General features: G+C 61.1%; 92 protein-coding genes and 1 pseudogene (1 of these 93 running past the window's edge). 36 read left to right on the plus strand and 57 right to left on the minus strand.

Annotation, left to right across the window (positions count from 1 at the left end):
• Positions 1-118 precede the first annotated feature (118 nt).
• Positions 119-568 carry a pyridoxamine 5'-phosphate oxidase family protein gene (locus tag HJB84_RS01510; protein WP_221115070.1) on the plus strand — a complete coding sequence of 150 codons (450 nt, stop codon included), beginning with the start codon at positions 119-121 and terminating at the stop codon, positions 566-568.
• Between the two features lie 22 nt (positions 569-590).
• Here HJB84_RS01510 and HJB84_RS01515 read toward each other — a convergent pair whose 3' ends face one another.
• Positions 591-1,835: a DUF763 domain-containing protein gene (locus HJB84_RS01515; RefSeq protein WP_221115071.1), complete on the minus strand. Its 1,245-nt coding sequence runs from the start codon at positions 1,833-1,835 to the stop codon at positions 591-593.
• A 118-nt stretch (positions 1,836-1,953) separates the two neighbouring features.
• Between HJB84_RS01515 and HJB84_RS01520 the strand changes: the two genes are divergently transcribed.
• Entirely contained in the window at positions 1,954-3,495 is a 1,542-nt protein-coding gene (locus HJB84_RS01520; RefSeq protein WP_207584732.1) for a phospholipase D-like domain-containing protein, read from the plus strand.
• Here HJB84_RS01520 and HJB84_RS01525 read toward each other — a convergent pair.
• Positions 3,442-4,404, minus strand: a complete 963-nt coding sequence (locus HJB84_RS01525; RefSeq protein WP_207584731.1) for a lysylphosphatidylglycerol synthase domain-containing protein — start codon at positions 4,402-4,404, stop codon at positions 3,442-3,444. The two genes, HJB84_RS01520 and HJB84_RS01525, sit on opposite strands and share 54 nt — an antisense overlap.
• A 115-nt stretch (positions 4,405-4,519) precedes the next feature.
• Between HJB84_RS01525 and HJB84_RS01530 the strand changes: the two genes are divergently transcribed.
• Positions 4,520-5,248 carry an endonuclease/exonuclease/phosphatase family protein gene (locus HJB84_RS01530; RefSeq protein WP_207585196.1) on the plus strand — a complete coding sequence of 243 codons (729 nt, stop codon included), beginning with the start codon at positions 4,520-4,522 and terminating at the stop codon, positions 5,246-5,248.
• 68 nt (positions 5,249-5,316) lie between these two features.
• On the opposite strand, the gene HJB84_RS01535 is transcribed toward HJB84_RS01530, so the two are convergent.
• The 4 genes from HJB84_RS01535 to HJB84_RS01550 form a co-directional block, all read right to left on the minus strand.
• Positions 5,317-5,823: a hypothetical protein gene (locus HJB84_RS01535; RefSeq protein WP_207584730.1), complete on the minus strand. Its 507-nt coding sequence runs from the start codon at positions 5,821-5,823 to the stop codon at positions 5,317-5,319.
• A gap of 115 nt (positions 5,824-5,938) precedes the next feature.
• On the minus strand, positions 5,939-7,075 hold the full coding sequence (locus tag HJB84_RS01540) for an FAD-binding oxidoreductase (protein ID WP_221115072.1): 1,137 nt from the start codon (positions 7,073-7,075) through the stop codon (positions 5,939-5,941).
• 189 nt (positions 7,076-7,264) lie between these two features.
• Positions 7,265-8,800, minus strand: coding sequence for an amino acid ABC transporter permease/ATP-binding protein (locus tag HJB84_RS33950; RefSeq protein WP_221115073.1), 1,536 nt, complete (start codon positions 8,798-8,800; stop codon positions 7,265-7,267).
• A 64-nt stretch (positions 8,801-8,864) separates the two neighbouring features.
• Positions 8,865-9,692 carry an ABC transporter substrate-binding protein gene (locus tag HJB84_RS01550; RefSeq protein ID WP_207584727.1) on the minus strand — a complete coding sequence of 276 codons (828 nt, stop codon included), beginning with the start codon at positions 9,690-9,692 and terminating at the stop codon, positions 8,865-8,867.
• 178 nt (positions 9,693-9,870) lie between these two features.
• Here HJB84_RS01550 and HJB84_RS01555 point away from each other — a divergent pair, with 178 nt between their 5' ends.
• Positions 9,871-10,941 carry a LacI family DNA-binding transcriptional regulator gene (locus tag HJB84_RS01555; protein WP_207584726.1) on the plus strand — a complete coding sequence of 357 codons (1,071 nt, stop codon included), beginning with the start codon at positions 9,871-9,873 and terminating at the stop codon, positions 10,939-10,941.
• An 87-nt stretch (positions 10,942-11,028) separates the two neighbouring features.
• Here the strand turns inward: HJB84_RS01555 and HJB84_RS01560 are convergent, their stop codons facing one another.
• The 11 genes from HJB84_RS01560 to araD all read right to left on the minus strand — a co-directional run bounded on the left by HJB84_RS01560 (position 11,029) and on the right by araD (position 21,416).
• The gene (locus HJB84_RS01560; protein ID WP_207584725.1) at positions 11,029-11,292 is read right to left on the minus strand and encodes a hypothetical protein; all 264 of its coding nucleotides are present in this window, start codon (positions 11,290-11,292) and stop codon (positions 11,029-11,031) included.
• A gap of 134 nt (positions 11,293-11,426) precedes the next feature.
• Positions 11,427-11,657: a hypothetical protein gene (locus tag HJB84_RS01565; RefSeq protein WP_221115074.1), complete on the minus strand. Its 231-nt coding sequence runs from the start codon at positions 11,655-11,657 to the stop codon at positions 11,427-11,429.
• Between the two features lie 317 nt (positions 11,658-11,974).
• Positions 11,975-12,223, minus strand: coding sequence for a hypothetical protein (locus tag HJB84_RS01570; RefSeq protein WP_221115075.1), 249 nt, complete (start codon positions 12,221-12,223; stop codon positions 11,975-11,977).
• Between the two features lie 67 nt (positions 12,224-12,290).
• On the minus strand, positions 12,291-12,695 hold the full coding sequence (locus tag HJB84_RS01575) for a hypothetical protein (protein ID WP_221115076.1): 405 nt from the start codon (positions 12,693-12,695) through the stop codon (positions 12,291-12,293).
• Positions 12,696-12,734: 39 nt separating this feature from the next.
• Complete coding sequence (locus tag HJB84_RS01580) at positions 12,735-13,025, minus strand: hypothetical protein (protein ID WP_221115077.1); 291 nt, start codon at positions 13,023-13,025, stop codon at positions 12,735-12,737.
• Between the two features lie 169 nt (positions 13,026-13,194).
• On the minus strand, positions 13,195-14,256 hold the full coding sequence (locus HJB84_RS01585) for an Ldh family oxidoreductase (RefSeq protein WP_221115078.1): 1,062 nt from the start codon (positions 14,254-14,256) through the stop codon (positions 13,195-13,197).
• A 70-nt stretch (positions 14,257-14,326) separates the two neighbouring features.
• A complete protein-coding gene (locus HJB84_RS01590; RefSeq protein ID WP_221115079.1) occupies positions 14,327-15,847 on the minus strand; it encodes an ABC transporter substrate-binding protein in 1,521 nt (506 codons plus the stop codon).
• Positions 15,848-16,165: 318 nt separating this feature from the next.
• Entirely contained in the window at positions 16,166-17,683 is a 1,518-nt protein-coding gene (locus HJB84_RS01595) for an aldehyde dehydrogenase (NADP(+)) (protein ID WP_221115080.1), read from the minus strand.
• A gap of 63 nt (positions 17,684-17,746) precedes the next feature.
• A complete protein-coding gene (locus tag HJB84_RS01600) occupies positions 17,747-18,457 on the minus strand; it encodes a ribonuclease activity regulator RraA (protein ID WP_221115081.1) in 711 nt (236 codons plus the stop codon).
• Positions 18,458-18,479: 22 nt separating this feature from the next.
• Positions 18,480-19,670 (minus strand): L-talarate/galactarate dehydratase, encoded by a 1,191-nt coding sequence (locus HJB84_RS01605; RefSeq protein ID WP_221115082.1) that lies wholly within the window; start codon positions 19,668-19,670, stop codon positions 18,480-18,482.
• Positions 19,671-19,679: 9 nt separating this feature from the next.
• Complete coding sequence (araD, locus tag HJB84_RS01610; RefSeq protein WP_221115083.1) at positions 19,680-21,416, minus strand: L-arabinonate dehydratase; 1,737 nt, start codon at positions 21,414-21,416, stop codon at positions 19,680-19,682.
• Positions 21,417-21,560: 144 nt separating this feature from the next.
• Between araD and HJB84_RS01615 the strand changes: the two genes are divergently transcribed.
• The gene (locus tag HJB84_RS01615) at positions 21,561-22,280 is read left to right on the plus strand and encodes a GntR family transcriptional regulator (protein WP_221115084.1); all 720 of its coding nucleotides are present in this window, start codon (positions 21,561-21,563) and stop codon (positions 22,278-22,280) included.
• 29 nt (positions 22,281-22,309) lie between these two features.
• Here HJB84_RS01615 and HJB84_RS01620 read toward each other — a convergent pair whose 3' ends face one another.
• The 10 genes from HJB84_RS01620 to HJB84_RS01665 all read right to left on the minus strand — a co-directional run bounded on the left by HJB84_RS01620 (position 22,310) and on the right by HJB84_RS01665 (position 40,440).
• Positions 22,310-23,257: a 2-hydroxyacid dehydrogenase gene (locus HJB84_RS01620; protein ID WP_221115085.1), complete on the minus strand. Its 948-nt coding sequence runs from the start codon at positions 23,255-23,257 to the stop codon at positions 22,310-22,312.
• On the minus strand, positions 23,254-24,888 hold the full coding sequence (locus HJB84_RS01625) for an ABC transporter ATP-binding protein (protein ID WP_221115086.1): 1,635 nt from the start codon (positions 24,886-24,888) through the stop codon (positions 23,254-23,256). Before HJB84_RS01625 ends, HJB84_RS01620 begins: the two co-directional genes overlap by 4 nt.
• Positions 24,881-25,807 carry an ABC transporter permease gene (locus HJB84_RS01630; protein ID WP_221115087.1) on the minus strand — a complete coding sequence of 309 codons (927 nt, stop codon included), beginning with the start codon at positions 25,805-25,807 and terminating at the stop codon, positions 24,881-24,883. Before HJB84_RS01630 ends, HJB84_RS01625 begins: the two co-directional genes overlap by 8 nt.
• A 3-nt stretch (positions 25,808-25,810) precedes the next feature.
• Positions 25,811-26,725, minus strand: coding sequence for an ABC transporter permease (locus tag HJB84_RS01635; RefSeq protein WP_221115088.1), 915 nt, complete (start codon positions 26,723-26,725; stop codon positions 25,811-25,813).
• A gap of 147 nt (positions 26,726-26,872) precedes the next feature.
• On the minus strand, positions 26,873-27,748 hold the full coding sequence (locus HJB84_RS01640) for a DMT family transporter (RefSeq protein WP_221115089.1): 876 nt from the start codon (positions 27,746-27,748) through the stop codon (positions 26,873-26,875).
• Positions 27,749-28,296: 548 nt separating this feature from the next.
• Positions 28,297-28,458 (minus strand): hypothetical protein, encoded by a 162-nt coding sequence (locus HJB84_RS01645; protein ID WP_207584708.1) that lies wholly within the window; start codon positions 28,456-28,458, stop codon positions 28,297-28,299.
• 192 nt (positions 28,459-28,650) lie between these two features.
• Positions 28,651-30,516 carry a 4-alpha-glucanotransferase gene (gene malQ, locus HJB84_RS01650; RefSeq protein ID WP_207584707.1) on the minus strand — a complete coding sequence of 622 codons (1,866 nt, stop codon included), beginning with the start codon at positions 30,514-30,516 and terminating at the stop codon, positions 28,651-28,653.
• Positions 30,517-30,542: 26 nt separating this feature from the next.
• On the minus strand, positions 30,543-32,303 hold the full coding sequence (gene treZ, locus HJB84_RS01655) for a malto-oligosyltrehalose trehalohydrolase (protein ID WP_246762878.1): 1,761 nt from the start codon (positions 32,301-32,303) through the stop codon (positions 30,543-30,545).
• Between the two features lie 150 nt (positions 32,304-32,453).
• Positions 32,454-34,130, minus strand: a complete 1,677-nt coding sequence (locus HJB84_RS01660; protein ID WP_221115090.1) for a response regulator — start codon at positions 34,128-34,130, stop codon at positions 32,454-32,456.
• Positions 34,131-34,140: 10 nt separating this feature from the next.
• On the minus strand, positions 34,141-40,440 hold the full coding sequence (locus HJB84_RS01665) for a HAMP domain-containing protein (RefSeq protein ID WP_221115091.1): 6,300 nt from the start codon (positions 40,438-40,440) through the stop codon (positions 34,141-34,143).
• Positions 40,441-40,597: 157 nt separating this feature from the next.
• On the opposite strand from HJB84_RS01665, the gene HJB84_RS01670 reads away from it, so the two are divergent.
• The 5 genes from HJB84_RS01670 to HJB84_RS01690 all read left to right on the plus strand — a co-directional run bounded on the left by HJB84_RS01670 (position 40,598) and on the right by HJB84_RS01690 (position 44,354).
• Positions 40,598-41,062, plus strand: a complete 465-nt coding sequence (locus HJB84_RS01670; RefSeq protein WP_207585195.1) for a hypothetical protein — start codon at positions 40,598-40,600, stop codon at positions 41,060-41,062.
• A 26-nt stretch (positions 41,063-41,088) separates the two neighbouring features.
• Entirely contained in the window at positions 41,089-41,370 is a 282-nt protein-coding gene (locus HJB84_RS01675; protein WP_207584703.1) for a hypothetical protein, read from the plus strand.
• A 163-nt stretch (positions 41,371-41,533) separates the two neighbouring features.
• Positions 41,534-42,559 (plus strand): ABC transporter substrate-binding protein, encoded by a 1,026-nt coding sequence (locus HJB84_RS01680; RefSeq protein WP_207584702.1) that lies wholly within the window; start codon positions 41,534-41,536, stop codon positions 42,557-42,559.
• Positions 42,556-43,596 carry an iron ABC transporter permease gene (locus HJB84_RS01685; RefSeq protein WP_207584701.1) on the plus strand — a complete coding sequence of 347 codons (1,041 nt, stop codon included), beginning with the start codon at positions 42,556-42,558 and terminating at the stop codon, positions 43,594-43,596. The genes HJB84_RS01680 and HJB84_RS01685 overlap by 4 nt, the downstream gene beginning before the upstream one ends.
• Positions 43,593-44,354: an ABC transporter ATP-binding protein gene (locus HJB84_RS01690; RefSeq protein ID WP_221115092.1), complete on the plus strand. Its 762-nt coding sequence runs from the start codon at positions 43,593-43,595 to the stop codon at positions 44,352-44,354. Before HJB84_RS01685 ends, HJB84_RS01690 begins: the two co-directional genes overlap by 4 nt.
• A gap of 18 nt (positions 44,355-44,372) precedes the next feature.
• Here the strand turns inward: HJB84_RS01690 and HJB84_RS01695 are convergent, their stop codons facing one another.
• Positions 44,373-44,840 carry an Lrp/AsnC family transcriptional regulator gene (locus HJB84_RS01695; protein WP_207584699.1) on the minus strand — a complete coding sequence of 156 codons (468 nt, stop codon included), beginning with the start codon at positions 44,838-44,840 and terminating at the stop codon, positions 44,373-44,375.
• Between the two features lie 153 nt (positions 44,841-44,993).
• Between HJB84_RS01695 and HJB84_RS01700 the strand changes: the two genes are divergently transcribed.
• Complete coding sequence (locus HJB84_RS01700; protein WP_207584698.1) at positions 44,994-46,184, plus strand: amino acid aminotransferase; 1,191 nt, start codon at positions 44,994-44,996, stop codon at positions 46,182-46,184.
• 27 nt (positions 46,185-46,211) lie between these two features.
• Entirely contained in the window at positions 46,212-47,840 is a 1,629-nt protein-coding gene (locus tag HJB84_RS01705; RefSeq protein ID WP_207584697.1) for a thiamine pyrophosphate-dependent enzyme, read from the plus strand.
• Positions 47,841-47,846: 6 nt separating this feature from the next.
• Here the strand turns inward: HJB84_RS01705 and glgB are convergent, their stop codons facing one another.
• The 3 genes from glgB to HJB84_RS01720 are packed head-to-tail and all read right to left on the minus strand — an operon-like array spanning position 47,847 to position 56,560.
• Positions 47,847-50,057: a 1,4-alpha-glucan branching protein GlgB gene (gene glgB / locus HJB84_RS01710; protein ID WP_221115093.1), complete on the minus strand. Its 2,211-nt coding sequence runs from the start codon at positions 50,055-50,057 to the stop codon at positions 47,847-47,849.
• Positions 50,054-53,335 carry a maltose alpha-D-glucosyltransferase gene (treS, locus tag HJB84_RS01715; protein WP_221115094.1) on the minus strand — a complete coding sequence of 1,094 codons (3,282 nt, stop codon included), beginning with the start codon at positions 53,333-53,335 and terminating at the stop codon, positions 50,054-50,056. The genes glgB and treS overlap by 4 nt, the downstream gene beginning before the upstream one ends.
• Entirely contained in the window at positions 53,336-56,560 is a 3,225-nt protein-coding gene (locus tag HJB84_RS01720) for an alpha-1,4-glucan--maltose-1-phosphate maltosyltransferase (RefSeq protein WP_221115095.1), read from the minus strand.
• Positions 56,561-56,776: 216 nt separating this feature from the next.
• Here HJB84_RS01720 and HJB84_RS01725 point away from each other — a divergent pair, with 216 nt between their 5' ends.
• The 3 genes from HJB84_RS01725 to HJB84_RS01735 all read left to right on the plus strand — a co-directional run bounded on the left by HJB84_RS01725 (position 56,777) and on the right by HJB84_RS01735 (position 58,889).
• Positions 56,777-57,139, plus strand: coding sequence for a hypothetical protein (locus HJB84_RS01725; RefSeq protein ID WP_207585194.1), 363 nt, complete (start codon positions 56,777-56,779; stop codon positions 57,137-57,139).
• Between the two features lie 69 nt (positions 57,140-57,208).
• Positions 57,209-58,090, plus strand: a complete 882-nt coding sequence (locus HJB84_RS01730; protein WP_221115096.1) for an MBL fold metallo-hydrolase — start codon at positions 57,209-57,211, stop codon at positions 58,088-58,090.
• A 25-nt stretch (positions 58,091-58,115) separates the two neighbouring features.
• Positions 58,116-58,889 carry an aminoglycoside phosphotransferase family protein gene (locus HJB84_RS01735; RefSeq protein WP_207584692.1) on the plus strand — a complete coding sequence of 258 codons (774 nt, stop codon included), beginning with the start codon at positions 58,116-58,118 and terminating at the stop codon, positions 58,887-58,889.
• A 14-nt stretch (positions 58,890-58,903) separates the two neighbouring features.
• Here the strand turns inward: HJB84_RS01735 and HJB84_RS01740 are convergent, their stop codons facing one another.
• Entirely contained in the window at positions 58,904-59,947 is a 1,044-nt protein-coding gene (locus HJB84_RS01740; RefSeq protein ID WP_207584691.1) for a magnesium and cobalt transport protein CorA, read from the minus strand.
• 156 nt (positions 59,948-60,103) lie between these two features.
• A pseudogene (locus tag HJB84_RS01745) lies at positions 60,104-60,193 on the minus strand (DUF4272 domain-containing protein); the annotation flags it as partial.
• Between the two features lie 135 nt (positions 60,194-60,328).
• On the opposite strand from HJB84_RS01745, the gene HJB84_RS01750 reads away from it, so the two are divergent.
• The gene (locus HJB84_RS01750) at positions 60,329-62,212 is read left to right on the plus strand and encodes a methyl-accepting chemotaxis protein (RefSeq protein ID WP_221115097.1); all 1,884 of its coding nucleotides are present in this window, start codon (positions 60,329-60,331) and stop codon (positions 62,210-62,212) included.
• 58 nt (positions 62,213-62,270) lie between these two features.
• Here the strand turns inward: HJB84_RS01750 and HJB84_RS01755 are convergent, their stop codons facing one another.
• The 5 genes from HJB84_RS01755 to HJB84_RS01775 all read right to left on the minus strand — a co-directional run bounded on the left by HJB84_RS01755 (position 62,271) and on the right by HJB84_RS01775 (position 70,470).
• Entirely contained in the window at positions 62,271-63,722 is a 1,452-nt protein-coding gene (locus HJB84_RS01755) for an NCS1 family nucleobase:cation symporter-1 (RefSeq protein ID WP_221115098.1), read from the minus strand.
• Positions 63,723-63,879: 157 nt separating this feature from the next.
• Positions 63,880-64,983, minus strand: a complete 1,104-nt coding sequence (locus tag HJB84_RS01760; protein WP_259671003.1) for an alpha/beta hydrolase — start codon at positions 64,981-64,983, stop codon at positions 63,880-63,882.
• A gap of 263 nt (positions 64,984-65,246) precedes the next feature.
• Positions 65,247-68,318 (minus strand): efflux RND transporter permease subunit, encoded by a 3,072-nt coding sequence (locus tag HJB84_RS01765; RefSeq protein ID WP_221115099.1) that lies wholly within the window; start codon positions 68,316-68,318, stop codon positions 65,247-65,249.
• A complete protein-coding gene (locus HJB84_RS01770) occupies positions 68,315-69,400 on the minus strand; it encodes an efflux RND transporter periplasmic adaptor subunit (RefSeq protein WP_221115100.1) in 1,086 nt (361 codons plus the stop codon). Before HJB84_RS01770 ends, HJB84_RS01765 begins: the two co-directional genes overlap by 4 nt.
• A complete protein-coding gene (locus HJB84_RS01775) occupies positions 69,397-70,470 on the minus strand; it encodes an efflux RND transporter periplasmic adaptor subunit (RefSeq protein WP_207584686.1) in 1,074 nt (357 codons plus the stop codon). The genes HJB84_RS01770 and HJB84_RS01775 overlap by 4 nt, the downstream gene beginning before the upstream one ends.
• A gap of 112 nt (positions 70,471-70,582) precedes the next feature.
• On the opposite strand from HJB84_RS01775, the gene HJB84_RS01780 reads away from it, so the two are divergent.
• Entirely contained in the window at positions 70,583-71,215 is a 633-nt protein-coding gene (locus HJB84_RS01780) for a TetR/AcrR family transcriptional regulator (protein ID WP_207584685.1), read from the plus strand.
• Between the two features lie 176 nt (positions 71,216-71,391).
• Positions 71,392-72,471 carry a LacI family DNA-binding transcriptional regulator gene (locus HJB84_RS01785; protein WP_207584684.1) on the plus strand — a complete coding sequence of 360 codons (1,080 nt, stop codon included), beginning with the start codon at positions 71,392-71,394 and terminating at the stop codon, positions 72,469-72,471.
• On the opposite strand, the gene HJB84_RS01790 is transcribed toward HJB84_RS01785, so the two are convergent.
• The gene (locus HJB84_RS01790; protein ID WP_207584683.1) at positions 72,468-73,496 is read right to left on the minus strand and encodes an AraC family transcriptional regulator; all 1,029 of its coding nucleotides are present in this window, start codon (positions 73,494-73,496) and stop codon (positions 72,468-72,470) included. The two genes, HJB84_RS01785 and HJB84_RS01790, sit on opposite strands and share 4 nt — an antisense overlap.
• Before the next feature lie 266 nt (positions 73,497-73,762).
• Here HJB84_RS01790 and HJB84_RS01795 point away from each other — a divergent pair, with 266 nt between their 5' ends.
• Complete coding sequence (locus tag HJB84_RS01795; protein WP_221115174.1) at positions 73,763-74,914, plus strand: ROK family transcriptional regulator; 1,152 nt, start codon at positions 73,763-73,765, stop codon at positions 74,912-74,914.
• 164 nt (positions 74,915-75,078) lie between these two features.
• Here the strand turns inward: HJB84_RS01795 and HJB84_RS01800 are convergent, their stop codons facing one another.
• From HJB84_RS01800 to HJB84_RS01825, 6 genes are read right to left on the minus strand one after another with little or no spacing between them, the layout of a single operon-like run.
• Complete coding sequence (locus tag HJB84_RS01800) at positions 75,079-76,125, minus strand: carbohydrate ABC transporter permease (RefSeq protein WP_221115175.1); 1,047 nt, start codon at positions 76,123-76,125, stop codon at positions 75,079-75,081.
• 13 nt (positions 76,126-76,138) lie between these two features.
• Complete coding sequence (locus HJB84_RS01805; protein WP_221115101.1) at positions 76,139-77,134, minus strand: carbohydrate ABC transporter permease; 996 nt, start codon at positions 77,132-77,134, stop codon at positions 76,139-76,141.
• 2 nt (positions 77,135-77,136) lie between these two features.
• Entirely contained in the window at positions 77,137-78,243 is a 1,107-nt protein-coding gene (locus tag HJB84_RS01810) for an ABC transporter ATP-binding protein (protein WP_221115102.1), read from the minus strand.
• Positions 78,231-79,595, minus strand: coding sequence for a glycoside hydrolase family 28 protein (locus HJB84_RS01815; RefSeq protein ID WP_221115103.1), 1,365 nt, complete (start codon positions 79,593-79,595; stop codon positions 78,231-78,233). The genes HJB84_RS01810 and HJB84_RS01815 overlap by 13 nt, the downstream gene beginning before the upstream one ends.
• Positions 79,592-80,686, minus strand: a complete 1,095-nt coding sequence (locus HJB84_RS01820; RefSeq protein WP_207584679.1) for a glycoside hydrolase family 105 protein — start codon at positions 80,684-80,686, stop codon at positions 79,592-79,594. Before HJB84_RS01820 ends, HJB84_RS01815 begins: the two co-directional genes overlap by 4 nt.
• A gap of 16 nt (positions 80,687-80,702) precedes the next feature.
• A complete protein-coding gene (locus tag HJB84_RS01825; protein ID WP_221115104.1) occupies positions 80,703-83,225 on the minus strand; it encodes a hypothetical protein in 2,523 nt (840 codons plus the stop codon).
• Positions 83,226-83,416: 191 nt separating this feature from the next.
• Here HJB84_RS01825 and HJB84_RS01830 point away from each other — a divergent pair, with 191 nt between their 5' ends.
• The 3 genes from HJB84_RS01830 to HJB84_RS01840 all read left to right on the plus strand — a co-directional run bounded on the left by HJB84_RS01830 (position 83,417) and on the right by HJB84_RS01840 (position 87,671).
• Positions 83,417-84,703, plus strand: a complete 1,287-nt coding sequence (locus tag HJB84_RS01830) for an ABC transporter substrate-binding protein (RefSeq protein WP_221115105.1) — start codon at positions 83,417-83,419, stop codon at positions 84,701-84,703.
• A gap of 174 nt (positions 84,704-84,877) precedes the next feature.
• Positions 84,878-86,239: an MFS transporter gene (locus tag HJB84_RS01835; protein ID WP_221115106.1), complete on the plus strand. Its 1,362-nt coding sequence runs from the start codon at positions 84,878-84,880 to the stop codon at positions 86,237-86,239.
• Between the two features lie 169 nt (positions 86,240-86,408).
• Positions 86,409-87,671: a DUF3422 domain-containing protein gene (locus HJB84_RS01840; RefSeq protein WP_207584675.1), complete on the plus strand. Its 1,263-nt coding sequence runs from the start codon at positions 86,409-86,411 to the stop codon at positions 87,669-87,671.
• A 91-nt stretch (positions 87,672-87,762) separates the two neighbouring features.
• Here HJB84_RS01840 and HJB84_RS01845 read toward each other — a convergent pair whose 3' ends face one another.
• The 6 genes from HJB84_RS01845 to HJB84_RS01870 all read right to left on the minus strand — a co-directional run bounded on the left by HJB84_RS01845 (position 87,763) and on the right by HJB84_RS01870 (position 95,561).
• On the minus strand, positions 87,763-89,907 hold the full coding sequence (locus HJB84_RS01845) for a methyl-accepting chemotaxis protein (protein WP_221115107.1): 2,145 nt from the start codon (positions 89,905-89,907) through the stop codon (positions 87,763-87,765).
• Between the two features lie 16 nt (positions 89,908-89,923).
• Positions 89,924-90,853, minus strand: a complete 930-nt coding sequence (locus tag HJB84_RS01850) for a substrate-binding domain-containing protein (protein ID WP_221115108.1) — start codon at positions 90,851-90,853, stop codon at positions 89,924-89,926.
• Positions 90,854-91,048: 195 nt separating this feature from the next.
• The gene (locus HJB84_RS01855) at positions 91,049-91,933 is read right to left on the minus strand and encodes a carbohydrate ABC transporter permease (RefSeq protein WP_221115109.1); all 885 of its coding nucleotides are present in this window, start codon (positions 91,931-91,933) and stop codon (positions 91,049-91,051) included.
• Positions 91,923-92,849 (minus strand): carbohydrate ABC transporter permease, encoded by a 927-nt coding sequence (locus tag HJB84_RS01860; RefSeq protein WP_207584671.1) that lies wholly within the window; start codon positions 92,847-92,849, stop codon positions 91,923-91,925. The genes HJB84_RS01855 and HJB84_RS01860 overlap by 11 nt, the downstream gene beginning before the upstream one ends.
• Positions 92,850-92,977: 128 nt before the next feature.
• Positions 92,978-94,198 carry a sugar ABC transporter substrate-binding protein gene (locus HJB84_RS01865; RefSeq protein ID WP_221115110.1) on the minus strand — a complete coding sequence of 407 codons (1,221 nt, stop codon included), beginning with the start codon at positions 94,196-94,198 and terminating at the stop codon, positions 92,978-92,980.
• A gap of 49 nt (positions 94,199-94,247) precedes the next feature.
• The gene (locus HJB84_RS01870; protein WP_221115111.1) at positions 94,248-95,561 is read right to left on the minus strand and encodes an alpha-L-fucosidase; all 1,314 of its coding nucleotides are present in this window, start codon (positions 95,559-95,561) and stop codon (positions 94,248-94,250) included.
• Between the two features lie 203 nt (positions 95,562-95,764).
• On the opposite strand from HJB84_RS01870, the gene HJB84_RS01875 reads away from it, so the two are divergent.
• Positions 95,765-96,772, plus strand: coding sequence for a LacI family DNA-binding transcriptional regulator (locus HJB84_RS01875; protein ID WP_221115112.1), 1,008 nt, complete (start codon positions 95,765-95,767; stop codon positions 96,770-96,772).
• Positions 96,773-96,778: 6 nt separating this feature from the next.
• Here the strand turns inward: HJB84_RS01875 and HJB84_RS01880 are convergent, their stop codons facing one another.
• Positions 96,779-96,955, minus strand: a complete 177-nt coding sequence (locus HJB84_RS01880) for a hypothetical protein (RefSeq protein WP_221115113.1) — start codon at positions 96,953-96,955, stop codon at positions 96,779-96,781.
• A 217-nt stretch (positions 96,956-97,172) separates the two neighbouring features.
• On the opposite strand from HJB84_RS01880, the gene HJB84_RS01885 reads away from it, so the two are divergent.
• From HJB84_RS01885 to HJB84_RS01900, 4 genes are all read left to right on the plus strand, one after another.
• Positions 97,173-97,901, plus strand: a complete 729-nt coding sequence (locus HJB84_RS01885) for a FadR/GntR family transcriptional regulator (protein WP_221115114.1) — start codon at positions 97,173-97,175, stop codon at positions 97,899-97,901.
• A gap of 257 nt (positions 97,902-98,158) precedes the next feature.
• Entirely contained in the window at positions 98,159-99,172 is a 1,014-nt protein-coding gene (locus tag HJB84_RS01890) for an ABC transporter substrate-binding protein (protein WP_221115115.1), read from the plus strand.
• 95 nt (positions 99,173-99,267) lie between these two features.
• Positions 99,268-100,086 carry an ABC transporter ATP-binding protein gene (locus HJB84_RS01895; RefSeq protein ID WP_209890327.1) on the plus strand — a complete coding sequence of 273 codons (819 nt, stop codon included), beginning with the start codon at positions 99,268-99,270 and terminating at the stop codon, positions 100,084-100,086.
• Positions 100,087-100,097: 11 nt separating this feature from the next.
• Positions 100,098-100,979, plus strand: coding sequence for an ABC transporter permease (locus tag HJB84_RS01900; protein ID WP_221115116.1), 882 nt, complete (start codon positions 100,098-100,100; stop codon positions 100,977-100,979).
• A 100-nt stretch (positions 100,980-101,079) separates the two neighbouring features.
• Here HJB84_RS01900 and HJB84_RS01905 read toward each other — a convergent pair whose 3' ends face one another.
• The 4 genes from HJB84_RS01905 to HJB84_RS01920 are packed head-to-tail and all read right to left on the minus strand — an operon-like array spanning position 101,080 to position 105,848.
• Positions 101,080-102,480, minus strand: a complete 1,401-nt coding sequence (locus HJB84_RS01905) for a sensor histidine kinase (RefSeq protein ID WP_221115117.1) — start codon at positions 102,478-102,480, stop codon at positions 101,080-101,082.
• Positions 102,470-103,138, minus strand: coding sequence for a response regulator (locus HJB84_RS01910; RefSeq protein WP_007635395.1), 669 nt, complete (start codon positions 103,136-103,138; stop codon positions 102,470-102,472). The genes HJB84_RS01905 and HJB84_RS01910 overlap by 11 nt, the downstream gene beginning before the upstream one ends.
• A gap of 56 nt (positions 103,139-103,194) precedes the next feature.
• On the minus strand, positions 103,195-104,040 hold the full coding sequence (locus HJB84_RS01915; protein ID WP_221115118.1) for a carbohydrate-binding protein: 846 nt from the start codon (positions 104,038-104,040) through the stop codon (positions 103,195-103,197).
• An 11-nt stretch (positions 104,041-104,051) separates the two neighbouring features.
• The gene (locus HJB84_RS01920) at positions 104,052-105,848 is read right to left on the minus strand and encodes a heparinase II/III family protein (protein ID WP_221115119.1); all 1,797 of its coding nucleotides are present in this window, start codon (positions 105,846-105,848) and stop codon (positions 104,052-104,054) included.
• A gap of 130 nt (positions 105,849-105,978) precedes the next feature.
• Between HJB84_RS01920 and HJB84_RS01925 the strand changes: the two genes are divergently transcribed.
• The 7 genes from HJB84_RS01925 (at position 105,979) to HJB84_RS01955 (ending at position 114,089) form a co-directional block, all read left to right on the plus strand.
• Complete coding sequence (locus HJB84_RS01925; RefSeq protein WP_207584661.1) at positions 105,979-106,965, plus strand: carbohydrate ABC transporter permease; 987 nt, start codon at positions 105,979-105,981, stop codon at positions 106,963-106,965.
• A complete protein-coding gene (locus HJB84_RS01930; protein WP_207584660.1) occupies positions 106,962-107,798 on the plus strand; it encodes a carbohydrate ABC transporter permease in 837 nt (278 codons plus the stop codon). Before HJB84_RS01925 ends, HJB84_RS01930 begins: the two co-directional genes overlap by 4 nt.
• A gap of 3 nt (positions 107,799-107,801) precedes the next feature.
• Positions 107,802-108,974 (plus strand): glycoside hydrolase family 88 protein, encoded by a 1,173-nt coding sequence (locus HJB84_RS01935; RefSeq protein WP_207584659.1) that lies wholly within the window; start codon positions 107,802-107,804, stop codon positions 108,972-108,974.
• A gap of 15 nt (positions 108,975-108,989) precedes the next feature.
• Positions 108,990-110,099: an ABC transporter ATP-binding protein gene (locus tag HJB84_RS01940; protein WP_207584658.1), complete on the plus strand. Its 1,110-nt coding sequence runs from the start codon at positions 108,990-108,992 to the stop codon at positions 110,097-110,099.
• 20 nt (positions 110,100-110,119) lie between these two features.
• Positions 110,120-110,845 (plus strand): YesL family protein, encoded by a 726-nt coding sequence (locus HJB84_RS01945; protein WP_207584657.1) that lies wholly within the window; start codon positions 110,120-110,122, stop codon positions 110,843-110,845.
• Between the two features lie 40 nt (positions 110,846-110,885).
• Positions 110,886-112,160 carry a sugar ABC transporter substrate-binding protein gene (locus tag HJB84_RS01950; RefSeq protein ID WP_221115120.1) on the plus strand — a complete coding sequence of 425 codons (1,275 nt, stop codon included), beginning with the start codon at positions 110,886-110,888 and terminating at the stop codon, positions 112,158-112,160.
• A 78-nt stretch (positions 112,161-112,238) separates the two neighbouring features.
• Positions 112,239-114,089: a DUF2264 domain-containing protein gene (locus tag HJB84_RS01955; protein WP_207584655.1), complete on the plus strand. Its 1,851-nt coding sequence runs from the start codon at positions 112,239-112,241 to the stop codon at positions 114,087-114,089.
• A gap of 166 nt (positions 114,090-114,255) precedes the next feature.
• On the opposite strand, the gene HJB84_RS01960 is transcribed toward HJB84_RS01955, so the two are convergent.
• Positions 114,256-114,765, minus strand: a complete 510-nt coding sequence (locus HJB84_RS01960; RefSeq protein ID WP_207584654.1) for an HIT family protein — start codon at positions 114,763-114,765, stop codon at positions 114,256-114,258.
• Between the two features lie 252 nt (positions 114,766-115,017).
• On the opposite strand from HJB84_RS01960, the gene HJB84_RS01965 reads away from it, so the two are divergent.
• Both HJB84_RS01965 and HJB84_RS01970 read left to right on the plus strand, forming a co-directional pair.
• Complete coding sequence (locus HJB84_RS01965; protein ID WP_207584653.1) at positions 115,018-115,281, plus strand: hypothetical protein; 264 nt, start codon at positions 115,018-115,020, stop codon at positions 115,279-115,281.
• 45 nt (positions 115,282-115,326) lie between these two features.
• Positions 115,327-115,343, plus strand: partial view of a cyclase gene (locus HJB84_RS01970; protein ID WP_207584652.1) — the 5' portion only. It continues 253 nt past the right edge of the window; only the first 17 of its 270 coding nucleotides appear in the window; the start codon lies at positions 115,327-115,329; its stop codon lies beyond the right edge, outside the window.

The raw sequence follows: 115,343 nt of genomic DNA on the forward strand, positions 1-115,343 counted from the left end.
CATCCTTAAACATTGCGGGAATAGATCAAAAGGATGGAGGCTTAGTCACGTAGGCTTTCCACGGAACAATTTGGACGCCTGCACGCTACTCCCGAGCATTCAAACCCGGGAGATCGCAATGGCGTCCATGACCCTCGAAGACCTATCCTCACAACTGAAGAAGATCGATTTCTGCATGCTGTCGACGAACGCCGGGTCGGGCTGCATCTCGGCCCGACCGATGAGCAATAATGGCGACGTCGAATATGACGGGGATTCCTGGTTCTTTTCGTATGAGGACAGCAGGAAAATCACGGAGATCGAAGGCATCGACATCGTCTCGCTGACGTTCACGGCACCTCCCAGCCTCCTCGGCAAACCGGGGATTTTCATCGCTGTCGAGGGCTTCGCCTCGCTGGTGCGGGACAAGGCGGCGTTCGAAGAACATTGGGTGCCCGATCTCCAGCGGTGGTTTCCTGAAGGTGTGGACACTCCCGGGATCGTTCTTATCAAAGTTTCGGCGTCCTCCATCCGGTACTGGGATGGTGAGGAAAACGGCGAGGTCACCCTACCCGGCTCAGCGAGTTAAGACAGTGGCACAAAGGGGTGCCCTACTCTGCGGGCGGCTCCTCACAGCCGAAGACGCTCCGGCCGCCGAAATCGGCGGACTGGCGGAATTCGCCGGCGATAATTTCCTTGAGGTCTGGACCGGTGACGTAGCGTTCCATCTGCCTGGATTGGTCATCGAGGCGCTTCAGCGCCTGCAGTTCCTCCTCCCGTCCGAGCCTGCCTTTCTGTACCGCCGATTTCATCACGCCGATCGTCTCGTCATAGACTTTGAGCGGCACTGGGAAGGGATGGCGGTCCTTGCCGCCATGGGCGATCGAGAAGCGCGCCGGATCGGAAAAACGGCAAGGCGCGCCGTGGACGACTTCGGCCACCAGGGCCAACGCATTCACGGTGCGGGCACCGACACCTGGAACCAGCAGCAGCTCTTCGAAATCCGCCGGTCCACGGTCGGCTGCGGCGGCCAGATTTCCGTGCAGGCGCCTCATGATGATGTCACTTTCGCGAACGTCGTGATGGGTCGGCATGATCAGGTGCGGCAGCATCGGTTGTTCGGCAGGCTCGGGCGCCGGGTGCTCAACACGCAGCAGCGCGGCGGCCTCGCGAACGATCCGGTCGGGACCGAGCGTCGCCAGCAGATCGAGTTGGCCACGCCGAGAACGCTCGGCGCGCCTGTCGGCCAGATTGACGATCTCGCCCTGGCTCCTGCCCTCGATGGCCGCATGCGGCGAGTCGACGAAGCTCTCCAGCCCTTCCGACAGCCAGTGATAGCGCCGGGCCTGCCGCTTGTCGCCATTCATGCCTTGCTGCACGACCACCCAATGGCCGTCATCGGCGACGATGAAGCCGTGCAGATAAAGATCGAACCCGTCCTGAAGGGCGGCGCTGTCGACCTTGGCAATGAGACGGCTCGTCGTCGCCAGCCCCTCCCCATCGAGACCGACCCGTTCGCCGATCGACAGCAGCTCCTGCGGGGTCTTGCGCGACTGCGCGCCGCGGCCGCCACAGACATGCAGGCCGAGTTCGCCGGCGCGCGGCTTCAGTCCGCGTTTCAAGGCGCCGAGAACGCTGGTGGTGATGCCGGAGGAATGCCAGTCCATGCCCATGACCGCGCCGAAGGACTGGAACCAGAAGGGATGCGCAAGCCTGCGCAGGAATTCGTCGCGGCCATAGTGATGAACGATCGCCTCGGTGATCAGCGTACCGAGTCGCGTCATCCGGTCGCCCAGCCAATGTGGCACACGTCCCCCGTGAAGCGGAAGATCGGCACTGCCTGCTCGTTGTGACATCGCGTTTCCTTAGGCTTTCTATCGCCGGACGAAGTCAGCCCGGCCGCCTCTTCCGCCACCGCAGGGAACCCAGAAATATTCCAAGCGTTTGTTTCCCCAGTTAGAGGCAGAGGCAATCATGACCGCAATTGAGACCGTCTTCAATCATCCGACGCTGACACAGGCAAAATTGCCGGCGCTGGTCGGCCATAAAAGGCAAGATTGCAGTGGGTTTGACCTGCAAGGGAGTGCCGCGAAGGCGGCCTTCCTGATCAACGGCAACAGCTATTTTGCCGAGCTGGCGCGGGCGCTACGGCAGGCGCGGCGCACTGTCTGGATCATCGGATGGGATTTCAATCCCGACATCCTGATGGAACCCGATAAATCCGAGGAGACGCTTGCCGACCTGCTGCACGGTCTCGCGGCGGAAAATCCCGAACTGGAAATACGCATCCTCGTCTGGGCGCTCGGCCCCCTCTATTCGAACAAGTCCCTGCAGCTGTTTCGCAAGAAGAATTTCCCGAAGAATGCCCGGATCGATCTGCGCTTCGATTCTGCGCGGGCAGTCGGCGGCTGCCATCATCAGAAACTCGTCTGCATCGACGACGCGGTCTCCTTCATCGGTGGGATGGATCTGACGGCGCGGCGGTGGGACACTTGGCTTCATCGCGCCAAAGACAAACTGCGACGTGATCCCGCCGGCGTTTCCTACGACCCCCTGCACGATGTTCAAGCGATGGTCACGGGCGACGCGGCCAAGCTGATCGGCGATATCGCCAGGCGGCGCTGGGAAGACGCCACCGGCGAAAGCCACTCGCCGCTGGTCGCGAGCGCGCCTTTCGTCTGGCCCGATGATCTGCCGGTTTCGATCGGAGATATTTCGGTCAGTTTCGCGCTGACGGAACCCTCGACGGCCTTGCGGACCGGCGTAAGCGACGGTATCGACATGACACTTGATGTGATCGCCCGGGCGAAGCGATCACTTTACATCGAAGCACAATACCTCGCCTCCTTCCGCGTCGCGGAGGCCATCGCCGCCGGGCTTGAGGAGGAAGACGGGCCTGAAGTCATCATCATCTGTACGCGCAGCTCTCACGGGCTGATCGAAAAGCTTGTCATGGGCAATAATCGCGACCGTGTCATCCGTCGCCTCAAACGCGCTGATCGCGCTCATCGGCTGCGCATCTACTATCCCGTTGTTCCGGGGCCGGTCATGCCCAAAGCCACTGCCCCTGGGCGAGCCCCGCTGGCGTCGAGCACAGAAGTGGAGGTGCTCGTCCACTCCAAGCTGATAATTGCCGATGACAAATTGGTGCGCATCGGCTCGTCCAACATCAACAACCGCTCGGAAGCAATTGATACCGAATGCGATATGCTCTTGGAGGCCGACGGCGAGGATCAACGCCGGGGGATCGTGGATCTTCGCAACCGCCTGCTTTCGGAATACCTAGGAAGGGCGGCCGAGACCTTTGCTGCAGCCTTCGCTCGGACAGGATCGGTGATCGAAGCGATCGAGACGCTGAATGATGGTCGCCGCGGCTTGCGCGAGTTTGCAGTCGACATGGCCGGCAGCACCAAGCCAGTCATGGGAACCGCGCTCTTCGACCCGGGTCGGCCCACCACACTGCTAAGCCGACTGGGCCTCGGCGCCTTCGTCCGCCGTCTCGTTCGCTCCACGTGATCGGCGGCGAAAGACGACCTCGCTGATTGCGAGTAGCGTTGCGCCAAGCGCCAGCGGAATGAAGAAATAGACGCAGCGGAATGCGATCAGCGCGCCGATGGATGCTTCCTTCGGCACCGCATAGGAGACGGTCGCCTCGAGCACGCCGAGACCACCTGGAACATGCGTTGCAAGAATTGCCGAGTTGGCGAGCACGTAGGCTGTTACCGATCTGAAGAAGGCAACATCGCCGAAGGCTGAGAGCATCTGGTGGAGACAGGCAGAAACGAACCCGAAGTTGATCGTGCCGACCCCAACTTGCGCGACCGCTATCGAAAATCGCGGCAACTGAAAGGACCAGCGCCAAAGCCGCAACTTGCTGCGGATGAAAAACGCCAGCCCCGCATAGACGACCGGCACGATGAGCGCCAGCAAGCCGAAGATGCGCACACCGGCCGGATCGAGCCGCAGCAGGCGCCCGGCGTCGCCGGGATTGATGATCATCGCCAGGCCGCCAAGCGTGATCAGCCCCAGCCCGACTGTGATGCCGCAAAACAGGATGATATTGGCGACATCCTCGGTCGTCAGCCCCCAGCGCGAATAAAAACGGTAGCGGAAAGCGCCGCTGCTCAGTCCGGCAAAACCGATATTGTGGCCGAGCGACAGGCTGATGAACGAAGCCAACGCGATTTTGGGGTAAGGCAAGGATTTGCCGAGTGAACGGATCGCCAGGAGATCGAAACAGCCAAGACATAGATAGGATGCCGCCGCAAACAGCAGGGCTACGCAGAAATTCGAAAAAGGTATGCTGCGAACCGATTGGACGATCTGCTCGAGGCTGTACTGTTGGAAGATGCGGTAAAGAAGGAAGACCGCGAAACAAAGGGCAGCAACGAGCAGTCCATTCCAGATCATGTTTTTCAAGCTCATCGATTGTCCTCAGGAGTGCAAACGGGATGGTTCGATAATCTGGAACGATCAAATGAGTTTTGTGTTCCCCTGGGGAACGAGATCCATGTCCCCAAGGACAAGCTTCAGCGGACTCATGTCGGAAAAAACGATCAAACTCTTAACCTATAACGTGCACAGCTGTATCGGCAACGACCGCAAGCTCGATCCCGGACGCATTGCTTCAGTCATCGCCGAGGCGGAAGCCGACATCATCGCTCTTCAGGAGGTCGATGTCCTCAGGCGCAGGACCGGCGGCATCGACCAGGCCCATACGATCGCCGCGCTTCTGGAGATGCAGGCTCATTTTCATCCGGCGCTGTCGATTGCCGAAGAGCAGTATGGCGATGCGATCATCACCGCGCTGCCGACTGGCGCGGTCAAGGCCGGCCCGCTGCCATCCATCGGCGAACAGCGCGGTGCCCTTTCGGTCGAAATACTGGTCGGCGACAGAAAACTGCTGGTCGTCAACACCCATCTTGGCCTTCGCGGCCGCGAGCGCATGCGGCAGATGACGACGCTGTTGAACTCGGGCTGGCTGCGCGGGACAGCGGGCGAATCTCTCCCCACCATCCTTTGCGGCGACTTCAACGCCATTCCGGCATCGGCGACTTACCGACTTGCCACTCAGTCATTGAAGGATGCTCAGCGCGAAGGCAAGGCCACACCAAGAGCAACCTTCCCTTCCCGCTATCCGCTGATGCGCCTTGACCACATTCTCGTTTCCGACGATCTCGTCGTCAAACAGGCGACGGTCCTGGAAAACCGACTGACAAGGGTCGCCTCTGATCACCTGCCTCTCCTTGCGGAAATTAGTTTCGCCTAAACGGACGCCGAGAGAAGGCGATTGAAGCAGAAGTGTGCCGTGCCCGATGTCCCGTTAGAGGACGATGTTCACCTGACGGACTTCCGTTTCATCGCGGCCGCCACCAACGGTAGCGCCGTCGTCGCCACGGTTCCGAGCGGCAGCCGCGTGATGCCTCTGGTGACGACGAATGTTGCCGCCATTGCGCCGGCCAGCTTGAGCCAGGGCTGATTGCCAAGCTGCGCGTGGGCGCTTGCATCGGCCCAGCGGACGTTCGCCGCAACGACGGTCGCAGCCTGATGTTGGATCACCTGAAGGCGGGCGCGGAGGTTTTCGAGTTCTTCTCTCAGTTCTCGCAGACGGCCTTCCAGGGCATGATTGTCAGAGGCCAGGAGAGGCTCCTCAAAGGTGCCTCCAACCGGAGCATGACCACCGAGCGTCGCGATATAAGCCCGATATTCGGCCTCGCTCGCGAAGCCCTCACGCCTGATGAGATCGGGATTGGCGTTTGCATCTTCGAAAGCAGCCGGTGCGGTGCCGGTATTGTCGCGCCTGTCCAGGTTTGTGCCGATGTCCCCGAGTTCGTCCTTGAACATGATGGATCTCCAGTTGTTCCTGGCGATAGAACGCTCGACGGCTCAGAAGGATGCATCGGACGCCGGTCGCGGTTCGCAACGGCGCCGAGTCGGACTTCCGCTCCTTCCACGACCGTCATCCTCGCGACGCGCTGAAACGTTCGGGCCGAAACTCCGCCAGCAGCGGATGACGGCGTCCGGTGGCGATCTCGTCGGCCAGCAGTTCACCGGCGATCAGGCCGAGGGTGGCGCCACTATGGCTGAAGGCGACGAAGTAACCCCAGATCGACGGCAGTTCGCCAAAGACCGGCTCGCCATCGCCCGGAATGGGCTTTGGGCCGACCCCATAATCTTCGATCTCGAGCGTCGGGTTGCCTTCGAGAACTTTTGACGCCTCGCGCAGCAGCCCGTCCAACGTCGATTGTCTGACTTCATAGCCGCCGTCCGGCTTCACTTCGACCTCTTCCTCGGACCAGGCGGAATCGAGGGCGAAGCCGCCATTCGGCATGGGTCGGATGGCGACGCGGGGGGTGTTGAGCACGGCCTTCAGCGAATGGCGGATCGGCTTGGTCCTGACGAGAAGCGCGACCGGCGTTGCATCGTCGATATGCTGGCCGGCTTCGGCAACGATTGCCGGAACGGCGCCGCCCGCGGCGAGCAGCACAGACTCCGCGTCCCAGTGTCTGCCGTCCGCTGCGCTCACGCCGCAGACACGGGCGCCTTCGACATCAATCGCCGCGCGCCCGGCGTCCGTCACGACCTCGCCGCCGAGCGAACGGAATTCCTCCGCGAGAAGGCCGATCAGCGAGGGAAGATCGACCCAACCTTCTCCGGGATTGAAGATCGCGCCCTGCGGCGTCACCGCACCGGCGTCGACGCCGGGCGTCGCGCCGGGAATGTTTTCCTGGGCCAGCCATTGCGCGTGATAGCCGAGGTCGCGCTCGAAGTCGAAGACCTCGGCTATCTCATTGCCGGCGTCATCGGCATCCCAGGTCAGGCCGCCATCGAAACGCAGCCAGGGCGCATCCGGATATCGGGCAGCAAGGGTGCGATAACGGTCGATGCCGGCGAGGCGCAGGCGGTGATAGGCATCAGAGCGTTTCCGGGCCGAATTGAGCCAGGCGAGCGAACGGCCGGAGGCGCCATTGGCAAGCGGCCCATCGCTGACGAGCACGGTGGCGATCCCGAGGCGAGCGAGATGGACAGCCGTCGAGACGCCGAATATGCCGCCACCGATGACGACGACCTTCGAAGGTTTGGGGGAAGCATTCATGTCGATAACCTTGTTTCCTGCTATGTCGAACGAATTCCATGCATCCGTCGTAGGAGCCCTCAGCGGCATGCCTCGCGTCAGGGGCTAAAGCGCGTCGCGATCTTTCAGATTCGCTCCTCGCGCTTTGGCTCGTTGTTTTTTGCGCATGTCGTTGCCGCAAAACCGCTGCACACTTTTGCGCGACATGCTTTAGAGGACTTCCGCAAGGAAGCGTTTCAGCCGCTCGCTGTGGGGATTGTCGAAGATTTGCCCCGGGCAGCCGGCTTCGACGATGCGGCCCTCATCCATGAAGACGACCTGGTCGGCCACCCTGCGTGCAAATCCCATCTCATGCGTCACCACGGCCATCGTCATGCCCTGGCGGCCGAGAGCTGCCATCAAGTCGAGAACGCCTTTCACCAATTCGGGATCGAGCGCACTCGTCACTTCATCGAACAGGATGAGTTCCGGATCCATCGCAAGAGCACGCGCGATGGCGACGCGCTGCTGCTGCCCGCCAGACAGACCTGCCGGGCGATGATTTCTGCGCTCGGCAAGACCGACCTCGGCCAAACGCGCCTCGGCAATGCGTCGCGCCTCCTGCCTCGACATCTTCTTGATCTTCGTCAGTGAAAGCATGACGTTCTCAAGCGCGGTGTGATCGGGAAACAGGTTGAAGTGCTGGAACACCATGCCCACGCGCCGGCGCAACCGCTCTGGTTTCATGGCCAGAATGCTGGCGCCATCGAGCAGGATGTCGCCGCCTTTCGGTTCCACCAGCCTATTCATACAGCGCAGCAGCGTCGATTTTCCCGAGCCGGAAGGACCGATGATGCAGGTGACGGTACCGGCGGCGATGTCGAGATCGACACCCTTCAGCACATCGAGATTACCATAGGCCATGGTGAGATCCCGGACGTTCAGGGCACCACCCTTGAAGCGCGGTTCGGTCTGCTCGACAGATTTTGCCGGGGGTTGCGGACCGGCGGCGCGCATTTCGCTCACCTCGACCAATCCACTCGCAACACCCGAGCTGCGGCCTTGTTTTCCCAGGCGCAGTCGCACATCGATGTAATTGACCAAGTGAGTGAGCGGCACGGTGATGACGAGATAGAAGACGCCCGCCAGCAACAAGGGCGACAGATTGCCCGTTACGACAGCTTGATCCTGCCCGACGCGGAAGATCTCCCGCTCGGAGGCGAGCAATCCGAGAAAATAGACGAGGCTGGAATCCTTGACGTTTCCGATGAATTGATTGACCAGCGCCGGCAGAACCCGCCGGATGCCTTGCGGGATGACGATCAAGCGCATGCCCTGCCCGTAGCTCATGCTGAGCGCCCGGCAGGCTTCCATCTGGCCGCGCTCGACGCTTTGGATGCCTGATCGGAAGATTTCGCCGATGTACGCCCCGGCAATCAGGCTGAGCGCCAGGATGCCGAGCGGAAATGGCGACGGACCGAAGATCTCCCGTCCGATCCGGGCAAAACCCTGACCGATGATCAGGATCGTGACGATCGCCGGCAAACCGCGGAAGACATCGGTATAGACGCGCGCGGGCAGCCGCAGCCAGCGGGACTGCGAGATACCCATGACGGCGAGAGCCATGCCGATAACGACGCCGAGCACGGTCGAGGCGGCGGCCAGGATCAGGGTATTCTTCAGGCCGACGCTGATCATGCTCGGTAGCACTTCGGCCATGGCGTCCCAGTCCAGGAAGCTGCGGCGCAGATTTTCAAGCCAGTTCATCGAGATCCTCATCGAAGCCCAAGCCGGGCATGAAACCGTCCGCCGGAGCGGACGGCTTACGACGTTACTTCTTGGGAAGGTACTGGTCCGGCATCGGCGAACCGGGGAACCATTTTTCATAGAGGGTCTTCCAGGTGCCGTCCTGCATCGCGTCGTGAAGAGCTGTGTTCAACGCCGTGCGGAAGGCGTCATTTCCCTTGCGGATCACGAAGCCCGCTGGCGCATCGAAGGACGGGATGTTGACCGCAATCTTCAGCGCGGGATAGCGCTCGCCATATTGTTTGGCAGCCTCGTAGTCGAGAAAATGCGCATCGACCGTTCCGTTGTTGAGGGCAGCCACGGCGGAATTGTTGTCGGGGAATTTCACGAGATCGGCCTCACCGAAATTCTTGGCCGCATAGACTTCCTGCAAGGTCCCCTGCACGACGCCGAGACGCCTGCCCTTGAGGCCGTCGGCATCCTTGATGCCGGAATCCGCCGTCAGGACCGAGAGATAACCGGCAAGATAGCCGTCGGAAAAGTCGACGGTCTTCTTCCGGGCTTCGGTGGTTCCGATCGCCGCGACAGCAACATCGAACCGTTCGTTTGCCACCGACGGCAGAAGTGCGGAGAATTCCTGGCCCGTGAACGTGACCTTGTCTTTCGGAATGCCAAGGCGGGAGACGACGTTGAGAAACAACTCGATATCGAAACCGGTGAACTGGCCGTCCGCCGTCGCAAACGTATAGGGCTTGGCATCGCCCATCGTGCCGACGCTGATCACCCCGGGCTCGATGAGGCTATAGGGATTGTCGGCCGCGGCCGCAGAGCCGGCCCCCATCGCCAGAAGGCACGTCAGAAGGCCAGCCCGCAATGGAGCCGCGACGGCCGCGAAAGATTCAAAAGGCTTCATGTTCGTTCTCCGCTCTGAAGGGATGCTCTTGTCGGCATTCGTTATCATCCGGTCTCGTCGCCCGTGCGACGAAGACTTCTGGACAAGATACCGGTCTTCTATATAAAGAGACCGGTCTCACGACATATTTGATATCTGTCAATTGACCGGCCGTCAACAACTCTTGTAGTGCTGCGCCATGGAAGATTCCGCTGCCCCGAAACGTTCAGTCACGGTTGCCGACGTCGCGAAGGCAGCAAGGGTCTCGAAGGCGACGGCAGCCCGCGTGCTCGGCGGCTATGGCGTCGTCAGCGACAAGATCAAGGATCAGGTGACGGCGGCCGCCGCCGCGCTCGAATACCGCCCGAACGAGCTCGCCCGAAGCATGAGCACGGGACGCTCAGGCATTATCGGCGTGGTGGTCGGCGATATCGAGAATGCTTTCTTCAGCCTCGCAGTGCGCGGCATTACCGATGCAGCCCGGCTTGCGGGCTTCAACGTCATCATCGCCAATTCGGGCGAACAGATCGATGCGGAAAAATCGGCGGTCGACCTGCTGATCGGTAAACGCGTCGATGGCCTGATCGTCACGCCGGCCCGCTGCGATCGCCTCGATCACCTGCAGCACGTCCGCCGCGCCGGCGTGCCATTGGTTCTATTCGACAGGGCCATCCCGGAGCTTGATGTCGACGCCGTGACCGGGGATGACAGGGATGCGGCACTCACCGCGACAAGGTATCTGATCGGCCAGGGCCATCGCCGCCTCGCCTATATCTCCGCCATGGACGCCGAGGACGGCGGGCTCACTGAGCTCGGGCGGATATCAAATTCCGCCGTGCGCGAACGCATGGAAGGCTTCGTCAGCGCTCTGACCGAGGCGGGTTTGCCGAACCCTCTTCATTACATCCGGCTCGGCGCCACGAACCAGCAGCAGACAAACGCCGTGATAAAACGCCTGCTCTCGGAGATATCGCCGCCGACGGCGCTGTTGGCATCCGACAGTCTCGTGGGCTTGCGCATTTTCAAGTCACTGCAGTCGCTCGGCTTGTCGATCCCTCAGGATGTCTCGATGATTTCGTTTCTGGACGCCGACTGGACCAGCGTCACCGTTCCGCCGATCACCATCGTCGACCAGCGCGTCTACGAACTGGGCAAACTCGCCGGCGAACGGCTCGTCGCCCGCATCGAACGCACCCCGCTTGCCGTCGAACGTCTGCGCGTTGCCACCAGCCTCGTCGTGCGCGGCTCCGTTGCGACGATCGGCCGGTAAAATCTGGGTTAAAGCGCGTCGCGCTTTAGGTTTTGTCTTTACGCATGTCGTTGCTCCAAAACCGCTGCGCACTTTTGCGCGACATGCTTAGTCGTACAGCTCGCCATGACCAATCTGCTCTTGCCTAGCGGAAGCATCGCTGATGACAGGGTCATCAGCCGGATCGGGATCTTTCTTGTTGGCGTCGCTCAGAAATTGCGCGGCCTTAAGCAGCGCCGCGGTTATCTCTCCGGTTGCCCATCCGGACTCATTGGCGACGGCAATCAGTCTTTCCAATGCGTCGCGCGCGGCCTCGGTTGCCTGTTCAAAGCGTTGCGCGGGAGCTTCGGTTTTCGGCGGTGGAAAGGTCATCGGCATTCACTCCATTAGGTCTGACTGTAGGAGAGGAACGCAGCCTGCGGGAAATGGATGCACAATCATGCCGATTTAGCCAGCGGATGCCTTGTCACGCGGCAGAGACAAGAGGTGGCGACGGTTTCTCCAGGTCAGATGACCGTCTGCAACAGGAACGGAGAGCGCTCCAGCGGACGCTGGGCGAGAATCCTCAGCATCGCCGGGCCTTGTATGCCGGTCGTCGTCGTCGAGCGGCCGTCGTGATAGACCACCGTCATGACTCGGCTGAGGCTGTCATATCTGATCTCTGCGATCGTGCGTGTGTGAACCGGAAAGATGAATTCGTGGGGCTGAGATTTTCGCCGGGAGGTCTTCGAGGTCATCGTGATGCCCCATCGAAACAAAAGGAGGATTGCCCCAGCCGTCCACGGCTCAGGACACGCGTGATAGTCGGCAGCACATCCCTCATCGAGTGTCTCCAATGCGCTTAAAAATCGATCAAACAACAGAGCGGCCGGTTCCCGCCATCAGAACGGCAATCGCTAGGTCTGAGACCTCAGCCTCATCCCAACCATGCCGATCAAGCACATATTGTTTCCATGGTCGCGTGACATCGGCGTGACACGCAGATCGCGGCTCGAAAACACGTCCGGAACGGGCTCCGTGAATTGCCAGCTCTGCCCAAGGCAGCGACAGCCCATCAATGCAATGTTCTGTTTATGCCGTAGGCCCGTGCGGCCTGCGGCCAACATTCGACGGCGCGTGCAAGTGACCGAATGGCTTCGTCCACGACGAAAACCGCATCCCCGAGCCGTTCGATCTCGCAATCGAGTTCATACACTTCGACTTCGTCAAGGTCTTCACTCTTCAGCAGCTGCTTGCTTGCCACGATCAGGCGCTCCGTACGCTGAACAATATCAAGAGCGCTCCGTATAATGATGTCGAGCATGCGGTTGCCCTCGCTTCGATGAGCAAGTGTCGGGCATAATCGCGATGCTGACAATCCTGAAATCTTGTCAGATGCGCTCGCGGATCGCGTCGTAAAGATCCCTCAACTCGCGCAGCGATTGATGGCGATGGCGCGGCAGAGAAGCGCGGCGTCCAGCGAAGGCGAACGCACCCGCAACGGCCGCAACGAGGATGAGCGTCGAAGCCGGATAGAGCTTCACAGCCGCTTCCGTCTGCCGCTTTGCTTTCCGGGCGCCTCCCTTTAACGATCGGGCACCATCGAACACCTGCCGCTGGAGCGCGTCGATTTGCTGTCGCAACGCGCTCAATTCCTCACGCAGGCCCTGATCAGGCTGCCGGGGAATGCCGACCGAGGCCGCGTTCGTATCGATGATGGCTTTCGGCACCGGTTCGCCGATCTTGGCTCCTTTGGTGTCGAGGGTCGTCGTCTCAGTGCTCTTGCGTCGCGGCACGATCAATTCTCCTTCCCCTGGGGGTAAAATCACCCTGTTCTAGTTATCGTCGAGCGAGAAGACCGGCCGATAGTGGCGCTCGGCGATCAGCAAGCTCCGATCAGGCCGGATGATGTAAATCTCCTCGACCTGGCGTCCCCATTGATCTGTAAAGCTGTGCGGGAAGGAAGAACCCACGGGCGATTTCGTCAACTTCGTGCGAGGCTGACCATGATAGGTGATGCTGCCGGGAATGGGGGCCAGTCCCGCCGACGCGTAATCGCCTGCACCGGTCGTGCAGCCCGTCAGAATAACGGCAAAAACCAGCCCAAACTCTATGCTCCGCTTCATGGAACCTCCAGCTGTTCCTGCCTTTGCGCGTTACTTATTTCATCGCTAATGTAACAAGAGACGATAGAGATTGTTCCATATTTCGGCTGGAAACGTCATGACACACGTCTTCAGGAGATCGAGCTTGGGACTGGCATCGCGCGTTCAAGGCCAGTCTTAGACGCGTGCCTCACGCGGCGACATCAGGAATGCGCAGGCCAAAAAGCGCGGCATATTTACAGAGCTTCTCCCAAGGCACATCGCCGACCGGCACGCCCTCTTCCAACGCCGAGCGGCGCCTGCGGGCTGCGCTGTCACCCGGCATGCGGACCGGGCCATTGTTCCACGGCGCGGATGGGTTGCTGCGGCATGCCGAGGCGAGATAATCGGACTGCGCGGTAAAGGCGTCCAGCCCGGCGAAAAAGGCGGGGTCGATGACCTGAATAAATGCGCTTTGCGAAAACACACCGGGCGGCGCGTTCGCCCGTCCCTTGCCGGAAAGCCCCTGCCCCAGCAGTTCGACGATCAGCCCGAACCCAAAGCCCTTGTGTCCCTTCAACTGACCGCCGAGGGGCATCATTGTCCCGCCACGTTCGGTCACCTCGCGCGGATCATCGGTCGGCTCGCCCGCGGCGGTGAAGGCCCAGGCCTCGGGGAATTTCTTGCCGGCGTTCGCCAGGTTTTGCGTCATCGTCGTGGTGGTGATCGAGGCGGAGACGTCGATCAGAATCGGATCCTCGGATGTCGGAAAGCCGGCCGCCATCGGGTTGGGGGTCAGGAGCGGCTTTGTGCCGCCATAGGGCGCGACTCGGCTTGCCGCGGGATGCGATACCGACAGCTGAACGATGAGGCCCTGTTCGGTAACCTGCCGCATGAAGGCTGACAGTGCGCAGGTGTGATGGCAGTTTCGGATTGCGGCGGTGACGACGCCATGATCGCGTACGCGTTCGCAGGCCTGGTCGATCGCCTTGGTCAGCAGCCATGCGCCGGGCAAAGATTTGCCGTCCCACACAAAGGCTGCGCCGCGGTCATTGACCACCTCGTAGCTACCCGACTTCGCCAGCGAACCATCTTCCAACGCTTCGACATACCAGTTCAAAAGGCTGACGCCATGCGTTTCGTGGCCGATCATGTCGCCTTCCACCAGGACGGCGGCTGTGATTTCGGCCTTGTCGGGTTCCATCCCGGCGCGGATCAATATCTGCTCGGCGAATTGGGTGAGGTCAATGCGGTCAATCAGCGGCATAGGCATCCATCCGTCATGTCATCGAAAGCGCGGGCCATTCAGGGAAGGCGGCCCGCGCGTCGATCCGCAAACCGGCTTACTTGAAGCGGATCTGCGATAGCTGCAGCTCGGAATTCGTCGCGATCGTCGGCTTGAAATCGAGACGCGGCGAAACGCGGGTGAATCCGACCATGTGAAACATCGGGATATCGGCGATGATCTCGGTGTTCACCTTGGCGAAAAGCTCCTTCCAGAGTTTTGTGCGCGCGTCTCCGGTGGCTGAGGTCGCCTTGGCGATGAGGGCGTCGACTGCGGGATCCCGAACCATGGAGTGAGAGCCGTCGGTCGCGTATTTCACGAAGGCGGTGAAGACGGGATCGCCGGTCGCGTTATCGTGCTGCGACTGCGTCAGCGTCGGACCGGAATCGGCGACGAAAGGTGCCACGAAGTAGCCGTTCCACACGGAAACGTCATACATATCGAGCTTTACGTTCAAACCGACGTCCTGAAGCATGGCCATCATCGCTTCCATCGCTTCGGTGGCGTTCGGATATTGCCCGTTGCGGCCGATGATGCGAATCTCTTGATCGACCGGGACGCCGTCAGCTTTCGCCGCCTTGACCAGTTCCTTTGCTTTTTCCGGGTCATAGGGCCAGACGGGAATATCGGCATTGTAACCGATCGTTGTGGGTACGACGAGCTGTGTGGCGATCTTCGCCTGTTCAGGGAACAGCGTTCCGAGCATTGCCTGACGATCGATGGCGAGGTTCATCGCCTCGCGAATGCGCCGGTCGTTGAGGGGTGCCGCGCGCGTATCGATGCGCAGCGATGTCGTCTCCGAATTCGGATAAGCGAAATCTGTTTCCTTGTTGGTGGCATCCTGCACCGATACGGCCGGAACGATATCGGCTTCGCCGGCATCGACCATGGCGGCTGCGACCGCGCTGTCGGAGCGGAACAGATAGGTCGCCTGTTCCACCTGCGGTTTCTCCCCCCAATAGTCCGGATTGCGCTTCAGCACGATCGACTGGCCGATCTCCCATTTGTCGAACGTATAGGGGCCGGTTCCGATCGGCTTGCGGGTGAATTCGTCTGCGGGTGTCGTTTCGGCCGGCTCCACGGCCATCACCGTCATCAGCAACGGAAGAATTGGCTGCGCCGGTTTTGTCGTAATGCGGATCGTGTTGGCATCCGGCGTCTCGAAGCTGAATTCCGTGCCGCCAAAGTATTTTCCGCCGGTCTCACAGCTGAGCTTCTTGTTCTTGTTGCGCTCGATCGTGAACTGGACATCTTTGGCGGTGAACGGTTTGCCATCGTGCCATTTCACATTCGGCCGCAGCTTGAACTCCCAGGTGTCGTCGTCGATCTTCGACCATTCCGTCGCCAGGCGGGGTTTGAGGCCGCCATTGACGTAGTCGAATTCCACCAGCATCTCGTTGACGTTTTCAGAAATGACCCGGCCGACGTCCTGGCGCGCTGCCATGCAGGGCTCGACGACATCGACGGTTTCGGCAAGCACAACAGTGACGTTGCTCTTGGCATCTTCAGCGTGAGCCGAGCCAATACTCAGCCCGATCACCGCGGTTGAAAAGCAGGCAGCTAGCAAATGCAGTTTCATTTCGTTCTCCTCCCATGCGCCGTCGGCGCCCCTTACAGCGAATCTTCGTCCTGATTCCGGTGGTCCGGCATTCGTCTCCTCCTGCGAACGCCACCCTAATGCACAAGCGCACTAATATACCAGTTGAAAAGAGCAATCAATCACGGTGCCCGAAACACGAGCCATCCCCCTGTCTGAACGCTCAATCTTTTAGCCGGGGGAGCCGGCCTGTCCGCGCACCATCGCGACCTCTTTATCGGTAAGACCGGTCAGCGGCGCACGCATTGGTCCTGATCCCGCGAAGTTTCGCCGCGGCGATCAATTTGGTATTCCCCGGTCTCAGTTGCGCAGATCTTGGGGCAACAGTCCGGCGGGGAAATTCTGGTAGGCGACGGGGCGCAGAAACCTGCGGATCGACATGGTGCCGACGCTGGTCGCGCCGAAATTGGTCGAGGCCGGATAGGGTCCGCCATGCACCATGGAATCGACGACTTCGACGCCGGTTGGGAAACCATTGACCAGCAATCTGCCTGCCTTCCTTTCGAGGATTGGCAGCAGGTCGCGGGCAAGGCCAAGATCTGCGTCGTCCATATGGATGGTCGCGGTCAGTTGTCCTTGGAAGCTCTCGGCAAGCGCCAGCATCTCTTCCGGCGAGCCAACGCGCACGACGAGGCCGAGAGGACCAAACACCTCTTCGCTGAGCGAGTGATCGGCAAGCCAGGCCGAGCCATTGGTCTCGAACAGGTTCGGCGTTGCCTCGCGGCCAGCACTCTTTGCAGCGAGAACCGGTGCGACTGCATTGCTTGCTCGCATGCGGTCGGCGCCGTCGTGATAAGCGGTGGCGATGCCTTTGGTCAGCATCGTCTGTGGTGCCACTTTTTCAAGAGCCGACTTGGCGGCACTGGTGAACTTGTCGGCCTCCGGCCCGTCGAGGACGACGGCGATACCGGGTTTGGTGCAGAACTGGCCGGCGCCAAGCGTCAGTGAGCCGGCCCAGCCGGAACCGATCGCTTCAGCCCGGGCGGCGGTCGCGGCCGGCAGCAGGAACATCGGATTGACGCTGCCGAGTTCACCGAAAAAGGGAATGGGCTCAGGGCGCTGGGCACAAAGGTCGAAGAGCGCACGACCGCCGAAAAGCGATCCGGTAAAGCCGACGGCCTTGATGGCGGGATGCGTCACCAGAGCCGTTCCGACATCACGGCGCCCTCCCTGGATGAGGCTGAAGACGCCGGCCGGCATTCCGGTGCGTTCGATAGCAGCCGCAATCGCCTCGGCAATGATCTCACCTGTGCCGGGATGGGCTGAATGTCCCTTCACCACGACCGGACAGCCGGCGGCAAGCGCGGCCGCGGTATCGCCACCGGCCGTCGAAAATGCCAGCGGAAAATTCGAGGCGCCGAAGACGGCGACCGGACCTATCGGCCGCTGCACCAGACGGATCTCGGGCCGCGGCGCCGGTTGCCGATCGGGAAGCGCTGCATCGATACGAGCGTCAAGATGGGCGCCCTTGCGGATATGCTCGGCAAACAGCTTGAGCTGGCCGGTGGTACGAGCGCGCTCGCCGTTGAGCCGTCCTTCCGGGAGCCCGGTTTCCTCAGTTCCGATCAGGGTGACGGCCTCGCCGCATCTGTCGATCTCCTCGGCAATTGTATCGAGGAAAATGGCGCGCTCCTCGCATGTCTTTGCGGAAAACGCCGCAAATGCCGCTTCGGCGGCGCGGCAGGCACGGTCGACCAGTTCCGTTGTACCAACAGCAAAGTCGTGTGCCGGGCCGTGTGCCGGCTCGGAGCGAAATGTCGTCGTTCCGGCAATCCACTCGCCGGCGATGAGATGCCTGCCTGAAGGGGTCCAGCTCATAGTTGTCCTCCTTGGCGGAGCCTCGCTCCGTCCTGATGCGGTGATCGCGCAAGATGCGCCGCTTTAGCGGCCGTTCACCTTCCGCCATTCGGCAAAGAGCGTCAGATTGCTTTCGTCGGTGGCCGGGTAGAGGCCGATGATCGTATGTCCCTGCTTGACGCGTTCCGTGACGAAATCCTCGTATGCGGTCATTTCGACCGCTTCGTCAGCGATCTCGTCGGCGATCTCGGCCGGGATGACGATCACGCTATCGTCATCGCCAACCATGATGTCGCCCGGGAAGACCGCCACATCGCCGCAGCCGATCGGCACATTGATGTCGATCGCCTCGTGCAGCGTCAGGTTGGTCGGACTGGAGGGACGATGGTGATAGGCGGGAATATCAAGGCCGCCGATCGTCACGGCGTCCCGGAAGCCGCCGTCGGTAACGACGCCGGCGCCGCCGCGCATCATCAGACGGGTAATCAGGATGTCGCCGGCGGAGGCTGCACGCGGGTCCTTGCGGCTGTCCATCACCAGAACATGGCCGTCTGGGCACGTCTCGATGGCCAGCCGTTGCGGATGTTTCGGGTTCCGAAAAACGTTCATGGCGTTGCGGTCCTCGCGCGCCGGCATGTAACGCAGCGTGAAGGCCGGCCCCACCATATTGCGGCCCTTCGGCTGCACGGGCCGAACATCCTGGACCGTCTGGTTTCTCAGACCGCGCTTGAACAGTGCCGAGCAGAGCGTCGCGACCGAGACACCCATTAGCTTTTCACGGGTTGCGGGGTTCATATTTCCTTCTCCTCGTTCAAATTCAGACGCCGAAGCTGCGCGTTTCCACGGTCCAGTCACGGGCTTTGCCCGTCAGGCTGCAACCAAGCCCCGGACGGGCGGGCACGATCATCCGGCCGTCCTTGATGTCGAGTTGCTCGTTGAACAGCGGCGCCAACCAATCGAAATGCTCTACCCACGGCTCGTGCGCATAGGCGGCCGCCAGGTGCAGATGGATTTCCATGGCGAAATGCGGCGCCAGGCGCATGCGTTTCGCCTCCGCTTGCGTACAGATGCGCAGAAAGGGCGTGATGCCGCCGACCCGCGGCGCATCCGGCTGAATAAAGTCGACCGCATCGGCTCGGATCAGGGCCATGTGCTCATCGGCGCTTGCCAGCATTTCGCCGGTGGCGATGGGCGTGGCGAGCTCTCGCGCCAGCGCGGCGTGGCCCTCGGCGTCATAGGCATCGAGCGGCTCTTCGATCCATTCGAGATTGAGCGGCTCGACCAGCCGGCCGAAGCGCAACGCCGTCGTACGGTCCCATTGCTGGTTTGCATCGACCATCAGCGGCACACGGCCATCGATATGGCTGGTCACGGCATCAAGCCGGCGAAGGTCGATCATCGGATCCGGCTGGCCGACCTTGATCTTAATGCCGCCGATACCGGAGGCTATCGAGTGATCGATGGCATCGCGGATTTCCTCGACGCTCGACGACAGGAAGCCGCCTGAAGTGTTGTAGCAGGCGACGCTGTCCCGATGGGCGCCAAGCAGCTTCGCAAGCGGCAGGCCAGCACGTTTCGCCTTCATATCCCAGAGGCAGATGTCGATGGCGGCAATTGCCTGCGTGGCAATGCCGGAGCGGCCGACGGAGGCCCCGGCCCAGCAGAGCTTGTCCCATATCCGCGCGGTATCGTTGGGATCTTCGCCGATCAGGTTATCGGCAATCTCGCAGGCATGTGCATAAAGAGCGGGCCCGCCTGCCCGCTTCGAGTAACTGAAGCCGAGACCGCTATGGCCCGCCTCCGAGATGATCTCGCAAAACAGGAACGCCACCTCCGTCAGCGGCTTCTGCCGGCCAGTTAGAACCTTGGCATCGCTGATCGGCCGTGCCAACGGCAGGTAAGCGAGCGACAGGGTGACCGATCGGATGGCGTCCAGCTTGGATGGGCCGGCGGCGAAGCCTGCCTTGGGAGGTTGTGCGGGGATCGTGCGTCGATCGGGATCAAACATCGCGGTGCCTCAGTTGATAGCCGGTTCGGGCGTCTTGCCACCGAATTCCGTCGTCAGGAAGTCGAAGTCGCAGCCTTTGTCGGCCTGCTCGATATGGCTGGAGAACATAAAGCCGTAACCGCGCTCGTAATGCCGCGTCGGCGCCACCCAGGCGGCGCGCCGCGCTGCGATCTCCTCTTCGGAAACTAGCATATTGAGGCTGCGTGAGGGAATGTCGAGCTCGACCATGTCGCCCGTTTTCAGCAATGCCAGAGGCCCGCCTATATAAGATTCCGGCGCGACGTGCAGCACGCAGGCGCCAAAACTGGTTCCGGACATGCGGGCATCCGAAATGCGCACCATGTCGCGCAGGCCGAGCTTCAACAGCGCCTTCGGCATCGGGATCATGCCCCATTCCGGCATGCCCGGGCCGCCCTGGGGGCCGGCATTGCGCAGCACGAGCACGGTGTCCGGGGTCAGTGGATAATCGGGATCGTCGATGATCTTCTTCATCTCCGCATAGCTGTCGGCGACCAGCGCCGGGCCGCAATGGCGATGGAATTTCGGGTCGCAGGCCGCCGGTTTGATGACCGCACCATCGGGACACAGGTTCCCCTTCAGCACGGCCAGCGAACCTTCGTGATAAACCGGGTTCGACAATGGCCGGATGACGTCGTCATTGTAGATCTTCACCTGGTCGAGGCCATCCACCAGGGATTTTCCCGTGACGGTAATCGCGGCTGGATCCAGTTTGTCGCCGAGTTGCTTCATCAGCGCACGCAAGCCACCCGCATAAAAGAAATCCTCCATCAGGTAGGTCGAACCAGAAGGGCGGATGTTGGCAAGAACCGGCGTCGTGCGACCAATGCGATCGAGGTCATCGAGCTCCAACGGGACGCCGGCGCGCCGCGCCATGGCGATCAGGTGAATGATCGCATTGGTGGAGCAGCCGGTCGCCATGGCGACCGTGACGGCATTGTTGACCGCCGCCGGAGTGATGATCTGGTCCGGAGTCAGGTCCTCCCACACCATATCGACGATGCGGCGGCCACAGGCTGCCGACATGCGCTGGTGGTTAGCGTCGGCGGCCGGAATCGAGGAAGCGCCCGGCAGAGTCAATCCCATGGCCTCCGCGATCGCCGTCATGGTCGACGCCGTGCCCATGGTCATGCAATGGCCGTAGCTGCGGGCAATTCCGCCTTCGATGCCCTGCCACTCCTCCTTGGTGATCGTGCCGGCACGCCGCTCGTCCCAATATTTGAAACCGTCGGTCCCGGAGCCGAGCGTCTTGCCGGCGTAGTTGCCGCGAAGCATCGGGCCGGCCGGGAGATAAACAAAGGGAATGCCCATGCTGACGGCGCCCATGATCAGGCCCGGTGTCGTCTTGTCGCAGCCGCCCATCAGAACGGCGCCGTCGACAGGATGGCTCCGCAACAGCTCCTCGGTCTCCATCGCCAGCATGTTGCGATAGAGCATGGTGGTCGGTTTGACGAAGTTTTCGGAAAGGGAAAGGGCCGGCAGCTCCATGGGGAACCCGCCCGACTGAAGAATTCCTCGCTTCACCCATTCGGCGCGTTCGCGGAAATGCATGTGGCACGGCTGGGCGTCAGACCAGGTGTTGATGACGGCAATGATCGGCTTTCCCTGCCAATCCTCCGGCGCATACCCCATCTGCATGGTCCGCGACCGATGACCGAACGAGCGCTGATCATCCGGCAGCATCCATCGGGCCGACCGCAATTGCTCGTAAGTTTTCCCAGCTGTCACGGCTTTCTCCCAGCTTTTTGCGCGCTCGTCCGCACAGGTTCCTTCGACTGATATTTTAGTTTCCCATATATATCAACGGCAACTTTGCATTCTTGTGCATTAGGTCACGCAAAGCTATGAATGGAGTGAAAAGGATTGCTTCATATGAATTCCCAGTTCGCTTCCACATTCGGCCTGACTGCACCCGGTTTTCCAGTCGCGGCCGGCAGCACGGTCCAGCGCGTCTATGATGACCTCAGAAAGCGCATCATCACCATTCAGCTCCCGCCAGACACCACATTGTCGCGCACCGAGCTGACGGAGACCTATGAGGTCAGCCAGACTCCCATTCGTGACGCGTTGCAGTTGCTCAAACAGGAAGGCCTGGTGCGCATTTACCCACAGTCCCGCACTGTGGTGACCAGGATCGACGTCCTGCAGATTTACGAGGCGCACTTCCTTCGTGTCGCGCTGGAATCGGAAGTCTGCCGCCGTCTCGCGACCGATCCGGACCCGGATCCGAGTGTCATTACGCGCGCCCGCTCGATCATCAAAATGCAGTCGGCAGTCGCCGACGACGTCGACCAGATTGCCATCTTCCAGGAGCTCGACGAGCTCTTTCACCAGACATTGTTCGCAGGCGCCAAGCGCAGCGGCCTCCATCAACTGGTTCGCGAGCGGTCCGGCCATCTCGAGCGTATTCGTCGTCTGCATCTGCCCGAAAAGGGAAAGATCATGAGCATCCTTGACGGTCACCACGCCATCATCGACGCGATTGCCGCCCGCGACGAACAGGGTGCCGTCGACGCGGTCCGTGAGCATCTCAGCCGCACCGTCGCAAAAGTGGAAGACCTCAGGAAGGAATTCCCGGATTACTTCGTCTAACCCTGCCGCGCCGCGGGTTTCAGCCTGGTTCAATTGACCGGCGTCAGCAGCGGCCTGCCTGCGAAGAAGGCGGCAAGGTTGTCGATCGTCAATTGCGCCATCCTGTCGCGCGTTTCCTCGGTGCCGCTGGCGTGATGGGGATAGAGCACAACATTATCGAGTGCTGCGAAGCGCCGATCGGGATTGGGTTCGTTGAGGTAGACATCGATGCCGGCCGACGCGATCCGCCGTTCCTGCAAAGCCTCGATCAAGGCCGGCTCATCGACCACGGTGCCGCGGGCAATGTTGATGAAGCTGCCCGCCGGTCCGAGCGCATTCAGCACCTCAGCCGAAATCAACCCTTCGGTCGAGGCCCCGCCCGGCGTCGCCACGATCAGGATATCGGCCCAGTCGGCGAGTTTTACCGGCTCGTCGAAATAGGCAAAATCATTGCCGGCTTTTTTCGTCCGGCCGCAATAGCCGACCGTCAGCCCGACGGCTTCGCAGCGCCTGGCAATCGCCATGCCTATGCGGCCGAGGCCGACGATCCCGGCCCGCTTTCCCGAGGTCGACGTCGTCAGCGGCATCATGCCGTTGCGCCCCCAGTCGCCGGAGCGCACATAACGGTCACCTTCCGGCAGGCGCCGTCGCGCCGCCAGCATCAGGAGCAGCGCCGTGTCGGCAACGTCGTCGCACAGCACTTCGGATGTGTTGGTGAGTTTGATGCCGCGCCGCGTCATCGCCTCGACATCCATCTGGTCGTAGCCCGCCGAGGAACAGGCGGCCAGCTTCAGTACCGGCAATTTCGCAAGCAGGGCTTCGTCGATCGTCACATGGCCGTTGCAGACCAGGGCCGTGCAGATCGGGCCGGCTTTCCGAAGCAGAGCATCCCGTTCCCAGCCTTCGGCAAGATCCAGCCGGTGCAGCGTATAGGTGTCCTCCAGCATTGCCATCTGACGGGGCCGGAGCGGATAGGCGACGATGACATCGGGCTTCATGCGGGAACGAGTCCTTCCTGTGTGCGACGTGCGGCGCGGCGCGTCGCCTGAACCTCGGGATCGGGATCGAGGCTGGCGGCAAGCAGCGCCTGGGTGTAGGGATGGGAGGGCGCGTTGAAGATCTGGTCCACCGGCCCCTCCTCGACAATCTCGCCGGCCTTCATGACGATGACGCGATCGGCGAAATCGCGAACCACCGGCAGGTCGTGTGCAATGAAAAGGTAGGACAGGCCGAATTCGCGGCGCAGGCCATCGAGCAAGGCAATCACCTGCGCCTGGATCGACACGTCGAGCGCCGAAACCGCCTCGTCGCAGATGATCAGTTTCGGCTCCATCGCCAGCGCGCGGGCAATTGCGATGCGCTGGCGCTGGCCGCCGGAAAATTGATGCGGATATCGGTCCGCCATATCCGGTTTCAGGCCGACCTGGACCAGCAATTCGGCCACCCTCTCCTTCCATCTCGCTTTCGGCAGGATATCCGGGTGAATGACCCAGGCCTCGGAGATCAGCCGGAACACGGTCATCTGCGGGTTGAGCGACTGCGTCGGGTCCTGAAAGACCATCTGCAAATCGCGACGCAGCCCGAATATTTCCTTCGGTGTCATCGCAAGCAGATCGCTGCCGCGGTAGAGGACCTGGCCCTCCTGCGGATCATCGAGGCGAACGATCGCCCGGGCAAGGGTCGACTTGCCGGAACCGCTCTCGCCGACGACAGCAACGGTTTCGCCCGGCATGATGACGAAGTCCACGCCTTTCAGTGCCTGGAATGCGCCAAAACTCTTCTTCAAGCCGATGGCGCGCAGCAGCGGTTCGCCCTGGCGGTCACGCTCTTGCGCCATCGCGCCCTTCCCGGGTGCGGCGGCAATCAGCTTTTTCGTATAGGCGTTCTGCGGGTTGCGATAAACTTCGGCCGCATTGCCGGTCTCGACGACGCAGCCGGAATTCATCACCACGACCCGGTCGGCGATCTCCGCGACGACGCCGAGATCATGTGTGATCAGCAACAAGCCCATTCCGGTTTCCTGCTGAAATTCCTGCAGAAGTTCGAGCACCTGTGCCTGCACCGTAACATCCAGCGCGGTGGTGGGTTCATCGGCAATCAGGATGTCGGGCTTGCAGGCGATCGCCATGGCGATCATCAGGCGCTGCCGCTGCCCGCCGGAAAACTGGAACGGATATTTTCGCATCGCCGCCTGCGGATCGGTTATGCCGACTCGCTCCATGAGTTCCAGCGCCCTGGCACGGGCGTGCTCTGCGGACTGACCATGCGTGGTCATCATTTCGGTGATTTGCCAACCCACAGTGTAGACCGGGTTGAGATGGGCCAGCGGGTCCTGAAAGATCATGGCGATCTTGGCGCCGTTGATCGAACGCCGCTCCTCGGGCGTCATTTTCAGCATGTCGCGCCCATTGAGAAGAATGGTGCCGCTGGTGATCTTGCCGGGTGGCATGTCGATCAGGTTCATGATCGCCGAGGCCGACACGGACTTGCCCGAGCCGCTTTCCCCCAGGATCGCCAGCGTCTCGCCGCGATCGAGATGCCAGCTGACATCTTGCACAGCCTTGACGGTGCCGCTGACGGTATGGAACTCGACCGAGAGGTCACGCACTTCCAGAAGATGTTCAGCCATTTTTCCCGCCCCTCATTTCAAGGCGCCAGCGTTGCGTCGGATCGAGCGCGATGCGCAGCCAGTTCGACAGAAGATTGAGCGACAGCGTCGTCAGGATGATCGCAAGGCCCGGCCAGAAGGAAAGCCACCAGGCATTGGTAAGATAGGGCCGCCCCTGGGCAACCATGAGACCCCAGGTGATCTCAGGCGCCTGAATGCCGATCCCCAGGAACGACAGCGAGGATTCCGCCAGCATGACGAAGGCAAAATCAAGCGTCGCGATGGTCACCAGCGTCGGAAAGATCACCGGCAGGATGTGATGGAAGACAATGCGCCGGGACGATGCTCCCATGACCTTCGCCGCCTGCACGAACATCCGCTCGCGCACTTCCAGTACTTCGGCGCGGGTGGTGCGCAGATAGATGGGAATGCGGGTGATCGCCAGGACAAGGACGATATTGGTGACCGAGGGTTCGAGCATATAGAGCACGATCACCGCCAGCAGCAGCGACGGAAAGGACATGATCACGTCGCCGAGGCGCATGATCCATTGCGCGGCGGAAGAGCGGCTGTAACCCGCCACCAGTCCGAGCCCCGTGCCGACGACAGATGATGCAAACACCGCCGCCGCGGCAACCAGGATGGTGTTTTGCGCCGCCACGATGACGCGGGCAAGAAGCGGCCTGCCGAGCGCATCGGCTCCAAGAACGTAAAGCAATCCGCGGGTGATATCGAACGGCGGCGCGTTTCGGCCCCGCAGGTTCTGCTTGGTGGCGATGCTCTCCAGCAGAAACGGGCCAAACAGCGCACAGAGAAGAACGATCAGGAGGAATAGAGCGGCGAAGAAAGCGAGTTTGTCCGCCCACAGCATGGTCAGCCAACGCCCGATCGGGCCGCTCGGTTTTTTCTCGATGAAGATCTGCGTGTCGGTCATCGTCATCGCTCAATACCGGATACGCGGATCGAGCAACGCATAGGCGATGTCGATCAGCAGGTTCATGATGAAGATCGCCAATGCCGAGACCATGATGACGGCCAGCACGACGGCGAAATCGCGAAGCAGGATGGAATCGATCATCAGCTTGCCGATTCCAGGAAAACCAAACACCGTCTCGACGACAACGGCACCGTTCAAAATGGCGGCCGCCTGGTCGCCGATGACTGTAATCACCGGCAGCATGGCGTTGCGCAATCCGTGAACGAAGATGATCGAGTTCGAACGGACGCCCTTGGCGCGCGCTGTCTTCACGTAGGCGGAAGACAGAACGCTGATCATCGAACCGCGCACCACCTGCAGGATCAGGCCGAAAGGCCGGATGAACAGCACGCTGACCGGCAGCACCCAGTGCCAGAAGGTTCCCGTTCCCGATGTCGGCAGGACATGCAGTTTGACGGCGAAAATGACGATCGCCACGATAGCAAGCCAGAAATCCGGGGCCGCAGCGCCGATCAGCGAGAAGAAGGTGGCAAGACGATCGAAGACACCGCCGACGCGAAACGCCGCGAGCGAACCGATGACGATCGCAGCGACCGTGACCAGCGCCATGGTGATGGCAGCCAACCAGAAGGTCCAGACGAAGGCCTCGAGCACGACGTCCATGGCAGGGCGGGCCTGCCGCAGGGACTGGCCGAAGTTGCCCTGTGCGAGATCTGAGACATAACGGCCGAACTGGATGATCAACGGATCGTTGAACCCGTTCATCTCACGGAATTGCTGGCGCAATTCCGTGGTCGCGTCGATCGGCAGATAGAGGTCGGTCGGATCCCCTGTCAGCCGGGACAAGAAGAACACGATGACGATAAGCACCACGAGCGATACGCCGCTGGCGATCGCGCGTTTGCCGATGAAACTTTTCATGCCACTCCTCCCGAGTGAAACCCATACGGACCGTCAGGTCTGGTCTTCGCTTGTTCCGAAGTCCGCCGGTCATGCCCCTCCGGCGACAGAAGCAAACTGAAATATTAGTGCATCTAGAATTTTTGTGAACCCCCTTTCTCAAAATCGTCAAGTCTTATCAACCGGTGGCTTTCGTCGCCACGCCCTACCGCCCGTTGCAATGATGGTCGCGCCAATGATGACCGCCGCACCAATCCACGTCTCTGCTGCCGGAACTTCGGAGAAAAATAGGAAGGCCATGAGTGCCACGACCGGCAGCCGGAGGAAGTCGAGCGGCGCCAGAACGCTTGCAGCCGCCATACCGAAGGCGCGCGTGATCAGCGTCATGTTGAGTGCGCCGAGTGCCCCTTGCAGAGCAAGCAACCCGAGTTGGCTCCAGGTCGGCATCGACCAAATCGGCAGCATGACGATCAGGCCAAGCGGCACCGTGGTAGTGAGATTCCACGCAACCAGCCGGTCCGCGCTATCCCTCAACGCCATGCGCCGAAGCATCAACTGGCTAGCCGCCGTCAAGACCGCTCCTGCAAGGGCAAAAAGCAGCCATTGGTCGAAACCTGACGCTCCGGGGCGAATGATGATCATCACGCCGATAAAGCCTGCGGCGATGCCGGCGACGCTGGAGACGCCGACGCGCTCCTTGAGGACAAGCCATGCACCGAGAACGAGAAACATCGGCATGGTGAAATTAATCGCCGTGGCATCGGCCAGTGGCGCGTGCGCAAAGGCGATGAACAAAGCAACCAGTGAGGCAAGCTTCAGACCCGCACGCACGGCGTGCAGAACACGATAGGGAGAGGCTTTCAGACCGACTCGGGACACGATCCACGGCGAGACGACAAGAAGTCCGAAAAACGAGCGGAAAAAGCCGATCATCAAGGGATGCACGTCGCCGGCCAGCAAGCGCACAATGATGGCGTCAAGACTATTCAAAAAGGCGGCGGCCACCATCATGCAGACGGCAAGGCCTGTGCGACCGGGCTGCATCACGCTTCTCCTGATTGAACGATGTGGGCTCTGCCAATATCGGACGTTCGATTCGGCAGCGCGTTGAACCAGCAATCCATCAGAAATAAGAGCCTTCCTGGCGTGCAGGTGCCAGGATCGCTCAACTCATCAGGGATGGGCATCGCTATCTGTCGGTCGCGCGATCTGACGGTCTTATCTCGATCCCTCGCCCGGCGTCCACACTAAAATACAAATATATTAGTTTGAAGGCGACAACTGCCATATCCCATCGAGAAACTAGGCTTGATGACACTCGACGGCACGTGACGATGATGGGGGCAGCTGGGAACTCGAAAGCCGGGAGAGCGCCGTCGATGGAATACGCTTTCAATTTTAAAAATACGGCCGGCTGAACTTCGTCGTCGACTTTTCCGATTACCTTAATCGGATGCCGTCAACCTATTCAGACGGGTCGAAAAGCCTGACAATCCGCGCCACGCCGGAAAAGCCGGTTCCCTTTCCGATGCCCAAGACCGACGAAAGCTGACCACTTCGCACGGGAAAGGAAGCGATTTCCAGGAATTACTCTAAAGCTCATCGCTGCGACGTCTCACGGCGTGCTTCAGAGCCATCATATGTCTTCGCCGCTCCAGCACATAGTCGGCATAGCCGAAGCAGATGAACAGCAACGTCGGACCGGCGTAGATCATGATGAGAGCCAATGCGATAAGGATGAATGCGGTCGTCATGGTCTTGTTTCCATCATATTGGTCGCGCCGCATCTGAAGCGGCGAACGCGGACAGGCTTATCTCGGCGATCCCTGTCCTTATTCCTTGAAAATTCGCCGGCTTCGTATTCGTTCCCTGCCCGATCGATTTCCATACGCGCGGCAGGCCCGATCGAACGACAATGGCGAAGCTGGCGGTTCATTCGACCTCGATCACTCCCGCGGCCTTTCCTCTCGCATCACCGCCCCCACGATCTCGGGCAGCGGACTAGTCGTCAAATCCTCAAGCCAAACCGATAGCTTCGGCTTCCAGTTCGGATAGCTGTCGCTGGTGCCTGGAACATTGGTCGGCTTTTTTTCGTCGGTGAGATCGGCAAGCCGAACCGCGACGAGCAACGACGGAGTCCGCGCGATGAAGCGATAGGCGCTGACGGTCAGTTCCCTCAGCGTTTCCTCGCTTACCCTTGCGGCAGCAAGGCGGGCCGGCAAATCGATGCCGGCAACCTTGAAGGTGACCTTCAGGTTCCTCCGTTCGTGCTTGCGGTGTTTGAGATGTTCTTCGGTGAGATCGGGCGGTACGATACCGTGTTCACAACGGTCCCGAATGTCGGCGCCGCGCCACCAGCCGGCAAGGGTCTGGTGGTCATGCGTCGAAATGCAGGCGAGCGCGAGGACGGGATAGGCATCGGCCGGCTTGAAGCCCTTGTCGTCCTGTTCGTAGGAAAGGATCCGGTAGGAGAAAATGCCGGCAGCGGCCAGATCTTCCTGCAATCCTTCCGGGATCATTCCCAGGGACTCTCCGATGACGAGGCATCGGTGTTCGGCGGAAACTTCGGCGAGGATCTGCAGCAGCCGATCCTCGGGATAGCGGACATAGGCGCCGCTCTCCGGCCTGTCGCCCAATGGAACCAGGAAAAGGCGACGGATTGCCGGCGCGTGATCGATGCGAATGGCGCCCGCGTAGCGCATGGAGGTGCTGACCATGCGTCGATACGGCGACATCTCCCCTGCGGCAATTTTTGAAGGCAGGTATCCAGCGAGGTGCCAGTCCTGGCCGTCGACGGCGAATGGATCGGGAGGGCTGCCGATGGTGGCCTGGGAGACATAGATATCCGGCTCGCTCCATGTCGCCGAGCCATCGACCGCTTCCCCGACGGCAAGATCAAGATAGAGCCCGATGCGCAGCCCGGCCTTGCGCGCTCGATCTGCTGCCTGCATCAATTGCCGGTGGGCGAGCCATTGTAGCCACATGTGGAAACGAACATCGTCCGGGTGCTCGCGTTCAAAATCGGTGACGGCAGCGCTGTCGACGCGCTGGAACTCGGCTGGCCACCGTTGCCAGCCGGCGCCCGCTCCGCGCTCGACCATGTAAAACGAGAGGCATTCGAACAGCGCATGCAGCCGCAGGCTGTCGCCGCCTTGCGCGACAAAGGCGTCGAAATCGGCCGGGCCGTCAGAGGCGGCCTTGCGACTGACACGACCCTGGCGCCATGCCGACCAGAGATCACGAAGCGCTCCAAGCTTGGTCCGCGCGACGCCGATGTAATCGACGAGATCGGATTGGCGAAGGCGCTCCAACTCCCGTTCGAGTTCGCGACTGCTGGCAAACCCCGGCACCTGGTCGACTGCGATATAGAGCGGGTTGAGATGCTGACGGCTTGAGGGTTCATAGGGGCTGCAACGGTCGGGATCGGCGAGGAACGGCGCGTGAAGCGGATTGAGTCCGATGAAATCGGCCCCCAGCGATCCCGCCAGATCGGCCATATCAGCCAGATCCTTGAAGTCTCCTATGCCCCAATTGCGTGCCGACCGGAGTTCGTAAAGCTGCAGGCTCACGCCCCAGACCCGTGTGTCGGACAGGAAATCCGGCAGAAATGACACCGGAATCTTCCCGCGCGCCGGCTTCGCTTCCCGCCGCGGCGCGCCAGTCTCACCCGTCCTCGTCAATTCGATGTTCAGTGCAGAGAGTATCTTGCGCTTGGTCTCGGCGGAAATCGCCACTTCCCGGTTCTCGGGGCTGGGTCTTGTCGGGCTGATGCCGTGGAGCCGGGCGAGCTTATCGAGCTCAGCGGATTTCATCAGTCGATCCTTTCCTCGCACCGCCGTCACGCTTTGCTCATGCTCCAGATCACCGTCCAGGGCGCGAGATCGCCGCCGTCGCTGCCGAGACGGAATATCGTCTCGGCGTCACCCTGTTGCGGGTCAAGCGGCCGTCCCGCCTCGCTGCCTAGGTTGGCGCGCAGATGAAGGTGCCGGCTCTCCGCAAGGGTCCAATCCACCGCGATCGCGTTTCCCGCCGAGCGGTAGACCGCGCTTCCGCCGGCCACACCCTTCAGCAAAGGAACGATCTTCCGATGCCGGAGGTCGAGAAGTGTCCGGTAATACTCAAGCACGTCAGAGGTAGTGCGTTTCGACCAATCCAGTTTGGCGGCCGCAAAGGTCGATGGCGCCGTCGGGTCGAGAAGGTCGTCGGCGTCGAAGCCCGGCAGACGCGAAAGCTCCTCGCGACGGCCTTTCCTGACCTTCTCGTTCAGATCCTCGTCGAAATCGCAGAAAAAAGGAAACGGCTCCTCCGCACCCCATTCCTCACCCATGAACAGCATCGGTATCTCAGGCGCCAGCAGATAGATGGCGATGACGGCCTTGACGGCATTGGCCGGGCTCGAGGCCAGAACCCGATCGCCGAGCGCCCGATTGCCGATCTGATCATGGTTCTGGATGAAGGAAATGAAGGCGGTCGGCGGCAGGTGGCCACTCGGTCTGCCGCGGCCTCCTCCGCGATACGACATATGTTCGCCCTGGAACACGAAACCTTCCGCCAGCGCTCGGCCGAGCTTGCCAGCGTCGCCAGCGTAATCGGCATAATAGCCGAAGGTTTCGCCGGTCGCCGCGATATGCAGCACGTGGTGGACGTCGTCATTCCACTGGGCTGTGAACAGCTTCGCTTCACCTTTTTCGTCACGCTTCAACAGGTCGCTGTCATTCTCCTCGTTTTCGATGATCAGATGCACATGCCGATCGCCGGCCGCAGCCCTGACGCGGCGGGCAAGCTCGTAAAGAAGATGCTCGTCGCTGTCGTCCTTGATCGCGTGAACGGCATCGAAGCGGAAGCCGTCGAGCCTGAATTCGGTGATCCAGTAAATGGCGTTCTCAATGACAAATTCGCGGATCATCTGCGATCCGTCGCCGTCGTAGTTGATGCCATGGCCCCAGGGCGTCTTGTGATGGTCGGTAAAGAGCGGCGCATAGGAGGGGATATAGTTCCCATCCGGCCCGAAGTGATTGTAGACCACATCGAGGAACACCGAGATGCCGCGCTGGTGCGCTGCATCCACCAGCGCCATGAAATCTTCCGGCCGGCCGTAACTGCTGTCGGGAGCATAGGGAAGCACACCGTCATAGCCCCAGCTGTAACGACCCGGGAATTCACTGAGCGGCATGATCTGCAGCGCCGTGATGCCCAGCTCTCGCAGATGATCGAGCCGCTCGATCGCCGCCCTGAAGCTGCCCTCCGGCGTGAAGCAGCCGATGTGCATCTCGTAGATAACCATCTCTTCCCAGGGCCGGCCAGGCCAGTCGCTTGTCTTCCAGCGATAAGAGGAAAGGTCGACCACCTCACTCGGACCATGCACATCCTGCGGCTGGAACCGCGAGGCGGGATCGGGAATTTCGAGACCGTCCGGCAGGACGAAGCGATAGCGCGTACAGGCATGGGCATTCGGAACTATGCACCGATGCCAGCCATCTTCCGCCGCCTGCATCGGACGCGGATCGGCGCCTTCGATCTTCAACGACACGCTGTCATGCAGAGGAGCCCAGAGGCGAAACAGAATGCCGTCTTCGGTGAATGCGGGGCCGAACGTCATTTTGGTCAAGGGAAAGCCTTCGGTGAGTGGGGATAGATTTATTTAACTTTTGCGGGAGCAAAAAGTTTCGTCCGCAATTGGACACGCGAAAGCGGCAACGGTCGCGGGGATGACCGCACTGCTCGCCTTGGTATGTTTACGCTTCGATCGTCAGGCCGCCGCGACCTTGCCGGAGAGCGCCTGATCCATGGCCGCCTGAAGCTGTTCCTGCGTGAATGGTTTCTTCATCCGCAGCATCCGGCCGAGGCCATGGTCTTCGGAAAATTCGGCATAGCCCGAGGCGAGGATGATCGGTAGGCCCGGGAAAGCCGAGCGGAGGTGGCGCGCAAGCTCGGCGCCTGTCATACCCGGCATGGCATGATCGGTAATGACGAGATCGCAATCCTGTCCGCCGGCAAAGAATTCCAAGGCTTGGGAAGCGGAGGACACTTCCTGCGGCAGGTGCCCGAGATCCTCCAGCATCGCCACGGTTCCCGTCCGGACAAGCGCGTCGTCGTCGACGACGAGAATGGCAAGCGGCCGCGACGCCGGTTTCAGAGGCTCCGTCGCCGGAGCCTCGACGACCGGCTGCACCTCGACGAAAGTCTCGGCGACGGGCAGCCAAAGGGATACGGTCGTGCCGCTGCCCCTGGCGCTCGATATCTGGATCGAGCCCCCGGATTGCGCCGCCAGACCATGCACCATCGATAGGCCGAGACCGGTGCCCTTGCCGACTCCCTTGGTGGTAAAAAACGGTTCGGCGGCACGCGAGACCGTTGCTTCGTCCATCCCTTCGCCATCATCCGACACCGATATTCTGATGTAGTTGCCGCCGGCGAGACCGGCTGGCCGGCCCTCTTCGGCGGCCGCCGCGGCAACCGTTACGGCTCCGCCGCTTTCGAGTGCATCGCGCGCATTGACGAACAGGTTGAGCAGCGCCAATTCCAGTTGGTTGCTGTCCACCAGAAGGGGCGCCAGATCTGCCGGGATGCGCTTGCGGATTTCGATGCGCGGCCCGACCGCCTTGGCGAGAAGATCCTCGACGTTTTCGAACAGCCTGAGGAAGTCGACCGCCTGCGGCTTGAGCTCCTGGCGGCGTGCGAAGGCAAGCAGGCGCTGGGTCAGCGCCGTGCCGCGCTCGGCTGCCTGGATCGCATTGGTCAGCAGCCGTTCGCTGCGTTCATCCACCGGAAGCCGCTTCTTCAGAAGGCCAAGGCTGCCGAGCACCGCCATGAGAAGGTTGTTGAAGTCGTGCGCCACCCCGCCGGTCAGGTGGCCGATGGTGTCGAGCTTCTGCGCCTCGAACAGTTGCGCCAACGCCTCCTCGCGCTCCCGCGTCCTTTGATCGATCCGGTGCTCGAGCTCCTCGTTGAGCTCCCGCAACTGGGCGGCCGAGGCTTCGAGTTCGGCAGTGCGTTGGCGAACCCGGGCCTCCAGCTCCGCATTCAGGCGCTCGAGTTCCCGTGTCTTCCTGTAGAGATCGGCAAAGACCCTGACCTTGGCTCTCAGCACTTCGGGCACGATCGGCACGGAGACGTAGTCGACCGCGCCCACCGCATATCCGCGCAACCGGTCGGGTTCGGCCAGCATCACCGCGGAAACGAAGATAATCGGCGTATCTTGATACCGTGGGTGCTGCCGGATCATGCTGACCAGCTCGAACCCATCCTGTTCAGGCATGCAGACATCGACGAGGATCACCGCGATTTCGGTGCGCAATAGATGCTCGAAGGCTTCGCGCGCCGACTGCGCCTTAATGAGGTTTTCTTCGAGCTCGTCGAGGATGACCTCGTAACTCAGAAGCTTGGCGGGTTGGTCGTCGACGAGGAGGATGTTGACGGGGTTCATGGCCAGGTCCTCAGCGGTGCAGCCACATGCGAAGGGCCGACAGAAGCTGTTCGGTATTGACCGGCTTCGCCAGGTAGTCGGAAGCGCCCGCTTCCAGGCATTTCTCGCGGTCGCCCTTCATCGCTTTGGCCGTCAACGCCAGGATCGGCAGCCGCCGGAATCGTGGCTCCGAACGGATGACCTGCATCGTCTCGTAGCCGTCCATTCCAGGCATCATGATATCCATCAGCACGATTGCGACAGAGGGTTCATTGTTGATGACGTCGATGGCTTCGCTGCCGGTCGTTGCTGTCAGCACCCGCATTCCCCGGCGCTCGAGCACGCTGCTCAGCGCGAAGATGTTGCGAGCATCGTCGTCGACGAGCAGTACTGTCTCGCCGACGAGATCCTCGTCCGAGCTGTGCAATTCCTGCAGCGTCGCCTGTTTTGCAGGCGGCAGGTCGGCGAAGACCCGGTGCAGGAACAGCGCAGTTTCATCGAGAAGACGTTCCGGAGACTCCACGCCCTTCACGACGACGCTTCGCGCCATGCTGTGTAGCGTCGCATCCTCCTCGGGGGAAAGCTCCCGTCCAGTGAATACGACCACTGGAACCTCACCGATCTCGGCGTCGTCGCGTATTTTCTCCAGTACGTCGAAGCCGGACATATCCGGAAGGGAAAGGTCGAGCACCACGCAATCCGGAGGATCCTGCCTCAGAGCGTCGAGTGCTTCCGATCCGGAGCCGACGCTGGTGATGTCGATGTCGTCATGTCCGAGAAGGGCAGTGACGCTCAACCGTTCGGCCTCGTTGTCTTCGACGAGCAACAGATGCTTGCGGCGCGGTTGCGCATAGGCTTTCAAACGCGACAGCGCCTTGCCGAGGCCCTCCGGCGTCGTCGGCTTGCTCATGAAGGCGAAGGCGCCGCGGGTCAGCCCATGCTGGCGATCTTCATCGAGACTGATGATCTGCACTGGGATATGCCGCGTCTGCGGGTTCTGCTTGAGCTGGCTGAGCACCGTCCAGCCGAGCATATCGGGCAGGAAGATGTCGAGCGAGATCGCCGCCGGCCTGTAGTCCTGCGCGAGTGCCAGCGCATCGCCGCCACGCATCGCCACCAGAACCTTGAATCCATTGTCACGGGCGAGATCGACCAAGACGCGGGCGTAATGTGGATCATCCTCGACGATGAGCAGCACCGAGTCACCGGCCGCTATCCGATGACGATCGTCTTCAACATGTTCGGTTGGTTTTTCGGCACGGCGGATTGCCGCGGCCTCGGCAAATTCCACGACGTTTGCCGGTGGGACGGATTTCGGCGCAACCGCCCCGGCACCGACATAGGTGAGCGGCAGATAGAGGACGAAGGTGCTGCCGACGCCGGGCGTGCTGCGGAGCTGGATCTCACCCCCCAAGAGGTTTGCCAGCTCGCGGCTGATCGCCAGGCCAAGGCCGGTGCCGCCATATTTACGGCTTGTCGAGGCATCAGCCTGCTGGAACGCCTCGAAAATGATGCGCTGCTTTTCCGGGGGGATGCCGATGCCGGTGTCAACCACTTCGAAGGCGATGACGGAGGGCGCGTGCCGGAGCGACGGATGATCGGGCGACCAGCCGCTCGCCGGCAACCCGACACGAAGCGTGACGCCGCCCTGCGCGGTGAATTTGAAGGCGTTCGACAGCAGATTCTTGAGGATCTGCTGCAACCGCTTCGAATCCGTAATGATGCTCTTGGTAATATCGCCACCGACCTCGACCGCGAATGACAGGCTCCGATTTTCCGCCTCATGCCGGAATGGCCGGGCCATCATCTCAAGCAGGTTGCTGACGAAAATCTCCTCGGCATCGACCGAGACCGTTCCGGACTCGATCTTCGACAGGTCGAGGATATCGCTGATGAGGTTCAGGAGATCGGTTCCGGCGCCGTGGATGGTCTTGGCGAACTCGACCTGTTTTCCCGACAGGTTGCCATCCGGATTCTCTCCCAGCTGCTGGCCGAGGATGAGGATCGAATTCAAAGGCGTGCGCAGCTCATGCGACATATTGGCAAGGAATTCGGATTTGTACTTCGATGTCAGCGCCAACTCGGTTGCCTTTTCCTCCAGCGCGCGCCGGGCCTGCTCGATCTCCTGGTTCTTCGCCTCGACTTCGACGTTGCGTTCTTCCAGCTGCTGCGCCTTCTGCCCGAGCTGCTCGTTGGTCTGCTGCAACTCGCGCTGCTGCGTCTGCAGCTCGGCGGCAAGCTGCTGGGACTGCTTGAGCAGGCCTTCGGTCTGCATGGTCGCTTCGATCGAGTTGAGCACGATGCCGATCGACGTCGTCAGCTGGTCGAGGAATGACAATTGCAGCTCGGTGAATTCGCCGGCGGAGGCAAGCTCGATCACCGCCTTCACCTGCCCCTCGAAATGCACCGGCAGCACGATGGCGCTTCTCGGCAGGGTCGTGAACACGCCGGAGCTTATCGGAACGACATTGTCGGGAAGATCGGTGACCAGGATGCGGCGGGCGTCGCTGGCACACTGACCAACCAGTCCCTGGCCGAATTCAAGCCGTGCCGGGTGCGCCGCCTCGACCCCTTGCGCATAGACAGAGAGCAGCGACAAGACCGGCTGCCGTTCATCGGCATCCACCTGGTAGATTACCCCCTGATGCGCGCCGACCAGCGGCGCCAGCTCCGAGAGCAGCATCTTGCCGACCAGCGTCAGATCGCGCTGTCCCTGCAACATATTGGTGAAGCGCGCCAGGTTGGTCTTCAACCAGTCCTGCTCGGTGTTGCGCTCGGTGGTCAGCCGCAGATTGTCGATCATCGTGTTGATGTTGTCCTTGAGCTCGGCCACTTCGCCGCGCGCGTCGACCTTGATCGAGCGCGTCAGGTCGCCCTTGGTGACGGCGGTCGCCACTTCGGCAATGGCGCGCACCTGCGTCGTCAGGTTGGCGGCAAGCAGGTTGACGTTGCCGGTCAGATCCTTCCAGGTCCCCGCCGTGCCCGGAACATTCGCCTGGCCGCCGAGGCGGCCTTCCACGCCAACCTCGCGCGCCACCGTTGTCACCTGATCGGCAAAGGTCGCGAGCGTGTTGGTCATGTTGTTGATGGTTTCGGCGAGCGCCGCCACCTCGCCCTTGGATGCGACGGTAAGGTTCTGCTTGAGGTCGCCGTTCGCCACCGCCGTCACCACCTTGACGATGCCGCGGACCTGCTCGGTCAGGTTAGCGGCCATGACATTGACGGTGTCGGTCAGGTCCTTCCAGGTGCCTGCCACTCCAGGCACCTGCGCCTGGCCGCCAAGCTTGCCTTCGGTGCCGACTTCGCGGGCGACGCGCGTCACCTCACCGGCAAAAGCGTTCAGCTGGTCCACCATCGTATTGATGGTGTTCTTCAGTTCGAGGATTTCACCCTTCACGTCGACGGTGATCTTGCGCGACAGGTCGCCGCGCGCCACCGCCGTCGTCACTTCGGCGATGTTTCGAACCTGGGTGGTCAGATTGGCGGCGAGCAGGTTGACGTTGTCGGTCAGGTCCTTCCAGGTGCCGGCAACGCCCGGAACGACCGCCTGGCCGCCGAGCCGGCCATCGGTCCCGACCTCGCGCGCCACACGCGTCACTTCGCCGGCGAAGGATCGCAGCTGATCCACCATGGTATTCAACGTATCCTTCAACAGCAGGATTTCGCCGCGCACGTCGACGGTGATCTTGCGCGACAGGTCGCCGTTGGCGATCGCGGTCGCCACCTCGGCGATATTGCGCACCTGCGCCGTCAGATTGCCGGCCATGGAATTGACGCTGTCGGTCAGGTCCTTCCAGGTGCCGGCCACACCGGAGACCTGCGCCTGGCCGCCGAGCTTGCCTTCGGTGCCGACCTCGCGGGCGACACGCGTCACTTCACCGGCAAAAGCGTTCAACTGGTCCACCATGGTGTTGATGGTGTTTTTCAGTTCGAGGATTTCTCCTTTCACGTCGACGGTGATCTTGCGCGACAGGTCGCCACGCGCCACGGCCGTTGTTACTTCGGCGATGTTTCTCACCTGGCCGGTGAGGTTGGAGGCCATGGAATTGACGTTCTCGGTCAGATCCTTCCAGGTGCCGGCGACACCTGGCACCTGCGCCTGGCCGCCGAGCTTGCCTTCCGTCCCGACCTCGCGCGCGACGCGCGTCACTTCCGAGGCGAACCGGTTCAGCTGATCGACCATGGTGTTCAGCGTTTCCTTGAGCTCAAGGATTTCACCCGAGACCGACACCGTAATTTTCTTCGACAGGTCGCCATTGGCAATCGCAGTCGAGACCTCGGCGATGTTGCGCACCTGCGCCGTCAGATTGCCCGCCATGGAATTGACGCTGTCGGTCAGATCCTTCCAGGTGCCGGCAACACCGAGCACGTTGGCCTGGCCGCCTAGCCGCCCTTCGGTGCCGACCTCGCGTGCCACACGCGTCACCTCACCGGCAAAGCCGTTCAACTGATCGACCATCGTGTTGATGGTCTCCTTCAGCTCGAGGATTTCTCCGGACACAGTGACGGTGATCTTCTTGGACAGGTCTCCCTGGGCGACGGCGGTGGCGACTTCGGCAATGTTGCGCACCTGTCCCGTCAGGTTGGAAGCCATGGAATTGACGCTGTCGGTGAGATCCTTCCAGGTGCCGGCAACGCCGCGCACATTGGCCTGGCCGCCGAGCCGGCCCTCTGTGCCGACTTCGCGGGCCACACGGGTCACTTCCGAAGCAAAGGCGTTCAGCTGATCGACCATCGTATTGATGGTTTCCTTCAGCTCAAGGATTTCACCCTTCACGTCGACGGTAATCTTCTTCGACAGATCGCCATTGGCAATCGCAGTCGAGACTTCGGCGATATTGCGCACCTGCGCCGTCAGGTTGCCGCCCATCGAGTTGACGTTTTCGGTCAGATCCTTCCAGGTGCCGGCAACGCCGCGTACATTGGCCTGGCCGCCGAGCCGCCCTTCCGTGCCGACTTCACGGGCAACGCGGGTGACTTCCGAGGCAAAAGCGTTCAGCTGATCGACCATCGTGTTGATGGTCTCCTTCAGCTCGAGGATTTCTCCCGACACCGTCACCGTGATCTTCTTCGACAGGTCGCCATTGGCGATCGCGGTCGAGACCTCGGCGATGTTGCGCACCTGTGCCGTCAGGTTCGACGCCATCGAATTGACGTTGTCGGTGAGATCCTTCCAGGTGCCCGCGACACCCGGCACCTGCGCCTGTCCACCAAGCCGGCCTTCGGTGCCGACTTCACGCGCTACGCGCGTCACCTCGCCGGCAAAGCCATTGAGCTGATCGACCATGGTGTTGATGGTTTCCTTCAGTTCGAGGATTTCGCCGGAGACGTCGACGGTGATCTTGCGCGACAGGTCGCCGCGCGCCACGGCCGTCGTTACCTGGGCGATGTTGCGGACCTGGGCGGTCAGGTTGCCGCACATGGCGTTGACGCTGTCGGTCAGGTCCTTCCAGGTGCCGGCGACGCCGGGCACCAGGGCCTGGCCGCCGAGCTTGCCCTCGGTGCCGACCTCCCGGGCGACGCGCGTCACTTCCGAGGCGAAGGACCTCAGCTGGTCGACCATGGTGTTGATCGCTTCCTTCAGTTGCAAGATTTCGCCGCGCACGTCGACGGTGATCTTCTTAGAAAGGTCGCCGTTCGCGACGGCGATCGTCACCTCAGCGATATTTCGCACCTGCGCCGTCAGGTTCGAGGCCATCGAGTTCACGCTCTCGGTGAGGTCTTTCCAGACGCCCGTCACCTCCGGCACCTGCGCCTGCCCGCCGAGTTTTCCGTCGGTGCCGACCTCGCGCGCCACACGCGTCACTTCCGACGTGAAGACGCTGAGTTGCTTGATCATCGTGTTGACGATATCGGCCGAGCGTAGGAATTCGCCTTTCAGCGGTCGCCCGTCGACATCGAGCGGCACGGTCTGCAGCAGATCCCCCTTGGCGACCGCAGTAATCGTGCGGGTAACGGCGGTCGTCGGCCACAGCAGATCGTCAATCAGACCATTGATCGAACCTTCCATCTCGGACCAGGAACCGTCCGACAGGCCGAAGCGCACCCGCGTGCTCGTCCGCCCGTCCCGGCCGACGACTTCGCCGACATGCTCAAGCTGCTGGGCCATGCGCTGGTTGGCAGCGATGATGTCGTTGAGAGCGTCGGCGACCTTGCCGGTAACACCGGTCAGATCCGCTCGCATCCGCACCGAAAAGTCGCCGCGGCGAACCGCGACAAGAACCTCCAGAAGCGCGCTGGCGTCATCGAACGCCATGGTTTTATGGTCGTGCCCATTGACGCCGTCTACCGCAACGACATCGCGCGAAAATTCACTGGTCTGCTTGCTCACGAAATCCCCCTTGTTCGACTGGAGGTAAATTAGTGCTCAAGTGGAAAAAGGGTATGGCTGAGGCGCGCGGTTGCAGAGATCGACGTATTGGGCATCAGCCGTCAAACTTTGCCTGCGCTGGAACAGTTTCCGGCCGGCCGTCGTTTCCAACCTGATAATGGAGAGCGACATGTCGAACGTCTCAAGGACAGGCAAGGAAGAGATCAACAACGCGACCAGCCCGACCACCTTCGGGAGGTCGGTCGAGAGCCAGGCGCAGATGCAGGATGCGGCCGCGCAAGCCTCGCCGGACGCCAGTGGCGAAATGCTGAACATCTACCGGCTGGAACCGATCGCCAAGCCCGACGATCCCAGATGGGCCAACGCTCCCGGACACGGCATCATCGTGGTGGCCGCCCGGACGCCGGGCGATGCGAGGATCGTCGCCGCGGCTCGTGAGCTCGACTTCATGGAAGTGGATGCAGCTCCCGCCGAAGATGTCACCACGGTCAATGCCAGCGCCTTCCGCGACGACAAGCTCTACACCGTCATCGAGATCGATCGGGATAGACGCGACGTCAAACGCGGGATCGTCGACGGTGTAGTTTCGGTCGACACGATCCGACCGGTCGAACTGGATTAAATGCCCCTCTTTTCATTGGAGCTCTCATGAATACGGCCAACCTGCAGCTCAAGGGCCTGATCATGGCAATAGCCTCGATATGCGACGCGATCGTCGAGAAAGAACTGCTCACCCATCAGGAAGTCAATGCCGCGCTCGCGAAAGCCAGAAAGGCCGTCGAAGATGATGACGACAACGAGCTATCCGATTCCAACCGCGCCGCCATCCTGTTTCCCATCCGTGTGCTGATGCTTGCCGACGAGGCAAACAAAAGAGGCGAGCGCTTCACCTTTTCGGACTATGCAAAGCTCGTGGGTAAGCTCACCTGAACATGTTCGACGTGCACGGTTTGGGGATAGACAGCGGCCACCTATTATATTGTCAGCAGTGTCGCTACAGCGATTTTGCAATAAGTTGATATTTTCAGTCTTGTTTTGGACGCGTCCCGTGGCTATACGGCGGCGGCATACACTCACGCACCGGGATCCTTACGTGACCAGCCTCAAATCACTCTTGGCCGCCTGCGGCCTCTCAACCGTGATCGGCCTTGCCGCAACTCCCTCACTGGCCGGTTCGACGACTTACCCGCTGACGCTCGAAAATTGCGGCGCTGAGGTAACGTTCAAGAAGGCGCCCGAGCGGGCGATTGGCCTCGGCCAGAACAGCGCTGAAATTCTGCTGCTGCTCGGCCTCGAGGACAAGATGGCCGGCACCGCTTTCTGGCCGAGCAAGGTCTTGCCGCAGGTTGCCGAAGCCAATGCCAAGGTCAAGCTTCTGACCGTCGAGATGCCGACCTTCGAATCGATCCTCGCCGAAAACCCCGACTTCGTGGCGGCGGCCCTGCCGAGCCTGGTCGGGCCGAACAGCAAGGTCGCCAAGCGCGAGGATTTCGACAAGATCGGCGTCGTCACCTATCTCTCGCCCAGCACCTGCCTCAGCACCAAGGACGTGAAGGACCAGTATGGCAGCCGCGCCGAGTTGTGGAACATGGATCTTCTCTACAAGGAGATCGACGAACTATCGCAGATCTTTAACGTCGCCGATCGCGGCCAGGCGCTGATCGCCGACTTCAAGGCGCGTGAGGCCAAGCTTCGTTCCAGCGTCTCGAAGGACGGCAAGAACCTCTCCTACGTCTTCTGGTTCTCCAGCCCCAGCCCGTCCGCCGACGCCTATCTCGGCGGCAAGAACAGCGCCTCCGGCTTCATCGCCGACCTGCTCGGCGGACACAATGCGATATCAGCGGAAGCGGAATGGCCGACGCTCGGCTGGGAAGCCATCATCGCCGCCAATCCCGACGTCATCGTCGTTGCCAGCCTCGACCGCAACCGCTGGGAGCTCGACAAGCCGGAGGCCAAGATCAACTTCCTCAACACCGATCCGGCCGTCAGCCAGATCACTGCCGTCAAGAACAAGGCGATCGTCGTTATGGACGGCCAGGCGATGAACCCTACCGTCCGTACGATCTACGGCGCCGAGCAGGTTGCAGGCCGGTTGAAGGCTCTCGGTCTGTTGAAGTGACGGAAGCGGGCCGTATCTTCCGGCAGCTGGGAACCGCCGTCGCGCTGCTCCTCGCCTCCTTGTGCCTCGTCGCTGTCGCCATTGGCGTCAGCGTCGGGATCGGCGACTTGCCGATCCCGCTTGCAACGACGTTTTCGGCCGTCACCAACCGGCTTGGATGGACCGCGGTCGAGCTGAACCGCATCCACGAGACGGTCATCTGGGATTATCGCCTCAGCCGGGCGCTCGTCGCCGCCTTCTGCGGCGCCGGGCTGGCGCTGTCGGGCGCCACCATGCAGTCGCTGCTGCGCAATCCGCTGGCTGAACCCTATGTGCTCGGCATCTCCGCCGGCGCCTCCACAGGCGCGGTGGCAATCGTCATCCTCGGGCTCGGCGCGGGCGCGGTATCATTGTCGGCCGGAGCCTTTGCCGGCGCCTTCGCCGCCTTCTTCTTCGTGGCGCTGCTCTCGAACGGCACGCGCGGCGGGGCCGACCGCATCATCCTTGCCGGCGTCGCCGCCTCGCAGCTTTTCAACGCCACCACCTCCTATATCGTCACGACCTCGGCCAATGCACAGCAGGCCCGTGACGTGATGTTCTGGCTGCTCGGCAGTTTCGGCGGCGTGCGCTGGCCGGAATTCGCGCTGGTCTCGGTCGTCGTCGGCATCGGCCTCGCCGCCTGTCTGTTCTACGCCCGCGTACTCGACGCCTTCGCTTTCGGCGACGAGGCGGCATCCTCGCTCGGCGTCAATGTCGGCCGCGCCCGCATGGTGCTCTTCGCGCTGACGGCGATGATGACGGCGACGATCGTCAGCATGGTGGGCTCGATCGGCTTCGTCGGCCTCGTCGTTCCGCATGTCGCCCGCTTTGTCGTCGGGCCGCTCCATATTCGCCTGCTGCCGGCCTGTGCCATCGCGGGAGCGATCTTCATGGTGCTCGCCGACATTGCCGCGCGCGCCCTCATTCCCAACCAGATCCTGCCGATCGGCGTCGTCACGGCACTGGTCGGCGTTCCGTTCTTCTCGATCATCCTCTACCGGTTCCAGCGCGCGTCATGAGCATCAAGGCCGACAACCTCATCTGGAAAATTGGCAGGAAGACCATTCTGGACGGCGCTTCCCTGGAGGCGCAGCCGGGCCAGATGCTCGGTCTGCTCGGCCCCAATGGTTCGGGCAAGACTTCGCTGCTGCGGCTCCTCGCCGGCCTGAAGCGGCCGCATGCCGGCCGCGTCACGCTCGACCGCAATGATATCGGCGCGATTAGCCGCCGCTCGATCGCCCGCCGCATCGCCTTCGTCGAGCAGCATGCCACGACAAATGCCAATCTGAAGGTCGTCGACGTCGTCAAGCTCGGCCGGTTTCCGCATCGGTCGATGTTCTCAGGCTGGGCCGGGGCTGACGAAGAGGCGGTCGAAGGCGCGCTGGCGCGCGCCGGCATGGCGGAGAAACGCGACGATCGCTGGCAGAGCCTGTCGGGTGGTGAAAAACAGCGCACCCATATCGCAAGGGCGCTCGCCCAGTCGCCCCAAGAGCTGATCCTCGACGAGCCCACGAACCATCTCGATATCCAGCACCAGATCGGCCTGATGCGGCTCGTCTCCGGCCTGCCGATCACCAGCATCGTCGCGCTGCACGATCTCAACCATGCCGCCATGTTCTGCGATCAGCTGATCATCATGCAGCGGGGCAGGATCGTCGCCTCCGGCGCACCGCAGGACGTGCTGAGCGAAAACCTCCTGCGCGATGTCTTTTCCGTCGAGGCCCGCATCGAAGCCTCACCCCATCATTCCCGCCCGCACATCCACTATCTCAGATGAGAGTAGCTGAAGCCGCTCTCATGTCACGATCTGCAGCGGCAAAGCGGTCGTCTTTTTCAGCGTCTTGAGGACAATGCTTGACTTGACCGACGCCAGATTGTCGGTGACCCGGATCATTCTTTCGAGAAACTGGCTGAGATGGTCGAGGTCGCGCGTCATGACCTTCATCAGAAAATCGGCGTCCCCCGTCTGCGAATAGCACTCCAGAATCTCCGGCGCCGTCTCGATGAAGCGATGAAGCCGCTCGTTTCCGCCTTCCGTATGCGCTCTGAGGCTGACAAGAGTATGAGCGACGACGCTGAAACCCAACTTTGCGGGATTGAGGATGGCAACGACATTCTGAATGTACTGCTCGTTGCGCAGCCTTTCCAAACGGCGCGCGCATTGGGTCGCAGAAAGATTGACCTGCTGCGACAACTCGCTCTGCGTCATCTCGCTGTTCTGCTGGAGCGCGGCAAGCAATTTGATGTCGAACTGGTCAAGCATGGTCACGATCCCCAAAAGAGGTGAATTTCTGCGCATTATAGCTACGACACGCCGATTATCTTCATATTTATGTTGAAGCAGGGAGATAATCGCAGAAATTCGCCGCAGGAGTTCAGTTAATCTCCGACCAAGAGATGGAACGGAGGTGGACTTATGTTTGACCAACTGAATAGCCGGCCAGCCGACAGCCTACTTGCCCTGATCAAGGCCTTTCACGCCGACGATCGCAGCGGAAAGGTCGACCTCGGCGTCGGCGTCTATCGCGACATCATGGGACGCACGCCGGTGATGCGTGCCGTGAAGGCAGCGGAGCAGTTTCTTCTCGAGACCCAGGACAGCAAGAAATACCTTGGCCCGGAAGGCGATCTGCAATTCGTGCGCCTGCTGCAGCCTATTATTTTCGGAAAATCACCGACGTTCGGTCATCGCCTTGTCGGCATTCAGACACCGGGCGGAAGCGGTGCGCTGCGTCTAGGCGCCGAACTCATCCAAACAGCAAATCCGTCGGCGAAGGTTCTGCTCGGGACGCCGAGCTGGCCAAACCATGCGCCGATCTTCGGCGCAGCGCGTTTGCCGGTCAAGGCGTACGCCTTTGTCGACCTGACGTTACAGCAGGTGAAATTCGAAAGCGTCATCGAAGCCTTGTCTTCCGCGGGGGAAGGCGACGTCGTGCTCCTTCACGGTTGCTGCCATAATCCGACCGGCATCGATTTCACCATGGAGCAGTGGCGGCAGATCACCGCACTGCTTGTTGCACAGAAGCTGGTGCCGTTCATCGATCTTGCCTATCAGGGGCTCGGCGACGGTCTGGAACATGACGCCGCGCCGACACGCATGATCCTCGATGCCGTCGATGAGGCGCTGATCGCTTATTCCTGCGACAAGAACTTTGGCCTTTATCGCGAGCGTGTCGGCGCGCTCTATGTCATGGCCCGCAATGTCGACGACACCGGGAAGGCCGAAAGCAACATGGCGGCCCTTGCCCGTGTCAACTGGTCTATGCCGCCCGACCATGGCGCCGCGATCGTCAGAACCATCCTCGAGAGTGACGAAATGTCGGCAATGTGGCGCGCCGAACTCGAGGAGATGTGCCAGCGCGTCAACGGCAATCGTGCGGCGCTTGCCGCCGCTGCTCCCGATCTGGCGTTCATTAGCCAGCAGCGCGGTCTGTTCTCCAATCTCTCCATGTCGAAAGAAACGGCAGTAGCGCTTCGAGCCAAGCACGGCATCTATATGGCCGATTCCGGTCGTATGAACCTTGCGGGCATGCAGCCGGACGATGCCTGCGCCATCGTCGCCGCACTTCGCGCTGAAGGCTGCCTAAAATCATCGATGTCGGCCTAAGCGAACTCAAGCCTTTGAGGTTTTAAAATGAGCAGGAAAGAAACGACCGGCCAGGCGATGACCCGTTCGCTCATCGGCCATCGGATCGACACGGTCTTCGGCATCCCGGGCGCCCATATGTATGATTTCAACGATGCCCTCTACGGTGCCAGCGACAAAGTTCGGTTCATCCACACCAGGCACGAACAGGGCGCCGGATATATGGCCTACGGCTATGCCAAATCCACCGGCCGGATCGGCGCCTACACCGTCGTGCCCGGCCCCGGCGTCCTCAATTCCGGCGCGGCTCTGTGCACGGCTTACGGCGCCAATTCGCCGGTGCTTTGCATCACCGGCAACATCATGTCCCATTTGATCGGTCAGGGCAGAGGACAGTTGCACGAGCTGCCGGATCAACTCGCGACGATGCGCGGGATTACCAAGACGGCGGAGCGCATCAATCACCTGTCGGAGGCCGGTCCTGTCATGGCCGACGTCGTCAGCAAGATGCTTTCCGGCCGCCAGGGTCCGGGAGCGGTCGAAGCCCCTTGGGATGTATTTGGCCAATCCGGCCCTGAAATCGAACTTCCCATCGGTTCGAGAGCCCCTCACCCAGCAGTCAACCACGATCAGGTCGCTGCCGCAGCCGCGCTGATATCAGGCGCCAAGAACCCGATGATCATGGTTGGCGGCGGTGCCGTAGATGCCGGCGCCGAGATCGCCGCGCTTGCAAAATTGCTGCAATCGCCCGTCACCTCCCATCGTTCCGGCAAGGGCATCGTCGCCGACGACCACCCGAACACCCTGAATTTTGTCGCCGCCTATGAATACTGGAAGAACACCGACGTGCTGATCGGGATCGGCAGCCGGCTCGAATTGCAGTTCATGCGATGGAAGTGGCTCCCCAAGGGCCTCAAGGTGATCCGCATCGATATCGATCCGACCGAGATGGTCCGCCTCAAGCCGAATGTCGGCATTGTCGCCGATGCCAAGGCAGCGACGCAAGCTCTGCTCGATACCCTGGCAGAATCGCCCAGCAAGGATCGCACCCGCGAATTTGCCGATCTCAACAAAGGCGCCAAGTCCCGGTTCTCGGAAGTGCAGCCGCAGCTTGCCTATCTCCATGCCATTCGCCAAGCCCTGCCGAGGGACGGCTTCTTCGTCGAGGAGGTCAGCCAGGTGGGCTTTACCGCCCGGTTTGCCTTCCCGGTCTATGGTCCGCGCCAATATGTGACATGCGGTTATCAAGACAATCTGGGTTTCGGCTTCAACACGGCCTTGGGTGTAAAAGTCGCCAATCCCGACAAAGCTGTGGTCTCTGTTTCAGGCGATGGAGGCTTCATGTTCGGCGTTCAGGAGCTTGCCACTGCCGTCCAGCACAAGATCAATGTCGTCGCTATCGTCTTCAACAATTCCGCCTATGGCAATGTGTTGCGAGACCAGAAGCAGGCATATCAAGGCCGCTATCTCGGCTCGGACCTGACCAATCCTGATTTTGTCGCTCTTGCCGAGAGCTTCGGTATCCGCGCATTCAAGGTGACGAGCCCCGGCGAATTGAAAGCCACCATCGAGAAAGCTCTGTCTCTCGACGAACCGGTTCTCATCGAGGTTCCGATCGAAAAGGGATCAGAGGCGAGCCCCTGGCCTTTCATTCATCCGGCTCCGCACGCCGATTGATGCCCATCAAGACGATGGTCCCTTGAGAAAGATCGTCGCCAGCGGCGGCAGCGTCAACGACAGGGAGGCTGCCCTGCCGTGGGCGGGGACCGGTTCGCTCGACAGCGCACCGTTGACGAGGCCGGAGCCGCCATATTCCCGCGCATCCGTCGTTATCCCTTCGACCCACACTCCATCCTTCGGCACGCCGATCCGGTAGCCGTAACGCGGCACCGGTGTGAAGTTCGAGACGACCAGGAGAGAGGAAGTGCGATGGGGGGCATAACGGAGCATGCCGAGGACGGAATTGACGGCGTCGTCGGCTGCCGCCCATTCGAAGCCCTCGGGATGAAAGTCGCCGAATTGCAATGCGGCTTCGTCCCTGTAAAGGCTGTTCAGATCCTTCACCAGCCGCTGAATGCCGACATGCTGGGGCCGATCCAGTACATCCCAGGTCACCGAAGCGTCGTGGTTCCATTCGCCCGGCTGGGCGATTTCGCTGCCCATGAACAACAGTTTCTTGCCGGGATGTCCCCACATGAAAGCGAGATAGCTGCGCAGATTGGCGAATTTCTGCCATTCGTCGCCCGGCATCTTCGTCAGCAGCGAGCCTTTGCCATAGACGACCTCGTCATGGGAAATCGGCAGTATGAAGCGCTCCGAATAGGCATAGATCATGCCGAAGGTCATCGTGCCATGATGATGGCTCCGATAGACCGGATCCTTCTCGATGTAGCTCAGGCTGTCATGCATCCAGCCCATGTTCCATTTGATGTCGAAACCGAGGCCGCCCTGCTCGGGTGGCTTCGTGACACCAGGCCAGGCCGTCGATTCCTCGGCGATTGTCATCGCATGCGGGCAGCGCTCGTGAATGATGCTGTTCAGGTGCTTGAAGAATTCGACCGCTTCCAGATTTTCGCGGCCGCCATATTGATTGGGAACCCACTCGCCTTCATTGCGGCTATAGTCACGGTAAAGCATCGATGCCACGGCATCGACGCGCAACCCGTCGATATGGTAGCGCTCCAGCCATTCCAGCGCGCTGGCGATCAGGAAGCCTTTGACCTCGTTGCGGCCGAGATTGTAGATCAGCGTGTTCCAGTCGCGGTGAAAACCCTCGCGCGGATCCTCGTGCTCGTAGAGCGCGCTGCCGTCGAAGCGGGCAAGTCCCCAGACGTCTGTGGGAAAGTGGGCCGGCACCCAGTCGAGGATGACGCCAAGCCCCGCCCCATGGCAGCGGTCGACGAAATAGGCGAAATCCTCAGGCGTCCCATATCGGCCGGTCGGGGCAAACAGGCCAAGCGGCTGATAGCCCCAGGAGCCGCCGAACGGATGCTCCATAATCGGCAGCAGCTCGATATGGGTAAAGCCCATGTCACGAGCATAGGGGACAAGCCGCTGGCTGAGCTCAACCCAGTCGAGCGACCTGTTACCGTCTTTCTGGTCGCGGAGCCAGGAGCCGACATGCACCTCATAAACCGAGACCGCGCCCTCCAGCCTCGCCTGCCGGGATCGGCCCTTCATCCAGCCGTCATCGCTCCATCGAAATGGCGTCGACGATGCGACGATGGACGCTGTGGATGGGGCGGCCTCGCTCGCCCTCGCCACCGGATCGGCCTTATGCGGCAGGCAGGTTCCAGCAGCATCGACGATCTCGAACTTGTATCGTTCGCCAGGCGCCAGCCGGGGAATGAACAGCTCCCAGACACCCGCCGACTGCCTCAGCCGCATCGGGTTTCGCCGACCGTCCCAGGCGTTGAAGTCGCCAACGACCGAGACGCGCCGCGCGTTCGGGGCCCACACGGCGAAACGAACGCCTGATATGCCGTCGATCGACATCGCCACGGCGCCGAGCGTCCGGCTCAGACTATAGTGGGTGCCCTCCGAGATCAGATGGAGGTCGAGTTCTCCGAGCAACAGGCCGAAACTATAGGGGTCCTCGGTGATCTGCACCGCATCCGGCCACGTGATCCGCAGGCGGTATCCCGCCCTGGCGACCGTCGCCGCCGCAAACAGGCCGGACGGGTGGGCGATGCTGAAAGGCGCCACCACTCGACCGCTCGCCGCCTCGATGAGATCGACCGCGTCGGCGCCGGGCAGGTAAACGCGCACGATCGTCATGCCGCTACTCTCATGGGGGCCGAGGATCGAAAAAGTATCGCCGTGGCGTCCCTCGATCAGAGCCTGGAGCTCATCCTGTCCGATGCCCGCCAGCAGTTCCGAGCGCTCAACATTCATGCCGGGACCCCCGCCAGACGCGAAACGATTTCGGTGAAGCCGGAGAGCGGAATGGGAAGCCATTTCGGCCGGTTGCGGGCTTCATAGGCGATCTCATAGGCGGCTTTTTCGAGAAGAAAGGCATCGAGAACCCTCCGTCGTTGACCGGACGGCATGTAAAGCGCCTTCGATGCCGACACCGCCTGCGAATAGGCGCCGAGGAACGCCTCCTCTACCTGGCGCCCGAAGCGGGCGATGGCGTCGCGCCGGACTTCGTTCTCGTGTTCGATGACGGCGTCGTTGTCGAGCTGGGCGGTGGCCACGAGATAGCTCAGCGATCTCAAAAGCCCGGCGACATCGCGCAGCGGGTTGGTCTTGGCGCGGCGCTCGGCCAGGTTTTTAGCAGGCTCGCCCTCGAAGTCGATGATGACGGCATCGCCCTCGCTGACGAGGATCTGGCCAAGATGGAAATCGCCATGCGTGCGAGTCATCAGCGTATGGCGTGCGGCCTCCGCAAGCGTCGCGGCAAGCTCGGCGAGTTCGGTGCGGCGCTCAAGAAGCGGTGCTGCGAGCAGGCCGATCGCGGGATCGGCATTCTCCTCGCGTTCGGCAAGTTTCGACATGGCATAAGCGACCTCGCCGGCAACCGCCTTCTTCATCGTGTCGACCTCGCTGTCGCCGGCGACGACGGGGCTAAAGGCTTCGTCCCCGGTCTCGCCGGCGAGCACGACATGCAGTTCGCCCAATCTCATGCCGACCATCGCGACGAAGCTGATCAGCGGCTGGAAGACGTCGTCGCCGGGCTGGACGGCCGGATCGTTGAGCACGAGTTCGTCTGCCCCACGGCGCAGGTTGTTCAGCATCCAGTTCCAGGCGTCCCCCTGATTGCGGATCGCGCCTTGGACGATGATCAATGTCGAACGGCGTCCGCTGGAATCCGTGTGCGCGACCTCGCCCAGCAAGGGGGCGGTGTGGTCATAGCCGGCGCGGGTGAGATAGCGCGTCATCTCGACCTCCGGATGGATTCCAGGAAAGATGTGCCTGATCAGTTTGATCATCGCGAGGTCGCCGACGATCAGCGAACTGTTGGACTGCTCGGCCGAGAGCCAATGGACCGGAAGGTCGTCGGTGACGGCCAGACGGTCGAGCCGCTCCGTGCCGAGAAATTCAAGTGTGCCGGTGCGGCCGGTAATGCGCGAGCGGTCGCCAAGCCCGCGCAGGATACCGCGCGCCATCGCCTCCACAGCAAATCCGTCCGTCAGGAAGCCGACCCGCCTGCCTTGGCGAATCCGTCCGAGCGCGAGCTGCTGGGTCAGTACGGAGGGTTGCGCATCGTCCCAGGCGACTGCCAGCGGCAGCTGGTAGGATTCGCTATGGTTCGGCAGCACGGCCTCCAATTCGCCGAGAACGATCCCGTCGGCAAACGGTATCGGCGTTGCGGAAATCAGGCGCGCCGCCTGAAGCGGCTGATCCTTCGCCCCGAACCACCGCCGCTTGCCGAGATAGGCAGGCAGAATTTCATTGCTGAGGACGCGTGCAAGCTTGGGTTCATCGACAAGATCGAGCAGGCCGCGGCGGATTACCATCGTCACCAGATCGGGAAGCTGCTCCGGCGGCGCGGTGCGCCATGCCGGCGGGTCGGCATCGGCCTCCAATTGGAACCAGAAGAATCCGTAGGGCGGCAGTGTCAGCAGATAGGTCAGCTGGCCGATCGGCGGAAAGGGCGACATGCCGGTCAATTCGATCGGCACGCGGCCCTCGAAACTCGAGAGGTCGAGTTCGACGGCCTGGGGCAGCCGTGAGAGATTTGCGACGCACATCAGGGTCTCGCCTTCATATTCCCTGAGATAGGCGAGGATCTTGCGGTTCTCCGGTGCGAGGAACCGCAACGAACCACGGCCGAAGGCCGGATGGCTGCCGCGCAGCGCCAGCATCTTGCGCGTCCAGTTGAGCAGCGAATGCGCGTCCGTGCTCTGCGCCTCGACGTTGACGGCCTCGAAACCGTAGAGCGGGTCGGCCACCGGCGGCAGGACGAGACGCGCCGGGTCTACCCTGGAGAAGCCGCCATTGCGGTCCGGAGACCATTGCATCGGCGTCCTGACCCCATCCCGGTCGCCGAGGTAGATATTATCGCCCATGCCGATCTCGTCGCCGTAATAGATCACCGGCGTTCCCGGCATCGAGAGAAGCAGCGCGTTCATCAGCTCGATCCGCCGGCGGTCGCGCTCCATCAGCGGTGCCAGGCGCCGCCTGATCCCGAGATTGATGCGGGCACGCTTGTCGGATGCATAGGTCTCCCAAAGATAGTCGCGCTCGGCGTCGGTCACCATTTCGAGCGTCAGCTCGTCGTGGTTGCGAAGGAAGATCGCCCATTGGCAGTTGTCGGGAATCTCAGGCGTCTGCCGCAGGATATCGGTGATCGGAAACCGGTCCTCCTTGGCGATCGCCATATACATGCGCGGCATCAGCGGGAAGTGGAAGGCCATGTGGCATTCGTCACCCTCGCCGAAATACTCGCGCGTGTCCTCCGGCCATTGATTGGCCTCGGCAAGCAGCATCACACCGGGATGGGTGGCATCGAGCGCAGCGCGGATGCGTTTGAGGATTGCGTGGGTTTCCGGCAAGTTTTCGTTGATCGTCCCCTCACGCTCGACGAGGTAGGGGATCGCGTCGAGGCGAAACCCGTCGATGCCGGTTTCCAGCCAGAAGCGCATCACCTTCAGGAGTTCCTCCATGACGAGCGGGCTGTCGAAATTCAGGTCGGGCTGATGCGAATAGAAGCGGTGCCAGTAGTAGGCGCCGGCGACAGCATCCCATGTCCAGTTGGATTTTTCCGTGTCTATGAAAATGATGCGCGTTTCCGGAAACTTCTGATCGGTATCCGACCAGACGTAGAAGTCGCGCTCCGGCGACCCCGCTGGCGCCTGGCGCGCGCGCTGGAACCAGGGATGCTGGTCAGAGGTGTGGTTGATGACGAGCTCGATAATGACGCGGATATTGCGCCGGTGGGCGGCATCGACGAAGGCGCGAAAATCCTCCACCGTCCCGTAGTCGGGGCTGACATTGCCGTAATCAGCGATATCATAGCCGTCGTCGCGGCGCGGAGAGGGAAAGAACGGCAGCAGCCAGATGGCGTTGACGCCGAGCGCTGCGATGTGATCGAGCTTCTGGTGCAGACCGGCAAAGTCGCCGACGCCGTCGCCATTGGCGTCGTAGAACGACTTGATATGCAGCTGGTAAATGATCGCATCCTTGTACCACAGCGGCTGATGCGAGCCATCGGTATTCGTCGTGTCCATTCATGCCTCCCTTGAGCGAATACGCCAGATCGCATAGGGCAGGACGTGGGGATTGAGCCCGATGCTCTGCCATTTGCCAGTCCACTTGAAACGATGCCCGCCGATCAGATCTTCGGCATCCAGCGTGCCGCCATCCCCGAGCGACCACTGCCAGAGCGGCAGCTCGACATCGCTTTGCTGGAAATTGTGGGGGTCGAGGCTGATGGCGATCAGCAGGACGTTGTCACGCGCACGGCTTGCCTTCTCGAAAAACAGGATATTGCCATTTCGTGCATTCAGCAGCGTCAGCCCGAGATGTGAATGCAGCGCGGTATTTTCACTCCGGATGCGGTTGAGCATGCTGATCTCGGCGATGATGTTGCCCGGTCGGTCGTAGTCCCAGGCGCGGATCTCGTACTTCTCGCTATCGGCATATTCCTTGCGCTTGGCATCGGGGCGCCCCTCGCAAAGTTCGAAACCGTTATAGACGCCCCACAGGCCCGAGAGGGTGGCGGCAAGGGCTGCGCGGATCAGGAAGGCCGGGCGCGGTGCGTTCTGCAGGAAATCCGGATTGATATCATGGGTGTTGACGAAAAAATGCGGGCGGAAGAATTCCTTCGCCGCCGTCTCCGTCAGCTCCCGCATATATTGCTCGAGTTCCCACTTGGCATTGCGCCAGGTGAAATAGGTGTAGGACTGGGAAAAGCCGATCTTTGCCAGCCTGTACATGACCTTCGGCTTGGTGAAGGCTTCCGACAGGAAGACGACATCGGGATGACGCGCCCTGATGTCTCCGATCAGCCATTCCCAGAACGGAAAGGGCTTGGTGTGTGGATTGTCGACGCGAAAAAGTTTGACGCCCTGGTCCACCCAAAGCTGGACGACATCCCTGAGCTCCACCCATAGCGAAGGTAGCGCATCCCTGGTGTAGAAATCGACGTTGACGATGTCCTCGTATTTCTTCGGCGGGTTTTCGGCATATTTGATCGTGCCGTCGGGACGCCAGTCGAACCAGCCAGGATGCTCCGTGAGCCAGGGGTGATCCGGCGACGCCTGGATTGCGAGGTCGAGGGCGATCTCCAGGCGATGCCGGCCCGCCGCCTCGATCAGCCGCCGGAAATCCTCGAACTCGCCAAGTTCTGGATGGATGGCATCGTGGCCGCCATCCTCCGAGCCTATGGCATAGGGGCTTCCGGGATCATCCGGCGCGGCTTTCAGGCTGTTGTTGCGGCCTTTGCGGTTGGTCGAACCGATCGGATGAATTGGCGGGAAATAGAGCACGTCGAAGCCCATATCGCGGATGGCCGGCAATCTCGCGATGACGTCGTCGAACGTGCCATGCCGGTCCGGATCGCCACTCTGCGAGCGCGGGAAGATCTGGTACCAGCTGGCAAAGGCGGCGGCCTCACGTTCGGCATCGACGGCGCTTGCCGCCGAGCAAAGCCGAAACGGCCGCCTGTCGGCCTTGTTCATCAGTTCCGATGTCTTAGGATCAAGCAGGATCGCCGCGCGCTCGGCATCCGGCGCGTGTTCGAGACGGTCGGCAAGGGCTTTCAATTCCGCGCTGAGCGCTGTGCTGGCCTGGGTCTCAGCCGAGCGGACGAGATTCACCCCCTCCTGCAGCTCGAGCTTCAGGTCCAGCCTGGCATCGTTCTTCTTCGTCAGTTCGTAGCGAAAGATCGCAAACAGGTTCCTCCATGCCTCGACGGCAAACTCATAGCGGCCGGTCCGCTCCAACAGGAATTCGGCGCGCCAGCGGTCGTTTTCGACCAGCTGCATCTCCGTCTCGTTCCAGTCCGCCGCATCGAGCGGCCGCCAGAGCAGGACGGCGGCGATCGGGTCGTGGCCGTCTGCGAATATATCTGCCTCGACGGTGACGATGTCGCCGACCACTCGCTTGACTGGGAAGCGCCCTTCATCGACGCGCGGCAGGATGTTTTCGATGGCGAGCCGCGGCGACGCCGTCGCCTGCTCGATATCGAGAATGGGCCGGGATGTGATCGGTGCCGGCGCTTTGCCTTCGATTACCAGGGTCTCCCCTGCCCGCAGCCGTAGAGCCGCGCTGCCGGCAGCCACGGGAAGAAAACCCGAAGCCGCTTCGCGAAGTGCCGTAACCGGAGCGGGCGCGCTTTTCCGAAGGTCCCTGTTGATTAAGATGAAGCGCACATTCTCCGTGCTGCGAAGGTCTTCCGCCTCGGATTGCAGAAGCGCTGAGACCGGGCCATTGGCGTTGCGGATGAGCCGAAGCGTTGCAGCGAAGGCATCTGGGTTCTTGCCGATTTCCGTGTTCGCAAGGCGAATTTGGGAGGAGATATCGAAAGCGAGGTCATGGCGCAGGCCTCGCAAGCCCGTTCCATTCCCATGGGTCGGATCGAGCGGCGTGGCTGCGCCATACTCGAAGCCCATCGGAACCATCACGCCACCACCGAGCGCGGCGGCAAGGCGCAGCGCACGGACGGCGCGCCGTTCGAGGATTTCGCGGCTCTCGGTTCCGTGCGCGATCCGCCGGGAGAATGGCGGCTCCGGAAAGGCGATCTGCCGGCCGAATAACGCCTGCACGCGGTGTTCTTCGATAAACCATCTCTCGTCGAAATCCCACCAGGCCATCGATGAAAAACATCCATCGAAGCCTGCATCCTTGACCGCTTCCCTCGCGCCGAAATCGGTGCCGGGGGTCCAGGCGAAGAATTGCGCGTCCGCCTTCTCGCGCACCGCCGAAATCAGCGATTTGAAGAGCGTCGGCGCGGCGCGATCGATCCCGAGCACCCGGTAGCCGGAGAGGCCTAGAGGGGCCAGTCTTCGCAGCCGTTCGGTCCATTCTTCCAATAGCCGGGATTGAGACTCCGCCGCCATCGCGGACATCGGCTCCGCCGGGTCTAATGGTGAGCGACGGGGGTCGACGGGATGAAAGCCCGCTTCGGGATCCCGAGACTTGCCATCGAGCATCAGGTCCATCATCAAGGCGACACCGCTCTTGCCGGCAGCCTCCGCCAAGCGCGCTACCCCATCCTCGACCGCGCTCCCGAGCGACAGCGGAGGATCGAGGCGATCGAAGTCCCGCGGGGCAAAGACGCTGCACTCCCCGCCCCGGTCGAAGAGAGGCGCCGTCAGCACACGATCGAAACCCGTATCCGCCGCATGGTCGAAAACCTCGCGCCATGCGTCGATGCCCTGAAGTAGAAGCGGATTGACATAATAGATCCGGGGTGGGGTGCTCAACACACCCTGGTTCGTAGAAAATGGCATCGGCCGCCGCCTCGAGTTGCTTTCCATGCAAACTTCCCTTGGCGGTGGTTGTTCCACCGAAACCGCCAATTCGCGATGCGCGACGATCACCGATCGCACCGACGTTCGCTCATCAACGGCGCTCAATAATGCAGAGAGTGCTTGAGGATTCATGCCGCTTTTGGGTAGTCTCGCCTCTCCCAGGAGGGTACCCATTTGGCTGTTGACGGCGCATCGGTGTTTCGAACGATACTCGTCACTGCAACGCTTGCAGCGTGCGTCTCGTCCCTCGCCTCCTGGAGCATCGATACCGATCGTTCGACTCCTCACAAGCACGGCCTGTTTGAGATCCGCGAGGAGGCCAGGCGTTTCATCTCGGGTGAGAACGCCAAGGGGAGCGAGCAATGGCAAGCGTTGGAGCCCAACGCCAAGGTGCTGGTTCCTCGATGCGCGGTCCCGCTCCAAACACAATGGACGCCGACGAGCCTCGGCCGTTCGAAACCCAGCGTCATGGTGATTTGCGCAGCCGCGGTGCCGAACACCGTGATGAAAACTTGGGATGTGCATGTTCCCGTAGAGCGGAAGTCGCACCATCCTTAAGGGCGGGCACCTGAGCAAGATTTGATGTACTGAATGAAAACACTTCGATTGCAATAGAGACAACCAGACGTGGATGTATCGGTAGAACTGTGCTCCTATCCCGAACTTGACGACCGGATCGTGATCGTTCGAGCGGGCGACGAAGTCGATGGCGTGTTTGTCCGGACCGAGAGGTTCAACGTCCTGATCGATACGCTCGGGACGCCCGAGCTATGCCGAATGGCGCTGGATCTGCTTGAAGAGAAGGCTGCAGCTCGCCCGCTGATGGTCATCAACTCGCACATGGATTGGGATCATTTCTGGGGAAATGCCGCCATTGCGGGCCGCGCTCCCATCATAGCGCATGCCGCGGCGCTCGACCGCTTGCGTGATCCCTCCGCGCAGCAGATCCTCAGAGACAAGGCCAGTCAGGAATCGAGATTTCGGAATGTCGAGCTCATCGGTCCCGATATCACCCTCTCCGGCTCGATGGTTCTCAACGGCGGCGATCTCACGCTCGAACTGATCCATACGCCCGGGCACACGCCCGACCATATCGCCGTATGGATCCCCGAACTTCGCATCTGCCTGGCGGTCGATGCGGTGGAATACCCCATTCCCGAAGTCTGGAGCAAAAGTGCCGAAGACCTTCGCCTGATCCGTTCCTCGCTGGAGCGTATCCGTGACCTCGATGCGAGACTGGTCATCCCCGCGCATGGCCAGACGTCTTCACCTTCAACGGTGAATGCGAACCTCGTCTATTTCGAAGCCTTGGCCGATCGTGTCGATGGGTTGAGCGAAAACCAACTGGCGGATGGACAACTCAGCCGCTCAAGCGACTTCCGGCTTGAAGATTTCGTCATCATTCCCGACGGGATGCCTTTGGATACGGTGACATTCTACCGGAACTGCCACGAGACAAATCTTGGCGCCACGGTTCAGGCCCATATCGAAAAACGGAATCACGCATAGGGGATAGCATGCAGGAGACCATGACGTGAAACCATTGGAGGGCGGGCGAGCCGGGCAGATCTGGCGTGACGGCAACACCGTCATCAGACCATCAGGCGTATGGACGCCGACGGTTCATCGGTTTTTGCGCCATCTCAGGACCAGAGACTTTCTGGGAGCGCCGGTGCCGATCGACATCACAGGGGAAGGCCAGGAGATCGTCAGCTACGTCTCCGGGCGCGTCTGCGAAGACTTGCGTGACCCATTTGTCGGATCAGAGACCATGCTGATTTCCGCGGCCAGGCTTCTGCGCGATTTTCACTCGGCGTCTCAAGGGTTTCTGGCAAGGGATGGCGAGGTCCAGACATGGATGCTGCCGCCGCAGGAACCGCGCGAGATCGTCTGCCACGGAGATTATGCGCCTTACAATGTCGCAACCGCAGAACATGAGGCTGTCGGGGTCATCGATTTCGACGCCGCCCATCCCGCGCCGCGCCTATGGGATCTGGCCTATGCTGTTTACCGCTGGGGGCCCTTGTCCGATCCTTCCAATCCCGGCGTGATATCAGGCCTTGATGAGCAGCTGCGGCGGACGGAAATCTTCTGCATGGCTTACGGCACGACGGCAGAAGAGCGGCGCCAGCTGCCGGAGACGATCTGCAGGCGGCTTCAGGCGCTCGTGAATTTCATGCAAACAAGGGCCTCGGCCGGAGACGAGACCTTCGTGGAGGACGTGGCCGCAGGAGACGATCGGCTGTATCTAAACGACATCGACTACATCAGCAAACATCGAGATCGGCTGCTGCGCGCGCTGCGGTGACGCGCCTCTGGCAATTACAGCCACTTCCTTCGGCGGAAAAAACCGAACAGACCCAGACACAAGACGGCAATGACACCCAGCACGAAGAAATAGCCATACTGGAATTTCAGTTCCGGCATATCGCTGAAATTCATGCCGTAGATACCGGCGATCGCGGTGGGAACGGCGAGGATCGCCGCCCAGGCGGCAAGCTTGCGGGCAATCGCCGTCTGCTCCGTCTGGCCGATCATCACACTGGCCTCGAAGGCGAAGGCCAGCACCTCGCGCAGCGCGTCGATATCCTCCTGGACCCGGCGCACATGATCGGTCACATCGCGAAACAGCGATTGCAGCGTCGGATCCATGCCGGGAAGATCGACATGCTCATATCGCCGGCAGACGTCGACGAGCGGCACCACGGCATTGCGCAGCCGCAGAAGCTTGCGGCGTAAGAGGTAAAGCCGTTCGATGTCGGACTTTGCCAGCTGTTCGCGCAGCACCAGATCTTCAAGTTTTTCGACCTCCTCCTGCACGACCTCGATCACCGGCATGTAGTTGTCGACGATGAAATCCAGGATGGAATAAAGAATATAATTCTCGCCGTGGGCCAGCGCCGTCGGCGTCGCCTCGCACCGCTGCCGCACCGCCAGGTACGAGGACGAGTCCCCGTGGCGGACCGAGACGACATAACCGCGACCGACGAACAAATGCGTTTCGCCGAAGACGATTTCGTCATCCTTCATATGGGCGGTCCGGGCAACGATGAACATTGCGTCCCCATAGGTCTCCAGCTTCGGTCGCTGGTGGGGCTGTGCCGCGTCCTCGATCGCCAAGGCATGGAGATTGAACTCGGCCTGGACCTGGTGCAGCAGCACTTCATCCGGCTCGTGCAGGCCGATCCAGACGACGGCATTCTCCCGGCCTCGCCATTCACCGGCCTCTTCTATCCTGATGTCGCGAATGCGTTGCCCATGCTGGTAAACGGCAGCAGCCACGACGCCGGGACGTTCATAGGGCGGCGATGTCGAACCGCTGCCGGCCCGCGGGGAAATGCTGTCCAGATTCTTCAGCTGTTCCAAATCCTGCCGTCCTCCACTCCCGCACGGATCACATATCCGCAGCCATCCGTCTGCCGGTCAGGCGGTCAGCCCATCATAATGCTATTTCGTAAAACATGCATCTGCCTCGATGTGGAGGGCTGACCCAGCGCCTTCATCGTGGCAAGGCGCGTGCAATCACGTATCCGTGGAAATATCGTCCCAGTCCTGATCCATGTAGCCGATCAGCCAGTTGAGAGCGTAGTGGCGTGCGTAGACAGCCCCCTGAGCGCAAAAGCGACATAGGCTTTCCAAAAAGGTGGTAAACGGCGTTTTACATATTGAGCAAATCGTTAAATTGTTTTTGTTAGAAACTCCTCATCCAGTCCGGTCAGAAGCCGGAAGTTCGATCGAGGACTTTCAATGCGCCGCCCAAACATCAAATCAAGTTTGCTGTTGATTTTCAGTGGCATAGCTCTTCTTTTCGGCCTTGTCGCCTATCTCGCGGTCGATGGTCTTCGGAAGACGAACGGATCGACGGAAGAGATTGCCAGTAATTGGTTGCCGAGCGTACAGGCTTCCCAGGCGATCAATCTCGCCATGACGAATTTGCGCCTCGTTTACCGCGATCACATCATTGCGCAGACGGAGGCGGAAAAGAAAACACGCGAAGAGGCCATCAAGGTCGCCGAGGATGCGATTCGCAAATCGGCGGACGCCTACCTTCCTCTGGCTTCATCCGACCACGAGCGCGAGTTGATCAAGACGATCGATGAAAGCGTCGAAGGCTACATCGCCAGTAGCGCGCAGTTGCTTGATCTTTCCCGCGCCAACAAGACCGAAGAAGCCGGGAAATATCTCGGCGGGGAGATGCGCTCCTATTCGGACAAGCTCAAGGAAGCCACAGCGGCCCTGGTCGAGTTGAACGTCAGTGGCAGCAAGAAGGCTGCCGACCTCAGCAAGGAGACCTTCGCCTCCATAGAATTCTACCTGCTTGCAACGATCGGTGTTGCCGGATTGCTCGTTCTCGGCGCTGTCGCCTTCGTGCTGAAGAGCATCGCCAATCCGATTACCGGCATCACCGCTTCGATGCGACGGCTGGCCGACGGGGACACCGGTTCGGAGATCCCGTTCGCCGACCGCGCCGACGAAATCGGGTCGATGGCGGAGGCGGTCGAAATCTTCCGCCAGGCCGCGATCACCAACAAGCGGATGGCGATGGAAGCCGAGGAGAATCGCAATAGAGCGGAGACCGACCGCGTTGCCGCACAGAGGCAGGCCGAAGCCGACGCCTCGGAGCGGCTACGCATCGCCACCTCGGGCCTCGCCGCCGGTCTAAAGCGGTTGGCCGCAGGCGACCTGGCCTTCCAGCTCAACGAGGCCTTCGCACCCGACTTCGAGGCGCTGCGCCGTGACTTCAACCAGTCTGTCACGCAGCTTGGCACAACGCTTCGAGCGATTTCCGAAAGCATCGGCACGATCGACGAAGGCTCGCGGGAGATCTCCTCAGGTGCGGGCGATCTTTCAAAACGCACGGAGGAGCAGGCAGCGTCGCTCGAAGAAACCGCGGCTGCGCTGGAAGAGATCACGGCGAATGTGTCGAACTCCAGCAAGCGAACCGAGGAGACGCGCACGGTCGCCACCGAGGCAAATCGCAGCGCCGGGATCTCCGCCGAGGTCGTGTCCCACGCCGAGGAGGCAATGGGGCGGATCGAAACCTCGTCTCAGCAGATTTCCAACATCATCAGTGTCATCGATGAAATTGCATTCCAGACCAATCTTCTCGCGCTGAATGCCGGCGTGGAAGCGGCAAGAGCCGGCGAGGCCGGCAAGGGCTTTGCCGTCGTCGCCCAGGAGGTGCGCGAACTTGCGCAGCGTTCCGCAACGGCTGCCAAGGAGATCAAGGGTCTTATCCAGAACTCGTCGAAAGAGGTGGAAAGCGGTGTCAAGCTTGTGCGCGACACCGGCCAGGCCCTGAAGACCATTGGTGGCTTCATCAGCCAGATCAATCACCATATGGATTCGATCGCCACCTCGGCGAAAGAGCAGTCGGTCGGCCTCAGCGAAGTCAACGTCGCCGTCAATCGCATGGATCAGACCACGCAACAGAACGCGGCCATGGTGGAACAATCGACCGCTGCCTCCGATTCGCTAGCCCAGCAGGCCCAGACGCTGCGCGAACTCATCAGCCAGTTCAGGCTCGACGACGCCGCATCTAGCCAATCCTCAGCCCTTCGCTCCACCGCTAGAACAATGGAACAACCAATGGCCCGCGCAACGGTGCATGCGGTTGCCGCACGCCGCTGAACTATCGGCAACAGGAGTCGATAAAGGGCGCGCGGCAATGCCGGGCGCCCTTCGTTTGTCATGACGCGAAGGCTGGATTGCGCCGCGCGCCCATTCTCAGCACGAAATAGATCGCCCCGCCGATTCCGACGCCGAAGAACCAGCCATAGGTACCCCACCAATCCGGCAGGATGCTGGTGAAGGTCGGCAGGATCGAGGAGAAAAGCGCGCCGACCGCGAATGCGATGAAGGCATTGCCGTGCCATCCGTTCTGGAAGCGGAACTCGCCATTCTCATGGTAAAGCGCCTCGACGTTCAGCTGGCTCTTGCGGATGAGATAGTAGTCCACCATCATGACGCCGAAGATCGGTCCCATGGTCGATCCGATGAAATTGACGAAATGCGCCGCACCTGTCTCCCAGGGGGCAAACGGGTAAAGCACGAGAGCGATCATTGCGGCGATATATCCCCCGCGTTTGAAGTTGATCTGGCGCGGGAAGACATTGGCGAAGTCGAAGGCCGGCGACACGAAATTCGCCACGACGTTAATGCCGAGCGTTGCGATCGCAAATGTCAGCGCCGCAAGCAGCGCCAGGAACCAGCTTTCGAATTTCGCCGATATCATTTCCGGATGCAGCAGGACCTCCCCGTAGACGGTGAAGGCGGCGGTGGTCGTCACACCTGCGACGAGGCAGAATGCCAGGAGATTGATCGGCAGCCCCCAAAGATTGCCTTTCCTGAGCGCCTTTTCATTCGTTGCGTAACGCGAGAAATCGCAGAAGTTCAGGTAGAGCGCCGCGAAATAGGTGATCCAGGTGGCGGACACGGCGGCAAGCGCTGCGACCGAGCCTGGCTCGCCCGGCACGCCGGCATCCTTGGTCTTTTCGATCAGCACGTCGCGCGGAATTTCGGCACCGAAGGAGAAGGTGCCTGATTTGACGACCAGATAGACCGCAAGGATCAGCATCATGATCCAGACGGCCGGACCGGCCCAATCCTGGAACTTGCGAACCGTTTCCATCCCCCGCTGAATGATCAGCAGCTGCAGCGCCCAGACGATCACATAGCAGATGAGTTCGAGGGTCGAGTGGCCGAGCATATGGCTGTTCTGATGAAAGGCGAGCAGGCTGTCGTTGCGGATCAGCAAGGCGACGATGGCGCCGGATGCAGCGGCGGTCTGCGCCCCGTACCAGAAGCAGGCGACCACGGCCCGGACAAGGGCCGGAACATTCGCCCCGAATGTGCCGAAGGAGGCGCGCGCCAGCACCGGAAAAGGTACGCCGGTGCGCACGCCGGCATTGCCGACCAAGCTCATCAACACGAAAATGACCAGCGATCCGATGCCGATAGCGATGACGAAATTGACGAAGCTGCCGCACAGCAGGAACAGGCTCGCCGCCAGATAATAGCCCCACAGGCTGTGAACGTCGGATGTCCAGACGTTAAAGATACTGAATGCACCCCATTTACGCTCCTCGGCGGGTGCAAGATCCTCGTTGTACAACGAGGGAGACGGATTTCGAATGCTCATGAATGCCCTCCCATATCCCTGAGGTCAAATCGACCACAGCCGGAAGTCTGCTCCTCCTTTGTGCATCTGACAATTTAATAGTCACATTATGCACATCTCTTGGCGATGCCTGAGAATTAGCCATCGCCGGAGCCGGATCGGTCCTTGGCGAAAGCGTTCACTGTGAGCCGACGACACGCCCAGCCAGGCGAAACGGGCTTGCAACCGCGGCACCTGCGGCGTCGAAGACGTAAGCGCCGACGTCACCAGCGGTCGAACGCCTGCCGCTCTCGAAGGAGGCGAGCTGCGCGCCGAACCTGGCGAGCGATGCGTAGCGGTCGTGCCCCAGCCCGTCGGACGCTTGGATCGACGTGATGTCGATGACCCGAAGCCTTTCCTTCACGGCAGCCTCCTCGACGACGGGATCGTCGATATCAAGGCGCCCGACGCGCGGCCGCTCTCCGGCGATGAAACTCGAGGCCACGAGCGCCCGGTCGTCCTTCGAAACGAGAAGCGATATCGGGATCGGCATCCGCCCGACGTCCTTCAGCTGGGCGCGGAAAACGTCGACATCGATGTCGGGGGCGGCAAGCAACACCGCCAGTTTGCCGATGACATCGTCGCGATGCTGCAGCTTGAGCTGGCGCACCGTTTCCATGACCAGAAACCCGCCCATGCTGTGTCCGAAAAGGACAATACGCTTCACCTTGCCCGAAGCCGACAGCGACGTGACGAGCGAGGCGAGTTCGGTGCGCGAAGACAGGGCCGCATCGCGGTCGGCGACATAGCCGGCGACCGCCGCGGCCGAAGGCCAGGAGAACAGAATCGGGGCACCCGGTATATTCGCATCCGCGGCGATCTGCGCGGTGCGGTAAAGCGCCTCCTGGTAACTGTAGTTGTAGCCATGCACGAAGATGCCAACGGTGCCGTCGGCCTGCACGGAACCGAGCGCCTGTTGCACGAAGGCATCCTTCGGCAGTTGCTCGCGCTCGATGACGGCAAATTGCCGCTCGGGATCCGGCGTCGCGGTCGGATAGGTGATCGCGGTATCCTTTCGGTCGGGAGGAACCGAAAACTCATACTCCTCATAGGTGAGCGTCTCGGCCCATGCGCTGCCGAAACCGCCGCGCACTCTGTCGGGGGTTCGATTCGTGGCGGCGAGGACCCTCACCCGATCCGGGGCCTTCTCGCCATGAACCTGCTTGTTCAGCGAAACGGGCTTATCGAGATGCACGGGTTGCAGGACATCCGGCGATGGCCGCGTGGCGCAGCCGCCAAGCATCGCCAGGGCGATGCCAACGGTGATGGCCGCAGCGATGCTCGGCGGACCAGCAGGAGTTCCCTTCGACACCTCTCGGGAATGCCGCTCCGCCATCGATCCATTCTTCCAAAGGTCGCTGGCGGTCACGAGTGTGGTTTTGCCCATGTCGTCACTCGGAGTGCGATTCCTGCTCCCGCGTGGGATGGCAATCGCTTGTGCCATCCCACGCATTGCGTTCCAGTCCGTGTTGCAGCCACGGCGGCATGAAATAGCCACTAGCTTCCTCACGCCTCTGCCGCGGCACCGGCCTGGGCGCCTTCATCCCTCGGGATCCTGAACCACGCGACGTAGAGCGCCGGCAGGAACAGCAGGGTGAGCGCGGTTCCGACGACGATGCCGCCCATCATGGCGTAAGCCATCGGTCCCCAGAATATCTCGCGCGAGATCGGGATCAGCGCGAGGGTGGCGGCCGCTGCCGTCAGCATGATCGGCCGCATGCGATGTTCGGTCGCCTCGATGACGGCCTGCCAGGCCGGGACACCTTCGGCGCGCAGATGCTCTATCTGCACGACGAGGATGACGGAGTTGCGGATCAGGATGCCGATCAGCGCCAGCACGCCGAGGATGGCGACGAAGCCCATCGGCGCATGGCTCAGCAACAGCGCCGCAACCACACCGATTAGAGCCGTCGGAGCCACCGCAAAGACCAGGAACAGGCGGCTGAAGCTCTGCAGCTGGATCATCAGGATCGTCGCCATTACGAACAGCATCATCGGAGCGACCGCCGCGATCGGCCCTTGCGCCTCGGCGCTGGATTCGACCGCGCCGCCGATTTCCACCTTGTATCCCACGGGCAGGCTCTTCTGGAATTCTTCCACCTTCGGCTTCAACTGGTCGACGATCGTGGCCGGCTGCGTCGAGCCGATAACGGCTGCCTTGAGCGTGATGGTGGGCTGCCGGTCGCGACGCCAGATCGTCGGTTGCTCGAGCTCGTAGCGGAAATTGGCGACGGCTGAGAGCGGCACGACCTTGCCGTTGGAGGTGGAAAGTTGAAGGTTCTGCAGCGTCTGGATGGAACCGCGCTCCGATGCCCTGGCCCGCCCGATGACATTGACCAGGTAGATGTCGTCGCGGATCTGCGTCGCCGTCGAGCCTTCGACGATGCCGTTAAGGGCGGTGGCGATATCCTCGGAGGAGACGCCGAGTTGGCGCGCCTTGTCCTGCAGCACATCGACCTTGACGACGCGGGAGGGCTCGTTCCAGTCCAGGACCATGTTGGCGAGAAGCGGATGCGTACCGACGATGCCGGCAAATTGCTGGGAGATGTCACGCACCTTTTGGATATCGGGGCCGCTGACCCGGTACTGGACCGGCTTGCCCACCGGAGGGCCGATATCGAGGAGCTTGACGAAGGCGTCGGTGCCGGGAAAGGTTTTCGTCAGATAGCCCTGCAGGTCCGCCCGCACCTTGTCGCGCACGTCAAGCCCCTTGGTGACGATCACCGTCTGTCCGAACGAGACATCAGGCGTCTGCACATCGAAGGAGAGGATGAAGCGCGGCGCGCCCTGGCCGACATAAGTGGTCCAGTGATCGATGTCCTTGTTGCCGGCCAGCATCTCCTTTTCGAACTTGGCCATCTGCCTGTTGGTCTCGGCGATCGAGCTGTTGTGCGGCAGGTTCCAGTCGACGACGAGCTCGGTCCTGTCCGAGTTCGGGAAGAACTGCTGCTGCACCAGCCCCATGCCGACGACCGAGAGGCCGAACACGGCGACGGTGAGCGCGATGGTGATCCAGCGCCAGCCCATCGCCAGCCCCAGAAGCCAGGAGAAGAAGGAGGCGAAGCGGCCCTTCTTCTCGTGATGCGACTTCATGGTCTTCGGCAGGATGGTGACGCCGAGAAGCGGCGTGAACAGCACCGCCACGATCCAGGAGACAACCAGCGAAACCGCGATGACCACGAAAAGCGTGAAAGTGAATTCGCCTGCGGCGCTGTTGTTGAGACCAACGGGAATGAAGCCCGCGACGGTGACGAGCGTTCCCGTCAGCATCGGAAAAGCCGTCGATGTATAGACGTAAGTGGCGGCTTTCTTGAGATCGTCGCCCGCTTCCAGACGGGCCACCATCATCTCTACGGCAATCATGGCGTCGTCGACGAGCAGTCCGAGCGCAATGATGAGCGCGCCGAGCGAAATACGCTGCAGCGAGATGCCGGAATATTCCATCACCACGAAGGTGATGGCGAGCACAAGAGGGATGGAAATCGCCACCACCATGCCGGCGCGCAAGCCGAGGCTGATGAAACTGATGACAAGCACGATAGCGATCGCTTCGAAGAGCGCGCGGGTGAAGCCCGAAACCGCTTCGTCGACGACGGCCGGCTGATCGGAAACGCGGTGGACATCGACGCCGATCGGAAGATCGGCAACGATACGTTTCATCTGCGCGTCCAGCGCCTCGCCGAACTCCAGCAGATTGGCGCCCTGCTTCATGCCGATCGCAAGTCCGATCGCCGGTTCGCCATTGAAGCGGAACAGCGCCGACGGCGGATCGACATAACCGCGCTTGATCGTGGCGACGTCGGTCAGCGGAAAGAAGCGGTCGTTGATGCGAAGGTTGATCGACCGCAGGCTTTCCTCGGAGGTGAACTGTCCGCTCACCCGCAAGGCGATACGCTCCGGCCCGGCATCGACAAAGCCGGACTGGGTAACGGCGTTCTGCGCCTGCAGGGTGCTGATCACCGACTGCTGGTCGATGCCGAGTGCTGCGATCTGGCGCGTGGAGAATTCGAGGTAAATCGCTTCATCCTGAGCGCCGACCACATCGACCTTGCCGACATTGGGCACGGTCAGAACCTCGGAGCGGGCGTTTTCCACGAGGTCGCGAAGCTGCCGCTGGGTCAGCCCATCGCTCGTGAAGGCGTAGATGTTTCCGAACACGTCGCCGAAGCGATCGTTGAAGAAAGGTCCGACGACACCGCTCGGAAAATCTCCCTTAATGTCGGCGATCATGTTGCGGATGCGCAGCCAGGTCGGCGCGACATCCCCAGCCTTGGTGGTCGGCAGCAGTTCGACGAAGACGGTCGTCTGGCCAGCGACGGTCTCACTCTTGGTGTAGTCAAGCGACTCCAATTCCTGAAGCTTCTTTTCGATCCTGTCCGTCACCTGCCGCGTTATCTCTTCGGCGGAAGCGCCGGGCCACTGCGCCGTAATCACCATTGTCTTGATCGTGAAGTTCGGGTCTTCCTCGCGGCCGAGGTTCAAATAGGAGAAGGCGCCGGCGAGAATGAAGACGATCATGAAGTACCAGACGAGCGAACGGTGTTTGAGCGCCCAGTCGGAAAGGTTGAAGGACTTCACTGGCTGATCTCCTGGTCGATCCTGATGGCCTGGCCATCTTCAAGTTTATGCACGCCTGCCACGGCCACCCTGTCTCCGGGGGCAAGCCCCTCTGCGATGCGGACGCTGCCGCCTTCGACGACGTCGCCGTCAATCTTCACGCGGCGCAGCGATACCTTCTTGCCGGGCACGTCGACGATCCAGACGCTCGGGCCCTCGGCGCCGGCAAGGATTGCCGAAGACGGCAGCACGATCTCCGGATCGGCGGCAATGGTGGCCGAGGCTGATATAACGGCACCGAGCCTGAAGGCCTCCGGCGGATCGGTAAGCGCGATCTTCGTTCGGCTCGTGCGAGTGGAGGCGTCCGCCTCCGGCGCGATCTCGCGCACGACCCCTGACGCACGAATTGCGGGATCGAGCTGCAGCGTCACTTCGAAGGGCGCGCCGATCTTCAGTTTCTGGGCAGTGCCCTGCGGCACGTCGACCACGGCGTCGCGCTTGTCCGGCCGCGCGATGGTCACGACCGTCTGGCCGGCTGATACCACCTGCCCGACCTCGGCCGAGGCCGCCGTCACCACACCGTCGAATTCCGCGCGAAGCTGCGCATAGCCGAGCTGCTCATTGGCCTTGTCGAGATTGGCCTGCGCCTTGGCGACCGCGGCCGAGGCCGATCGTCTCGCCAGCTCGGCCTCTTCGAGCGAGGCTTCGGTACCGGAGCGCGATTCCACCAGCGCGCGCTGGCGCTGCTCGGTGGTCACCGCGTTCCTCAACTGGGCGTCGCTGTTTTCCACATCGGACTGGGAGCTGCGCACGGCAAGCTCCAGCGCCAGCGGATCGATGGCTGCGACGACATCGCCCTTCTTGACGACCTCTCCGACATTGACGTTGCGGGCGATCATCCGCCCGAGAATCCTAAAGCCGAGCTCGGTCTCGATCGTCGGCTCGACTGTACCGGTCAGGCTGAGACTGGTGGCAGGCGTCTGCGTGACTGTCATCGACAGCACGGGACGCGGCGCTTCTTCGTTGTTATCCTCTTGCCGCGTGCAGGAGGAGATCAGGGCCGTACCCATCATTAGTGCGACTATCTTGGGACGAATACTCACTTGGAAGCTTCCTTGACATAAGAAACGATTTCACCGGGCCTGAGGAACTTTGTTCCTTCAGTCACCACGACCTCTCCTGCCGACACGCCCGATTTCACGATAAAGCTGCCGGTCTCGTAGCCGGTGACATCGACGGCCCGCACAGAGACCTCTGACGATGCGGGATCGGCTATCCAGACGGCTGGCTTGCCGTCCTTGGCGGTCATTGCCGACCAGGGAAGCTGGATGACGTCCTGGGAGACGTAGTTGAATCTTCCGACGACGGGAGCGCCCAGCGGAATGGGAGCGTCGCTCGAGATCGCGACCTTGACCTTGATGGTGCCGGTGGAGGAATCGATCGTCGGCGAAATCTCGCGAACCTTCGCCGTGATCTTTTGCGTCGGGTCCGAAAGGAGGGCCACGGTCCCGTCGCCTGCGATCGGGCGCAGGAAGGCGCTTTCGACCACCTCGAAGACGGCGTCCCGGTCGCCGTCATGAGCAAGGGTGAAGACGACCTGAGCGGCCTGCGCCACCTGCCCGACCTCGGCATTGCGGGCGGTGATCACCCCGTCGACGTCCGCCTTCAGCTCGGTGTAGGACAGGGTGTCCTGGGCGGTTTCGAAAAGCGCCTGCGCCGACTTCGTCGATGCCCGGGCCGTCAGAAGCGCCTCCTGCGCCTGATCGAGCGCAGCGCGGGTCGTCACCTGCGTTCGAAACAGGCTCTGCTGGCGATCGAATGCCAGCTGCGCCTGGGTCTGCTGCGCTTGCGCCGACTGAAGATTGGCCGCCGCCACGTCCAGATCGGCCTTCTGCTCTTCCGGATCGATGCGGGCCAAAAGCTGACCCGCCTTCACGGACTGCCCGATTTCCACCAGCCGTTCGACGATCTTGCCGCTGACGCGGAAGGACAGATCGGTCTGAACGCGGGCGCGGACTTCTCCCGTGATCGCACCGCCCTGGACCAGCGGCTCAGGCTTGGCGACGACAACACCGACCTGCCGCGGGGTTGGTCCGGCCGGTCGGCTGTCATCACTGCATGACCCGAGACCGATGGCGCATACGATCGCTGCGGCGACCTGAATGGTTCTCATAATAGACCTCTTGCTCTCAACGGCAGCTCCTATATAATTGACTGACGCATTAGTCAATGAAACTTTGCGCCGGAGGGAACGAGGGCGCGCACGACAAAGGAAGGCGAGAAAAATGGCAGCTCAGAAGAAACTCACACGCGCAGAACAGAAAGCGCTGCGACCCATCCAGATCCTGGATGCCGCTTTCGAGGAATTCGTCAGAAGCGGTTTTGCCGGAACGAGGGTCGAAGACATCGCCGAGCGGGTCGGCGTCACCAAGGGCACGGTCTACGTCTATTTCGAAACCAAGGAAAAGCTATTCGAAGCGATGATCAACCACTTCTCCGTGCCGTTTCAGGAACTGGTCGTGATCGCCGATCGGCTCAGCGGCAGCGCTACCGACAGACTGGTTTCAATTCTGGGACTCTTCTACGAGCAAATTCCCGAGGACCGCGCGACGCGCGAGTTAACGCGACTCGTCATTTCGGAGGGACAGCGCTTTCCCGACCTGATCGATCGCCACCACGATCAGTTCATTGCGCCGATCATCGCCAAGATCGACGCTCTCATTCTGGAGGGCATGGCCTCGGGGGAGTTTCGTCAGGTTCCGGTGGAATTTTCCGACATCGTGGTCGCGCCCATCCTGACGACGACGGTTCTGCGACTGATATTCGACGACCGCCGCGTGCCCACTCCCAACAAGGAGGCCTTCCTGCGGACCTATTTCGACCTGCTGTTCAACGGCTTGCTCGCCAAGCCTCACTGATCGCCAATGGTTCCAGCGCCCGCGATCATCGCTCATTTGCGGCAGCGCTGCGGCCGGTTTTCGCCGAAACAGGAAAAATAGGCTGCAGCGCACGTAGATTTTCTGAAGTTTTTATGTGAAAACATCGAGTTAGCTTGTGCCTTCGAAGGCACGACCTCAATTCGCGACGGAATAAAGTGGAACGCAAAGTCAATCTCAAGGATGTCGCGCGCGACGCTGATGTATCGCTGAGCACGGCCTCGCACGCTCTGAACGGAACCGCGCCGCTGACGATAGAAGTGCGCGAACGGGTTCTGGATTCGGCCAAACGCTTGGGTTACCTCGACCGCCGGCGAAAGAAGGCGACGATTGCGGCGCTGCGCGTTCTGCTTCTCGCCATTCCCGATGATGCCGCGCCGGAGAGCGACCTTAACCTAGTGAGCTGGACGATCCTCAACGGTCTTCGAAGGGAGTGCGAGCGTCGCGGCATCCGGATCGTACCCTTCGTCAGCACCGGACGGCGCATCGACGGCGCTCATGTCAGGCAGATCGCGCTTTCGGAGCGTGCCGACGGCATCGTGGTCCTGAACGACGATCAGCCGGAACTCATCCGCAGCCTCGCCTCCCCTGACATGCCGGTCGTCATCGTCAACGGCGAGGATCCCGCTATGCTGGTCGATACGGTGACACCCGAAAACCGCTTCGGAGCAAGGCTCGGCATCGCGCACTTGCTGGCGCTCGGGCATCGCCGCATCCTGCACCTGACCTGGAAGGGCCGCACGACGATCCAGCGGAGATATGACGGCTTTTCCGATGCCTATTTCGCCGCCCAGCTTCCCGTGCCGGACGATATGATTCTGGAGGCCGAGGGATATGAGCCGAGACACGGCGAGGCTGCCATCAATGCGTTGCTCGACCGCGATCCTACGCTGAAAGGGGCGACCGCCGTCTTCTGCGCGGCCGACAATCTGGCGCTCGGCTGCCTGAAGGCATTGGCCGATCGCGACATAGGCGTGCCGGAAGCGATCTCTGTGCTGGGCTTCGACGATATCGTCCCCGGCGAATTCAGCCGTCCGCCGCTTTCAACGGTCAGCGTTCCCACCGACAAGCTCGGCGCCGCCGCACTGGCACTCATCGAACAAAGGCTGATCGCCAACGACCCGCAGCGCCCGGCCCATCGCCTGGAACTCGGATGCCATCTCGTCCTGCGCCGCAGCGTCGCGCCGCCGCGTCAAGAACCTGTCGGAAGGCCTCAGAATCCCAAAGGCTTGAATTAACGCAAACGCTCTGCCCGCAGTCGCGTATCCCGCGGGCTCTCGCCAAAGGTGCCGCGGTAGATGATGGAAAACCTGCCCGCATGCGCAAAACCCCATATCGCGCAGATCTCGCGGACGGATCGTTGGTTTGTTGGATCCCGCAGTTGTTCGCGGGCTGCCTGCAGCCGGATGGAGCGCAGATAACAGGCCGGAGAAGTCCCCCTGAAAGCTTTGAATCCCGTCTGCAGCGCGCGAAGTGAAACGCCGACATTATCCGCAACCATCGCCATGGTGAGAGGCTCGGCGATCTTGGCATGCATATAGTCGATGGCCCGTCGGACATGCCAAGGCGCAACCAGCGATATTTTCTTTTTTTCCATTTGACCTGAAAGGCGGTGGTGGCCAAATCGGATCACGAGGTGAGCGAGGGTCTCGCTCATCGTCGCCATGGCGAGAGGGGAGGACAAAAGCGGACCGCCGTTGCGCATACCCTGGACGATTGTCTGTACCAGATTGCCGATAAGCTGGCCCGACTGTGTCGCAAGATCCAGAACGGGCTCAAGGTCGAGCGACTCGGAGAGCGGTGTTTCCATAAGTGAAACGAGCATTCGCTTCACGACTCCCCAGTCGAGGAAGAGTACATCCGAAGTGTGCGGACCTTGGACGAAACGATCATCGGCCTCATGATTATTGGCCATGAGAAGGTGACCCGCTCCACTTTCAACCGACCTTTTTCCAATGGACACCCGAAAGGATCCGGTATGCGGAAGGTAGAAGGCAAGGTGTTGCGGCGTCTCATTGAGCGTTCGAACTGTCCAAGAACTTTGAAAGACGGAGTGAAGAACCGTAAATCCATTGCCTCTTCTCAAGTCTGCCGCCCAGGGGAAGATTCGATCGTTGCCTAGCGGCTGTGCGGCGAAAACCCCATAACCCGCCGACAGTGTTTGAACCATCGACTCGAAGTCGCGGCCTTGATGCATCGGTGCGAACCCATAATTCTCGCGCTCAGGAGCGCGCGCCGTATTCTCGTATCGCGAGGAAATCATGTTGCTCGATCCTCTCTTTCAGCACCCGCCTGCCGCAAGGCCGAGCGTTCCATCTCGCTCGAGCTTGCAGTGCTGGCGAATGGGTTCCTCCAAACGCACGGACCCGCTCTTCGAGTCCCTGAAATGCACTCATCTCGGCTGGCTTGGCCAATCTTGATGAGGTAAGCAAGCTCGGCAAACAGGGGATCGAATCCCCTCATTTGACAGAAGCAACATGCACCTGCAATCTGCTTCACACTCACAGTGTAAATCAAAACGAACTGCAAATGAAGTATGATCCGCTAAAACATGTTGCCGCGCATTTTTTGCGAGATGCACAACCGGCCCGAGTGGCGTCCCGCAACGAACGGGACCTCTTGCGGCTGATCTGGAAATCCCCAGGGATCGAGCGCTCCGACCTGACCGAGCCGCTCGATCTCACCCAGCAATCCCTGCACAGGATCGTCGCACGGCTTCATGAGCGAGGAATGATCGTCTTTTCGCATTCTGAAGGCCGACGGTCAGGTCCGCCCAGCCCGGAGCTGTCCCTTCGAAAGGACTGGTGTCTGACACTTGGAATCTCCGTCAACGTCGGCTCGATCGGCCTTTGCCTCATGGGCTTTGGGGAACCATTGGAAAACTTGGAAATCCAGCAGGCGGGCACTTCGCTGTCGGCTGAGCTGGAACAGATCGAAGCGGCGGTCGAAGACATTCTGGCTCGCCGGGGCGCCAAACGCCGCGACATTCTCGGCGTCGGCCTGGCGGTCGCCGGCCACCGTATGCTGGAAACGGCCTTCAATTGTCCTCTGCCGCTCGCTCATTGGTCATTGATCGACCTAGCGCCTTTGCTTGGGAAGCAGCTCGGCTTGCCGGTCTGGGCAGACAATGCCACCAGGACCGCAGCTTTGGCGGAAGCGATCTTCGGCGTTGGCCGTGATGCCGCGGATTTCGCTTATATCGCTCATCTTCATGGCTATGGCGGCGGCCTGGTTTCCGGGGGCATGCCGTTTCGCGGCAGTTTCGGTAACGCCGGTGAATTCTCCGTTCTCTTCGCGCGTCAGGATTACGGCGACCGTCCTGCACTCGGCCAATTGCTTGAATACCTACGCAGCAAAGGTCGCTCCGACTTGACCCTCAAGGATCTGAAGAACGAAAACCTGGTGGATTGGGATGGCGTTCGCGAATGGGTCGACCGCGTCACTCCGGCCCACAATCGCGCCATCAATGCGATCAGCGCGATATTCGACCCGGCACTGATCGTCCTTGGCGGCGAGCTTCCGCATTCACTCGCGAGAATGCTTATCGAACGGACCGAATTCAACAATCTGCCTCGGCACGGCGTGTTGCGCGACGTTCCCAGCCTTGCGGTGGCACAGATCATCGATGCCCCAGGCGCAATCGGCGCGGCCTTGATCCCGCTATTTGAAACTGTTTTGTGATACCTTTGCCAGCAGTGCCTGGATGACGCAGACCTTCGGAACCATGACCAAACCAACGGCCAAAGCGCACCGCATGAATCACGTTCGATGCGACACGCTTCAGCCGGGAGGTACGGGTATGGTTCTTCGATGTTGGGCGCAGGTCTATTTCCACGCCTCGCCCTTCACTTCATCCCTGTTCCGGCGATGCCGGTGGTGATGTATTTCTGCAGGAACAGGAACACGATAGTGACAGGCAGCAGACTGAGGAAGGTCATCGCCAGGATATAGTGCCACTGCACCGAGAACTCTCCCTGAAATGCGTTGAGACCGACCTGCAGCGTGAAATTCTCGCGGCTGTTGAGGACGATGAGCGGCCAGAGGAAATCGTTCCAGCGCCAGAGCACCGAAAAGATCGCCAGCACTGCCAGCGCCGGCGCCGTCAGCGGCAGGATGATGCGCCAGAAAATGCAGAATTCGCTCGCCGCGTCGACGCGCGCCGCCTCGATCAGCTCATCGGGTATGGTCAGCATATATTGCCGCAGCAGGAAGACGGCCGTCGGAGAGGCGACTGTCGGCAGGATGACACCCCAGAGGTTGTCGGCAAGCCCGACCCCGACGATGACGAGATAGGCCGGAACCATGACGACGGCGAGCGGGATCATCAAGGTTGAAATGATGATGACGAAAACAGTTGTGTCGCCACGAAATTTGTATTTCGACAGCGCAAAAGCCGCCATCGCATTGACGACGAGGGTCAGCAGCGTCGCAACCACCGTGACGAACACCGAATTCTTGAGGAAGGTCAGGAAGTTGAAGCGCGTCAGCGGATCGGTGTAGTTCTCGGTGGCAATAGTCAGATGCTGCACCGGCGTCATCCCCTTCACGTCGACGCTGACCGGTGGTCCCGGATTTGCCGGATCGACCACTTGCGCCTTGAGGCCGATGCGCCGCACCATGGCCATTTCGCGCTGCTGACCGTCGATAGTGACCTGCCAGAGACTGAGCGGCTTGTCGAAGCCGGGCACCGTCTGCTCCACGGCGGCGCGCGGAAGCAACGTCGGCGGAAAACGGGTGATCTCGGCCGCCGGCTTCAGCGAAGAGAGGCCCGCCCAGACGACGGGAACGAGCACCGCCAGCGTTCCACCGATCAGCCAGACCCATGACAGAATATCGGTGATGTCTATGCGTCCGGCCCGGCGCGTGCGCGTCATGAAGCTGATCGGGTTCATAGAGCTGGTCATCTCAGGACTCCATTCGCTTGCCGAGGCGCAGCTGTATGAGGGTGAGAACCAGAAGCACCAGTCCCATGAGAACCGATGCGGCCGACGCAAGTCCGAAGAGGCGAAGGTCGCTGCTGAACGCCATCTGGTAGATGTATTGGACGATGAAGCTGTTGGCCGTGCCCGGGCCACCGCCGTTGGTCAGAACCCACGCCTCATCGAAGATTTGCACGGATTTGATCATCAGAAGGATGAAGACGACCAGCAGGTTCGGGGCCAACAGCGGAAGCGTGATCCTGAAAAGCGTGCGGCGCGGCGAAGCGGCGTCGATGGAGGCTGCTTCGTAGAGTTCCTTCGGGATCGCCTGGAGGCCGGCGAGCAGGATGAGCGTGTAAAAGCCCATATGGAACCAGACCGACACCACGACGACGAAGAAACGCGACCAGCCGACATCCAGCAGGAAAATCTCCGGGGGAACGCCGATCATCTGAAAGAAGGCGTTCAGCAGCCCGTTGCGATCGAGGAACCATTTCCAGATCAGGCCGATGACGACGGGCGACAGCAAGACGGGATAGAAGAACATCGCCCTGAAGAAGCCGCGCGCAAAAATCGCCCGGTTGAGGATCAGCGCGGTGATCAGCGCCACCAGCAATGTGGCGACGACGTTGAACGACACGAACCAGAGCGTATTCCACACCGCCGTCCAGAACAGCGATTCCTGGCAGGTTCCCGGCTGCAGGTAATTGCCGCAGGAAAGCAGCGTCCGGAAATTGTCCAGGCCGACGAAGGGCCGCTCCGACACGAAAAGATTGGTGCCGCCGGTGAAGGCGTAACCCACTGCAATCGCGATCGGAAGGAACGTGAAGATCGCGAACAGAACGAGGTTCGGCGCCAGGAACAGCCATGGCATGCGCTTGCGGCCGAAGATGCGTTCAATCACATTAATCGGGGCTTCGACCACCCTCATTGCCGTTTCTCCTGTCTGCGACAGCAATGCACCTGCTTTGAGCGCCGCCATCTTCAGCGTCTCCCCTGTCCGGGCCGCCGGCCAAAGGCCAGGCCGCTTTCGGGATCGAACAGATGAACCCGTTCCGGAGCGGCGTCGATCGAGATCAGGTCGCCTTGCGTGGGCGCGAAATGGCCGGCCTCATGAATGATGATCTGCTCGTCGTGGCCGGCAAGGTTGCCGTAGACATAGGTCTCGGTGCCGAGGCCCTCGTGATACTGGACGACGAATGGCAGTCCTTGCTCTCCGACGCGTGAAAAATGCGCAGGCCTTATACCGGCAAGAACGGCCTGCCCGACCGCGATGCCGGCAGGGTCGACATCGCTGACGATCTTGCCGCCGTTGTCGACATCGATGGCCACACCGCTTTCACCGATAGCCGAGACCTTGCCCCTGATGATGTTCATGCGCGGTGAGCCGAGGAAGCCGGCGACGAAGAGATTGCGCGGGTTGTCGAAGAGTTCCAGCGGCGCGCCGACCTGCTCGACCCGCCCGGCGCGCAGCACGACGATCTTGTCGGCCATCGTCATCGCCTCGACCTGGTCATGCGTCACATAGACCATCGTCGTCTTGATCTCGCGGTGGAGCTTGGTGATCTCAGCCCGGGTCTGGACGCGCAGCGCCGCGTCGAGATTCGACAACGGCTCGTCGAAGAGAAAAATATCCGGTTCGCGCACGATGGCCCGGCCGATGGCAACACGTTGGCGCTGGCCGCCCGAAAGTTGCTTCGGGCGCCGGTCGAGATAGGGTTCGATCGCCAGCATCCTGGCGGCCTCGGCAATGCGCGCCTCGATCTCGGCGCGCTTGAACTTCAGATTTTCAAGGCCGAAAGCGAGGTTCTTGCGAACGCTCATATGCGGATAGAGCGCGTAGGACTGGAAGACCATGGCGATCTTGCGCTCGGCCGGCGAGAGTGCGCTGACGTCCCGGCCTCCGATCGCGATTGCCCCCGACGTGACCTCTTCGAGGCCAGCGATGACGCGCAAAAGGGTCGACTTGCCGCATCCCGACGGACCGACGAAGACAACGAACTCGCCGTCCTTGATATCGAGTTCGACGTCGTGCAGGACTTTGACCGAGCCATACGATTTGTTGACGTTCGAAAGTTTCAGTTCTGCCATGCCCCACTCCCATCGGGTGCCGCCGTTTCGAAGACGACGTCAATTGCGTTCCAGCCTTGCGGCAGCGGTGTCGGCCTCGTGATCCGCACCTCGTTCATCAATATCCCGGCAACCCCCGCCACATAGATGGCCGGCATTCCGTCCGGATAATTCTCAAGACCGATCACCCGCCCGTCCGAGCCGCGCGTCCAGGCATTTGCGCGGCCACCGCCGTCGACCTTCGGGGCAAGATCGGCACTGGTCGGGCGCAGGTCGTAGGATTGAGCGGTGCCGAGTTGCCCCGGCTGCTGTTCTAGGCCGATGCGTCTCAGCGATACGTTGCGGATGCCGGCCGGTGCGGCCGCAATGACGGTGATCGCCCCTTGCATCTGCCCGCTGACGTCCTCGACGATGAGGTTCCCGATGGCGCCCGCAGGGCGCTCGGTGACACGGTCGACGACATTAACGGTCAGCGCCTCCCCGGATCCCCAGAACCCATCGGGCGTTTCGCGGCACTCTACCGCGATCCGCGAAAACCGGACGTTCGATATCCGGCCGCCGTCGCGCGAAAATATGCCGAGCGCCCGGTTGGATGATGAGACACTGCAATCCTCGAAAGCGACATTGGAGATGTCGCCATGGGTTTCCGTGCCGATCTTCAGCGCGCAGCTGAGGCTCTGAACCGAGCAGCGGCGGACAAGGATATTTTCGCATCGGCCGATCGCTACACCATCAGGACCGATACTGGTCTTCAGGCAGATGCCGTCATCGGCCGTCGATATCGTGCAGTCCTCGATGACGGCGCCGCGGCAGGCGTCGAGCACGATGCCGTCCGTATTGGGAAGGCGGCGGTCGTTGTCGATCGTCACGTTCCGGACTCTGACATCGGTGCAATCGACAAAATGCAGCGTCCACATAGGCGAGCGGCTGATATGCAGCGCGTTGATCTCGACCTCGTCGCAGCTCTCGAAGACGACGACGCGGGGACGGAATTCGGCGGGGGTGAAAGTTCCCACCGTCTCGTCATCTCCGATGATGAAGCTGTCGCCGCCGGCTTCGATACGCCCTTCCCCCGTCAGGCTGATCCGCTGCGCGCCCTTGGCGACGATCATGCCACGGTCCGACTTCTCGGCGATCACCGAAACAATCGTATGCGCGTAGGCGCTATAATCCGGAACGGGACGCAGGATCGCGCCGGCGGCGAGATGAAGATCGACACCGGAGCGAAGGCGGAGCCCCCGGCAGATGTGGATGCCTGCAAGCAGTTCCAGCCGTCCGCCGCCGGAAGCCGATAGAGCATCGATCGCCGCCTGAAGGCGGGCCGTGTTGTCGCCATCGACCGCCTCAATCGCGACGAGAGATACAGCGCTCATTGGCGACGACCGTTTTCGAGGATGACTTCGGTCAGCAGCAGCATGGTCAGCGCCTGGCCGTAAGGCGTCGGCACGTTCGGGATGCGCCGGTAGAAATCGAGGTCATGGCCCATCGGCGTGCCGTCCGAGACGCCGTGAACGATGCCTTCTTCGTCGATCTGCGCCAGCACCGCCGCAAGCGCGCGCTCCGCATAAGCCTTATCGCTATCGTCGAGAATGCCGGCATCGACGGCGCGCAATATGCCATAGGCAATGCCAGCCGTGGCCGAGGTTTCCAGCGGCGACCAGGGGTCGTCCAGAAGGGTCGTGAACATCCCGTCCGGCCTCTGGTACTCCTTCAGCGAGCGCACCTGGCTGACGAGAACGTTCGAAAGGAACCGCCGGTCCTTTTCGCCAAGCGTCGGAACCAGATCGAAGAGCTCGGGAATGGCGACGGTGATCCAGGCATTGCCGCGCGCCCAGAAGGCATTGGCGAAATTGTGCCGGCCGTTGAAGGTCCAGCCGTGATACCAGAGACCGCTCACCGGATCGGAGAGGTAGCGGGTGTGGATCACGAACTGATAGACGGCCTCGTCGATCCAATCGTTGCGCTCGCAGAGCACGCCGGCTCGGGCGAGAAACAGGCAGGCCATGAACAGCGTATCGTCCCACAATTCGCCGTCGTTGAGGCGCTCCTTGACGACGTGCTGAAAGCCGCCCTCCTCGGTCTTCGGCAATTCCTTGACCAGCCAATCGGCCCAGTCCTCGACGAGCGCGCGAAAATCCGGACGGTCGACATGCTGGACGAGGATCGCCAGCGGCAGCATCGGCGCCGTGCTGTTGATCTGGCGCGGCGGCAGACCGCGTTCGATCTGGCCGGCATACCAGGCGACGAGCTCCTCCAGCGCCTTCCGGTCATTGGTGGATATGGCCCGCCGCAGGAAGCCGTAGAGGCCGACGCCGACTTCCCAGTCCCATTCGTCGAACTGGATCCCGGAGGTGGAGCTTCCGGTCACCAGACCTTCCTTGATGCCTCTGAGCCGGCTGAAAGCCGTCGCCACCCGATCGATCGTCGTCAGGAGGGCGGCGTTGTCGACAGATGTAGTGTTCATGCGGGAGCCCTATCTTTCAGGAGTAGAACGGTCTGTCAGCGCCGGCGCCGGAGGCCGCACTGTCGTGGGTGAGGATCGGGTGCGGCTGATCATGCGTGAACGGCCGGGGCTGGCCGGCGATCGAAAGACCGTCGGCATAGGAGAGAGAGATCGCCGGGCCACCCGGCGGCGTCAGCGCAAGGCACCGAAGCGCGGGATCGAAGGATACCGTCGTCTGGCACAGGCGCTCGAGGAAGGCTTTGAAGGCGTCGCCATTGCCGCACCCAACGATGGCCGCCCAGCCGCAGAGCGGCCCATAGGAGCGCGCCTCGCGACCGCCGGTCGGGCCGTCGGTGATCAGTTCCAACCCGTTCGAGGCCCAGAGGGCGGAAAATCCCCTGCCCGATCGCGCGATCAGCCACTTGTCTTCGATGATGAGATCGTCGAGCCCATCGCGGCCGATATAGGCATGCATCCATGCATGCCGTGCGTCGCAAGTATCTTCGATCAGGAGGGCGACGTCGCGATGCTGGGCGACGCGGGGCAGGATGCCGTTGCCGGCCCAATAGGATGGCCTTTGATTGCCCCAGGGATCGTCCTCGCCGGGATGATTGACCCAGAGTCTCGCCATCGGATGGCCGGCCAGCCTGATATCGAGAACATGCTGCTGGTGCCCCTTCTGGCCAGTCTTGTGATCAATGACCGTCGAAAGCTGCGCCGCCTCGTTCTTGAACAGCACGAGTTTGCCGCTCTCAAGCCCCTGGCTGTAACGCGCCTCGACGCTTCTGCCCCGCGAAAGTGCTGCAAGCTCGGCGAGATCGGCGGGCGGCTCGTAGCCGCCGGCGCAGAACATGGTCAACGCGGCGACACCGTTGTTCAGCCAACCAGTTCCGAAGGCGACCTGGGCGAAAGGCGCGAGCTCGGTCAGCGGGCCGGCGCGCAATTCCTTGTCGTAAGCGCGGCCCTGCGAACCGGCCGGAACGCCGGCCAGAGTATGAAGAGCGATCATCCGGAAGATGAGGTCGATCTGCCCGCGAGAACGATCGGCGATCTCGCTCTCGGCCCAACGTTCCAATGCGAGCAGGCCGATGAAATCGATCGGGTAATAAGCGGCCGAATTCCACTCCGCCAGGCCATGGGCCTCGACGCTGTCGAACCAGCGCCCGAGGCGCGTGACGGCGAGTTCCGCCTGCTGCCGTCCCGTCCGCCCCGAAGCCGAGAATACCGCGTCGGGGAGAAGAAGCCCGGCCAGCAGCTGACTGGTATGGAAGCAGAGCACGTGGTTCTCGCTCCAGAACCACATCGCGTCATTGCCCGGCTCGTCGACCCAGTAACGGTAGGAGAGAACGGAACGGCGGATGCGTTCGACCGTCGCCTCGGGCATCCGGTCGCCATAGGCGCCGAGCAGCCACAAGAGCGGCACCATAATGAAATCAGAGCAATCCTCCCGTGCCTCGATCGAGGCAAGTGTCGCGTCGACGATGCGGTCGAAGCTTTCCTGGTCTTGATGGCCGATTTCCATCATCGCGATCAGGCGCCCGGCGCGGTTGGCGCCGAAGCGGGCGCTGTATTCCAACGCCTGCTGCTTGCGGGCGGCAAGCGACGGCTCGGGCGGCAATGGCGAAATGCTGCTCATGAACGCGGCATCGATGACGCGGCTGACCGAACCCGGGCCGGAGCCGATCGTCATGTGGATACCGTGATAACCGTCGGCAATGCCGCAGATATCTTCGGCGATCAGACGGCTCTGATGGGCGCGCAGGGTCAGTTTCGAATGGGCGAGAACGGGCCGCTCGTGGCCATGGCCGACGACCTTGAGTTCCACCGGCAGGTCGCGCTCGGGCGCCGTGTCGAAGATGATCTCCAGCGGCTGGTTGACGAAGACGTCGCGGGCCGGCCGCACGCCGCGTGACAGCGCTTCCAGCTCGCGCACCTCGTCCTGATCAAGCGATACCGGCAGCAGCACGCAGAGCGGCTCCTTGTCCAGCATTTCGAGCTCGAAGAACCAGGTCGTGTCGCGCTCGGCAAGATCTTCGGTATGGACGAGAATCTCATTGTCGCCGGCATCGAGCGACAGCGCTATTTCAGTTGCGCTTTCGGTGTTGCGCTTGAAGGGCTCGAAGCGCACCGTCTCCTGCCCGTTGACCCAGATGCGAACGCCGCCGCAGGTCTTGAGCGCGAGATTGAGCGTGCGCGGAGCTTCCGTCCTGAACGTGCCCTTCAGCCATCGCCTGATATGCGTCGGCACATGCCAGAAGCTGGTAAACTCGACGCGGCGGTTCGAGCCCGGGAGATACAGGCTTTCGGTCGGCCAGGACGTGTCGGCGATGAGCGCCCGCCCCACCATGGTCGACCAGAAGGCCTTGCGACACGGCAGGTCGCCGACGTCGACGAAACCGTTGATGAAGCGATAGTTCACGCGATCTTCGGCGAGCGCCGGCTCGCCGGGGAAATAGCTGGCGATGAGGCCCGAAACGGCCCATGCCGTTATCGTCTGGCCCTCGGCCACGCTATAAGCCGGCGCCACGTCACCCGGCTGCTTGATGCTTTCCGTTTTCACAGATCGCCTCCTCCGCAATCAAATGAAAATATTTTCATTATGTTATTCGAGTGCTTGATTTTTGAAAATTGCTCAAAAACATCGCTATTGGCATAGAAAATAGCTTGACGGAATGAATGTCAAGTATATGAAATTCGCCTATCGACGGTTTATGCCGCGATTGATGAAAATGTTTTCATGGGAGGATGAAAATGAAAACCTGCCTTTCAGGGGCTTTCGCACTGGCGCTTGCCACCGTTTCTTTTGCATGGTCCAGCGTGGCCATGGCCGAAACCCAGACGATCACCTTTCTCTTCACCGACGACGACCAGGCTTACGTCGAGCGGATGGAAGCGCTGAGCAAGGAATTCGAGACCGCGCATCCAGACATCAAGGTGAATTTCGTCTCGTCGGGTTATGATGCGGTCGCCAAGCAGCTGCCGGTGCAGCTTGCCGTCGGCGAAGGCCCGGATATCGCCAAGATCACCGATTGGCAGCTGGCGCCCTACTATCTCGATATGCGCCCCTTGATGAAAGACCCGGATGGTTTCGCCAAGCTGCACGGCGACAGCCTGAACACGCTTCGTTTCCCGGGCGTCAACGATCCGAACTCAATCAACGGCTATGTCGCGTCGCAGACCTTCAACCTGCCCTTCGTCAACAAGACGCTCTTCGAACAGGCTAAGGAACCGCTTCCGAAGCCGACCGCCACCTTGAAGGACATCGTCGAAGCTTCCGCGCGCGTCGCCAAGGCGACCGGAGCCCAGATCCCCTTCACGATGGACCGCTCGGGCCACCGCTTTTCCGGCGCGGCCTTCTCCTACGGCTCGAACTACGTCAAGGACGGCAAGTTCGCCTTCCCCGACGACGCCGCCAAGCACTACATCACCGATCTCTATAACTGGACGAGGGACGGCTCTTTCCCGAAGGAAATGTGGGGGGCGGCCGGCGGAACCCAGTACAAGAACATGGGTGACGAGTTCGTCAACGGCAATGTCGTGACCTATGTTGCCGGCAACTGGATGGTCAATCCGTTCCAGAAGAAGATCGGCGACGCCTTCGACTGGACGGCGATCAACGCACCCTGCGGCGATGCCGGTTGCTATGCGATGCCGGGCGGCACCGCGATCGTCGGCTTCAAACGCACCAAGTACCCGCAGGCCGTAGCCTCCTTCATCGAGTTCCTCGGCTCTGAAAAGGTCCAGCGTGAAATCGCCGAAAACTACGTTATCCTGACCGGCGCCGACATCAAGGACCCGCAGTACAAGCTCGAGAGCAAGAACGCCAAGGACGCCATGGCCGTCTTCCTTGCAAGCCGTGCCAGCGCACCGAAGGCAGCCCGCGACCTGGAACGCCTCAAGGGATCTTCGGCCATCTATCAGCTCATCGTCCAGCGCATGAGCCAGCTGATTGTCGGCGAGCTTTCCCTCGACGAGACATTCAAAGCGATGAGTGCAGACGTCGACAAGGTCAACGTGGCGCTCGCTGCCAACAAGTAACCGGCCGCGCCTGCGCCCTCCGCAGAATGCGCGCTGTATCAGCCACGGTCTCGCAACGGGCCGTGGCTGATCGTTTTTTTGCTCTGCTCACATTGCCGTCTCTAACAGTTCGATCGGTTTCGAATTGTCGATGACCTGAATCACGCTACGTCTTGCCGATGGAAAGGTAGCGTCATGAATGTCATCGAACGAAACTCACGGTCCCGCTCGGACCTGAAACCTGCCGCTCTCGCCATTCTCTGCCTCGGCGTGATCGTGGCGCAGGTCGACACATCGGTCGTCAATCTGGCGGTCCAGCCGATAGGCCTCGCCCTCAAGGCGTCGGTCACGCAATTGCAATGGGTCGTCGACGCCTATAACCTCGTTTACGCAGCACTTCTCATCAGCGGCGGTCTGTTTGCCGATCTCTACGGCCGGCGCCGGATGTTCGTCATCGGCTGTGCTGTTTTTACCCTGGCGAGCCTCGCCTGCGCCTTTGCCCCGACCATCGCGATGTTAATCGTGACCAGGGCCTTGACGGGCCTCGGCTCCGCCCTCCTCCTGCCCGCGTCGCTTTCGCTGATCCGGGTCATCTACCGGGATGAGAAGGTCCGCGCACAGGTGCTCGGAATCTGGGCCGGCTGCAATGGGATGTCGCTTGCCTTCGGTCCGACTCTCGGCGGCGTCCTGATCCACGATTTCGGTTGGCGATCCGTCTTCTTCGTCGTCATCCCGATCGCGTTGATCGCGGCGGCAGGAGCGCGGCTTTTCATTCCGGAAAGCGCGGATCGGCAAGGCAGGTCCTTCGACCTGCCGGGTCAATTGCTGGGGATCGCATCCCTCACCGCCCTTACCCTCACCGCGATTGAATCATCGCATCTGCCGCCACTATGGACTGCGCTCCTGGCAATCGGCGGCGCGGCTCTCCTGCTGCTCTTCGTCATGGTGGAGAAGCGCCTGGAGCAGACGGCCCTCGTTCCCATCTCAATGTTCCAGGACAGCCAGTTCCGCGGCGCAATGGCCGGAACGGCGGCGATGACCTTCGGCATGTATGGCACGCTGTTTCTCTTTCCGCTTGCCTCCTTGGGCCTCGGCCGCCTGGCCTCGATTCAAGCAGGACTGTCGCTGTTGCCGATGGCCCTCAGCTTCATCGCGATCTCACCCTTCTCAGGCTCGATCTCGGAGCACCTGGGGAAGAAACGCACCATATCGGCAGGGCTGACGCTGATGGGCATGGGCAACCTCCTGCTCGGCGCGTCCTTCCTGGCCGACTGGTTCATCGCCGAAGAGATCGGACTGCTGCTGACCGGAGTCGGCATGGGCATGGCGACCGGGCCTCTGACCGCGGTCGCGGTTTCAACCGTGAGCGCCGATCGCGCCGGCACGGCGAGCGCCCTGATAAACGTTGCCCGCATGGTGGGCGCGACGATAGGCGTCGCCTTACTCGGAGCGATTTTCGCCTTCCTGGGAGAAGCCGAAACCGGCTTCATCGTCGCGATGTCGGCCGGCGGCGGCGTACAATTACTGGGGAGCTCCGTTGCCTGGCGCTCACTCTGAACGCACGGCTGGGCGACTGGTGCGAAGGCGTCGTGACACGAGCCTCCTGAGAGGCTATAGGCGTTGTCAGCCTTGGCCAGCCCCAGGCGCCATGTCAAATCATAAGCGCCGGCACCCGGTCATTACGCCGGCGACCCAGCGACTGTCTACCGTATAGAGGTGCATCTCCATGCCGATGGGTTCCGAGCATCCGCTGCGCAGGGAGCTTCACAACGAGTTGCATGCCCGGCCGTCGCTTTATTTCGATGGCGACACCGATGTCTGGCATGTCGCGATCGTCGGCGACAATGCCCCTCCCTCGATCCTGGAGCGCCTGCCGGGATTGGAAGATGTCACTATGACCCTCGGGGGCAACCACGGCATCGGCCGCGTCGGCGCCGGTCGGCTGAAGTGGGAGGCGCATACCGAGTTCCTGACCCTCACCTTCGTCGTTCCCGCTTCGTCCGAACCCGGCAGCAATCCGCCGGAAGCCTTTCAGGCCTGTTACCGTCAGATCGAAGGAAAGGTCATGGCGGCCATCCGAGTGCTGGTGCGCGACGAGAAGGATGGACAGCGTCTCGAAAAACCAAAGCTGGACTATGTCGCATCCCAGGTCGGCGGCGGCGATGCGGAAGTGCATTCGAACTTCCGCCTGACCGACAGCGGGTTCGTCGAATTCCTGTTCTTCAACCGCAACCTCAACGCCTATCGCACCGGCCGCATGGTCCGGCGTTTCCTGGAAATTGAGACATACCGGATGATGGCGCTGCTGGCGTTACCGATGGCGCGCGAGACCGTCTCGAGGCTCTCAGCTTTTGACCGGCGCCTCGATCTGCTGATCGCGCATATGCAGAGCGCCATCAAGGTCGACAAGGCGCTGCTGTCCGAGGTGACTAGGCTCTCTTCCGACGTGCTGAACTTCTCCGCACTCGCCCGCCACCGCTTCGGCGCGACGAAAGCCTATGCCGAGATCGTCGCGAGCCGGCTCTCCGAGCTCAGAGAAGAGCGGGTCGAACAGAGGCAACGGCTGGGTACGTTCATCGACCGGCGCTTCCAACCGGCTGTGCGCTCGGTCTATGCGGCAGAGCGGCGCCTCGATGAACTGGCCGAACGCGTCAGCCTGGCCGGAGACTTGCTCAGAACCACCGTGCAGGTTCAGCTCGAAGATCAGAACGCCTCGCTGCTGACGTCGATGGAAGAGCGGGCCCGCATCCAGGTGCATATCCAGCAGGCGGTCGAAGGCTTCTCCGTCATTGCCATTACCTATTACACCGTCGGCCTGGCGAAGATTTGCCTCGAAAGCATTTCCGAACTGGGCGTCGATCCGCACGTGACAAAACTCGCTGTTCTCGGCGCTATCCCGCTCGTGCTCTTCGCCGTCTGGACCGCTGTCCGTCATGTGCGCAGGAGCATCGCCGGTGCGCCGCACGGCCCGGCAGCCGAAAGCCACTGACGCCGGGCCTACCACACCGCGTCCACCGAAATAGGCAGGAGCGGCGCCGCCCTTCCAGCGGCGCTCCTAGATTATCTGCATCAGCAGAGCATCACGATGCCATTGCGTAGTGGCGATGGTCCGATGCCCGGCCGCTGCTCGTCCTGAACCGCAGCAGCAGCTGGGCAAGGCTTTCGGTTTCCTGTGTCAGGCTCTGGGCGGCCGCCGTGGTTTCTTCGACCATCGCGGCGTTCTGCTGCGTCACCTTGTCCATCTGGTCGCCGGCGGCCGAGACCTCGCGCAGGCTCGTCGCCTGTTCGCGGGCGGCAACGGCGATCTCGGCGACGGTCGCATTCATCGCAGTGACCTGCTCGACGATCTGTTCGAGCGAGAGGCCGGATTGGCCGACCAGCTCGACGCCGGTCTTGACCTGCGCCGAGGAGGTCGAGATCAGTTGCTTGATCTCCCTTGCCGCATTGGCAGAACGCTGGGCGAGTTCGCGGACTTCCTGGGCGACCACCGCAAAACCCTTGCCTGCTTCACCGGCGCGCGCGGCTTCGACGCCGGCATTCAGCGCCAGCAGGTTGGTCTGGAAGGCGATCTCGTCGATGACGCTGATAATGTTGCCGATCTTCGAGGACGAATTCTGGATCTCCGTCATCGCGTCGATGGCGCGGGCGACGATCTCGCCGCCCTTTTCGGCATTGGTGCGGGCCGTCGCCACGACAGCCTGGGCGCGGCCTGCGCCCTCCGCCGTGCCGTTGACGCCGCGGGTGACGTCGCCGAGTGCTGCGACCGTTTCTTCCAGGGAGGCTGCCTGCTGCTCGGTGCGGCGGGCGAGATCGTTGGAGGCCGTGGAGATTTCCGACAGACCGGACCGGATGGTGGCGACCGCGCGAATGACGGAGTCGACGGCTTCCTCGAGGCTCGCAACCGAGTTGTTGAAATGATCCCGGATCCTGACGTAGCGATGGTCGACTTCGCCGACGCGGACGGTGAGATCACCCTTCGACAACGCATCGAGGCCGACGGAGATCTGGCGGAAGGCATGTTCCATCACCTGCGCATCGCTGAGCCGCTCGGCCTCCTGGCGGAGCCGCTCTTCTTCGGCGGCCAGGCGAGCCCGTTCGGCATTGGCTTCCGCGATCAGCTTGGCGCGGCCGGTCTCCTGGAACACTTTCAGCGAACGCGCCATGGCGCCCAGCTCGTGGCGGTGCTCGACGCCCGTTATTGCTATCCCTTCCTCGCCGCGGGCAAGCTGCTCCATCGACTGGGCCATGTTGCGGACCGCCGAGGAAATCAGCCGGCCGACGAAATAGGAAAGCACGAGGCCGATGACGATCAACAATCCGCTGATGGCCAGCGTCGTGCTGGTCGCGGAGGCAACCGTTGCGTCCACCGAACCATCCAGGGTCTTCTGCGCCCCCGCGACAGTTGCCTGCAGGTCCTTGAAACCGCCTGATATTCTCGGTGCAAGCACGCCGAGCTGCGTCTGGCGGATGTTGCCCGAGGCCTGCAGGACGTCCTTCATGTCGCCGAGACGGGCGGTGTAGTTCTGCATGAGCTGGCCGGCGCCCATCAGGCGCTTCTTCTGCAGCTCGTTCTTCGCGGCCTTGGCGGCGGCTTCATTGAGGCTGACCGCTTCGGCAAGTGCAGCTTGCGCCGTGTCATAGGCCGCAAAATCGTTGGAATGCACGAAGCGCTCAGAGAAATAGAGACTGCGGTTCAAGGCCTCCAGCGTCGCCGCCGTCATTTGCAACAGGGCCACATCGTTCTGGCGCCAGGCGCTTCGCACGACGTCGTTGAGAGCAATGCTGGTCCAAGGGCCAAATTCGGTGACCTTGGAGATCAAGGCGTCACGCCGGGCCTGAAGAGAAACGATCTGTTCGAAAGCCTTGCCATAGGCAGCAATGTCCTGGCGGATCGCGGCAAGGCCGGATTGCAGGTCCTTGTTGCCGGCAAAACGCGGGTCGTCGGCGTCGAACGCCTTCACGCCGGCACGGAAGCGGTCGACGACATCCTGCGTCGGCGTAGAGCGGAAAGCTTCAGCCGACATCTGAATCTCGTTCAGCTGGTCGCTGTAGTCCGATATGGCGAGGCTCTGGCCTGCCGTGGTGCGATAGGAGGCGAAAATCGAGGCGAGCCCATTCATGCCAGAGATCGCGCTGACCGTGAGCAGGCTCATCAACAGGATCAGCGGCACGAAGCCGGAGGTGATCTGTGCGCGAATGCCGAATTTATTCCAGAAATGCAACATCATAGTCCTCTTATGCTCACTGGCTCTTCGGCAGATACTGGGCAATGGTCTCAGGTGTGACGAGCTCGAAGGGAACGTTGTTTTCGCGCGGCACCTTTTCCTTATTGACGAGCTTCACGGCAGCATCGACAGCCGTCGCCCCCTGCCCGACGGCGCTCTGGAGAATGGTGACGTCGAGATCGCCGGCCACCATCGCGGCCAGCGCGTCGTCGGTCGCGTCGACGCCGGCGACGACGACGTCCTTCATCGGGATATTGGCCTTCTTCATGGCGCGGATCGCGCCGAGCGCCATTTCGTCATTGTTGGCGATGACGGCATCGAATTTGACCCCGGCCGCGAGCCATTCCTGCATCTGCTGGTCGGCATAATCGCTTGACCAGTAAGCGGCCTGCCGTTCGACGATCTGAAGGCCCTTGCAGTCAGGCGTGGCGATGACGTCGGAAATGTCCTGGGTGCGTGCGCGGGCGGCCGCATGGAAGGGTTCGCCCATCAGCACGACGACGCGGCCTTTGCCCTTAAGGAGGGAGCAGACCTGCTTCGTCTCCAGCGTTCCGGAATCCTTTTCGTTGGAGGCGACCACCACCTGATTGTCCGGCAGGTCCAGCAGGTTGGAGGGGACGTTGTTGATATAGACCAGCGGAATGCCTGCATCTGCGGCCATCTTGGTCATTTGCGGCCCGAGGTCGCCATCGGAGACCGCAAGGATAATCGCGTCGACCTTGTCGGCAATGAGCTTCTGAACCTGCTTCTTCTGCAGCTCGTTGTCGCTCTTGGCATTCTCGGTGACGAGCTTGAGGCCGGATATCGTCTGCCCATGCGCGACGACACCGTTTAGAAGCGCCGTTCTGAATTTGTCGAGATCGGACATCGAAACCCCGATCGTCTGGGCATTGGCGGCAGAGATCGATATCGCCAGGGCGATGGATGCAAGCGTGGCCGTTTTCATGAGTTCCCCTGGGCAAGTCGGATAGAACTGCGTTATTTCAAATTTTGGTTAAATTTTACTTTTCGACGCGAAGCAAAAGTTAAGCGCGAGTGTATTTTGCGGCGCGGGAGCGCCATCTTCGGCGGCCACCAGCCGAACTTGACCAGCTTCGCGTCGAACCTGACGCGGCACGCTCTAATCTGTTTTTTATATAAATTATCGTCCGCCGAAGCCGGACCCGACGGAGATGCCTTTGTAGATTATCCTCTGCATCACGATGGCTAGGATGACGCCCGGCAGCATGGAAATCGTCGCACCCGCCATGATGTAATTCCACGAAGTGCCCTGCTGCGTCTGGAACAGGGTGAGCCCGAGCGGCAGCGTGGCTTTTTCGATGCCGCTGGTAGCGATCAGCGGCCAGAGGAAACTCTTCCATTGCGCGATGAAGGTGAAGAGCGACAGCAGGCCGATCGCCGGCATGGCAAGCGGAACGATCACCGTGACCAGGATACGCAGGCGCGAAGCGCCGTCCATCATCGCCGCCTCGTCGAGATCCTTGGGAATGCCGAGGATAAACTGCCTCAGCAAAAACGTGCCGAAGGAAGAGAAGGCGACCGGCAGGATCATGCCGTGATAGGTATTGATCCAGCCGAGCTTGCTGACCAGCAGGAAGAGCGGGATGACCAGCATCACCTGCGGGATCATCAGCGTGCTCAGATAGGTGAGCAGCAGCCCTTCCCGCCCGGGAAACCTCAGCCGAGCGAAGGCGTAGGCGGAAAGGCATGAAACCGCGACCACGATCGCCGTCACCCCACAGGCGACAATAATGGAATTCAACAGGAAGGTTCCGAACGGCAGCGAAACGAAGGCATCGACGAAGGTGCCCCACTGATACTCCTCGGGCAGAATGTGGACCGGCACGGCCATCACTTCGGCGTTGGAGCGCACCGCGTTCGACACCATCCAGAAAAATGGGAAGAGGAAAAGCAGCGCGACCAGCGAAATTCCCGCATAACTCATAAAGGTGCCGACGCGCCGCAGGATGCGCTTCCGATCCGCAGAGACGGAATGCGGATGCCGTGAGGTCGGGTTAGTCGTCATAATGCACCCATTTGCGCTGCATGTGGAATTGCAGAATGGTGAGCGCCATGATCATGACGAACATCACCCAGGCAAGAGCAGAGGCATAACCCATCTGGAAGTTGGTGAAGCCTTTCTGATAAATGGCAAAGCCGAGTGTGGCCGTCGCCGAGCCTGGGCCGCCGCGCGTCATCGCAAAGATCTCGTCGAAGACCTGCAGCGAAGTGATCGCCGTCATCACGGTGGCGAAGAAGACGGTCGGCGAGATGAGAGGCAGGCGGATGCGCCAGAATTGCTGCCAGGCATTGGCGCCATCGATCGTCGCCGCTTCGAGATAATGCTTCGGCACCAGATCGAGCGCGGCATTGAACATCACGACGTTATAGCCGACATTCGCCCACAGCGTGACCAGGATGATCGCCTGCATGGCCCAGGTCGGGTTCAACAGGAAGTTCGGCAGGCCGAGGCCGAGCGCGCGGATGACGGCGTCGGCCAATCCATCCGGCGTGAAGATCAGCAGCCACACTACTGACGCGGCGATCGTCGGCGTGAAGGTCGGCAGGAAGAAGATCACCCGGAAGATCGCCTTGCCGCGTTTCAGGCTCGATATCCACACCGCAAGCGTCAGCGAGACGGCAATGTTCAGCGCCAGATATTCGACGGCGAAGAACAGCGTATTGCGCAAGATGGTGTAAAACGCCGGATCGACGGTGAAGAGCTTGATGTAATTCTGAAAGCCGACGAAGGACGGCGTCGAGATCAGCTGCCAATTGGTGAAGCTCAGCGCTAGCGACGCCAGGATCGGCAGAGCCATGAAGATCATGAAGCCGAGGAAGCTCGGCAGCAGGAACAGCATGGCAGTCTGGGTCTCGGGCATCAGAAAGCGCCGTGGCTGACCGGGCTGCAGCGGAATTTCGGCGACGGCGCTTTGCGACATGTCTTCCTCCATGCGTGACAATCTCGCCTGGCGAGAGCTGGCGCATGACCCGTAAATCGAAATCAATTGTCCGAACGATCATGCGCAGATCCAAAGCGACGGCGCGTCTTCTCAGACGCGCGGGCGCTCTATTGTTGCGCAAGGCTCTGGATGGACTCCATCGTCTGCTTGGCGTCGGCGCTGCCGCCGAAGGCCGGCGGGAAATACTGGTTGAACAGGTTTTCGACCGCCGCCCAGTTGTTGGTGATCACGTAGGGCACGGAATGCGCCAGGGAATAGTCGATGGCCTCGCCGCCATTGGTAATCTCCTTGGCCGCTACCTTGTACCACGAGGGTTGCGAAGCCGTGCGCGCCGGCAGCGCACGGCCCTGCTCGGCGAGATACTGCAGCGCCTCCGGGCTGGTCAGCACCTGGATCGCCTTCCACGCCGCATCCTTGTTCTTGCTCGTCGTGGCGATGCCGAAACCTGAGCCCGCCGTGACGGCGGTAAGCTCGCCGTCTCCGCGCGGCAGGGAGGTAGAACCAATTTTGAACTTGACCTTGTCCTTCATGCCAATGATTGACCACGGACCGTCGATATACATGGCGACATTGCCCGAATAAAACCGACCTTGGATGACCGTGCCGGCATCGGCGCTCGACGGCACCAGCGGCGCGACCTTGTCCTTGGCGGCAAAGCCAATCACCCTATCGGCGGCAGCAACGGCACTCGGATTGGTGAGGTCTAGCTCTCCTGCGTCGTTGACATATTTATCGCCCCAGGCGGCGGCCAGAACCGAATAATTGGTCGGGGTGATGCCAAAGCCGTATTTACCGTCCTTGGTCAACTTCTTGGCGGCATCGGTAAATTCGGCAAGCGTCCAGCCCGGCTTCGGCAACGGAACGCCGGCAGCTTCGAGCGCGTCCTGGTTATAATAGATGACCCACGGACCGACGTCGTAAGGCAAGCCGTAAAGCTGCTTGTCGACAGACATGCCGCCGATGATCGAGGGCGTAAAGGCGCCGACGTCGAACTTGTCGGCCGCGATCCGCTTATTCAGAGGCTCGAGCAGCGAAACAAAATTCGGCATGCGCAGCGACTGCATGGAAACGATGTCGGCGAGCTGTCCGGATGCCGCCAGCACCGGCAGCCGCGTCCAGTAGTCGACCCATCCCGTCGTCGTCAGCGTCACCTTGATATCGGGGTATTTGGTAGTCACCATGTCGGCCAGGTGCTCCCAGCCCTTGGTGTCGGCATCGGAACCGGTCCACATCTGCCAGGTCAGGTTCACCTGCTCGGCCGATGCGGTGGTGGCCAACAGACTGCCGCCGATTGCGGCGAGCAAAAGCGTTTTCTTCAGAACCTTCATGGGTTTCTCCTCCCTCCATGACGCAATGAACGTGCGGATGCGACCGAGCTCACACCTTGAGGATGATCTCGATTACCGGAACGGTGACATCAGGTCGCCGGACCGGCAGTTCGAGCATGATCATGCCTTCCGGCACCATCACGCCGATATTGGAATCCACATCCCTCGTGTGGCTGAGCCAGCGCACTTCGCTGGCATCGTGCAGGAACTGCGCATAGGCGATCTTGTCCGCGAGGCCCTCGATATGAACGTGGCGGTAGGGCCAGTTGTAGACATGCAGATAAAGGCGGTTGCCGCGCTGGGTGTAGCGGCAGCCGGCAGGCACCGGCAGCTCTGATGGCCCGGCCCCATAGATGGAGCGCCCGTTGACGGCCATCCAGTTTTGGTAAACCTCGAGCGCATCGATGGCGCGCGCATCGAGCGCGCCGCGCCCAGTCGGACCGACATTCATCAGCAGGTTGCCGCCGAGCGCGACGGAATCGATCACCAGTTGGATGATCTGTTCCGGGCTCTTCCAAGTATCCTCGTCACGGTGATAACCCCAGGAGCCGCTGAAGGTATGGCATGCCTCCCAGAGCACCCCCTGGCTGGCGATAGCTGGCGCCACGCGCGGCGTATATTGCTCTGGGGTCGTTACATCGGGCAGCTTGCCCGGTGGCAGATCGAGGCGGTTGTTGACGATGATTTCGGGCTGCAACTCGCGCACCAGCTCGATCAGTTGTTCGCTCTCCCAATCGGCACGCCCCTTGCCCGGCAGACCGTGATATTCGCGGCCGGGATAGCTGAAATCGAACCAGATGATGTCGATGCGGCCGAATCCGGTCAGAAGCTCGCGCACCTGTTCGCGCATATAGGCGGCGTAGTTGGCGATCTTGCGGTCGGCGTTCAGCGCCTTGGCGTCAGGATGGTTGCGCAAGGGATGGTGGACGTCGATCGGAAAGTCCGGGTGGTGCCAGTCGAGCAGCGAATAATAGAAGCCGATCTTCAGCCCCTCGGCGCGAAACGCCTCGACCAGAGGCGTCAGCAGGTCCTTGCCGCAAGGTGTGTTCGTTGCCTTGTATTCGGTGACCTTGCTGTCCCAGAGGCAGAACCCCTCATGATGCTTGGTCGTCACCACGACATATTTCATGCCGGCCAGACGGGCGCGTCGAGCCCATTCCTTGGGATCGTAGAGATCGGGATCGAAATTGTCGAAATAGCGCTGGTAGTGCTCGTCGCTCAGCTCCTCGCGGTTTTTCAACCACTCATGGCGGGCTCCGAGCGCATAGAGGCCCCAATGGATGAACATGCCCAAACGGTCCTGGCTGAACCAAGCGTGCTTGTCCGATGCCGAATCTTCCAGCTGGCGTGCCGCTATCGTCACAGGTTTCTCCTCCCTGTTTCCGGTTCGTTACATGATCGAACCGGTTCGGTAACGCGATCATCCGCCTCGACTTTCCAGCTGTCAAGCCGAAATCCACATAGTTCAAGTCCGAATCCGGCCCACACATTGCCGGTTTTGCCAGCAACGCGTTGCGCCGACAAACAAAACCTGCCATAAACAACTCATAGAACCGGTTCGATAAAATGACCACCATACGAGATGTAGCGCGCCTTGCGGGAGTTTCGATCTCGACCGTCTCGCTTGCGCTCAACAGCCCGAAGCGGGTCGGCGCCGAGACGCTCGATCGCATCCAGCAGGCGATAAAATCGACCGGCTACCGTATCGATCCGGTGGCCCAGACGCTGGCGCGCGGACGCAGTTCGCTGATCGGTTTTGTTTCGGCCAATCTCGGCAACATGTTCTTCGGCGACATCCGCCGCGAAATTGAACACCAGGCGCTCGATCACGGCTATTTCGTCCTGATCGCCGACTCCTCCGGCAGGGCCGATCTTGAACGGGCACTGCTGGAGCGGCTGGAGGCACAGAAGATTGCCGGCATTGCCTTGGCAGCCAACGGGCGCGGCGAGGAGTACGCCGCATTCCTGCGCGACTTCAAGACACCGATCGTGATGTTCGACCAGAAGGTCGAGGGCGCGGAACGCGATTTCGTCGGCTCCGACAATCCGTTGACGACAACCATCCTGACCGAACATCTGCTGCAGCTCGGCCATCGTCGCATCGGCTTCATCTCCGGCCCAAGCGGCCTGCACACCGCCGACGAACGCCTGAAAGGTTTCATGGACACGATGGCCGGCGCCGGCGTGGACATCGACCCTTCGCTGGTCGTCGAGGGCGGCTACACCAGAACCGGCGGCCATGCGCAGGCGATGCGGCTCTTAACCCGCCGCGACCGGCCGACCGCCATCATCGGCGCTAACAATATGACGGGGCTGGCGGCCCTGCAGGTGATGCAGGAGATGGGTTTCCGCTGCCCTGACGACGTGTCGCTGGCAATGGTCGACGACGTGCCCTGGAGCAACGTCATCACGCCCCGCATCACTATGGTCGTGCAGGATGCACCGAAGCTCGGCGAACTGGCGGCACAGCGTCTGCTGGCGAGAATAGCGAGCCCCGAGGCCGCCGCTGAGCCGCCCCAGGACTTCATCCTGACGCCGAGATTCGTACGCGGCGAGTCGACCAGGCGGCTCTGAGTTCGATCACGAAGATAACAAAACCGGTCTATCGCCATCGAGACTATCGGCCCAGGCCTGTACGAACCGATGATCGACAGTATTGCCCTCGTCAACGCTCACCATCGCCTCCAGCGTCAAGTGTCGACGCTTTTCTTTCTGCGAAAGCAGCGGGACTTGCGCGGCCGGATCCTGGGTTTCCATCGAAACCCCCTCTTCGATTGTTCGCGATCATAACCATTAACTCCCGTCATATCCAACCGCAGTTCCGGTCGACAAAAACAGCTAAAGGAGAAGCAGCGTGGACGTCGATTGAAACATGGCGAGATTTGTCATACATGTGTGATGAATCGAGATTTTGTGTGCCGCCAGTTCTGGCCGCATGCGGATCGAAGCCGATGCGAGGGGGCGAGGCGTAGCTATGCATATGAAGGATCGCAGCAGAAGCTCGGGGTCGCTGGTCTCACGGGTCGGCGAAAGCCTTCGGCAAGCGATCCTCAGCGGCCAGTATTCCGCCGGCGACAAACTTCCGAGCGAGCATGAGCTGACCGAGACGCATAGTGTCAGCCGAACCGTGGTGCGCGAGGCGGTCGCCGCACTTCGTTCCGACGGACTGGTCGAGGTGCGCCAAGGCGCGGGAATTTTCGTGATCGGCCCTGACCCCACACTGTCAGGTCGGAAGGTGGACAAGACCCGCGTCGCCTCCGACTTGGAAGTGCTCGAAATCCGAACCCCCGTCGAAATCGAGGCGGCCGGACTTGCCGCCTTGCGCCGCTCGCCGGCGCAGGAGGAAGCGATCTTCGAATGCCACCGGAAGATCCTCCAGTGCATCGAGACGGATCAATCCATCCGCGAGGCGGATCTCGAACTCCATGTCGCGATCGCCGAGGCGACCAACAATCCACTGTTCAAGCACTTCCTTCAATCCCAGGGGTCAGCGATCATCCCGCAATCGAGACTTGTCCCGGAAACAAGGACTGCCGAGCAGACCGCTTACCGAAAGCTGATCCACAGGGAACATGAAGTAATCATCGTTGCGATCTCCGACAGGGACGATCAGGCTGCCCGCAACGCCATGCGTGAGCACCTGGTCGGCAGTCAGACGAGGTACCGCAACCTGCTGAAGGACCTGCGGAGTTTTGCGACCTGAGTCCAACGAGAAGCTCCGCCGCACGGCAGGCTTTTCGACAGTCACGACCAACCCATCCAAAAATCGACGCCGAAAGCAGCTTTCCAGGAAGCGCGCGCAACGCGTTTTTCGGCGTGACGCATGGATTGGGCGCGCTATTTGACCCTTCTGCGGCTGAAAGCTAGTTGAAAGCTTCGACGTCATAGGAAAGGGCAGCATCGTGGAGGAGCACGGTCAAGGTGGCCAGACGACGATGCAAGCACCAGGAGGAGATTTCCATGCGTTCTTCACGCAGCCTTTTTCAATCCGTAGCCCTTTCCACGCTTTTCGCTGCAGCATCTTTCGCTGCGAGCGCCGCAAACGCAGCCGACAAGATCACCATCATGGTCGGCGGTTATGAAAAGCAGATCTATCTGCCGGCCAAGCTCGCCGAATCGCTCGGGTACTTCAAGGACGAAGGCCTCGACGTCGAACTCCTGAACGAAGCTGCCGGCGTCGATGCCGAAAACCAGCTGCTGGCGGGCGCCGTCCAGGGTGTCGTCGGCTTCTACGACCACTGCGTGGACCTGCAGGCCAAAGGCAAGTTCGTCGAATCTCTCGTCCAGTTCAGTCAGGCGCCGGGTGAGGTCGAGATGGTCTCGAGCAAGCATCCGGAGATCAAATCGCCGGCCGATTTCAAGGGCAAGACCCTCGGCGTTACCGGCCTCGGCTCTTCCACCAACTTCCTGACGCTCTTCATGGCGTCGAAGGCCGGCCTGCAGCCGGGCGACGTCGTCACCGTTCCAGTCGGTGCCGGCGGCACGTTCATCGCCGCCATGCAACAGGATCAGATCCAGGCCGGCATGACGACGGAACCGACGATCTCGCGCCTGATCAAAACCGGCGAAGCCAGCGTTCTCGTCGACATGCGCACGGTCGAATCGACCCGAAAGGCGCTCGGCGGGACCTATCCGGCCGCCTCGCTCTATATGGAAACCGCCTGGGTCGATGCGCACAAGGACGAGGCACAAAAGCTCGCCAACGCCTTCGTCAAGACCCTGCGCTACATCAACACGCATTCTGCCGCCGAGATCGCGGACAAGATGCCGAAGGACTTTTACGTCGGCGACAAGGACGGCTACATCAAGGCTTTGAACGACGGCAAGGGCATGTTCACCACTGATGGCGTCATGCCGGAAGACGGTCCGAAGACCGTGCTTGCTGTGCTCTCGGAGTTCTCCAAGAACGTCAAGGGCAAGCAGATCGACCTTTCCAAGACCTACACGACGGAATTCGTCAAGAACGTCAAGTAACGCGTGCTATCGCTTCCGGCTTCAGCCGGAAGCGGCCTCCGATCGATCCATGGGCATTGCGTGCACGCGCCCTAAGGCACGCCTCAGGTATCATCATGCAACATGACAACAAGCAGATCCCGGCGATCGAGCTGATCAACGTCAGCCGGCGCTTCGTCTCGCCGACCGGAAAATCCCTCACAGCCTTGCGCGATTTCAACATGACGGTTGCACGCGGAGAGTTTGTCGCAGTCGTCGGCCCTACCGGATGCGGGAAGTCGACCACACTCAACCTCGTGACAGGTCTCGCACGCCCAAGTGCCGGCGAAGTCCGGCTGATGGGCGGGCCGATCACCGGCATTGACCGGCGTGTCGGCTTCGCATTCCAGACCGACGCGCTCTTTCCCTGGAAGAACGTCATCGACAATGTCATGGCCGGTCCACTTTTCCGGGGAAAGTCGCGCGCCGAGGCGGAAAAGAGCGCCCGCGACTGGATCGCCCGTGTCGGTCTTTCGAAATTTCTCCATCACTATCCCCATCAGCTTTCAGGCGGCATGCGCAAGCGCGTCTCGCTGGCGCAGACCTTCATCAACGAACCGGAAATCCTGCTGATGGACGAGCCGTTTTCGGCGCTCGACGTGCAGACCCGCACCGTCATGCATGAAGAACTCTTGAAGCTGTGGGCGGAGCGCAAGGCCTCGGTGGTATTCGTCACCCACGATCTCGAAGAGGCCGTGGCGCTCGCCGACAAGGTATATGTGCTCACAGCCGGGCCTGCGACGGTCAAGTCGGTCTACACGATCGATCTCCCCCGCCCGCGCGTGGTATCGGAGATCCGCTACGAGCAGAGCTTCATCGACTATTGCAAGACGATCTGGGAGGACCTCCGCGAAGAGGTCGAGACCAGCTACCGCCGCGCAAGCGAAGCGGCCTGAGGGAGGATATCATGGCACACACCACCCTTGAGGCCGGTTCGGCCACCATGTTTCGGCCGGGCACGTCTGATACAGAAATCGAGGCATCGGCGCTGAAGGCGATACGGCGGCGCAAATTGCTGGTGCGTTTCTGGCAGATCGCCATTCTGGTCTTCGCGATCGGCATGTGGGAACTCTCCTCCAACATGCAGTGGATCGACCCGTTCTTCTATTCGAGCCCGAGCGGCGTCGTTCAGCGCCTCTATGAATGGGCAACGGAAGGCACCACCGAAGGGTCGCTCTGGTACAATCTCTGGGTGACAATGGAAGAGGCGCTGATCGGCTTCTTCGCCGGCTCGATCACCGGCGTCTTCGTCGGTATCGGCCTCGGCCGCAACCGCTTTCTGTCGGACATCTTCTCGGTCTACATCAAGGCGATCAACTCGATCCCCCGCGTGGTCCTTGCTCCGATCTTCATCATGATCATGGGTCTCGGCCTGCCGTCCAAGGTCGCGCTCGCCTTCATCATGGTGTTCTTCGTCGTCTTCGCCAACGCCTTCCAGGGCGTGCGCGAGGCCGACCGCAACATGATCGCCAATGCCCGCATCCTCGGCGCGTCGGACTGGCAGGTGACCCGGACCGTGGTCATTCCTTCGGCAATGAGCTGGATCTTCGCCAGCCTGCACGTCTCCTTTGGTTTTGCGATCATCGGCGCGATCGTCGGCGAATTCGTCGGCGCCCGCTTCGGGATCGGCCAGCTCATCTCGATCGCCAAGGGCACGTTCGACGCGGCTGGCATGTTTGCGGCAATCCTGCTCGTCATGGTCGTCACGCTTGTTGCGGAATACATCATGACGTTGGTCGAGAACCGTCTGGCGAAGTGGCGGCCGCAGCAGCACCTCGACACGCCGTAATCAGATCGATCCTCCAAGGCAGATCGTACTGAAGGCCGGGCCCCATGCCCGGCCTTCTTTCATTGATGCAGTCAATCTTGAAAGAAACCTCGCCTCGGGTTCAGGTGAGCGGAAGCCGCACGGTAACGACAAGACCGCCGCCATCTGCATCATCGAGCGAGACTGAACCTCCCGCACCTTCGACGACCTCCCGAACGATCGCAAGCCCAAGACCGCTGCCCTCCGCTTCGGTCCCCATGATCCGGTAGAACCGTTCGAAAACCTGCTCTCGCTCCCCGTGGGGAATCCCCGGTCCGCTGTCCTCGACGGTAACGACAGCGTTGCCGTCCGCTTGCCCGACCGTGACGGTCACCCGTCCATTCGGGCGGGTATAGCGGATCGCGTTGTCTATGAGGTTGACCAGCATCTCGCGCAACATCGTCCCGTCGCCTTCGACGATGACGGGACCATCCGCTTCCAGACCGACGTCGATGTTGCGCCTCAGCGCCTCTTCAGCATGCGCCTCCAAAATCTCACGGGCTGCCTTGCTGAGGTCGGCAGCGTCGCTGCGCGGGCGCCGGCTTCCGGGCTCGGCGCGTGACAAGGTAAGGAGCTGGCTGGCGAGACGCGAAATCTGCTTCGTGCTGGTGCGAAGCGCAAAGAGCGCCTCGTCGCGGCGACCCGCATCGTCTTCGCGGGCCGCCACGCTCGCCTGGGTCGAAATCAGCGCCAAGGGCGTTCGCAGCTGATGGGCAGCATTCGATACGAACCGTCGCTGCGCGGCCATCTGGTTCTGGACGCGCTCCATGTAGTCGTTGAGTGCGTGAACGAGCGGTTGCAGTTCGCTCTGCACCATCTCCGGCGGCAGCGGATCGAGACGGTTGCGACCGCGCTGTCGCACAGCGTCCCGCAGTCGCAGAGCTGGCGCCAGGCCCCGTTGAAGCCCGAGGATGGTCACCAGGCTTGCGACGAAGAGGAGCACAAACTGCTTCGAAAAGTCCGAGAGCCACAGCTGCCGTCGCATCGCGTACTGGCTGTTATGGGTCACGGCGACGGTCACGGAGATGGTGCCGTCATCGGGCAGCCCGACGACAGGATGGTCGAGCATTATGACGCGCACATCGGCGCCATGAAACGCGCGATCCTCACCTGCGCGATGGATGGCCGGCAACGGCAGGTCGGGAACGCCGCTCACAAGACTGCCCCACGCAGTGATCACCTGATAGGACACCCGGTCACCGAAGCCTGTATCGAACATCTCCAGCGCGGAAGGCGGCACGTCCACTTGAACATTGCCGCCCTCGTCGACGCGGACGGCCTCGGCGATGACCCGGGCCGAGGCCAGAAGCGTTCGATCGGTCACCAGCTTTGCCGTCGCGTCGGCCGTCCAGAAGCTGTCGTAAAGATTGAAGCCGATGGCGCCGAGCAGGGTCAGCAGCACCCAGCAGAGCAGTTGCGCCCTCAGGCTCCGGCTGAGCCGCGCGATCGTCGCGCCCACCTTTGTGACGAGGCTACTGGACATGTCTGAGGAGATAACCGAGCCCACGCAACGTCGCGATCTGAACCGAGCTGCTCTCGAGCTTCTTTCGCAGCCTGTGGACGTAGATTTCGATGGCGCTCGGATCCGCCTCGTCGTCGAAACCGAACACGCTTTCAGAAAGCGTGGCTTTCGAGACGGTGGTGCCAAGCTTCATGACGAGCTGCTCAAGGACAGCATATTCTCGCGGCGTCAGTTGCAGCAGCTCATCCGCGACGAAAAACTGCCGCGTCCCACCGGAAAAACGCAGGTTTCCGACGGTGATTTCCGACGATGCGCGATCCTGCCCGCGGCGCACCACCGCGCGGATTCTCGCTTCGAGCTCGGCGATTTCGAAAGGCTTGGCGAGATAATCGTCGGCGCCGCTGTCGAGCCCGGCCACACGCCCATCCAGGCTCGCATTCGCGGTCAAGATGATGACCGGCAGCTTACTTCCCGACTGCCTCAATCGCTTCAAGAGCGTTAAGCCGTCAAGCTTGGGCAGCGCAAGGTCGAGGATCATTGCCGAATACTCGGCAACCTTGAGCATATGCTCGGCGTCCTCGCCGTCATGGGCGATATCGATAGCATATTGCGCCTGTCGCAGGGCTTTCCCCAGCCAGGCCGCCAGATCCTTGTTGTCCTCCACCACAAGCAGTCGCATCCGACCTCCTTAGCATGGGCACATGCTCTGACGGAAGCGACGCGGTTTCTCTGCTATCAGGCGTGCTCAGCTTCGCCTTCGGCAGCAACGGCTGCGACGTTCCGGTCGACGGCGCCCGGCGCTTCCGTTCCCCAGATTTCGACCTGCGTCAGCGCCGGATAGGGCGAGCCGTCCTCCGCCTTGATCAGGCCATGCATTTCGACCCATTCGACGATGCAAGGTTCGATGGAAAAACCCTGCGCGGCGCCGGATTTCACCAGCGGAAAAGAAGAGGTTCTGCCATTCGAGAAGGTGACGCTGGCTTTCTCCCACCAGGAATCATGCGGGAAGTCGGCCCGGAGGTAGAAGACGATCTCATCGATCCGGACGGGCCTGCCGAACTCCACGGTCAGCGCGGCTTCAGGATCGCGATTGATGCCCCAGCTGGTGTAAGGCCAGAAGCCATGATCGTCGTTGGCCTTTTCGCCGTCGATCGCGTTGCGCGCCGCAAAGACCGCTTCCCCTCGGGTTTCGACATTGGCGCGCGCATGCGGAAAAAGCGTCCGATTGGCGTGATCGTCCCAGGGGTTCAGGGCGAGATTGCGCCGCTGGGCGATCTCATCGGGCCGCGCGCTTTTTGCTGAAAGCCGATGGATATCACCCTTAAAGGCGTTCGGCGAATAGGACTTGCGCTTGTCGCCGAAGGGCACGGCGAAGCAATAGTCGCTTTCCCTGATATAGACGAGGCCGGGCTGGATCGCGCTGTCCAGCGCCAGGAACACATGCCCGAGTTCTGAAGCTTCTACGACGACGCAATCGCCCTCGCGATAGCTCTGGCGATAGACTAGAAACGTCTCGTCCTGCCCAGTGGAGCTTGCCAGCACGAACCCATTGGCGTCCGTGATCTTTAGCGTCAATTTCATGCTCGTCCTCCTCAGACGATCCGCAATCTCAGGACCCTGCCGGGAAACGATAGGCGCAGCCGGTAGATTTTTTCCGGCCAGGCCGCTCTCAGCCTGATGTCGTCCACGTCGATCTCATCGATTTCGATCGGCCCACTGCCGTCGGCGAAAATGCTGCCGAGATCGGCGAGATCGATCCTGTCCGAGGTGACGGTCGGTGCCAGGCAAGTCATCAGCGACAGGATGGCCGGCTTGCCGCCGTCATAGGTGTCGACGATCTCGACATGGCGGCCGCGCAGCAGGGAAACGACGCGACGGTAGCTGTGCAACTGCGCTTCGGCGGGGTAGGCGCCAGATATATCGAGAGAGATGCGCGCGCTCTGCTCGTCATACCCGACCTCGACATTGCGCGCGCCGAGCGCTTCGCCGGCGGATTGCATGACGCCTGCGAAGGTCGGCAGGTTGTGAAAAGCCGACTGCATCGTCCATATCTCGTAGCGCTGCGCCGAAAAGGTCTTTGCAGTATAGGTCTCGACACCGACATCGATCAGCAACGGACGACCGTTCTTATAGAGCGTCACGCTTCCGACATCGTTGTGATTGTGGCCCTCGCCGTTGTTGCCGCCCTTGACGGCAAGCGAAAACTGCTCGTCGCGAGCGATGAACAGACCAATGCCGGGATAGAAGATCTCGCGCCTGCGCGCATGACGCGGGTGGACGGCAGCGGGAAGCGTCGGGCCGACCAGCAGTTCCTGCACGCGATACCAGAGGTTCCATTCCCCGGGCAGGTGCGGATTGTCGGCGGCGACCCTGTCGGCTGCGGCGAACTCGGCCAGCATCGGCGAGCCGACCGCTTGTCCGAATAGGTATTCCCGCGCACTGCAGGGTTCGACCACCGCGGAAGAATCGGCGAAGTTGAAATAGTAGCGGCCGGCGACATGCATGTTGGCGATATATTCGGCCATGTTGCGGACCTTCGGCTGCTGCCAGAACCTGGCAAACAGGCCCGGGGCCACGGTATCGAGGATGGTCAATGCACCGTGGAGGCAAAGCGCGGCGTGGCGGTAGTAGACGACGCCCTCCTCGCAGGCGCCGTCCTCGGCGTAGTCCTTCAGGAAAGCATCAAGACTGCCGAGTGCCTTTCTGACGACGGCGTGGCGCGTCGCCTGATCTGTTTTCAGCGAAAAGACCGTCAAGAGGACGTTCTGGGTTATCCATGCCGTCCAGTTGTTCATCCGCTCATCGTCGCGGCCCATCCACCAGAAATGCCGGGCGAGATAGGGCGTAAGGATGCGGGCCTCGATCTCGCGGTCCACCCGTGCGGTGATCTCGGGGCTGATGCCGTCGAGTTCGTCGCCGAGCAAGGCGACGATAGTGGCAAGCAGGGCAGCCGTTTCGGCTGCGAAGAGATCGACGACCGGTTGCGAATTGTCGGGTAGCGGCAGCCGCGCGCCGCTGCGTTCATAGGCATTATGCGCCGGAAGCTGCCAGCCGCTTTCCTCGACGATCAGGAAGATGCCGTCGACGATCTTCGGCAGGAACCGGGCTGCACCTTCGATAAGTTCGCCAAGCACCAGATTGTTGAGCATCCGGCGCCGTGTGAAATAGAGCTCCTCGAAGCGCGAACGGTTGCCCGTCGCGGTGAACGCCCGGTAGTCCGACGCAGTGATAACAGGCCAGGCCCGCGCCAGAATCTCTTCGGCCTCCCGAACGACCAGTTCGCGCGTCGCCTGCGGCACGGAATTCCATCTGACGCGATCGGAGCAGACCGCCCCGGGCGTGAAATCGCCCAGCACATCCGGCAGCTCTCCTGAAATCTGACTGAACATGTCTCTCCCCGTACCGGAAAAGCATTGATGGACGTCTGCTTTCCCGCCCACTTATCATATGTATTTTGCGATTTCCATAAAATTCATATGACACGTTCAGAACTTGTTTGACCAATAGGGGATTTGTGCTATGTCGATGCGAGAGGAAGAGGAGGCATCGGTGTCCCTATCGAATTCGGTCATCGCAGCGGATGGCGCTCTGGCAGCCTCCGGCCGGAAGGTCACGGTCCTGTCCAAGCGCCAGCGCAGGATACGCAACGCGCTTGTCGCCTACTCCTTCATTGCGCCGAATTTCATCGGCTTTGCCGTCTTCACGCTCGGCCCGATCCTGTTCGCCTTCGCGCTCGCGTTCATGCATTGGGACGGCTCGAACGCGATCACATTCGCGGGCCTCGACAACTTCTGGCGGCTGTTCGAGGACAAGGCCTTCATCGCGGCGTTCTGGAACACGGTTATCTACACGGTCGCCTCCGTGCCGGCGACGCTCGTCTGCGCCCTCGGCCTCGCCGTTCTCCTCAACCAGAAGATCGTCGGGCGCGATTTCTTCCGCACGGCGATGTTCTTCCCTTATGTCGCCTCGCTGGTCGCCGTCGCGGTCGTCTGGAACATGATCTTCAACCCCGAGATGGGACCGGTGAACATGGCCCTCTACACGCTCGGCCTCGACCCGAAGAACATGCCGGGATGGGCAGCCGATCGCCACTGGGCGATGGTGACGGTGATCCTCTTCGGCATCTGGAAGAACATGGGGTATTACATGGTCATCTATCTGGCCGGCCTGCAGGGCATCAATGCCGAACTCTACGAGGCCGCCGACCTCGATGGCGCCAATTCCTGGCAGAAATTCATCCATGTCACAGTGCCGCAGCTCGGCCCGACGACCTTCTTCGTGACCGTCATGCTGACCATCCAGTCCTTCAAGGTATTCGATCAGATCTACATGATCACCCAAGGCGGACCCGGCACCTCGACGCTGGTCCTCGTCTACCACATCTACAACGAAGCTTTCATTTCCTGGGATCTCGGCTATTCCAGCATGGTTTCGCTGGTGCTGTTCTTCCTCGTCCTCGCGGTCACCGTCTTCCAGTTCCGGCGCCAGAGGGAGGACGAGGCATGAGGATCGCCGGACGCAAGGTGACCGTCGGGACGGTCGCGATCTATGCCATCGTCATCGCCGTCACGCTGATCATGCTGATGCCCTTTGCCTGGATGCTTTCGGCATCGCTGAAGCTCAGCCGCGACGTGTTCGCCTTCCCGATCGAGTGGATACCGTCCGTACCGCAATGGCAAAACTACGTCGATATCTGGACGAAGATCCCGCTCGCCCTCTTCATCTACAACACCTCGAAACTGACGATCATCGTCACGCTGCTGCAGCTTTTGACCTCCAGCTTTGCGGCCTACGCCTTCGCCAAGCTGAATTTTCCCTATAAGAACACTCTGTTCCTCGGCTACATCGCCACCATCGCCATGCCCTGGCAGGTCTATATGGTGCCGCAATTCCTGCTGATGCGCGAATTCGGCCTCAACAACACCCATCTGGCGCTGATCTGCCTGCAAGCCTTCACCGCCTTCGGCGTCTTCCTCATGCGGCAATTCTATATGTCGATTCCGACCGAACTTTGCGAGGCGGCCCGCATCGACGGCATGAACGAGTACCAGATCTGGGCACGCATCATGCTGCCGCTGTCGAAGCCGGCGCTCTCGACCCTGACGATCTTCACCTTCGTCACCACGTGGAACGACTTTCTCGGGCCGATGATCTATCTGACCAAGACCGAGCTGAAGACGGTCCAGATCGGCCTGCGCATGTTCATCTCGCAATATTCGGCCGAGTATGGGCTGATCATGGCGGCCTCCGTCGTCGCGCTCATCCCGGTTCTCGTCGTCTTCCTTGTACTCCAGCGCTTCTTCGTCGAAGGCATCGCCTCGACCGGATTGAAGGGTTAGGCCATGAACGCCATTTCCTCAGTCGCCCCGCAGCCGATCACCGACGAGGAGGTGAAAACCGCGCTCGATCTCGCTGTCGATCAGATCCGGCGCAACCTTCCCGAATTCACCCATGCCGCGCAGAACCATTCGAGCGTCAAGAATTTCTACCCCGCTGTCGCCAACGACCAATGGACAGCAGGCTTCTGGCCGGGAGAGCTGTGGCTCGCTTTCGAACACAGCGGCGAGGCAGTTTTCCGAGATGCCGCGCAGACCCAGGTCCAGTCGTTCCTGCATCGGATCATTAACCGCATCGAGACCGATCATCACGACATGGGCTTTCTCTATTCGCCCTCCTGCATCGCCGCCTGGAAGCTCGTCGGAGACGAGGATGGGCGCCGGGCTGCGATCCTCGCCGCCGACCAGCTGATCGAACGTTTTCAGCCGATCGGCCAATTCATCCAGGCCTGGGGCCGCAAGGGTAAAGCAGAAGAATACCGCTACATCATCGACTGCCTCTTGAACCTGCCGCTTCTCTACTGGGCAAGCCGCGAGACCGGTGATCCGAAATACCGCGAGATCGCGCTCATCCACGCCCGCACCACGCTCGCCAATTCGGTGCGGCCTGACGATTCCACCTATCACACCTTCTATATGGACCCGGTCACCGGAGCGCCGGTGCGCGGCGCCACCAAGCAAGGCTACAAAGACGACAGCGCCTGGGCGCGCGGACAGGCCTGGGGAATTTCAGGCATGGCGCTCTCCTATCGTTACGAGCGGATTGAGGAATATCGCCAGACCTTCGACCGGCTGCTCACCTTCTATCTCAACCGGCTGCCGGCCGACATGGTGCCCTATTGGGATCTCGTCTTTTCGGACGCAGACGGCGAGCCGCGCGACAGCTCGTCGGCCTCAATTACCGCCTGTGGCCTTCTGGAGATGGCCGATCTCGTCGAAGCCGAAGCCGCCGAGCGTTATCGCACGCTGGCGCGGCGGATGATGAAGAGCCTGGCCGACCACTATGCGGTCAAGGATCCCACGATCTCCAACGGCCTGGTGCTGCACGCCACCTATTCGAAGAAATCACCCTTCAACACCTGCCGCGGCGAGGGCGTCGATGAATGCGTCTCCTGGGGAGATTATTATTACATGGAAGCTTTGACGCGCCTTTCGCGCCGCTGGTCTTCCTATTGGTGAATTCAGGAGGACCCGATGGCCAGCATTTCGCTTAAAGAGCTGAACAAATCCTACGGCGCGCTCACCGTCGTCCACGACATCGATCTGGAAATCGCCGATAAGGAATTCATCATCCTGGTCGGCCCTTCCGGCTGCGGTAAATCGACAACGCTGCGGATGATCGCCGGCCTCGAGGAGATCTCGGGAGGAGAACTGAAGATCGGCGGCGACCTGATGAACGACGTCCCCTCCAAGGATCGGGATATCGCCATGGTCTTCCAGAACTATGCGCTCTATCCGCATATGACCGTCTACAAAAACATGGCCTTCGGCCTGCAGCTCAGAAAAGTATCGCGAGACTTCATCGATGCCCAAGTGCAGGATGCAGCCAAGATCCTCGACATCGCCCATCTCCTGAACCGCAAGCCGAAGGCGCTTTCGGGCGGCCAGCGCCAGCGCGTCGCGCTCGGCCGCGCGATGGTGCGCAATCCCGCCGTCTTCCTTCTCGACGAGCCGCTTTCCAATCTCGACGCCAAGCTGCGCGGCACGATGCGCTCCGAAATCACCAAGCTGCATAAGCGCCTCAACGCCACGTTCATCTACGTCACCCACGACCAGGTGGAGGCCATGACCATGGCGGACCGGATCGTCGTCATGAAGGACGGCCACATCCAGCAGGTCGATACGCCGCAGAACCTCTACGATCGTCCCGTCAACATGTTCGTCGCCGGCTTCATCGGCGCGCCGCAGATGAACATGCTGCCCTCGACTGTTCAGCGCCGGGGCGACGGCTATGTCGCCGTCTTCGATGGTCGGGAATTGCCGCTGCCTGATCATTTCGACAAGGGCAGGATCGCACCCTATGAGGGACGTGAACTGGTGCTCGGCATCCGGCCTGAGAATTTTCACGAACTGCCGCCGGCCGACATCTCGGAAGAGAATCTGGCGCCGCTGGATGCGGTCGTGGAACTTGCAGAACCAATGGGCTCGGAAGTGCACCTGAACATGGTGGCGGGCGGCCGCAATCTCATCGCCCGGGTCTCGCCGCGTTTCCGTCCGGCGATCGGCGAGACGGCAAGGCTCGTCGCCGACATGAGCAATGCGCAGCTGTTCGACAAGGAAACGGAACGCTCGATTCTTTACTGAGGCGACTGCGGGAGAAGGCTATGCAGCGGTTGCGGGACATGTGGACGAGGGAGGGGCCGGGCATTCGAAAGGATGCTCCGAAGCGGACCGGTCTTGCCTTGTTTGCCGAGATCCTCGCCCGCGAATGGTGGGAGATGGTCAAGCTGAACGTCCTGTTCATCCTGGCTTCGCTCTTCGTCGTAACGCTGCCGGCCGCGCTCGCCGCCATGGCCCGCGTCTCGGTGGCCTTCGTGGAGGATCGCAACACCTATCTCCTCAGAGAGTTCACCGAAGCTTTTCTGCGCTACTTCTGGCGCGCCACCGCCTGGGGCCTGGCACTGACGGGCGCTCTTGCGATCTGCATCCATGCGATCATGACCTATGCCGCCGGCGCGCGGGATGACCTGTTGCTCGCCGCACCGCTGACGATCGCGCTCGCCGCCGCCGCCTTCGTCGCGGTTTTCGCCTGTCACCTCATCGTTTTGATGGTGATGCGCGATCTGCCGGCTCTCCGGCTGCTGCGGTTGGCTGCGCTCGCCTCCGTCCTCCGTCCGTTCCCGGCGCTTGCAGCGCTTACCTTCGTCGCCACACTGTGGCTGGCGCATATCCTCTTCTATCCGGTTTCCGCCTTCATGCCGGCAACCGTCAATTTTTCACTCGGAATGTTCGCCGTCGCATTCGGCGTCCATCGGGCGGCGGTGTTGGTGCTGGACTTGCCAGAGGCGACGCAGCCGCACCGTAAACCGCATGCACAAGACGCTTCATAAGATATCTGATTCAGAAACGATCCAGGGAAGGAGAACAGCAATGTATTTGGATAAACTCGGGAGGACGATGAAACTTGCCGTAGCAGGTTTCACGCTGGCAGCGGCAACGGCCGGCGTAGCGCTTGCCCAGGACGCGGTGACGTTGAAATGGGCTTTGTGGGACTGGGACAAGACCGCCTATTACAAGCCGCTGATCGAGGCCTATCAGGCCAAGCATCCGAACGTGAAATTCGAGCCGATGGATCTCGGTTCGCAGGACTACCAGCAGATGATTTCGACGCAGCTGACCGGTGGCTCTAAGGATATCGACATCGTCACCATCAAGGACGTACCGGGCTACACCAATCTGGTGCGTGCCGGCAATATCGCCGATCTCAGCAGCTTCGTGACCGAGCAGAAAATCGATCCAACTCCCTATGGCGGCCTGCTCGAGGAACTGACCATCGACGGTAAGATCTATTCCCTGCCGTTCCGCTCCGACTTCTGGATCGTCTATTACAACAAGGACGTCTTCGACAAATCAGGCGTTCCCTACCCCACCAATGACATGACCTGGGCGCAGTTCGACGCAACCGCCGAGAAGCTTTCGGGCGGCATGGGCGCCAACAAGACCTATGGCGCGCTCTTGCATACCTGGCGTTCGACCGTTCAGCTGCCCGGCATCCTCGACGGGAAACACACGCTCGTCGATGGCAACTACGCCTTCCTGAAGCCTTGGTACGAGCGAGCGCTCACCCTGCAGAAAGATGGGGCCATTCCTTCCTACGCCTTCCTGAAGACATCGAACACGCATTATTCGGCGCTCTTCTTCAACGGTACGATCGGCATGCTGCCGATGGGAACCTGGTTCGTCGGCACCCAGATCGCCAAGGTGAAATCGGGTGAATCGAAGAGCAAGAACTGGGGCATCGTGAAGTTTCCGCATCCGGACGGCGTAGCGGCCGGCACCACGGCTGCCCAGATCTCCGGCCTCGCAGTCAACGCCAATTCCGACCACAAGGCTGCCGCGCTCGATTTCATCAAGTTCGTCACCGGTCCCGAGGGCGCTGCAGTCATAGCATCGACGGGCACCTTCCCGGCGCTTAAGACCGCTGACGTCAGCGCAAAGATCGCCGCAACGCCAGGTTTCCCTGAGGACGCGGCCAGCAAGGAGGCTCTGATACCGTCGAAAGCCTATCTGGAGATGGCGGTCAACCCGAACGCTGCCAAGATCGAGGTCGTGCTCAACCGCGTCCATGACGCGATGATGACCGACAACACCTCCGTCGACGACGGCTTGAAGGAAATGACCGAAGGCGTGAAGGCCATCAAGTAGACTTCATGAGATGCCGACGGCCGCGGACCAGGACATGGCCCGCGGCCAATCCTGTTTCAGGAAATTTCCGAGCTGACGATGATATATGATCCCACCGCGGCCAACCCGCTTTCCGGCAATCCTCTGAAGACGCGCGACGACCTGGCGAAGGCCGTCATCGACCTCTTCGCACCGCTTCTGCCCTATTTTTCCGAAGGCGGCGCCCGTGTGCGCCTCGGTGCTACCGGCGCGATCTTCGACCGGGCAGCGGCGGATCTCGAAGGATTTGCGCGGCCACTGTGGGGCATTGTCCCGCTCGCGGCCGGCGGCAGCCATTTCCCGCATTGGGATCTCTATCGGCGCGGACTGTCTAATGGGACCAATCCTAATCATCCCGAATATTGGGGCGATCTTGCCGACCGCAATCAGCGGCTGGTCGAGCTGGCTGCCGTCGGCTTCGCATTGGCGCTGGTGCCTGAACATATTTGGGAGCCGTTGAGCGATAGCCAGAAGAAGACGGTCGCCGCCTATCTCGTCGCGGCACGAGATCTCGAATTCATCGACAACAACTGGAAATTCTTCCGCGTCCTCATCGATCTCGGGCTGGAGCGCGTGGGTGTTGCGTTCGACCGTGGGAAAACCCTGACCTATCTCGACGAACTCGAGACTTTCGATCTCGGCGAAGGCTGGTATCGCGACGGGCCTGTGCGGCGGGTCGATCATTACATCCCCTTCGCCATGCATTTTTACGGCCTGATCTATGCCGTGCTGGCGCGTGGCGACGAGGCGCGTAAGGACCGCTTCCGCGATCGCGCCCGGACCTTCGCCGGGGATATCCGCCATTGGTTCGGCCCCGATGGCGCCGCACTTGCCTTCGGCCGTAGCCAGACCTACCGCTTCGCGGCCGGTGGCTTCTGGGGCGCACTTGCCTTTGCCGGCGTCGAAGCGTTGCCCTGGGCTGAGATCAAGGGCTACTACATGCGCCATATCCGTTGGTGGTCAGCCATGCCGATTGCGGAGCGAGACGGCGTTCTCTCCATCGGCTATGGCTATCCGAACCTGCTGATGAGCGAGAGCTACAACTCGCCCGGCTCGCCCTATTGGGCGTTGAAATTCTTCCTGCCGCTCGCACTTGCGGGGGATCATCCATTCTGGACCGCCGAGGAAGCGCCGCAGCCGGAATTTTCGGAGCCGGTTGCGTTGAAGCAAGCGGGAATGGTCGCCATGCACACACCGGGAAACGTCGTCGTGCTCTCCTCCGGCCAGCAGCACGACAAGATGCGCGGCGCAAACGAGAAATATTCGAAATTCGTCTATTCCACCCGCTACGCCTTCAACATCGAAGCCGACGACCGGAATTTTTCGGCCGCAAGCTTCGACGGCATGCTCGGCCTCTCCGACGACGGCGTCCACTTCCGCATGCGGGAAACCCTCGAGGAGGCGCTGATATCTGGCGATCGGCTCTATTCGCGCTGGCACCCTTGGAGCGATGTCACCGTCGAGACCTGGCTCATCCCCGAAAACCCCTGGCACATTCGCATTCACCGCATCGCCACGCCGCGGGCACTGAGCACCATCGAGGGCGGCTTTGCGATCGAACGCGCGGATTTCAATGCCGACCGATCCGAACAGGCGAAAGGCCGGGCTATCTGGTACGGCCAGACGGACGTCAGCGCCATCGTGGATCTATCGCCCGATCCGAGGGCCGGCCATGCGATGAGCCCGATCCCGAATACCAACCTCATCCACGCCAAGACCCTGCTGCCGCAGCTACGCGACGAAATCAGTCCGGGAACCACCTTGCTGGCAACCGCGGCAATGGCTTTGCCGAGCCGCGAAAACTGGACAAAGGCGCTGGGCAATCCGCCGGCTGGTCCGGATCTTGACGAGCTGGAGCGGTGCTTCCGTGAGAAAGGCGTGCGTGTGCCGGCCTTTGCTCTGTGGATGTAGCTGCAAATCCCGCCGGCGAGCCACTACGGGCTGACGGGATATGACGCGAGTTACGTCGCCCTGGGGAAAACACAGGGCCTGCCTCTGGCGACGGCCGACCGAAAGATGGCGGACGCCGCACATAGCGAAGGCATCACCATCCTTGGACCACTCGAGCGTCGTAAGGCTAACTGTGATTAGTCCGCTCGGAATAGTACGCTTCAGCGATCCGCTGCGCCAGTTCCGCCATTTGATCATCGGGTATCTGCAGAACGCCGTGTTCGGCCATCAACGCGTGGTATTGCTGCTCCTCAAGCGGGACGCCCGAAGGCAAGGGAACGACGTGAAAATGTAAATGGCTATTGGCTTGCTGACTGCCGAGCGAAAGCACATAAATTCGCTCGGCATCGAACACCCTTTTGAGGGCACGCGACAAAATGTGAACCTTCTCCTGTAGTCGCAGATATTCGTCTGCCGATATGTCTCGCGCCAGATCCTCACGGTGCTCCTTCGGACAGACAAGGCAATAGCCGGGCAGAGTGGGATATTTGCTCAGGAAAATGATGGTCTCGTCGTCGTCATAAACGCGATGATGAAAGAAGGCCGGGTCATCCTCGACCAAGCCGCAGATAAAGCATGGCCTTGTTCCGATGCCTTGCACATAGGCTTTGAGATTAAATGGTTCGCGTTCGATCATTCTGAACCTCTGCCATCTCACGCGTGGCTGCGGTCGCGGACCCAGGAACTACCACAAGCCATTCTCGGAAAACTAACGCAACAGTCAAACCCGCTGCCGACCATAGTATATTCGGATTACTCCGGATAATTATATTTATATTTTTGATGCAGCGATCGCAAACGGCCATTCAACGCAATATTGTTGAAATGAAACTCAGTAAAGCGTAGTGATGTACTCGGCTTTCATTTTCCAATGCCAGAGGAGAAGGCAATGCCTACAATAATGGCCTATCACAATGTAAAAGACACAAAACACTGGCTCGCTTCACCTATGCGTAAACAGGTATTCGAACCGATCGGCGTCACGAACATTCGCACGTTTATAGACCCCCAAACGTCTAACCGCGTCGGCCTGGTCATGGACGTCGCCGATATGGAAAAGTTGATGGCCTTCATGCAGACCAAGGCAGCTGCCGACGCGATGGCGCATGACGGCGTCTTGCCCGAGAGTCTGGTGCTCCTCGTTCAATCATAACACGCGTCCCGACCAAACCTGAAAAATTCAACGCGGGAGGATGATATGACGACATTATTCGT

This window comes from Rhizobium sp. NZLR1b (assembly GCF_019685155.1).
Classification (GTDB): domain Bacteria; phylum Pseudomonadota; class Alphaproteobacteria; order Rhizobiales; family Rhizobiaceae; genus Rhizobium.

Coding starts and splice junctions, on each gene's coding strand:
- HJB84_RS01595 (WP_221115080.1), bottom strand. CDS start 17,683: ATGAGCTGGACCCCTTCAGGCAGGCATCTCATCGCCGGCGAGTGGATT.
- treZ (WP_246762878.1), bottom strand. CDS start 32,303: ATGACGTTCGGCCCCGCATTCACCGAAGACGGCATTCTGTTTCGCCTC.
- HJB84_RS01615 (WP_221115084.1), top strand. CDS start 21,561: ATGAATTCCCAGTTCGCTTCCACATTCGGCCTGACTGCACCCGGTTTT.
- HJB84_RS01695 (WP_207584699.1), bottom strand. CDS start 44,840: ATGCTTGACCAGTTCGACATCAAATTGCTTGCCGCGCTCCAGCAGAAC.
- HJB84_RS01865 (WP_221115110.1), bottom strand. CDS start 94,198: ATGAAGGTTCTGAAGAAAACGCTTTTGCTCGCCGCAATCGGCGGCAGT.
- HJB84_RS01940 (WP_207584658.1), top strand. CDS start 108,990: ATGGCCAGCATTTCGCTTAAAGAGCTGAACAAATCCTACGGCGCGCTC.
- HJB84_RS01530 (WP_207585196.1), top strand. CDS start 4,520: ATGTCGGAAAAAACGATCAAACTCTTAACCTATAACGTGCACAGCTGT.
- HJB84_RS01965 (WP_207584653.1), top strand. CDS start 115,018: ATGCCTACAATAATGGCCTATCACAATGTAAAAGACACAAAACACTGG.
- HJB84_RS01640 (WP_221115089.1), bottom strand. CDS start 27,748: ATGCAGCCCGGTCGCACAGGCCTTGCCGTCTGCATGATGGTGGCCGCC.
- HJB84_RS01720 (WP_221115095.1), bottom strand. CDS start 56,560: ATGCCATTTTCTACGAACCAGGGTGTGTTGAGCACCCCACCCCGGATC.
- HJB84_RS01880 (WP_221115113.1), bottom strand. CDS start 96,955: ATGGAAACCCAGGATCCGGCCGCGCAAGTCCCGCTGCTTTCGCAGAAA.
- malQ (WP_207584707.1), bottom strand. CDS start 30,516: ATGAAATCCGCTGAGCTCGATAAGCTCGCCCGGCTCCACGGCATCAGC.
- HJB84_RS01830 (WP_221115105.1), top strand. CDS start 83,417: ATGAAAACCTGCCTTTCAGGGGCTTTCGCACTGGCGCTTGCCACCGTT.
- HJB84_RS01850 (WP_221115108.1), bottom strand. CDS start 90,853: ATGAAAACGGCCACGCTTGCATCCATCGCCCTGGCGATATCGATCTCT.
- HJB84_RS01840 (WP_207584675.1), top strand. CDS start 86,409: ATGCCGATGGGTTCCGAGCATCCGCTGCGCAGGGAGCTTCACAACGAG.
- HJB84_RS01960 (WP_207584654.1), bottom strand. CDS start 114,765: ATGATCGAACGCGAACCATTTAATCTCAAAGCCTATGTGCAAGGCATC.
- HJB84_RS01630 (WP_221115087.1), bottom strand. CDS start 25,807: ATGACGATGACCGACACGCAGATCTTCATCGAGAAAAAACCGAGCGGC.
- HJB84_RS01580 (WP_221115077.1), bottom strand. CDS start 13,025: ATGAAGCGGAGCATAGAGTTTGGGCTGGTTTTTGCCGTTATTCTGACG.
- HJB84_RS01885 (WP_221115114.1), top strand. CDS start 97,173: ATGCATATGAAGGATCGCAGCAGAAGCTCGGGGTCGCTGGTCTCACGG.
- HJB84_RS01945 (WP_207584657.1), top strand. CDS start 110,120: ATGCAGCGGTTGCGGGACATGTGGACGAGGGAGGGGCCGGGCATTCGA.
- HJB84_RS01915 (WP_221115118.1), bottom strand. CDS start 104,040: ATGAAATTGACGCTAAAGATCACGGACGCCAATGGGTTCGTGCTGGCA.
- HJB84_RS01755 (WP_221115098.1), bottom strand. CDS start 63,722: ATGAGCATTCGAAATCCGTCTCCCTCGTTGTACAACGAGGATCTTGCA.
- HJB84_RS01900 (WP_221115116.1), top strand. CDS start 100,098: ATGGCACACACCACCCTTGAGGCCGGTTCGGCCACCATGTTTCGGCCG.
- HJB84_RS01540 (WP_221115072.1), bottom strand. CDS start 7,075: ATGAATGCTTCCCCCAAACCTTCGAAGGTCGTCGTCATCGGTGGCGGC.
- HJB84_RS01905 (WP_221115117.1), bottom strand. CDS start 102,480: ATGTCCAGTAGCCTCGTCACAAAGGTGGGCGCGACGATCGCGCGGCTC.
- HJB84_RS01780 (WP_207584685.1), top strand. CDS start 70,583: ATGGCAGCTCAGAAGAAACTCACACGCGCAGAACAGAAAGCGCTGCGA.
- HJB84_RS01895 (WP_209890327.1), top strand. CDS start 99,268: ATGCAACATGACAACAAGCAGATCCCGGCGATCGAGCTGATCAACGTC.
- HJB84_RS01800 (WP_221115175.1), bottom strand. CDS start 76,125: ATGAACCCGATCAGCTTCATGACGCGCACGCGCCGGGCCGGACGCATA.
- HJB84_RS01950 (WP_221115120.1), top strand. CDS start 110,886: ATGTATTTGGATAAACTCGGGAGGACGATGAAACTTGCCGTAGCAGGT.
- HJB84_RS01910 (WP_007635395.1), bottom strand. CDS start 103,138: ATGCGACTGCTTGTGGTGGAGGACAACAAGGATCTGGCGGCCTGGCTG.
- HJB84_RS01515 (WP_221115071.1), bottom strand. CDS start 1,835: ATGTCACAACGAGCAGGCAGTGCCGATCTTCCGCTTCACGGGGGACGT.
- HJB84_RS01525 (WP_207584731.1), bottom strand. CDS start 4,404: ATGAGCTTGAAAAACATGATCTGGAATGGACTGCTCGTTGCTGCCCTT.
- HJB84_RS01875 (WP_221115112.1), top strand. CDS start 95,765: ATGACCACCATACGAGATGTAGCGCGCCTTGCGGGAGTTTCGATCTCG.
- HJB84_RS01605 (WP_221115082.1), bottom strand. CDS start 19,670: ATGTTTGATCCCGATCGACGCACGATCCCCGCACAACCTCCCAAGGCA.
- glgB (WP_221115093.1), bottom strand. CDS start 50,057: ATGAATGTTGAGCGCTCGGAACTGCTGGCGGGCATCGGACAGGATGAG.
- HJB84_RS01835 (WP_221115106.1), top strand. CDS start 84,878: ATGAATGTCATCGAACGAAACTCACGGTCCCGCTCGGACCTGAAACCT.
- HJB84_RS01775 (WP_207584686.1), bottom strand. CDS start 70,470: ATGAGAACCATTCAGGTCGCCGCAGCGATCGTATGCGCCATCGGTCTC.
- HJB84_RS01510 (WP_221115070.1), top strand. CDS start 119: ATGGCGTCCATGACCCTCGAAGACCTATCCTCACAACTGAAGAAGATC.
- HJB84_RS01660 (WP_221115090.1), bottom strand. CDS start 34,130: ATGAACCCCGTCAACATCCTCCTCGTCGACGACCAACCCGCCAAGCTT.
- HJB84_RS01955 (WP_207584655.1), top strand. CDS start 112,239: ATGATATATGATCCCACCGCGGCCAACCCGCTTTCCGGCAATCCTCTG.
- HJB84_RS01675 (WP_207584703.1), top strand. CDS start 41,089: ATGAATACGGCCAACCTGCAGCTCAAGGGCCTGATCATGGCAATAGCC.
- HJB84_RS01670 (WP_207585195.1), top strand. CDS start 40,598: ATGGAGAGCGACATGTCGAACGTCTCAAGGACAGGCAAGGAAGAGATC.
- HJB84_RS01810 (WP_221115102.1), bottom strand. CDS start 78,243: ATGGCAGAACTGAAACTTTCGAACGTCAACAAATCGTATGGCTCGGTC.
- HJB84_RS01845 (WP_221115107.1), bottom strand. CDS start 89,907: ATGTTGCATTTCTGGAATAAATTCGGCATTCGCGCACAGATCACCTCC.
- HJB84_RS01570 (WP_221115075.1), bottom strand. CDS start 12,223: ATGCTCGACATCATTATACGGAGCGCTCTTGATATTGTTCAGCGTACG.
- HJB84_RS01690 (WP_221115092.1), top strand. CDS start 43,593: ATGAGCATCAAGGCCGACAACCTCATCTGGAAAATTGGCAGGAAGACC.
- HJB84_RS01820 (WP_207584679.1), bottom strand. CDS start 80,686: ATGAACACTACATCTGTCGACAACGCCGCCCTCCTGACGACGATCGAT.
- HJB84_RS01590 (WP_221115079.1), bottom strand. CDS start 15,847: ATGAAACTGCATTTGCTAGCTGCCTGCTTTTCAACCGCGGTGATCGGG.
- HJB84_RS01565 (WP_221115074.1), bottom strand. CDS start 11,657: ATGACCTCGAAGACCTCCCGGCGAAAATCTCAGCCCCACGAATTCATC.
- HJB84_RS01790 (WP_207584683.1), bottom strand. CDS start 73,496: ATGATTTCCTCGCGATACGAGAATACGGCGCGCGCTCCTGAGCGCGAG.
- HJB84_RS01560 (WP_207584725.1), bottom strand. CDS start 11,292: ATGACCTTTCCACCGCCGAAAACCGAAGCTCCCGCGCAACGCTTTGAA.
- HJB84_RS01935 (WP_207584659.1), top strand. CDS start 107,802: ATGAACGCCATTTCCTCAGTCGCCCCGCAGCCGATCACCGACGAGGAG.
- HJB84_RS01585 (WP_221115078.1), bottom strand. CDS start 14,256: ATGCCTATGCCGCTGATTGACCGCATTGACCTCACCCAATTCGCCGAG.
- HJB84_RS01620 (WP_221115085.1), bottom strand. CDS start 23,257: ATGAAGCCCGATGTCATCGTCGCCTATCCGCTCCGGCCCCGTCAGATG.
- HJB84_RS01700 (WP_207584698.1), top strand. CDS start 44,994: ATGTTTGACCAACTGAATAGCCGGCCAGCCGACAGCCTACTTGCCCTG.
- HJB84_RS33950 (WP_221115073.1), bottom strand. CDS start 8,800: ATGAACTGGCTTGAAAATCTGCGCCGCAGCTTCCTGGACTGGGACGCC.
- HJB84_RS01750 (WP_221115097.1), top strand. CDS start 60,329: ATGCGCCGCCCAAACATCAAATCAAGTTTGCTGTTGATTTTCAGTGGC.
- HJB84_RS01930 (WP_207584660.1), top strand. CDS start 106,962: ATGAGGATCGCCGGACGCAAGGTGACCGTCGGGACGGTCGCGATCTAT.
- HJB84_RS01860 (WP_207584671.1), bottom strand. CDS start 92,849: ATGTCGCAAAGCGCCGTCGCCGAAATTCCGCTGCAGCCCGGTCAGCCA.
- HJB84_RS01890 (WP_221115115.1), top strand. CDS start 98,159: ATGCGTTCTTCACGCAGCCTTTTTCAATCCGTAGCCCTTTCCACGCTT.
- HJB84_RS01550 (WP_207584727.1), bottom strand. CDS start 9,692: ATGAAGCCTTTTGAATCTTTCGCGGCCGTCGCGGCTCCATTGCGGGCT.
- HJB84_RS01855 (WP_221115109.1), bottom strand. CDS start 91,933: ATGACGACTAACCCGACCTCACGGCATCCGCATTCCGTCTCTGCGGAT.
- HJB84_RS01925 (WP_207584661.1), top strand. CDS start 105,979: ATGTCGATGCGAGAGGAAGAGGAGGCATCGGTGTCCCTATCGAATTCG.
- HJB84_RS01535 (WP_207584730.1), bottom strand. CDS start 5,823: ATGTTCAAGGACGAACTCGGGGACATCGGCACAAACCTGGACAGGCGC.
- HJB84_RS01635 (WP_221115088.1), bottom strand. CDS start 26,725: ATGAAAAGTTTCATCGGCAAACGCGCGATCGCCAGCGGCGTATCGCTC.
- HJB84_RS01645 (WP_207584708.1), bottom strand. CDS start 28,458: ATGACGACCGCATTCATCCTTATCGCATTGGCTCTCATCATGATCTAC.
- treS (WP_221115094.1), bottom strand. CDS start 53,335: ATGGACACGACGAATACCGATGGCTCGCATCAGCCGCTGTGGTACAAG.
- HJB84_RS01760 (WP_259671003.1), bottom strand. CDS start 64,983: ATGCTTGGCGGCTGCGCCACGCGGCCATCGCCGGATGTCCTGCAACCC.
- HJB84_RS01705 (WP_207584697.1), top strand. CDS start 46,212: ATGAGCAGGAAAGAAACGACCGGCCAGGCGATGACCCGTTCGCTCATC.
- HJB84_RS01555 (WP_207584726.1), top strand. CDS start 9,871: ATGGAAGATTCCGCTGCCCCGAAACGTTCAGTCACGGTTGCCGACGTC.
- HJB84_RS01795 (WP_221115174.1), top strand. CDS start 73,763: ATGAAGTATGATCCGCTAAAACATGTTGCCGCGCATTTTTTGCGAGAT.
- HJB84_RS01815 (WP_221115103.1), bottom strand. CDS start 79,595: ATGAGCGCTGTATCTCTCGTCGCGATTGAGGCGGTCGATGGCGACAAC.
- HJB84_RS01920 (WP_221115119.1), bottom strand. CDS start 105,848: ATGTTCAGTCAGATTTCAGGAGAGCTGCCGGATGTGCTGGGCGATTTC.
- HJB84_RS01520 (WP_207584732.1), top strand. CDS start 1,954: ATGACCGCAATTGAGACCGTCTTCAATCATCCGACGCTGACACAGGCA.
- HJB84_RS01600 (WP_221115081.1), bottom strand. CDS start 18,457: ATGAACCCCGCAACCCGTGAAAAGCTAATGGGTGTCTCGGTCGCGACG.
- HJB84_RS01805 (WP_221115101.1), bottom strand. CDS start 77,134: ATGGCGGCGCTCAAAGCAGGTGCATTGCTGTCGCAGACAGGAGAAACG.
- HJB84_RS01625 (WP_221115086.1), bottom strand. CDS start 24,888: ATGGCTGAACATCTTCTGGAAGTGCGTGACCTCTCGGTCGAGTTCCAT.